The organism is Anaeromyxobacter sp. SG17, assembly GCF_022690695.1.
In the GTDB taxonomy this organism is placed as follows: Bacteria; Myxococcota; Myxococcia; order Myxococcales; family Anaeromyxobacteraceae; genus Anaeromyxobacter; species Anaeromyxobacter soli.
In genome coordinates this window covers 1-111,598 of the sequence record NZ_JALCYX010000005.1, presented here as the reverse complement: position 1 = coordinate 111,598, position 111,598 = coordinate 1, and the positions used below count along the sequence as shown (strand labels likewise).

The window sequence follows — 111,598 nt, the reverse complement described above, 5'->3', positions numbered from 1 at the left end:
AGGTCCTCGCCGTCGCGGGCGAGGGGGCGGAGATCCTGCTCCGCCGGCCGATGTGGGCCGGGAACGTCATCGCGGAGGTGGAGCTCCGCGGGACGGTGAAGGCGTTCAGCGTGCGCCCGACGGAGTTCGCGCCGGCGGCGCGGGCGCCGGGCGGTTCGGTCACGCCGCTGCCGGTCTCGGTGGACGCGGCCTCGCTCCGGACGCGCTTCGTGGAGCTGCAGGAGGTGAAGAGCGAGCGGCCCGAGCTCACCGACGCGCGCGTGGTCGTCGCGGGCGGCCGGGGCACCCGGGGCGACTTCGGCCCGCTCTCCGGGCTCGCCGACGACCTCGGCGCGGCGGTGGGCGCCTCCCGCGCGGCGGTCGACGCCGGCTGGGTGCCGAACGACTGGCAGGTGGGGCAGACCGGCAAGGTGGTCGCGCCGGAGCTCTACGTCGCCGCGGGGATCTCGGGCGCGATCCAGCACGTCGCGGGCATGAAGGGGGCGAAGGTGATCGTGGCGATCAACAAGGACGCGGACGCGCCCATCTTCCAGATCGCCGACTACGGCCTCGTCGCGGACCTGTTCCAGGCGGTGCCAGCCCTGCGCGAGCGCCTCAAGGCCGGGTAGGGCGACCGCCGCGCCCCCGGACGGGACGGCTCACTCGCTCGGGAGCAGGTCGAGCTGCGAGGGGGGAACGCCGCGGGCGACGCCGTGCCCGGCGAGGATCGCCATCCGCCGCCGCTCGAAGCGCCGCTGCCGCTCGGCGCGCACGCGCTCCAGCATCGAGCGGGCGCTCTCGACGTCGGCGTACACGTCCGGGACCTCGCGGCCCAGGAGCCGGTCCCGCCGCCGGAGGTACGCCTCCTCCGCCGCGAGGTGATCGACCTCGAGATCCTCGATCTCGACGGCGAGCCGCTCCTCCGCGTCCATCGCGCGGAGCGCGTCGCGCTGCTCCGCGGTCATCATCCGGATCCTCTCCAGCACACCCATGACGCTCTCCGGTCACGCCCCACCACCGCGCTCCTGCCACTCGGGATCAAGCTAGGGGGGCCTCCCGGGCGCGCAAGGGCGCTCGTGTGGGGAAGTCAAAGAAATGACGCCGGGAGCCCCGAAGGAGTTCGCGGGCCGGCCGCTGTCAGGGAGGGCGGATAGCCTCGGGACATCAGCGGTCGCCCTCGGGCGCCGCGAGCGACATTCACTGACGGTCGATGCCATCGCATGCGGCCGGGTGGGCGTGCGCGCGCCGCGGTCGCGCGCCTGGCGCGTCGCCTGAGGCGACGTGCCCCGGGCGGATTGGACCCGGGGCCGGCCGCACTCCCGGTCGCTGCGCGTCGACGCAGACGCTGCGCGCGTCGGCCGACGCGCCGAACCCATTGGAAAGACGGGCTCGATTCCACGGTCAACGCGCGCCCGGCCTCGGAGCCGCTCATCGGTACGGGTCTTCCAAGCGCGCAGGTCCTGCACCCCACGACCGGAGCGCCCATGAAACGCCTGCTGGGAAGCCTCACCATCGTCACGAAGCTCCGCATCGTCGTGGGCGCGAGCGCCGTGGCGCTCGCCGCGCTCGTCTGGCAGGCCGTGCGCGTCGTCGAGTCGCGCATGCTGGAGGAGCGCGAGGCGAAGGTCCGGGCCGCCGTCGAGACGGTGCACGGGGTGCTCCGCGAGCAGGCCCGCCTCGCGGAGGAGGGACGCATCCCCGTGGCCGAAGCGCAGGCGGCCGCGATCCGGACGATCCGCGCGCTGCGCTACGAGGGGAACGAGTACTTCTGGGTGAACGACCTCGCCCCGCGCATGATCGTCCATCCGATGAGGCCGGAGCTCGACGGAAAGGACCTCGCGAGCGAGGTCGATCCCAGCGGCAAGCGGCTCTTCGTCGAGTTCGTGGACACCGCGAGGCGCCACGGCGCCGGAATGGTCGCCTACCTGTGGCCCAAGCCGGGCTCGCGCGACCCCGTCCGCAAGGTCTCGTACGTGAAGCTTTTCGAGCCGTGGGGCTGGATCGTCGGCTCGGGCGTCTACGTCGACGATCTCGAGGCGGCGGCGGCGCTCGAGGCACGGCGGATCGCCGGCGCGGCGCTCGCGATCGTCCTCGTCCTCTTCCTCGGTGCGGCGATCGTGGTGCGCAGCATCACCGGGCCGCTCGCCGGGGCCATCCGGGTGGTGGAGCGGGTCGCCCGCGGCGACCTGCGCGAGGCGGTGGCGGTCACCCGTCGCGACGAGCTCGGCAGGCTCCAGGCGGCGATGGCCGGGATGGCGGACAAGCTCGCGGTGGTCATCGCCGAGGTGCGCGCGGGCTCGGAGGCGCTCGGGGGCGCCTCGCAGCAGGTCTCCGAGACGTCGCAGCTCCTGTCGCAGGGCACGGGCGAGCAGGCCGCGAGCGTGGAGGAGACGACCGCCTCCCTCGAGGAGATGAACGCGTCGATCGCCCGGAACGCGGAGGGCGCGCGGGAGACCGCCGCCGCGGCCACCGCGGGCGCGGCGCGGGCGGAGGAGGGCGGGCGCGCGGTCGCCGAGACGGTGCAGGCGATGAAGGCGATCACCGAGCGGATCTCCGTCGTCGAGGAGATCGCCTACCAGACGAACCTGCTCGCGCTGAACGCGGCCATCGAGGCAGCCCGCGCGGGCGAGCACGGCCGGGGGTTCGCGGTGGTCGCCGCGGAGGTGCGCAAGCTCGCCGAGCGCGCGCAGAAGGCGGCGAAGGAGATCGGCTCGCTCGCGGGCTCGAGCGTGGCGGTGGCGGAGCGCTCGGCCTCGCTCATCCGCGAGCTCGTGCCGGGCATCCGGAGCACCGCGGAGCTGGTGCAGGAGGTGGCCGCGGCCTCCCAGCAGCAGGCGGCGGGGGTCGAGCAGGTCTCGAGAGCGATGGCGATCGTGGATCAGACGACCCAGCGAAACTCGGCCGCCGCGGAGGAGCTCTCCTCCACCGCCGAGGAGATGGCCGCGCAGGCGGCGTCCCTCCAGCAGCTCGTCGGCTTCTTCCGGGTGCGGGAGGGGCTCGAGCGCGCCGCGACGCCGAAGGCGAAGCCCGCGCCGAAGGTCCTGGCGCAGCCGGCGCCGCCGCCTCCGCCCGCCGCGAGCCGTCCGGCGCTCGAGGACGGCGCCGGCTGGGTCGCGTGGCGCTCCGGCGCCGCGACCGACGCAGAGCCGCGGTCCCTCCCCAGGGCGAGGACGGGCTCGTAGCGCTCGCCGGGGCGGAGCGCGCCCGTGTCGAGACGGCGGCGCGCCGGCGAGGGTGCCCGAGCGCGCGCTCACGGGCGGGCGCGCGGGCGCGCCCTCGCCGGGGTGAACCCGCCCAGGCGAGTGCACGCGGCCGGCGGGGGTGAGAGGAGTGCCTCGAGGACGCGGGCGGGGGCTTCGAGGTGGCCGGCAGGCCGTACGACGTGACGCTGTTCGGCGCGACCGGCTTCACCGGCCGGCTGGCGGCGCGCTACCTGTCGGAGCACGCGCCGCCCGGGCTACGCTGGGCGGTCGCCGGCCGCAGCGGCGCACGGCTCGAGCTCGTGAAGGCGGAGGCGCACGCGAGCGGGCTCGTCGTCGCGGACAGCGCGGATCCCGGGTCGATCGACGCGATGGCCGCCGGCACCCGCGTGCTCGCCACGACCGTCGGTCCCTTCGCGCACCACGGCGGGCCGGTGGTGGACGCGTGCGTCCGGCACCGCGTCGACTACGTGGACATCACGGGCGAGACCGCGTGGGTGCGCGGCCTGGTCGATCGCCACCACGAGGCCGCCGCGCTCGCGGGCACGCGCATCGTGCCGTTCTGCGGGTTCGACTCGGTCCCCTCCGATCTCGGCGCGCTCCTCGTCGCGTCGTTCATCCGGGATCGCTGGGGGCAGGACACGAGGCGCGTGAGCGCGAGCTTCGCGCTCCGGGGCGGCTACGGCGGCGGGACGCTCGCCACGGTGCTCCACTCGGCCGAGACGGGCGAGCTCGTCGTCGGCCGCGACGTGCTGCTCCTCAACCCGGCGGAGCACCGGACCGGCGCCGAGCGGGCGCGCAGCGCCGACCTCTTCGCCGTCCGGCGCGACCCGGTCCGGCAGGTCTGGCTCGCGCCGTTTCCGATGGCGCGGGTGAACACCCGCGTCGTGCGGCGCTCCAACGCGCTCCTCGAGGCGGTCGGGCGCGGCTACGGCCCGGAGTTCGCCTACGAGGAGGCCGCCGAGTACCGCTCTCGCCTCGGCGCAGAGGCGGCGCGGCTCGGGCTCCGCCTCTTCGAGCGCGCGCTCGCGGCGGAGCGGGTGCGGGCGCTCCTGCGCCGCTTCGGACCGGCGCCCGGAGAGGGCCCCTCGCCGGCGGCACGCGAGCTCGGGGCCATGCGGCTGCGGCTCGTCGGTGAGGCGGCCTCCGGGCGGAAGGTGCTCGCGACGCTGCGCGCCCGCGGGGATCCCGGCAGCCGGGTGACCGTCATGACGCTCTGCGAGGCGGCGCTCGCCCTCGCCACCCAGCGCGAAGCGCTCCCGCGCGCGCCGGCGGGCGGCGTGCTCACGCCCGCGACCGCGGTCGGGCTCCTGCTGCTCGATCGGCTGGAGGCGGCGGGGCTCCAGGTCGAGGTGGGGCCCGTGGTGCGCACGTGAGCCGTGAGGTCGAGCGAGCGGGGCGGCGGCCCGCAGGCACGGACGGGCCGTTGAAGGCGTACCGGTGGGTCCCTAGGGGTGAAGGGATGCCCCTCGCGTGGATGCCCCTCGTCGCCGTGCTCGCCAGCAGCGCCTCGAGCGCTGGCGGCGTCGTGCTCCGCCCGCTCGAGCGACAGCTCGTCGCCCCCTCCGCAGCGCTCCGGCTCGCCGCCTCCGGCGCCGCGACCCGCCCGGCCGCGGGGGACGCCGCCGCGCCGCCCGCGTGCGTCGGCGACGTGTGCCAGCCGCGCGTGTCCGTGCCGGGCTACGAGCCGCGGGTGTCGTCCCGCGGGAAGCGGACGGAGCTCGCGGCGCACCTCCTCTCCCGCGCGCACATCGAGCCGCTCGCGAGCGTGGCGAGCTTCCTCGTGGTCACCGGCCTCCGCCTCGACTTCACCCCGGGGGCGCTCGAGAGCGGGCTCTCGCGCGGTCCGGAGGGCTGGGGGCATGCGCAGCTCATGCTCCGCTGGCGCATCGACGCGCTCGGCAAGCCCGTCTGGGTGATCGTGAGGTAGCTGGCGCGAGACCGCGCCCTCGGGTGCGTTCGCCAGCCGTCGCGGGTCCAGGCGCCGGCGGGGTCCGTCGGGACGTCGCCTCAGCCCCAGGAGCTCACGAAGATCGCGCGGTCGGTGCCGGGCTCCCATACGAGATCCACCCGCGCCGCGCGCCCCGCCCAGGCGTAGAGCCCCTCGATCCCTCCGCACGACCGCAGGAGGTGCGCGCGGTCGCGCGAGACGGGCGGGAGGTCTTCGAGCACGACGTGGACGAGCCCCGGCCCGCGCCGCAGGTAGGTCGCGTGCCCCGCGTTGCGCGTCGCGACGTTCCAGCCCTTCGCCGCGATCCAGGCGAGCACCTCGGGCCGGCGGCCCAGCATCGCGAGCGTCGCCGTCACGAGCGGCCGGAGCACCGGCGTCTCGGTGGCGACGCGCCCGAGCGCGCGGCCGAGCTCGCGCACGCCGTCGTCGCCCCGGCGCCGCTGCACGGCCTGCACGATCTCGACCTCGAACGCGATGGGCAGCCAGCCCGCCGCGGGCGCCTCCTCCACGCGGCGGACGGTCTCGGTCCGCACGTCGCCGCGGATCGACGCCGCGTCCCCGTCGCCGAAGGTGCGGAGCTGCTCGAGGTAGAGCTTCAGCAACGCCGCCCGGATCTCGGGTTCCATTCGTCTCCAGTCGACCGACCCGCCGCGCGAGGAGAGCAGCATTCGGCGGGTGAGGGGAATCCCGGGACGGCGGGACTTGCGGGCGGGGTCGAATCGGGCGTTCGCCTGTCCGTTGGTGGACAAACGAAGGAGACCGGCGCACACGCGCGCGGCCCGAGCGGACGCGGGCGTCCGCGGAGTGCCTCGTCCGAGCCGACCCCCGGAAGGCAGCGCGGCGGAGGGCTACGTGTCGGTCCCGGCGGAGGCGAGCGCTGTGAGCGCTCGCGCCGCGCGCGGCGAAGGATCCTGCTCGAGCGCCTCGCGACGGGCTCGACCCGAGCGAGCAACGCTGTCAGGCCCGCTGGTCCGCCTCGGCGGTCCGGGCCCCCTCGGCCGCCGTGGCCGCGAGCTCCTCGAGCACCTCCCGCGCCACGGGGTCGGCGCGCAGCGCGCCCTCGGGGAGCCTGCGGAGCGCGATCTCGGCGAACTCCCCGGCGCCGCGCAGCGTCTCGGAGAGCCACAGGTGCGAGCCGTCGGAGAGCGTCAGGTAGAACCACCGCTGGAGCGGGTTGTAGGCGACGCTCGAGACGGAGGTCCAGCTCACGTTGCGGCGCGTGAGCACCCCGACGCGCTCGATGAACGTGTCGTGCACGACGATGCGCTGGCGGAACGCCGAGGCGAACTGGTGCGCGGTGACGGCGAGCATCGCGAGCGTGGCGGCGGCGCCGAGGAGGAGCCCGGGGACGCCCGTCTGCCCCCCGACCCAGACCCGCGTCACCAGCCCCGCGAGCACGATCGTGGGGAGGAGCGCGCCGATCCCGAGCATCACCCCGTTCCGGCGCAGCGGACGCAGCACGAGGGCGCCGCCCGCCGTCGAAGCGCGCTCGCGCGGCGCCGCCGAGCTCCGCCGGAACAGCGCGCGGCCGCCCAGCATCACGAGGAACAAGGCGACCAGTGCGATGGCGGTCTCGAGCATGTGCGCGAGTCTGCCTCATCGACGGCGGCCGGAGAAGCGGGTGCCCTCGCTTTCGACCGACCGCCGCGCCAGGTGCGGCGCGACCGCCGGGTGGAGCTCGGCGCGGCTTCAGCCTCCGCGGCGAACCGTCTTCCACGGCGCCGCGTTGCCGTTCTCGTCGACCCGGACTCGGATGTGGTCCGGCCCGCGCCACACGCTGCCCGCGATGACGCGCCCCGGGATCCAGGGGTAGCGCGCGCGCGTGTCGTCCGAGACGAACACGACCGGCGAGACGGGCGGAGAGTCGGGCGTCGCGGCGGGCACCCCCTCCTCGGTCAGCTGGATACGCTCCGGGCGGCGGCCCCCCGGCCCGCGGACGGGGCGCTGGCGACGGCGCTTGTTGCCCCGCCCGCCGGCGCGGTTCTCGTGATGCTGCGGTCTCTCCAACATGGGCTCCTGGCCTTGGGGGCAGCGCCGGCGACGCTCCTCGCGTCTGCTCGGCGGCGATACGGCTCGCGATGTGGTGGATGCGCCGTGTCCCGGGTCTGACGTCCGGTCGGCGCTCTGGGTCGTATGTATCCCGGACGACGGAGGATTTCAACGATGTCGCGCCCTGCGTCCCCCGCGCGCGCTCCGCGCGCACCGCACCGGAGTCGCTGACAGAGGTCCGCTCCTGCCGTAGCCTCCGCGCATGTCCGAGCCCCGTACCCGCAGGCGCTGGCCGAAGATCCTCGGTGCCGTCCTCCTCGTCCTCGTCGTCGCCGTGGTCGGGCTGCTGTTCGCCCTCGACCGGATCCTGCTCTCGCAGGCGCGCAAGCAGGCAGCGGCCCTCTCGCAGCAGCTCGGCCGGCCCGTCGAGATCGGCGGCGTCGCGACGCGGCTCTGGGGCGGGCTCGGCGTGCGCGTCACCGACGTCGCGGTCGGGGCGGGAGAGGGGGAGCCCCTGCCGCTCGCCGAGGTCCGGCGGGTGGAGGTGAAGGCGGACCTCCTCCGCGCGATCCTGACGGGCGGCAAGGAGGTCCACGTCCGCGAGGCCGTCGTGGAGGGCCTGCACGTCAACGTCGTGAAGCTGCCGGACGGCACGACCAACGCGCAGCGCGTCGCGGACCGGCTGGCGAAGGGCGCCAAGCCGGCCGAGCCGGAGGCCGCTCCCTCGAAGGAGCCGACCCTCCGCCTGCTGCGCGTCGACCGCGCGGCCGTCGAGAACGCGCGCATCGCCTTCCTCGACCGGACCGTGCCGAACGCGAAGGAGCTCGCCGTCGACGACCTCGACGTCGAGGTGAAGGACCTCGAGACCGGCAAGCCGCTCGAGCTCGTCGTGCGCGCCGCGGTGCTCGCCGCGAAGCAGAACCTGGAGCTGCGCGTGAAGGCGGCCCCGCTGCCCGCGTCGCTCGAGCCCGTGCCGGAGGAGATCGTGCTGAAGGTGGAGCCGATCGTCCTCGACCCCCTCGCGCCTTTCCTGCCCCCCTCGGCGGGCTTCCGGGGCGGACGCTTCCAGGCCGATCTCTCCGCGAAGCTCGGCGCGGCCGTCCCCGGTGGCGCGGGGCCGCTCCGGGTGAAGGGCGGGTTCCGCGCGACGCAGCTCGCCTTCGCGGGGCAGGAGGGTGGGAAGGCCCTCGACGTCGGCCTCGACGCGGACCTCGAGGCGGACGCGCAGGCGGGCGACCTCCGCATCGGGAAGCTCGTCTTCACGGCGGGCCCCGCCTCCCTCGTGGGCAAGGGCCGCGCGACCGGACTCAAGGGAGACGCGCCGAAGTTCGAGGGCCTCGAGATCGTCGGGCACGGCCTCGATCCCGAGGCGCTCGCGGCCTACTACCCCCCGCTGCGCAAGCAGATGGGCGGCGTGGTGATCGCGGGCCCGGTGGGGCTCGTCGTGCGGGGCTCGGGCGGGGAGACCGCGCAGACGGCGGAGGTGCGCGTCGACCTCACGCCGGTGCGGCTCGTCGTGCCCGCGCAGCTCGCGAAGGCGGCGGGCGCGCCGATGACGCTCGTGGTGCGGGCGGACGCCGCGCAGTCGGGCGGGCGCGTCCGCTTCGACGCGGCGCTCGATCTCGCCGGGGCGGATCTCCGCCCGGGCGGCACGCTCGCGAAGAAGCCGGGCGACCCGCTCTCGGCCCGCGCGGCCGGCGCGTATCGCCAGGCGGGCGAAGGCCAGGAGGTGCGGCTCGACACCCTCCAACTCACGCTCCTGCGCTCGCGGCTCGACGGGAAGGCGAAGGTGGACCTCGCGGGCAAGGGCCCGAAGGCCACGACGCGCTTCGAGGCGGAGCTCCGCGGCGATCGCCTGGACCTCGACGAGCTGCTCCTCCCCACGCCGGCGTCCGAGAAGGGCAAGAAGCCACCCGAGACGAAGCCCCTCGACCCCGCCGCGTTCGCCGGGCTCTCCGGCGTCGCGGACCTGCGCCTCGGCCAGCTGCGCATGAGCAAGGTCGAGGCCCGGAACGTCACGCTGCGGGTGCGGGTCCAGGGCGACGAGGTGACCCTCGAGCAGGCGCGGCTCGAGGCGTTCGGCGGCACCGTCTCGGCCGCCGGGACGCACCTCGCGGTGGCGCGCCCCGACGCGCCGTTCGAGGTCGCCCTCGATCTGAAGGGCGTCGCGGGGGAGGAGGTCCTGAAGCTCCTCGGCGACCACAAGGTGCTCGGCGGGACGCTCGACGCGGGCCTGAAGCTGGGCGGGAAGGGCTGGAAGCTCGGGCTCCTGTCGGAGTCGGTCACGGGGGGCGTGGACGGCGTCCTGAAGGGCGGCGCGTTCTACGGGAAGGACCTCGTCGCGTCCATCGCGGCGCCGCTCGCGTCGAAGCTCCCGTTCGCCGCCTCGAAGCTGCCGGAGCGGGGCGCGACCTCTCTCGGCAAGGAGCTGCCGTTCGGGCTCAAGATCGCGAACGGCCTCGCCTCGCTCTCGAAGCCGCTCCGCGCGGAGACCGGCGAGGGCGCGCTCTCGCTCGAGGGCGGCGTGAAGCTCGACGGGACGCTGGAGATGCCGGCGACGTTCTCGCTTTCGCCGGAGCTGATCTCGAAGCTGACGGGCGGGCGCGCGAAGCCGACGGCGCCGATCCCCGTGGCGTTCCGGCTGGCGGGTCCGGCCTGGAAGCCGCGGCTCGACGGGCTCTCGCTCGACGGCGCGGTGAAGGCCATCGTCCAGCAGGCCGCGGCGGGCGCCCTCGGGCGCGCGGTCGGCGCGGAGGGCGCGAACGTCGGGGACGTCGCCGCGAAGAAGAAGGCCGAGGCGGAGGGGAAGGCGCGCGACGAGGCGGAGCGCCAGAAGAAGCGGCTCGAGGACGAGGCGAAGAAGAAGCTGAAGGGCCTCTTCGGGCGCTGAGGGCGCCTGCGCGGGAGAAGCGGCGCCGGCCTGCGAGAGATCGTCAGGACGGGCGGCCGGCCGGCGCCTCGCCGGCGGGCCGCAGCCCGATGGCCGCCACGATCGCGGCGTGCTGCTCGGGCGAGAGGTAGACCTCGAGGGCGCCGTCGGTGAGCTCGAAGCGGGCGGGCTTGCGGAACCCGCTGCGCGGCGGCTCCGGGGCCGTCGTCCGGACCACCGCGCTCGCCGGCACCCGGATCGCGATCCGGCCAGCGCTCCGCGCCGCGGCGAGGCCGCGCGCGTCGAGCGGCTCGGGGTCGAGCGCGCGGCGGCGCGCGGGCAGGGTGAGCCAGTACACCGCCTGCGCGGCGACCGCGCCCCACAGCACCGCCGCGCTCCGCCAGGTGAAGACGTTCACGAGGACCGCGGCGATGGACCCGAGGAGCAGCGCGGTGGTCACCCGCTGCAGGAGCTCGGCCCGCGGTGCGGGTCGCACGACGACGAGCTCGTCCCGGCCGGCGTAGAGCTGTCCCCGCGCCGCGCCGCCGCTGACGGGCTTGCCGGCCGGGTTCACGAGCGTCGCGAGCACCACCCCGATCGCCTTGGGATCTTCCATGGCGGCGACTCTACCGTACTCCGCCGCCTCGAACGCTGCCCTGGCGTACGATGCCGTCCGTGCTCCGCCGCGCCGCCTGGATCGCCGCCGTCCTCCTGCTCGCCGCCGCGGGGAGCTTCTTCTTCGCGCTCGCGCCGGCGGTCGCGGCGCGGATGAACCGGGTGGACGCCCGCCGGCCGCTGCCAGCCGTCTCCGCTCGCGCCCGCGGCCTGCACGCGACGCTCCGGATCGTCGACCTGCACGACGACCTCCTGCTCTGGGACCGCGACCCGCTGAAGCGCTCGACGCACGGCCACAGCGACGTGCCGCGGCTCGCCGAGGGCAACGTCGCGGTGCAGCTCTTCTCCACCGTCACGGAGGTGCCGCGGGGCTTCAACTACGCCGCGACGCCCGGGGCGGGCGACCTCGTCACCGCCCTCGCCGTCGCCTCGCGCTGGCCGCCGCCGACCTGGGGGAGCCGCCTCGCGCGGGCGCTCCACCAGGGCGAGAAGCTCCGGCGCGCCGCGGCGGCCTCGGGCGGCGGGCTCGTCGTCGCGACCTCGCGGGCGGAGCTCGCCGCGGCGCTCGAGGCGCGCGCGGCCGAGCGGCAGGGCCGGCGCGCGGTGGTGGCGGTGCTCGCCACCGAGGGGCTCCAGGCGCTCGATGGGAGGCTCGAGGCGCTGGACGCGCTCTTCCAGGCCGGCTTTCGCTCGGCGGGGCTCGCCCACTTCGCGGACAACGCCGCGGCCGGCTCGGCGCACGGGGCCGCGAAGGGCGGGCTCAGCGCGCTGGGGCGCGCGGCGCTGCGGCGGATGGAGGAGCGCCGCATGATCGTGGACCTCGCGCACGCCTCCCCGTGGGCCTTCGACGACGCGCTCTCCCTGGCGCGCCGGCCGGTGATCGTGTCGCACACGGGCGTGAGCGCCACCTGCCCGGGGCCGCGCAACCTCACCGACGACCAGCTGAGGCGCCTCGCGCGGAACGGCGCGCTCGTGGGCATCGGCTACTGGGAAGGCGCGGTGTGCGACCGCACCCCGCAGGCCGTCGCCCGAGCGATCCACCACGCGATCGCCGTCGCGGGCGTGTCGCACGTGGCGCTCGGGTCGGACTTCGACGGGGCGACCACGGCGCCGTTCGACGCCGCGCGGCTCGAGGTGCTCACGCAGGCGCTGCTCGACGAGGGGCTACAGGACGCGGCCATCCGCGCCGTCATGGGCGAGAACGCGATCCGCTTCCTGCTCGAAAACCTGCCCTGACGCCCGCCGTCCGCTGCCGCGCGGGCGGCGATCGCGGCGGGCGCCAGGAGCCGGCTAGACCGGGTAGACGAGCTCCTCGACGGAGCGCGAGGTCCGCACCGCGTCCGCACCCAGGAAGAGCGGCGTGAGATCCACGCACGGTTCCGGGGCGCGAGGCGCGAGCGACTCGAAGGTGCGCGCGAGCGTGCTGCCGCCCTGCGCGAGCACGGTGCCGACCAGGCTGAGCCCCCAGGCGCGTTCGTCGGGGGGAAGCGTGGACAGCGCCTTCCGCCAGATCGCGTCCTCGAGTGCCGAGAACGCGGCCTGCACCTCGGTGACGTCGAAGCCGCCCGCGAACCGCTCGTGCGCCATACGCGTGACGTGCGCGCGCAGGGCGTTGAGGTCGCGCGTGAGCACCGCGTCGACCAGGTGGCGGTGGAGCAGCTCGAGCCGTCCGCGCGTCGCCTGCGCGCCGTCGCGGCGGTAGTGCTCGAGCTCTGCGACGGCGTGGGTGGCCTCGTCCAGGATGGCCGCCTCCTCGCCCAGCAGAAGGTCTTCGATCGTCATCTTTCGTCGTCTCCCGTGTGGCTCCGGAGGTCCGTCCCGTGAACCCGCGCGCAACCTAGCCGACCGGGCATGTATGAGGGAAATGCATTCTTGCTATGCTGGCCATAACCCAGGGACATGGAGGTGGACGTGGACGTACAGGCGCTGCGGTACTTCGTCGAGGTGGCGCGCCAGGGCGGCTTCACGCGGGCGAGCCAGTCGCTGCACGTGACCCAGCCCGCGATCAGCAAGATGGTGAAAGCGCTCGAGGAGGAGCTCGGCACGCCGCTGCTCGTCCGCGAGCGCCGGCGCGTGACGCTCACCGACGCGGGCCAGATCGTGCTGGAGCGGGCGGAGGGCGTGCTCGACTCGCTGCGGGTCATCGAGGAGGAGGTCTCCGAGCTCTCGGCGCTGCGGCGCGGACGGCTGCGCATCGGCATGCCCCCCATCACCGGGGTCACCTTCTTCGCGCCGCTGCTCGCGGAGTACCACCAGGCCTACCCCGGCATCGTGCTCGAGCTGCGCGAGGAGGGCTCGCACCACCTCGAGGCGCTCGTGATGAACCGCGAGCTCGACGTCGGCGCGGTGGTGCTCCCCACGGACGAGGAGGCCTTCGGCATCATGCCGTTCGTGAAGGACGAGCTCCGGGCCGTCCTCCATCCGAGCCACCCGCTGGCGCGTCGCCGCTCGGTCGAGCTCCGCGAGCTGGCGGGCACGCCGTTCGTGCTCTACCGGCCGGAGTTCGCGCTCCACGGGCACATCCTGGAGGCGTGCCGCCGGGCCGGGTTCAAGCCGGCCGTCGTGAGCGAGAGCTCGCACTGGGACTTCATCGTCGCGACCGTGGCCGCGAACATCGGCGCCGCGCTGCTCCCGAACACCATCTGCCACCAGCTCGACCCCCGCCAGGTCCTCTCGGTGCGGCTCTCGGAGCCGAGGATCCCCTGGGACGTGGCGCTCATCTGGCGCAAGGACCGGCACCTGCCGCCGGCCACGCGCGCCTGGCTCGAGCTCGCGCGGCGCCGCTGGGGCAACGGGGTCGTGGCGAGCCGCACGCGGCCCTCCGCGCCGCCGGACCCGAAGCCGCAGGGGCGCTGACGGCCCTCACTCGACCCAGTCCGCCACGAACACGTTCGTCTCGCCGGGCCGCCGCGCGTTCCGGTTGGAGGCGAAGACGAGCGTCTTCCCGTCCGGCGAGAACATGGGGAACCCGTCGAAGGTGTCGTTCGTGGTGATCCGCTCGAGGCCGCTGCCGTCGTCGTTCACGAGGTAGAGGTCGAAGTTGCGGCCCTTCGGGTCCCCGACGTTCGAGGCGAAGACGATGCGCCGGCCGTCCGGGTGAAAGAAGGGCGCGAAGCTCGCCGCGCCGAGCCGGGTCACCTGCCGCACGCCGGAGCCGTCCGCGTTCATGACGTGGATCTCGAGCCTCCCCGGGCGGACGAGCTTCTGCGAGAGGAGGCGCCGGTAGTCGGCGAGCTCCGCCGCGTCGGCGGGCCGGCTGGCGCGGAACACGATGCGCGTGCCATCGGCGGAGAAGAACGCCCCGCCGTCGTAGCCGGGGGTGTGCGTGAGCCGCACGAGCCCGGAGCCGTCGAGCCGCATCTTGTAGAGCTCGAGATCGCCGTCGCGCGTCGAGGTGAAGACGATCCAGCCGTCCCGCGAGATCGTCGCCTCCGCGCTGTACGCGCCGGGCGCCGGCGCGAGCGGGGTGAGATCGGAGCCGTCCGGCCGCGCGGTGTAGAGCTGGTAGTCGAAGAGGGGCCAGACGTAGCCCTGGGAGAGGTCTGGCTTCGGCGGGCACTCCGCGCCCGACGCGTGGGTCGAGGAGTAGAGCAGCCGCTCTCCTCCGGGGAAGAAGTAGCCGCAGGTGACGCGGCCCAGGCCGGACGAGACCTGGCGCCGCTGCGTGCCGTCGGCGCGCATCACGTAGAGCCGATCGCAGCCGGCACCCTCGGGCGTCGACTGGAACACGAGCTCCCGCCCGTCGAAGCTGAAGTACGCCTCGGCGTTCTCGCCCCCGAACGTGAGCTGACGGACGTTGCGGAGGTGCCGCTCGCCCGGGAGAGCCAGGTCTCGAGCGGCGTTCGCCGGCGGGGCGCCGACGGGCGCCGCGGCGGGAGGGACCGGGCCGGTCGGCGCCTTCGGCGCGGCGCAGGCGGCGGCGAGGACGGCGGCGGCGAGCGTCGGGGTGAGGGTCCGGGTCATCTGCGCTCCTCCAGCTTCACCTTCGCGGTCCGCCGCTCCGCCCCGTGCGCCCACTCGACCTCGACCTCGTCGCCGGGCCGGTGCGAGCGGAGCGCGAACGCGAGATCCTGCAGGTTCATCACCTTCGCCGCTCCGAGGCGGAGGAGGACGTCGCCTTCGGCGAGGCCGGCCCGCTCGGCGGGGCTGCCCGGGCGGACGCCGGTGAGGAGCACCCCCGGCTCGGCGCGCTCCGCGAAGTCCGGGATCGCGCCGAGGTAGGTGCCGTAGCTCCGCTCGCCGCGCTCGCGCGGCGGTGGCGCCGCCGTGCGGACCACCTCGAGGCGGCCATCGCGCTCGGCGGCGTCGCGGGCGGCGCGGTAGGCGAGCCGCGCCACGGCCGCGAGGCCCGGGCCGTCGATCTTGTCGGCGGTATCCGTCGGCCGGTGGTAGTCGGCGTGGGGTCCGGTGAAGAGGAAGAGGACCGGGACCCCGCGCGCGTAGAAGCTCGTGTGATCCGAGGGGCCGTACCCGTCGCCTCCGCCGAACGCGATCCGGAGCGGCAGGCGCGGCGAGCGCTCCGCGAGCGCCACCACGCGGTCCCGCAGCCCCTTCGCGGTGTCCGCGCCGTCCACGTACACCTTCCCCCCGCGGGGACGGCCCACCATGTCGAGGTTCACCATGAGCTGCATCTTCCCGATGGGGCAGCGCGGCGGCGGATCCTTCGCGAGCTCGGACGAGCCGAGGATGCCGAGCTCCTCCGCGGCGAACGCAGCGAAGAGGACCGTGCGCCTCGGCGCGCCCTCGGCGACGAAGGCGCGCGCGACCGCGAGGAGGGCCGCGACGCCGCTCGCGTTGTCGTCCGCGCCCGGGTGGACCGTCCCGAGCCGCTCGGGGGCGAGCGAGGCGTCGCCGCCGAGGCCGAGGTGATCGTGGTGCGCGCCCACCACCACGCACTCGTCCGCCACCGCCGGGTCGCGGCCGGGCAGGATGGCGACGACGTTGGCGGTCGCGGCCCGCTCGTGGAGCACCTCGACCGAGAGCCGCGCCCGGAGCCCGAGCGGCCGCGAGTGGGGCCTCCCGTCCGCCTCGCCCGGCGCCGCCAGCGCGGCCACGTCGATCCCCGCGCGGCCGAGCGCCGCGGCCGTGACCCGCGCCGCGACGAGGCCGGCCCGCGAGGCGACCTGCCCGCGCCAGCGCGGGACCTCGTCGGGAGCCTCGTGGGCCCATACGTCGCGGACGCCGAGGATCGCCGCCGCGCCGTGGTCGCGCGCGTTCATGGCCTTGTAGCGCCACTCGGAGAAGCGGTACCGGCGGGGGTCGCGGAACGGGGAGGCGGGGTCCGCCTCGCGCGGGAAGTCCTGTGCGACGAGGACGATCTTCCCCTTCACGTCGAGCCCGGCGTAGTCGTCGTGCCCGAGCTCGGGCGCCGTGATGCCATGACCCGCGAACACGAGCTCCGCCTCGATCGTGCCGTCGTCGCTGAAGCCGAAGGGGAGGAAGTCCCGCTGGAGCGCGAGCGGCGCGCGGCCGATCGCGAGCGCGTTCCGCGCCTCGAGGGTGGCGCGGAAGGGCGCCTCGAACTCCTCGAGGTAGCCGCCGTCGCGCGCGGGCGCGAGGCCCGCCTCGCGGAACCGGTCGGCGATCCAGCGCGCGGCCTGGGCGCCGCCGGCCGTCCCGACGCCGCGCCCCTCGCGCGCGGGATCTGCGAGCCAGGCCACCTCCGCGAGCGCGCGGGCAGGATCGATCACCGGCTCCCGCGCGGCGTGGCCTGCGCCGCGGGCGGTGCAGGCCGTCAGGGCGAGCGCGAGGGCGAGCCTGCCGAGCTTTCGCATGCGTCGCACATAGAGGGCCGGCGCGTCCCGGGCAGCGTGGACGCCGGGGCGCACCCGGCCGAGACGCGTCCGCCCCGCCGCGGCCGCGAGCGAATTGCCGGGCAGCGGAGGGAAGGGTATGGAGGGCGCCCGAATGCGCCCCGCGAACCGCGCCCCCCGAAGCGCCGCCCCTCCGAAGCCCGGCCCCCGCGACCGCCACCGCCTCTACGAGCGCGCGGTCCAGGACCCGCAGGCGGACATCGCCATCATCGAGCGGGTCCTCCGCGGGCGACGCCCGGCGCGGCGGCTCCGGGAGGACTTCAGCGGCACGGCGGCGCTCGCCGCGAGCTGGGTGGCGAAGGGGCCGCTGCGGACGGCCGTGGCGGTCGATCTCGATCCCGCGGTGCACGCCTGGGCCCGGACGTACCGCCTCCCCGCGCTCGGCGCGGCGGCCTCGCGGCTCGAGCTCGTGACCGCCGACGTCCGCGCGCCCCGCGGCGAGGGGTTCGACGCGATCGTCGCCCTCAACTTCAGCTACGGGGTGTTCCGCACGCGCGAGGCGCTCGGCGAGTATCTGCGCGCCGCGCTCGGCGCGCTGGCGCCGGGCGGCGCGCTCGTGCTCGACGCCTTCGGCGGGTGGGACGCGCAGCGGGCGCTCGTCGAGCGCCGGCGGATCGGCCGCGGCGTGACCTACGTCTGGGAGCAGGAGGGGTTCGATCCCATCACCCACCGGATCCGCTGCACCATCCACTTCGAGCTCGAGGGGGGCCGGCCGATGCGCCGGGCGTTCCACTACGACTGGCGGCTCTGGAGCCTCCCCGAGCTGACGGAGCTCCTCGGCGAGGCGGGCTTCGAGGCCGTCGAGGTGCTGTGGGACGCGGGGCCCGGCGCCGCGGCCCGCTACCTGCCGCGCGGCAGCGCGCAGAACCAGGCCGGCTGGATCGCCTACGTGGTGGGACGCCGGCCGCGCGGCTGAGCGCGGCGCTACTCCGCCGCCACCGGCCGCTTGCGAAGGATCGCGAGCGCCGCGACGAGCACGACGATGAGGACGGTCAGGAGCCCGAGCTCCGACATCACCTGCCGGAACAGCTTGTCGTCGGGCCGGGTCTGCGCGCCGAACTCGGCGGTGATGACGAGGATCCGGCGGACCGCGGCGATGAGGGCGACGAGCAGGAACGGCTCGGGCACGAGGGTGTGCTCGCGGAACGACACCTGCACCGTGTAGAGCAGCTCCACGACCATGAGCGCGAGCAGGATCCGGTCGAGCAGCGTCACGAACGCGCGGACGTCGAGGCCGCCGAACATCGCGTGGACGAGATCGATCCCGCCGTGGACGACGATCGCGGCGGCGCTCAGCGCGAGGAGCACACCGAGCGCGACGTACACGACGTCCTGGGCCCGCGTGAAAGCGGTCGAGATGATGCCGCGCGTCCGGCTCCGGGGGTCGCGCTCGCGCTCCAAGGGTCACCTCCCGCGGCGCCGCGCGGTCGCCGGGTTCATAGCAGCGCGGAGCTTCGCGCGGGCGGCCCCAGGCGTGGCCGGGCCCGCAGGGACCTCGAGGCGAGGTCCCTGCGGGGCGCTCCCGCGTGGGCCCGGCTGAATCGTGACGAACCGTGAACGACGGCCGACCGGGCGAGCGCGCGTGTGTGCGCCGGCCGTGCGGCGCGTGCGTCGCGTGCGAGGCGCGGCGGGGGAACCTTCGGGGCGCGTCGCGTGGGCGAGCACGCAGCGGTACGGTGGGTTCGTCGGGCGCGGCACGCTTTCGGCGCCTGGAGGCCGGATGCAGCGGATGACGGCGGGCGACGCGTCCTGGTACCGCATGGATCGGCCGAGGAACGAGGCCGACGTCGTGGCGCTCCTCACGTTCCGCGGGCCGGTCGCGCTCGCGCGCGTCCGGCGCCTCGTCGAGGAGCGGCTGCTCGCGGTCGAGCGCTTCCGGCAGCGGCCGGTGCCCCGTCTCCTGGGAGCGCCGGGCTGGGAGCCGGATCCCGGGTTCTCGCTCCGGCGACACCTGGTCCCGGTCGAGCTCGCGCGCGGCACGCTCCCCGAGTTCGTCGGCGAGGTGACCTCCTCCCGGCTCGACCCGGCGCACCCGCTCTGGCGCGTCCACGTCGTGCGGGAGCGCGGGCGCGGCGGGGCGATCGTGGCGAAGCTCCACCACGCGCTCGGCGACGGGTTCGCGCTCGTGGCGCTGCTCCTCGCCCTCTCGGACGAGCACGCCGCCGAGGAGGCCCCGCGCGCCCACGTCGAGGCGGTGCATCGCGGGCGCCCGTGGCTCGGGAGCGCGCGGCTCGCCTCCGCGCGGGACGCCGCCGCGTTCGCCGCGACGCTCGCGCGGCTCGCCGCGATGTCGAGCGATCCGAAGGTCCTCTCCGCGGCGGAGCTCTCCGGCGTGCGCAGGGTGGCGTGGTCGGGAGGCGTGCCGCTCGGCGCCGTCCGCGAGGCGGGCCAGCGCCGCGGCGCCACGGTGAACGACGTGCTGGTGGCGGCGATCTCCGGCGCGCTCCGGTCGCTGCTCGCGAGCCGCCGGGCGCCGCTCGTCCCCGTGCGCGCGCTCGTCCCCGTGAACTTCCGTCCTGCCCGCCCGGACCTCGGGGCCGACGCCTCGCTCGGGAACCGCTTTGGCGTCGTGTTCCTCGACCTGCCGATCGATCTCGGCACGCCCGTCGCGCGGCTCGAGGCGGTCCACGCCCGCGTCGCCGCGCTCCGCGCCGGGGCGGGCGCCGTCGTGGCCCACGACGTGCTCGCGCTCGCGGGCTACGCGCCCGACGTGGTCCAGCACGCGCTCACGCGCTTCTTCGCGCGCAAGGCCTCGCTCGTGCTCACGAACCTCCCCGGGCCGAGGACCCGCGTCCACCTGGCGGGCCTGCCGCTCGCGAGCGCGATGTTCTGGGTCCCGCACCCCGCGAGCCTCGGCCTCGGCGTGAGCGTCCTGAGCTACGCGGGCGAGGTGCGCGTCGGCGTGCGCTCCGACGCGGCGGTCCTCGCCGAGCCCGCGGACCTCGTCGGCAGGATCGAGGCGGAGGCGGCGGCGCTCGGCGTGCGCGGGCCGCGCCCGCCGCGTCGTCCCCGCCCGGCGGCGTCGGGGGTCCGTGCCCGGACCCCGGCGCCGTAGGGCGCGGGGGGAGGACCTCGGCTCACAGCGCCGCGGGAGCGGGCGCGGGACCGGGGACGGGCGCCTCGCCGGGCGCGAGGACGATCTCGATGCGCCGGTTCTGGCTGCGGCCCTCCGGCGTGTCGTTCGGGGCGATGGGCTGGTACTCGCCGTAGCCCGCGGCGGCGAGGCGCGTCGGCTCGACCCCCGCCTCCTGCAGGAACCTCACGACCGCGAGGGCGCGCGCGACCGACAGGTCCCAGTTCGACACGAACCCGCCGCGACCGAGCGGCACGTTGTCGGTGTGCCCCTCGACGCGGATGACCTTGCCCTCCACGCCGCGCAGGACCTCCGCGACCGCCGCGAGCGCGCTCTTGCCGGGCTTGCCGAGCGTCGCCGAGCCCGAGGAGAAGAGGATCTTGTCCTTCATCTTGACGGTCATCTTGCCGCGGAGCTCGGTGAGCTCGACGCGGCCCGCGTCGATCTCTCCGCGCAGCGCGTTCGCCATCTTCTCGTACTCCGAGCTCTTCTTCTCGAGCTCCGCCTTGACGGTCTCGAGCTTGCTCTTGGACGTCGAGAGCTCGTTCACGCGCGCCTCGAGCGTCCCCCGCGACGAGGAGAGCTCGGCGACCTGCGCCTGGAGGGCGCGGGCCTCCTCGGTGCGCTTCTCGAGCTCGCCGTTGGTCCGCGCGAGGGCGGCCTCGAGCTCGGCCCCGTGCGCCCGCAGCTCGTCGGCCTCGGCAGACTTGTTGCGGAACTTTCCCGAGGAGACGCAGGCAGACGTGAGCCCGACGAGGGCGACGACGACGACGGTGCGCATCACGGACCTCCGGTGAAGGGAAGAGCGACATTGTACCGACGTCGCGGGACGCGCAAAGGAGGGCATCCGGCGCCGATGTGCGCCGAGTGGCCCCTGGCCAGGCCGCGCGAGTCGTTCCGCGAGCGCGGGACGCGCCGGGACGGACGTGCTGGCGAGGGATGGTCTCGCCGTCGCCCCTCGCGCGGCGCGGGTGCGCTACTCTGTCGCAGGCGGAGCGCGGCCGCAGGTGCCTGGGACGCGCGCGCGCCGCGGGGGCTTCCATGGCCATCCAGGAGCAGGCGGCGCTCTCGACCGAGGTGCTGGGTCTGCTGTTCGCCCGCGCGGGGATCGGCCTCTGCTTCGTCGCGCCGAACCTGACGGTGCTGCGCGCGAACGCGGAGTGGCTTCGCTGGACCGGCTATACCGCGGAGCGCGTCGAGGGCGAGGACATCCTCGCCGTGTTCCCCGACACGCGCGAGGTGGCCCTCTCGCTCTACGAGCGCGTCCAGCGCGGCGAGACGGTGAAGGTCCCTCGCCACGGAGAGCGGGTGCTCGGCCGCGAGGTGTGGTGGGAGGGGCAGCTCTCGCCGGTGCCGACGGAGACGGGCACCGGCATCCTGTTCACGGTGCGTGACGCATCGGAGCATTCCGAGGGCGCGGCCGGCGCGGCTCCGCCCGCCCTCGACGCCGAGGCGAGGCGCGCCGAGGAGGCGCTGGCGGAGCAGCGCGCGCTCAAGGATCAGCTCGCCAAGGTCGCGGCGAGCGTTCCGGGGGTCATCTGCTCCTACCGGCTCCGGCCCGACGGCACGGCGTGCATGCCGTTCACCACCCCGGCGGCCGAGGACCTCTACGGCATCCCGCGGGAGGTGCTCGCGGCGGACTTCGGCCCCCTCGTCGCCAACGTCCACCCGGACGACCTGCAGCGCGTGCTCGAGGTCCTCGAGGAGGCGGCCCGCACGAGGTCCCGCTGGCACGACGTGTTCCGCTACCGGCACCCGAGGAAGGGGGTGCGCTGGCTCGAGGGCTGGTCGGTCCCCACGGACGAGCCGGACGGGAGCCTCATCTGGCACGGCTACGTCATGGACGTCACCGAGCGCAAGCGCGCGGAGGAGCGGCTGCGCGAGGCCGATCGGCTCAAGACCGAGTTCCTCGGCGTCCTCTCGCACGAGCTGCGCAACCCCCTCGCGCCCATCCGCAGCAGCATCTACCTCCTCGATCGCGCGCCGGCGGGCAGCGACCAGGCGGCGCGGGCGAGGGACGTGATCCGCCGCCAGACCGAGCACCTCACGCGCCTCGTCGACGACCTCCTCGACGTGACGCGCATCTCGCGCGGAAAGATCGAGCTGCAGCGCTCGCGCGTCGACCTGCGCGAGGTGGTCGCGCGGACCTGCGACGACCACCGGACGATCTTCGCCGGACGGCACCTCGAGCTGCGCGTCGAGAACGCCGGCCCGGTGTGGGTCGAGGCGGACGCGACGCGGATCGCGCAGGTCGTCGGGAACCTGCTCCTGAACGCCGCGAAGTTCAGCCGCGAGGGCGGGGCGGTGACGGTCGCCGTCACGACGGACGCCGGGCGGGCCGAGATCCGCGTGCGCGACGACGGCCTCGGCATCGTCCCCGAGCTCCTGCCGCGCGTCTTCGAGCCGTTCGTCCAGGCGGACGAGGGGCTCGCGCGGACGCGCGGCGGCCTCGGCCTCGGGCTCGCCCTCGTGAAGGGGCTCGTCGAGCTCCACGGCGGCGGCGTGCGCGCGGACAGCGAGGGCGCCGGCCGCGGCTCGGAGTTCGTCGTGACGCTGCCGGCGGCGCCCGGCCCGCCGGCGGCTCAGCCCCCGCCCCGGGCCCCGGCGAGCGCGCGGCGCGTGGACATCCTCGTCATCGAGGACAACGTGGACGCGGCGCAGACCATCGCCGAGGTGCTGGAGATGGAGGGGCACCGGGTGCACGTCGCGACCGACGGCCTGTCGGGGATCGCGAAGGCGCGCGAGCTCAGGCCCGAGCTGGTCCTCTGCGACATCGGCCTGCCCGACGTGGACGGGTACCAGGTCGCCCGCGAGCTGCGCGCGGACGCGTCGCTCCGCGGGATGCGCCTCATCGCCCTCAGCGGCTACGCTCAGCCGGAGGACAAGGAACGGGCGAAGGCGGCCGGCTTCGAGGCGCACCTCGGGAAGCCGGCCCTCCTCGACGAGCTGACCGCGCTCGTCGCGCGGCGCGGCTGAGGCACGGCGCCCCGGCGCGCGTCCGCGCGACGCGCTTCGCTACCCCCGCCAGAACGGCGGGCCGAACGGCCAGTGGCCGAGGTACCTCGCGGCGCCGAGGGCGAGGGCCGCGGCGGCCGCGGCGAGCCAGAGCAGGCGGCGCCGGCGCTTCGCCGTGTCGTCCGCGTACGGATCGTCGAGCGTCCGGCGCGCGCCCGCGGGCAGGACGGCGCGGTCGGTGAGCGCGGTCCCGAGCGGCAGGTTGATCCGCACGCGCCCGTTCACGGCCCAGCCGTTCGCGTCGAGGATGGGCCCGAGCGTCCGGTGCCGGAGCTTGAGCCAGGAGATGAGCACCGACGGCCCCGACACGACGAGGACCATCGCCGCCACCGCGATGACCTTCGCCCACCAGGGCTTCAGGTCCATGAACCCCGTGACGAACCCGCCGAGCAGCGTGCCGAGGGCGCCGATGCCGACGCCCAGGGCGGCGATGATACCGACCATCTTGCCGACGTCGACGGGCGGGGGGGGCGGGGGGGCCTTCTCGCCGATGGCGGCGTCGGTCACGTGCGTCGCGGTGGACTGGACGTGGTCGTCCGCGGCCTTCTGCTTCGCGTGCGCGAAGCGCGCGACCTGCTCCTCGACGAACCGCAGGGCCTTCTTGTACGGAGCCCAGAACGCCTGGCGGATGCTGATGGGGTTCTCGACGATCTTCACGATCGTCGCGTCCCAGTCCCGTCCCTGCCGGTCGTAGAACACGCCGTTGCGGCCCACCATCAGGTAGTCCGAGTCGCCCTGCGTGAAGCAGGCCACGATCTTCATCGCCTCGCCGCCGGGCCGGCGGCACTCGCAGTAGGCGAGGTACATCCGGGACAGCGAGGCGATCGAGGCGTGCGCGCCGGGGTCGTCCACGCGGATGCACAGCTCGCAGCTGCGCGCGTCGAGGAAGAGCGTCCCGGCCTGGAACACCGCGGGGCGGAGCGGGTCGTAGAAGTCCGCGAACGACACGAAGTTCTTGAGCAGCGTCCCGAGGTCCCGGCAGTAGTGGACGAGCCGGACGACGTCGGCGATCGCCGAGGCCTCGGCGGCGTGGGCCTCGTCCTCGGCGAGGAGCGCCTGGACGGGAGCCCGGCCCGCCGCGAGGAGCTCGCGCACGCGCGCGATCCCGAGCGCCTCGACCCGGGCGCCGGTCTTCGTCGCGAGCCACGCCTCGTAGGGCGAGAAGCGCGCGACGAGGTCCGTCCACTCCTCGAGCGTGAGCGCGTCCTTGCCGGGCCCGTGCACCGGGACGACGGCGTCGCGCTGGAGCGCGGCGATCGCCGCCGCCCAGGCCGGGTTCACGCCACCCGAGAGCGGGAGCGCGCGCCCGGGCTCGACGCGCGCGAGGGGGAAGGCGGCCACCTCGGCGCCGGCCGCGGCGAGCTCCCTCGCCGCGAGCGCGGCGTACTCGGGCTCGGTCCGGTTCAGGGCGAGGGCGGAGCGCGGCTCCATGGCGGCGAGGCCGCAGCGGACGAAGAAGTCGTCCACCTTCGCGCGCACGGCCCGGACGGCCGCGTGCGCGGCCGCGGTGCGGTCGCCGAGCGCCATCACCTCCGCGCTCGCCTCGCCGCGCCGCCAGAACTCGGCGAAGGCCTCCGCCTCCGCGAAGAACGCGTCCGCGCGCGCCCGGTCCACCCCGAGCTTGCCGCTCCGGTCCGCGAGGCCGCCCATCGTGGTCACGATGTCGAGGAGGGTCTGGCGGGTCCCGGGATCCGGCGCGGACTCCGGCGGCACGACGCCGTCGCCGTTGAAGAGCGTGTGCTCGAACACCTTCGTGGTGTCCGCCACGTCCGCCGCGCGGATCGCGGTCGCCTCCGGGCGGCCGACGTGCGCGAGCAGGCGCCGGGCGGCCCCGAGCGCCGCCTTGCCCTCGGGCGTGTCGTCGCGGAGGGCGTCGAGCGCCAGCGCGTCGGCTCCGAAGAGGACGAGCCCCACGTCGCGCAGCCGCGCCGCGCAGAACCGGATGGCGGCGAGGATCTCGGGCGCCCGGACGCGCCCGTCGCGATCGAGGTCGAGGAGGTCGAGGGTCCGCGGGTCCAGCTCGAGGCCGCGGGTGGGGCAGGAGAGGGCGATCCAGAGCTTCTGGTCGAGCTCCTCGAGCGCGAGGAGGTCGGCGCCGCTCTCCAGCGCGAGCTGATCGAGGCCTCCGGCGCGGTGGAACTTGAGGCGATGCCGGCGCTCGACGCGGGAGGCGGCGTCGGGGCGATCGGCCGGGGCCTGGGGGAGCTCGGGGACGGAGGTCGCGAGGCGCATGGCCCGCGACCTTACCGCGCCCGCGGGCGGGGGGCCATGGGGCGGCCGAGGGAGCGGGGGCCGGCCGGTGGCCGCTCAGCGAACTTTTACGTGCGCCGCGTTGGCGCAGGCAGATTATGCGCCCCGGTGTCGAAGGGTCGGGAGGAACGACCCGCACACCTGACGGTCCGCAGCGCGCGCGAAGGCGGGCACCTCCTCCGACTCATCGGGCAGGAGGAGAAACATGTGGACACGTAAGCTGCACGCCGCGAGCCTCGCGGCGGTCATCGTGGTCGCGTATGGCCCCGGGTCCGCGCTGGCTGGACAGCACGAGGGCGCCGCCAAGGCGGGGACGGGCTCGGAGAAGCAAGCCATCCTGAAGACGGGGGACTCCATCCAGTGGTCCGCCGGACCGGCGGCGCTCCCGCCCGGTGCGCAGGCGGCGGTGCTGGAGGGCGATCCGGGCAAGGAGGGGATGTTCACGATGCGTCTCAAGGTGCCGGCCGGCTACAAGATCGCGCCGCACACGCACCCCAAGGTCGAGCGCGTGACGGTGATGAGCGGCGAGTTCTCGCTCGGCATGGGCGCCGACTTCGACGAGAGCAAGCTCGAGAAGCTGCCGGAGGGGAGCTTCTTCGTGCTCGAGCCCGGGATGCAGCACTTCGCGAAGGCCTCGAAGGACACGGTGCTCCAGCTCAACGCCCAGGGCCCCTGGGGCATCAAGTACGTCCGCGCGTCCGACGACCCGCGCAACGCGCCGCAGGCGAGGAAGGGTCCGCCGGCAGAGGCCGGCGCGCGCGGGAAGAAGTGACCCGGGCGCTCGGCCACCGTTCGGCCGTCCGGCTCGTGCGAGCGCGGGCCGCCACGACCTTGGCCGAGCTCCCCATCGAGGAGCCGGGCGCGGCCTCGCCGCGCGCGCGGGTCGTCGCCCGGCCCCGCTCCTCCGCGCCGAGGAGCGAGTGGATCGCTCGCGCGGTCGCGCGATGCCCACGTCGGGTCGCCCCGCAGGGCCGCCCCCGGGAGCGAAACCGATTCTCCGCCGGCGCGTCAGTCCTCTGCGAGCCGAGGCGGGTCCCGCGCCCGAGCACGCGCGTCGCGGCGCGAAGGCGCGGCACCTCGGCGCCGGAGGGCTCGCCGATGAAGCCGCAGCTCGTCTCGAAACACCCTGTCTTCCCGATCGCGCTCCTCGCGTGCGCGGCGTCGCTGACCGCCGGCGTGACCGGCCGCGCCGCGGACGAAGGGGTCACGCCGGCCGCGCGCGAGGCGCTCGGCGGCCTCTACGTTCAGCGGAACCTCGTCTCGGACGGCGCCGTCTCCTCCGAGCACCTCGACGCGAACCTGGTGAACGCCTGGGGCATCACGCACCGGGGCGCGAGCCCGTGGTGGGTGTCCGACAACGGCGCCGGGGTCTCGACGCTCTACGACGGCGAAGGGATCGCACAGTTCGGCGCTCCGCCGCTCGTGGTGAGCATCGCTGGCGCGGGCGGCCACGCCGGCAGTCCCACCGGCGTGGTCGGCAACACGGGCGGGAGCTTCGAGGTCTCGAGCGGCGGCGCCCACGAACCGGCGTTCTTCATCTTCGCGAGCGAGGACGGGACCCTCAGCGCCTGGAACCCGAAGGTGCCTCCGCCCGTCGCGCCGGCCATCCGCTCCACGACTACCGTGGTCGTGGTGGACGACTCGCTCGCGGGCGCCGTGTACAAGGGCCTGACCCTCGCCGCGACGTCGAGCGGAGACGAGCGGCTCTACGCCACCGACTTCCACGGCGGGGCGGTGCGGGTGTTCGACGGCGCGTTCAAGCCCGTCGCCACGACGGGCGGCTTCCGGGACCCGACCATCCCGGCGGGGTACGCGCCGTTCGGCATCCGGGCGATCGGCGGCACGATCTACGTCACGTACGCGCTGCAGGACGCGGACCGGCACGACGACGTGCCCGGCCAGCACCACGGGTACGTGAACGCCTTCACGCCCGACGGGGAGCTCATCGGTCGCGTCGCGTCGCGAGGCAAGCTCGACTCGCCGTGGGGCATCGCCCTCGCCCCCGCCTCCGGGTTCGGCCGGTTCGGCGGGAAGCTGCTCGTCGGGAACTTCGGCGACGGCCACATCATCGGCTACTCGCTCGCGGGCGACGCCTCCGAAGGCGGCGGCGCGTACCTCACCGGCAAGGGGGGCCGGATCACCATCGAAGGGCTGTGGGGCCTCGACTTCGGCAACGACGGCGCGGCCGGGCCGGCGAGAACGCTCTTCTTCGCCGCCGGGCCCGACGACGAGTCCGCGGGCCTGTTCGGCCGCATCGACTTCGTCCGGGGCGGCCGGTAGCGAGCCGGGCTCCTCGCGCACTCCTCCCGAGGCGACCGGGGTCAGCGCCCGAGGAGCCCCTTCACCGCGGCGTAGTCCTGCTCGTGCACCGCGCCGACGCGGACGCAGCGGATCCAGCCGGCGCCGTCGACGAGCGCGTGGATCGGGATCATCGCGTCCCGCTCCACCCCGAGCGAGTCGAGCAGCGGCCCGAGATCTCCCTCGGAGCGGAGCCAGGAAAGTCGCCCGGGCAGCCCCTTCGCGCGCCACGCGACGAGCTCCTGCCCACGGTCGGCGGCGTCGATGCTGACGAGCTCGAGGCGGACGTCCACGCCGTCACGCGCGAAGCCGTCCCGCCAGCGGCGGAGCAGCTCCAGCTCGTCGACGCACGGGGTGCACCAGGTGGCCCAGAGGTTCACCCAGGTCCAGGCCTTACCCCGCGCGCCGGCAGCGCCGCCGGGATCGCTCGCGCCGGGCAGCGGTCGCTGCGGGGGCGCAGCGTAGCGGCGGGCGCCCTCGCCGCCGGCGGGATAGCTCCGCTCGCAGAACGCGCTCTGCGCCGCCGCGGCCGTGGTGGCCTGCTTCCGCACGCCGGCGAAGCGCTCCGGGAGGGCCGCCTCCCCGGCGCCGGGCCCCTCCTGGCAGGCGAGCGCGAGCGCGACGGAGAGGAGCGCGGCCCCCGTCCACGCGAACCGCTCAGATCGCACAGTCGATCCAGGCGACGAAGGCGCTGCGGTTGATGTCGGCGTGGCTGCACGCCCCGGCGCGCGAGCGGTCCCAGCCGCAGAACTCGGTCGGGAGCTGCGCGAACTCCTCGCCCAGCCACAGGAGGCCCACCTGCTTCCTGAGGTCCTCGTCGTGGAACCTCGCGTCGAGGTGGTCCAGCACCGCCTTCGCGCGGTCGCGGCTCAGCGCCTCGTTGTACTGCTCGTCGCCGTCGGGGCTGGCGCGCGAGACCACGAAGAAGAAGCTGGCGCCGCGCTGATCGCTCCAGGCCTTCTCCACGAGGGCGCGCGCCGCCGGATCCAGCTCCGCCTTCGTGGGATCGAACTGGACGATGTGCGCCCGGTGCGCCAGCGGCCGGAAGAGCGCGTTGAAGTCGCTGCCGGACAGCGCGGCGACCTTCCTGGCCTGGAGGGGCTGGCAGCCGCGGCCGCCACCGCCGCCGTCGAGCAGCCCGCACGCGCCCGCGACGCGGCGGACGATCGCCTTCAGCTCCGGCGTGCAGTAGGCGTCGTTCGACACGCTCGCCGTCGCGACCTCGCGCGCGGCGCCCTGCGTGGCGTCGAGCCGGGCCTGGGCGGCGCGGGCCCAGGTGACGACGAGCGCCGCCGGGATCGCGAGCGCCGCGGCGAGCAGGATCCAGCGCCTCGAGGTGTCGTTCATCGCTCGGTCTCCACGTGCGAGGGCTTCGGGGTCTCTGCCGGCGACTCTGCGTCAGACGGGGACGGGGTCGGCTCCGGAGCCGGTCCGGGGCGCGCCTCGTCCTGCACGGCCTCCGCCGGGCTCGGCGGGGGCGGGGGAGCCTCCGCACCGGGCGCCGCCGGGGGCGCCTCCACCGCGCGAGGAGCGGCGGGGGTCCGGAGCTGGGGCTCCACCTCCGGCGGCGCCGCGGCCGCGCTCGCCTGCAGGTCCGCGCGCGGCGGTGGGGGCGGAGGCCGCGGCGGCTCGGCGGCGCGCCTGCGCGCGCGCTCCTGCGCGGCCTCGGGCGAGAGCATGCGGGAGAGCGTGTACTCGAGGCCGAGGTCGGTGTCCTCGTCGCACATCCGCGCGTCGCCCACGAACAGCTGAGGCGTGAGCACCGGGATCGCGTTGGCGACCGCCCAGCGCAGGCTCTTCGTGAGCTTGCTCCTCACGAGCGCGCCGCCGAGGCAGCCGGCGACCGCGGGGAACTCGCGCTCGATCTCGGCCCGCAGCCCGGCCTCGTCGCGGGCGCCGAGCGCGCGGAGCTCCGTCTGGCGGGCGAAGGCCCACCGGAGCACGGCCCCCGCGGCGGCGGCGTTCTTCGGCCCCTGGCCGACGCCGGCCGCGCAGAGGACCGCCTCGCTGACCGCGCAGGCGCCGGGGTGGATCGCCTCCGTCACCATCCAGTTGCACCGGGAGTCGAGCGGGAACAGCACGCCCTTCAGGTCGAGGCGCTCGCCGAGCGAGCTCGCCGCGAGCCTCGCGTCGAACGCCTTGCAGGACGCGCACAGCGGATCGAGCACCTCGACCGAGGGGGTCCCGCCCGCGCTGGCGGTGAGCGGGATCATCACGCCCGCGTTGTCCTCGGCGTGGACGAGCGCGCCGCACCCCTGCGTCGAGGTGCGGGGATCCGGCCTCGGCACGGACGCGACGTAGGCCAGCGTCACCGCGGCGACGAGCGCCGTCCCTTCCAGCAGGGCCGCCGCGAACCGCGCCTCGCCCGGCGCGGCGCGCACGGCCCGGTACGCCAGGAGCGCGCCGGCGAAGCACAGCGCGCTCGCGGCGTAGATGCCGATGCAGACCTTGCAGACGGCCTCCAGCAAGAAGATCGAGACCGCGCCGAACAGTACGGACATCGCCACCGGCAGGGCGGCCGCCGCGAGCAGCACCTTCGCGTCGCCCGCGGAGGCCTGGCGCCGCCACAGCAGGAGCGCGGCCCGATAGGCGAGGAACGCGAAGACCGCCAGCGCCCAGAGGCTCACCGGGATCCCGCCCCACAGGCTCTCGCGGAAGAGCGAGCTGTAGGGGCTCATCATCACGGTCCTGCAGCCGCTCGCCGCGACGTCCTTCGCGGCTCCGGGCAGGAAGGAGCAGTGGATGGCGTGCACCTGCCGATCGAGGTGCTGCATGAAGTCGCTCGTGCTGAGCGCGGCGAACACCGCGCCGAGGAGCGCCCCCGCGAGCGCGACGGCGACGGCCGCGCGCGGGAAGGCGGCGCGCCGCCCCGGAGGTGGGCGACCGGCGCGCGGCTCCTCGCGCCCGGGTGGCTCGCCGTGCAGGTGCTCCGTGAACGCCGGGTCGTGCGTGGTCATCACGGTGACAAAGCAAGCGATCGTTGGAACGTCAAGGACCCGGGCTGCGGCGCTCTGCTCCGATGGCGCACAGCGGGAGCGGCACCGAGCGTGCACGGCCCGCCCCTCCGCGATGTGTGCCGAGGAACACATCGAGTCCGGGCGCGCCGAGGCCCTAGAGTTCCGGAGTGCTTCGGCGAGGTGGAGTGGCCGGCTCGACGCCGGGATCGTGGAGGTCCCTGCTCGGTTCACCCGTGGTCCTCGTGCTGCTCTGCGGCTGCCTCGCCGAGCCGCCGCCTCCTCCGGGCGCGCCCCCGCCGCAGCCGCAGCCGGTGGAGCCCAGCCCACCGCTCGCGGCTGCCGACACGCCGCCCGCGTGCGATTCCCCGCTCCCGGTCCTCGAGGCGGGTCGCGAGGTGGGGCGCGTCTGCGCGGAGGACGCGCGGCGCGAGGGCCTCACGGTGGTGGATCTGTCCGACGGCTGGGTGCCGCTCGTGTTCCGGGATCCCGAGAACCTGGTGCAGCTGCCCCAGCCGTACCGCGCGACCTACGCCGCCCTGGCGAACGAGGAGTTCCCGTCCGGACCCGACGGGGAGCGCGCGCGCCGCGACGCGTTCCTCGAGCTCTACGGGATCTTCCCGAGCTTCCAGGTGCTCTCGGCGCGGCTCCTCGACGAGGAGCGTCACCTGTGTCACGCGGCGGTGGACGCGACGCCGCTCCACGCGCTCGCGACGTCTCCGCGGCCGTCCTCGCAGGACGGCGCTCCCTCCGCCGCGGTGAGGAGCGCGCTCGCCGCGCTCGAGGAGCGGCTCCAGTGCGAGCGGCTCCTGCCCGGCGCGCAGCGGACGCCGCGCTGGCGGCTGCAGGAGGCGCTCGAGGCCTACCAGCGCAAGCACGCCATCGTCTCGCGCGGCACGCTCGATCCCGAGACCCGCCGGGCGCTCGCGGAGGACAGCCGGGAGCTGGACTTCCGCGCGCTCCTGCGGTCCCTGCGCGCGCGCGTGGTCGACGCCTCCGGCCTCATCGAGGACGGCAGCGCGGCGGCGGCGCGCGGCACCGTCCTGGGCCGGCGCATCGACGGGGACGCGTTCCACGCCACCGATCGGTACGAGGCGCTGGAGGACGGGGCGCCGGACCTCGTGTCTCCCGCGACGGAGGCGGCTGCGCAGGCGCTGGGGTGGACCGATCCCGGCGCGGCCGCCGCGTTCTTCCGCGTGCGAGGCGTCGGCGCCACCCGCCAGCTCGCGGTGGCCCTGCGGCTCCCGCCGGTCCCCGCGTACCACGCCGAGCACATGGAGCTCCGGGCGGAGATCGACCGCGGGGACGTCTGGTACGAGCTCCCGACGTGGCGCGGGCGGATCTCGCACCGGCCCACGCTCACGCTCTACGCGCGCACCAGCGACGGAGAGGAGCTCGCGCTCGTGCGCTGGCCGACCACCATCGGCGGATGGAAGAAGGAGGTGGGGCCGCGTGGACGGGTGGGCCTCCGGTACAAGAACTCCGACGTCGGCAAGCGGCTGTGGCGGTTCGTCGTCGCGTCGCCGGCGTGGCTGCCGCCGCCGCAGACGCCGGCCCGCGCGCTCGTGCACCGGGCGTACGGCACGAAGCGCTGGCTGCCCGAGACGGACCTCCTCGGGCCCGGCTACGCGTCGGCCTACGGGCTCGTGATGCTCCCGCACCTCCGGCCGGTGGAGTCCGAGGGCGCCACGCTCTGGTACGACAACGGCATCCGCACCCACGGCTCGGTGAGCTACCAGTCGATCCTGGGCAGCGAGAGCCACGGCTGTCACCGGCTGTTCAACCACTCCGCGGTGCAGCTCGCGTCCTTCCTGCTGCAGCACCGCGACCACGTCCGCCACGGCCTCGTCGCCCAGCCCTTCGTGCACGAGTTCACCTGGCGCGGCATGAAGCTCAGGCAGCCCATCCCGCACCGCGGCTACCGCTACGAGCTGACGCCTCCCGTCGAGGTGGAGGTGCTCGAGGGGACGGTGCGCGGCAAGATCCGGCGGGTGCCGCAGCGCCTCGTCAGCCTGACGCGGCCGAGGCCGAAGGCGCAGGTGCCGCCGGGGCCCGCCGCGCCCGTGGACCCCGTGGACCCCGTCGAGCCGCCGGCGTCCACGTTCCATTGAGGCCGAGGGCCGCTCGGGGACCGCGAGCCGACCATGCGCGCGGGGGGCGGAGCGGCTCGCGCTGCGCCCCCGCCCCGTCGCCGCCGCTCGTCAGGGTCGGTTCACGCGGATGCGCCGCGGCAGGAGCACGCGCTCCACGCCGCACGCCGCCGCGTGCCGCTCGAGGCAGGCGAGGAGCGCGGGCCGATCGAGGTCGCCGCCTGCCTCCGCCCAGACCGCGCGGATCCGGAGCGCGCCCTTCTCGACGGCGCCGTCGAGGCGCCCGACGAGCGCGTCGCCGCGGAGGAGCGGGCACACGTACCAGCCGAAGCGGCGCAGGTGGGCCGGCCGGTAGACCTCCCAGCTGTAGTCGAAGCCGAACGCGGCGCGGACGAGCGCGCGATCCCAGATGAGCGGGTCGAGCGGACCGAGCAGCCTGAGCCTGCCGTCGGGGCTCGGGTGCCTTCGCCCCGCGAAGCCGCGCGGCGCGAGGTAGGTGCGCGTCGAGCCGACCACCTGGACCTCCTCGACGGCGCCCTCGGCGAGGAGCGCCTCGTGGATCCCTGCCCGGCGGGCAGGATCCAGCATCGACCACGTCGCGCCCCCGGCGCGCGAGAGGAGCCCGGCGGCCTCGACGCGCTCGAGGAGCGCCCAGCGGCGGAAGGCCTCGACCCGCTCCTCGGTGGGTCGCCCCGGCGGGTGGACGCGGGTGCGGGCCGCAGCCGGCAGCGCGCGGTCGGGCACGTCGTAGAGCTTGCCGCGCGGACCACGCCCGCTGACGACGACCTCGCAGCGCGTCTGCAGCACCTCGAGCGCCATCTTCGCGGCGCGCGGCGTGCCCCGCCAGCCGCTCCAGTCGAGCGGCTCGACGCGGCCGTGGTCGGCGAGGTCGTCCGCGGCGATCGGCCCGCGCTCCCGGACCTCGTCGAGCACCTTCTGGACCACGCCCGCGGGCAGGCGGCGCAGCCGCTCGGCGTGCGACCACCACGGCGCCTCGATGGCGAGCTCCGCCCGATACCAGGAGAACGACGCCGCCGGCAGCAGGCAGCGCTCCTTCGCGAAGTGCTCGAAGGCGTGGCCGGGGAGGAGGTGCCGGTAGACGTCGCCCCTGGCGATCCCGTCCACGCGGGCGAGGGCCACGAGGTCGGCGTTCGTGCCCAGCGGATCGAGCGGATCGAGCTGGATGCAGCGGAGCCGGGCGAGGAGCGCGCGAACCCCCGCCGGACCCGGCGGCAGCTCGGGCGCGGCGAGGGCGTGGTGGCCGACGAGGAACGCACGCGCCTCGGCCGGCGTGAGCGCCGTCGCCTTGGATCGCGGGCGAGCGCGCCGGAGCGCGGGGGCGGGCATGCCGCTCGTCTTATCGCCTGGGCTTGCGGGCGGCCAGCCCGGCGACGGCCCCGCGCGTCGCAGCCTCCTGTCCTCCCTGGGCGGGCGCCGCGCGAAGCCGGTCCTCGCGCCGCGCGCCACGGGCGATCGCCCGCTCCCGCTCGCGCTCGCGGGTCCTCACGGCCGTCCGAGCCTGGAGCGAGCCGAGGAGTCGCTCCGTGCTCGCGGCGATCTCGCTCACCGCCCGCTCGAACGCCGGGGCATCTGCCGCCGAGGGCTCGCGGAGTCCGCTCACCTTGCGCACGTACTGCAGCGCCGCGGCGCGAATCTCCTCAGCCGTCGTGGGCGGCTCGAAGTGGTAGAGGACGCGGATGTTGCGGCACATGGGTCCCTCCCAGGCTCGCCCTTTCGTAATCCCGGGCCGGGGAGGGTTCACGTCTTCCGTGAGCGGCGACTGGACCGCGCTAAGGCATGCAGATCGGGGGCGCCGTGCAGAGCGCCTGGGCGGTCGCGAGCATGCAGATGTCCGGACCTTGCCCGGGACAGACGGGCGCCGAGAAGTCGCCCTGGAGCGAGCTCCCGTCCTCGAAGGTGAGGGAGACGTGTCCGGTGACGGCCGAGCCGGTGATCTGGTCGAGCCGGAGCGTGCCGCCCTGCACCGACGGGCTGGGGGTGCCCGCGCAGGTCGGGGCCGCGCCCGTCGCGAGGGACTCGGCGAAGGTGACCGTGAGCCGTCCGGTGCCGTCCGGGACGGCCGTCGTGGCGCTCCCGTAGACCGTGTACGTCCCCGCCGCGAGCGTGGGCTCCGCGCCCGACGGATCGAGCTTCGCGAAGAGGAGGGTGACGTTCTGTGCGCCCGCGTGGAGCCTGCACTGGCTCGTCGCGTAGTCGCCGCAGGCGTCGGCGTAGGACGCGAAGTCGAGGGCGAGCGCCCGGACGCCGACCTGGCCGAGCACCGGCACCGTGCACGGTGTGGTGCCGGTCCCGGCCGGGATCGCCCTCACCTCGCGGGGCGTGAAGGAGCGCCCGCCGACGGTGCCCGAGAGGCCGCCGCCGCCACCACCGTCGCTGGAGCTGCCGCCGCACGCCAGCAAGAACGCCGAGACGAGGAAGAGCCTCCGCATGGATTCACCTCTCGTGCACGAGCACGTCACGCCGGGATCCGGCGCACCGCTGCAATGTACGGGCTGCCGCGGCAGCCGGCAGGGCTCACGGGAGGTGTACGGGCAGCCGGCGGTGCCGGCGGGCACTCACGGGAGGCGGAGGCATTCGGCCACGGAGGGCGACGGAGGCGTCTCCGGGCTGACCCGCGCGGAGCCGCCCCCCTCGATGGAGACGACGTACACCCCTCCACTGGCGCTCCCGTTCGAGATCTGGACGGCATCGGCGGGGTTCCCGGCGCCGCCGTAGTCGATGGAGCCAGTGACGGGCGTGGCGGCGGAGCCGTCCGGCGAGCGTGGCTGGAGGACGAACGTGAGCACGCCCGACATGTGCCCGTCTCCGCCCGAGTTGGCGTCGGTGACCTGCGGGCCGTCCACGCGGGCACCGCCGAGGTCCTCGAACGCCGAGTAGAGGATCGTGGTCGTGTTGTGCGTGAAGCCGCTCTGGGACACGCGGAGGTTGCCGGCGACGGTCCCGACGTAGGTCTCGGCCCGCTGGTACTGCGTCATCCCCGGACCGCCGAAGCCGATGATGCGGATCTCGGAGCTGCGGATGCCGAGGTTCGCGATCTGGAACGCGCAGGCGGCGTCCCGCGCCGTCGCCGTGCCGAGGCGCGCCAGCGCGGCGCCGAAGGCGGCGTAGGTCCCGGCGAGCGCGGCGTCGCCGGCGAGCACGAGCCGGCCGCCGTCCCGGATGACGGTGAGCTGGAGGGTGCGCCGCTCGTCGGTGCGCCAGGCGCCGCGCCGGCTGAGGAGCGAGGTGGTGCGCTCGTCCGGGAGCGTGTACTCCCGCTCGACCCGCAGCGTCGCGCGCCCCTCGCTCCCGGTCTCCGCCCACGTCCCCTGGAGCGTGCTCGCCGAGGTGCCGGCCGAGATCGGCATCTGCATCGAGGTGAACGCGAACGGGGTCGAGCCGTCGCTCGAGGAGGTGCCCACGAGGAGGACGCGGACCTCCGCCCCGTCGGCGGCGATCCAGGTGTCCCCGGCGACGCGCGCGGTGACGTCGAGCTTCTGCGCGACCTCCGCGTAGGGGCCGCAGGCGCCGAGGGCGAGAGCGACCAGGGCCGCCGCAGGGGCGGGACCGCGACGGCGCGCGCGCGCGCTCACCGCGCGACTCCCAGGCCGAGGAGGAAGCCCGTGCTGAAAGTGAATCCGTGCGCCAGGTCGTCCGCCCGCAACGGATCGTACAGGTCGTACGCGAGCGCGCAGTAGGCGCCCACCGTGATGGGCTGCGAGAAGCCGTGGTCGCCCCGTCTCCACCGCAGGATCGCCCCTCCGCCCACGCCGAGCGGCAGGGCCGAGAAGTCGCGATAGCCCGGCTTGCCCGGGAGGTACACCAGCGTCCCGTGCAGCCCGGGGCCCGCCTCCGCCTCCAGATCGGCGCGCACCGACCAGCGCCACTGCCAGCCGACGAGGAAATCCCCTCCCGACCGGCGGCGGTAATAGTCACCGGTCGCGTACACGCGCCCGTCCTGGCGCGCCTGGAGCGGGAGGAGCGCGAACAGGTGGACGAAGGGACCGTTGACGCCGAGCGACCCGAGGTAGCCGACGCTCCCCGAGAGGAAGGTGTACTGGCTGCCTTCCTCGCTGAAGAAGGTCGTCGCGTGGGGCCCGGCGGCGAGCGCGTGGCGGGATCCGTCGTGAGCGCCGAGGGGATCGTCGGCCTCGCGGCCGGCGCCCGGCGCTGCCTCCGCGGCGGGAGCGGCGCCAGGGGCGGCGGCGCCGAGCGCTCCGGCCAGCGCGAGGGCGAGCGTGCCGCGCGCGCCGCCCCTCACCGCGGCGCCTCCGCATACGCCCGTCGGGCGGCGGAGAGCGCGTTCGCATCCACCGCCTCGAAGCGCGACATCCGGATGCCGGCGAGCGCCTCGGCCCCAGCGGCGTCCGACGGGAGCGCCTGGAGCGCGGCGCGGAGCTTCGCCCACTGCGCCGGCGGCATGCGCCGGTCCACCGTCGCGACGATCCCCACCGGGAGCGACGGCGAGCGCGCGACCACCTCCAGCTCCGACGCGAGCGGGAGGTTCGGGAGCGCCGCCGCCTGGGCGCCGTCGAGGAGGACGGCGACCGGCTCACCCGCCGCCGCGCGCCGCAGCGCCGACAGCACCGCGGTCGACTGGACGATCCGCACGCTCGCCGGCAGCCGGCCCCACGCGCCGAGCGCAGGCCCGCGGACGAACCCGGGCGAGAACCCGGCGGAGGACAGGATCGTGTAGCCCTCGAGCGCCGCGGCCGTCGCGCCGCGTCCCTTCTTGAGGACGAGGCTCCAGCGCTCGAGCCCCGCGCTCCCCTGCGGCACCGGCTGGAGCTCTGCCCGAAGCGCGAGCGCCTTCTCGTGCTTCAGGAAGAACGGCAGGGAGACGACGGCGGTGGCGGCGTCCGGTGCGCGAAGGCGGGCGAGGCCGGCGTCCTCCAGCGGCTCGTAGGTCGCGCCGAGCGCGCCGGCCGGGAGCCCCGCCGTCGCCGCCGCGGCCGCGGCGAAGGCGTCCATCGCGCCCTGCGCCTCCAGCGTCGTGCCAGGCGACCCCGGCGCGCAGAAGACGATCTTCGACGGCGCCGCCGCCGCCGCGACCGCGGTCGCGCATGCGATCGAGGCCGCGAGCGCCGCCGCCCGTACGTACCGGTGACGTCCGAGGCTCACCCCGTGAACCTAGCGCACCTGCCCGGGGCGAGCCGGGGCCCAAGAGTATCCTCGGTCGTTCCGTCCGGGTCCGCTATGGATGCGAGATGCGCCGCGCCCTCCGGCTGACCAGGCGTTCACTGTACGTGGCGGCGAGCCGATGAGCCCACGGCTGCTCCGCGTGTTCACCCGGATCGTGGCGCTGCGCGCGCCGATCCTCGCCGCGTACGCGCTCCTCGCCGCGGTGGCCGTGGCGCTCGCGGTCGGCATCCGCTCCGACGCGGGCATCTCCGGGCTCATCGTCCCCTCGGATCCCGACTACGTCGCGACCCGCCAGTTCGAGGCGATCTTCCCCGAGCGCCCGATCGTGCTCCTCCTCCTCGAGGCGGACGATCCCTGGCGCCCCGAGGTGCTCGCGGAGACCCTGGCGCTCGAGGACGCGCTCCGCGCGATCCCCGGGGTGACGCCGGTCTCCGCGCTCGACGTCTACCGCCGCGCCCACCCGGGCTTCGCTCCGACCCCGGCCGGGGCCGCGGCGTTCCGCGCGTTCGCGACGGGGACCTCGTTCTTCCGCCGTCAGGGGCTCGTCGGCGACGGGTTCCAGGGCCTGGCGGTGGCGCTCGACGCGGCCGACCCGGCGCGGCGCGACGCGCTCCTCGCCGCGGTGGACGCCGCCGTCGATCGCGCGCCGCGCGACGCGGCCGTGCGGGGCGTCCGCCGGGTCGGCGCGCCGTGGGTGGAGGCGTGGATCGAGCAGGCCTCGCGCGAGGCGTCGCTCCGGTGGTTCCCGGTGTTCGGCCTGTTCGTCGTCGCCCTCGTGCTGTTCCTCTACCGCTCGTGGCGGACGCTCGTCGCCGTCGTCGTGGCCCTCGGGACCGCCGTGGCCCTCGCGGTCGCGGCGGGGAGGCTCCTCGGCTTCACGTTCACGGTGGTCTCGGCGCTCGTCCCGCTCACGGTGATGGTGACCACCCTCGCGAACCTGGTCTACGTCCAGTCGCGGTTCGTCGATCAGCCCGAGGACGTGGACGTCGACGCGCACCAGCTCTTCGCCCTCGCGAACAAGTTCCTGCCCGTCACCGCCTCCACCCTCGCGGCGGTGCTGGGCTTCGCCGCGCTCGCCGTCTCGAGGATCCGTCCCATCCGCGAGATGGGCCTGTGGACCGCCACCGGCCTGGCCCTCTCGTGGGTGACGGTGTTCACGCTCTTCCCCGCGCTGCAGAAGGCGCTCCGGACGCCCACCGGCCGCGCCGTCCCGGTCCGCAGCCGCCTCTACGATCGGCTCGCGGGGGCCCTCCCGTTCTTCACCTGGCGGCTGCGCTGGGTGCTCGTGCCGGGAGCGCTCGCGCTCGCGGCGATCGGGCTCGTGGCGATCACCGGCGTCCCGGGGCGGCTCGCGCCGATGCGGGTGGGCGTGGACTCCCTCGACTACGTGGACGCCTCGCTCCCCATCCACCGGGACATCGTCTACTACCGCGACCACGTCGGCGGGCTGAACGTCGCGCGGGTCTGGGTGCGCACCCGCGGCGCGGTGACCGATCCCGAGGTGCTGCACGCCCTCGACCGCTTCGCCTCGGCGGCCGAGCGCGAGCGGGACGTCACGTCCGTCGTCGGCCCCACCACCTTCCTGCGGATGCGCCGCTACCTCGCGTCCGGGGACGATACGCTCCCCGCGGACCCCCAGGCGTTCGCGGCGCTCGCCGGGGACGTCGAGCAGCTCCTGCTCGCGGAGCCGGAGCTCCGCGCGTTCATCGACGCCGGCTCGCTCTCGAACGCCCAGCTCACGGTGGTGTTCCGCGGCACGGAGGAGCGCGACTTCCGCGCGCTCGAGGCCGCGCTCGCCGCCGACTGGACGCGGGCGGCCGGCGGGACGCCGGCCCTCGAGGGCGCGTCGATGCGCGTCGTGGGCGAGTCCTTGCTGCAGGCGAAGGTGGGGGCGAGCCTCGTGCCCACGCTCGCGGAGAGCTTCGCGATCACGGCCGCGCTCATCTTCGTGGTGTTCCTGTTCGTGTTCCGCAGCGCCGCGGCGCGGCTCATGGCGATGATCCCCTCGGTCTTCGCGATCCTCGTCACGTTCCTGGGGATGCGCCTCACGGGCACGCCGCTCAACGTGGCGACCATCCTCATCGCGACCACGGTGCTCGGGACGACGGAGAACGACCAGATCCACTTCTTCCACCACCTGCACGAGGGCGAAGGGGAGGGTGGGCTCGACGGCGCGCTCCGCCACGCGCTGCGGGTGTCGGGGCGGCCCATCGCGTTCGCGACGCTCATCAACGCGGCCGGCTTCCTGGGCCTCTCGTTCTCGAGCTTCCCGCCCATCCGGCAGTTCGGGGTGGTGACCGCGGCGGCGTTCCTGCTCGCGATGCTCGCGGACTTCAGCGCGCTCCCCGCCGCGCTCTGGCTCGCGCGGCGCGAGCGCCCTCGGACCGGGTCCGCTCAGCCCGCCACGGCGCTCCCGCGCGCCACGCGCAGGTAGAGCGCCTCCAGCCGGCGCACCGAGTCCTCGAACCGGAAGCCTGCGGCGAGCGCGAGGCACCGCGCGCGCGCCTCGCGCAGGCGCTCCGGCGCGTCGAGGAGCAGGTCGAGCCGGCGCGCGAGGTCGGACGGGTCGCCCGGCTCGAACAGGAACTCCTCCGAGACGGCGAACTGGCGGGCGGCGCTGTGCGGGGCTCGCGCGACGAGGGCAGGCGTCCCGCACGCGAGCGCCTCGAGGACCGCCATCCCCTCGAGCTCCACCTCCGACGCGTGGACGAGCAGGTCGGCGGTGACGAGGAGCCGGCGGAGCTCGTCCTCGCTCACGAACCCGACCTCGGCTGGGACGGGCAGCGTCGCCGCCCGGCGCCGGAGCGCCTCCTCCTCCGGGCCCCGGCCGGTGACGACGAGCTGGATGCGGTCCGCGTGACGAGAGCGCCGCACGCCCTCGACGGTGACGTCGAGCCGCTTCTCCCGCGCGAGCCGGCCCGAGGCGACGACGAGGAGCTTCCCGCGGTGGCGCTCGTGGCGCTCCATGGGCGTGGGCCCGAAGCCGGGCGGGATGCCGTTCGAGATCACCTCGGCGGGCGCGCGGAGCCCGTGGACGCGCAGCTCCTCGAGCGCGAAGGGGCTCGGGCACACCACCGCCGCCGAGCGGTCGAAGAGCCGGGAGAGGAAGAGCCGGTACGTCCAGTCGACGAGCCGCGCGGAGCGCAGGCCGACGTTGTAGAGGAGGTTCTCGGGCTGCACGTGGAAGGCGGAGACGAGCGGAGCGCCGACTGCGTTCGCGATCCCCGCGGCGCGGAGCCCGAGCCAGAAGGGGAACTGCACGTGGACCACGTCCACGCGCCGGAACAGCGCCTCGAGCGTCCGGCGGCGGGGGACCGCGAAGACGAAGCCGTTCTCCCGCATCAACCGGCCGACGAGCGGCAGGTAGAAGGCGGGGAGCGCCAGCGTGCCGTCGCCCTGGGCGCCCGCCGCGACGACGGTCACGTCGTGCCGCTCGCGGAGCGCCTCCACGAACCGCAACGCCGAGCGGACGCCGCCCGCGATGGCGGAATCGAAGGTGTCCGCCACGAAGGCGATGCGAAGGCGGCGGTAGGGCTGCATCCGACCGAGAGTAATCGCGAGTCCCGACCGCTGCGAGGCGCCCCGACCGGGGCCGAACGAGAGTCGAGAGTCGAGAATTGGTGACCGGGCCGACCGAGAGTAAGGGGGAAAGGGGAAAGGAGCGGCCGACCGAGAGTAGTCGAGCTTCGATCGCGCAGACTCGCGGGAGAACGCCACCTGAAGAGGTGTCCGCCGGGTCGCGCGTATCGTACGTACAGTGAATGGACGTGCGTCACGCGGAGCCGCCGGTCGACCTCAGCGCGAGCGAGGTCGTGCTCGAGCAGCGCCGGCGGGCCGGCGCACGAGAACAATCTGCCTGGAGCGGGTGCCTGGCCGGGTCAGGCAGGCGCTGCGCACCGGACTGCGTGCTCGATCCGAAGCTGATACGTCCCCGCAGGGAAGATGATGGTCGCGTCGCCCGCTCGTCGCGCTCGCCACGCGCTGCGATAGGCGCGCAGGAAATCGCCGAGGCGCGCGAGCGCCTCGATGCGCTTCCACCTGTCGCGTGCAGCTACCCGCGGATTGAGCTCGCGCCTGGGCTCGCCGGGAGCAGGGCGCGCGAACGGCGACTGCGCACGGACGCGCTTGCGCCCGAGAAAGCCGCGTGCACCTTCGCACTGTCGCGCGTCCTCGAGCTCTCGCAGCGCCACCGCGACGAGGGCCTGGAACTCCTCGGCCGACGCGAAGCCTGGGGGAGTGGTGAGGCGCAGCTCGGCCGATGCTGGCATGCCGCCGCTGGGGCTGAAGAAGACCTTCGGGCGGGGAGCGATGAGCTTCGCCGATCCGAGCTGCTCGGGAGCGGTCCAGAGCCCCGGCCACTCGCGACCGGTGGGAACGAGCCCCGCGGTGACGGGATTCGCGAGGACGTAGGCGGCCTTGCGCACGACGTCGCTCGGCGCGACGGGGGTGACTGCGCTGTACGAGTTCTCGGAGGACCAGAAGCCCTCCCATCTCCCGAGCGACGCGTTGACGGCGCGGGCGACGAGTGAGTCGAGATACTGCATGAAGGCGGGGAGCCGCGCTTCGGGGTCGGTGACGAGGAGGTGGTAGTGGTTCGAAAGCACGCAGAAGGCGTGGACCTCGACGCGGTGGATGCGCGCGGCGGCTGCGAGGACGTAGAGGAAGATCGCGTTCGTGACGTCGGATGGCCGCAGGAAGAAGCGCCGTTCCGAGCAACGACGAGTCACGAGGTAGGTGACTCCTGGCAAGATCTGGCGTGGAGCGGTCACGTGGGGACGCGAAGGCAGGAGGCGTGCCGCCACGGGAGCCGAGGCCCGAAGCTCCTTTACGTACACGGTCGAACGAGGCGAGGTTCGCGGTTCGGCCCTCAGGACCGCGGTTCAGTTCTCTCGGTCCGGCAGGTGGGCGTGCTGGTTCGGCCCTCAGGACCGCGGTTCAGTTCTCTCGGTCCGGCAGGTGCTCCGATGTGGGACGCGAGCGCCGTCTGGCCGGAACCTTTAGGCAGTACGCCGAGATGGCCGGCCTGCGGCTTGACGCCACCCCGTCCAGTTGAAGATCATGCCGCGCCGCTCGTCCAGTGTGCTCGAGCGCCAGGTTGTGCGTGGCGGCGCCCGCTCACGTTCGCAGCCTCTGTTACTTCTGCCCCGAATGTCTGGACGCCGATGACGACGCGACTCTTGCCCGTGCTCTGGGCGCTGCTCCTCCTCCTGCCGGCCGCCCGCGCCGTGGCCGACACGGAGGAAGAGCTCACCGTGCTCAGCTACCACGAGGTCGCCGAGCCCGGCCAGGCGCTGGTGCCGCAGTACGCCGTCACGCCCACGGACTTCGTGAGGCAGATGGATTGGCTGCGGAACCACGGGTACCACTTCGTGAGCGTGGCCGACGTGCTGGCCGGCCGCGAAGGCAAGAAGCCGCTCCCGGACAAGGCGGTGCTCATCACCTTCGACGACGGCTATCAGTCCGTCTACGACCACGCCTGGCCCGTCCTCAAGATGTTCCACATCCCCGCCGTCATCAACGTCGTGGGGAGCTGGCTCGAGGAGAAGGGCACGGTGGACTTCGACGGGAAGCGGCTCCCCCGCGAGCAGCTGCTCTCCTGGCGCGAGCTGCGGGAGCTGTCCCAGAGCGGGCTCGTCGAGATCGGCAGCCACAGCTTCGACCTGCACCGCGGCATCCTCGGCAACCCGCAGGGCAACATGCAGCCGGCGACCACGACCCGACGCTACCTGCCGGAGGCGAAGCGTTACGAGGACGAGACCTCCTACCGCAAGCGCGTGCAGGCGGATCTCGAGCGCAACGACGCGCTCATCCGCCGCAACACCGGCAAGGCGCCCCGCGTGATCGCGTGGCCCTACGGCCGGTACAACAAGACGACGCGGGAGGTCGCGGAGCGGCTCGGCATGCGCATCGGCCTCACGCTGGACGACGGCGCCAACATGCACGACACGCCGCTCTGGGCGCTGCGCCGCATCCTGGTCGAGGGGGGGATGAAGCTGTGGGATCTGGAGCGCGAGATCACCATCCGCAACCAGAACCTCTCCGACAACGACCGCCCGCAGAAGATCATGCACGTGGATCTGGACTACGTGTACGACGCGGATCCCGCGCAGCAGGAGCGGAACCTCGACCGCCTGATCGACCGCATCGCCCGGATGGGCGTGAACGCGGTCTACCTGCAGGCCTTCTCCGATCCCGATGGGAACGGCTCGGCGGACGCCGTCTACTTCCCGAGCCGCAACATGCCCATGCGGGCGGATCTGTTCAACCGCGTGGCCTGGCAGATCCGCACCCGCACGCAGGTGAGGCGGCTGTATGCGTGGATGCCGGCGCTCTCCTGGGAGCTCCCGGCGAGCAACCCGGCCGCCCGCGACAGGGTCGTGACGCTGCCCGGGGAGAAGACCGGGCGCGTCGACATGGGGTACCTCCGGCTCTCGCCGTTCTCGGCGCGCGCGCGGCAGGCGATCCGGGAGATCTACGAGGACCTCGCGCGCGCGGCGCCCTTCGAGGGCCTGCTCTTCCACGACGACATCACGCTGTCCGACTACGAGGACGCGAGCCCCTTCGGCCTCAAGACGTACCAGGCGTGGGGGCTGCCCGCGTCGGTGCCGGAGATTCGCAAGAGCGACGACCTCATCGGCCGCTGGACCATCCTCAAGGTCAACGCGCTCGACGACTTCGCGATGGAGCTCGCCGACGTCGTGCGGGAGCAGCAGCCCACGCTGAAGGTCGCGAGGAACCTCTACGCGCGGGTGGTGCTGAACCCGAAGGCCGAGGTCTGGTACTCGCAGTCGCTCGACAACTCGCTCGCGCGCTACGACTTCACGGCCATCATGGCCATGCCGCTCATGGAGCGGGCGGCAGACCCGGGGACGTTCTTCCACGACCTCGTGAACGCGGTGAACGACCGCCCGGGGGCGATGAAGAAGGTCGTCTTCGAGCTCCAGTCCGTGGACTGGCGCGAGGACAACCGTCCGATCGACAGCAAGGAGCTCGCCGACCAGATCCGCAGCCTGTACGGCATGGGAGTGCAGCACGTCGGCTACTACCCCGACGGCCTCTTCAGCAATTCGCCAGCCACCGGCGTGATGAAGACGGTGCTGGACGGCAAGCCGAATGCCCCCGCGACGCGCTGAGAGGAGGGCCCGGTGACGGCTCACCCCGAGACGCTGTGGCACGGGCTCCTCGCCTTCGTCTTCTATTACCCGCTCTTGATGTCGTTCCTGTGGATGACCGGGGCGGCGCTGTTCTACTGGCGCTTCGAGCGGGCCGACACGGCGCGGGAACGGCCCCCCTCGACCCCGGGCGCTCCGCCGGTGAGCATCCTCGTCCCCTGCTACAACGAGGGCGAGAACGCGGAGGAGACGCTGAGCCACGCGCTCGCGCTCGACTACCCCGAGTTCGAGGTCATCGCCATCAACGACGGCAGCAAGGACGACACGGCCGAGGTGCTGGAGCGCATGGCGGCGCGGCACCCGCGCCTGCGCGTGGTGCACCTCGCGCAGAACCAGGGCAAGGCCATCGCCCTGCAGACGGGGAGCCTGCTCGCGAAGCACGAGATCCTGATCTGCATCGACGGCGACGCGCTGCTGGACAAGCAGGCCGCGCACTGGTTCGTCCGCCACTTCGTCGAGAGCGACTGGGTCGGCGCGGTGACCGGGAACCCCCGCATCCGCAACCGCTCGACGCTGCTCGGGCGGCTGCAGGTCGGAGAGTTCTCCTCGATGGTCGGCATCATCAAGCGCGCGCAGCGCAGCTTCGGCCGGATCTTCACGGTGAGCGGGGTCATCACGGCCTTCCGCAAGTCGGCCGTGCACCAGGTCGGCTACTGGAGCGCCGACATGCTCACGGAGGACATCGACATCACCTGGAAGCTCCAGCGCGCGGGCTGGGACGTTCGCTTCGAGCCGAACGCCCTGACCTGGATCCTCATGCCCGAGACGCTGAAGGGCCTGTGGAAGCAGCGGCTGCGCTGGGCCATGGGCGGCGCCCAGGTGCTGCTGAAGAACCTCGACGTCCTGCGTCACCCGAGCCAGAGCTTCCTGTGGCCGCTGCTGGTGGAGATGTGCGTCAGTGTGTTCTGGTGCTACTCGATGCTGCTCTTGACGGTGCTGTGGCTCGAGGGGATCGTGCTTCCCGGGGGCGCGCTGCCGGTGATACGTTCGCCCCTGAGCCCGCAGGGAAGCGGCGTCATCCTGGGCACTACCTGCCTGTTGCAGTTCGCGTTCAGCAAGTGGCTGGACAGCCGCTACGACCGCGGGCTCGGGCGTAACCTGTTCTGGATGATCTGGTATCCCTTCGCGTTCTGGATCATCAACACCGCTTCGATCGTCGTCGCTTACCCGAAGGTCCTCTTTCGCAGCCAGGGCAAGCGGGCTCGCTGGATCAGCCCGGACCGTGGCATTCGCTGATGTCGGATTGAACAAATGAGCGGTTCACTCATCATCAATGCGCGGGACCGCCTGCGCTGGCATCAGCGGCTCTGCTCCGATGCGTCCACCGTGCTCATGTGGGGAGCCTGGCTGAAGCTGTGGTACCCGGTGATGCGCTCCTTCTCCTGGGTGGCGGACATCAACGTCCTCTCCCAGCTCACGCTGATGAAGCTGGCGTCCGTGGGCGCGACCGCCGATGTCCCGCGGTACGCCATCGCGCTCGTCGGGACCTCGGGGACGCTGCTCCTGTGGAACCGGCTGCCGGCGCTGAAGGTGCGCACGCCCAACGTGCGCTCCGTGAGCGACTACGCCCGCCACTTCGAGCTGTCCGAGGACGAGATCCTGGCCGGCCGCGGCACCGCCGTGTGCGTGGTGCACCACGACGAGGGCGGCCGCATCATCCGCGTGGAGCGGCGCCAGCCCGCCGAGGCCTTCCGGCGCCACGATCCCGAGCCGCTCCAGGTCGAGCGGGCGGCCTGATCCGCGGCCGAACCTCCTGCAGGAGTGTCCCTGGCGCGCGCCGGCCCACGGCCGCGTACGCGGCGTGAGGGTCGGGATTCCTGCGAGCGCGCCGGTGCGCGCCGAGCTCCCGGGTCAGCCCGTCAGCTCGCGGTCGAACTTGCCCCGGAGGAACTCGCGGACCTGGGCGGACGGGCGACGCCGATCGAGATCGACGTTGCCCTGACCGGAGGCCTGCGGCTCGCGCATGGGCGAGACGACCAGCTCGGGCGCGGCGTCCCGACGACGATCCGCCGACGGGAAGTTCCGGACCTGCTCGCGCGCGACGCGCCACGCCTGCTGCACGGTCCAGGAGAGCGAGCGATCGAGGCGGACCGCCTCTTTCATGATCTCGCGCAGCGTCTCGTCGGGGAAGTACAGCGACTGTTTCTGTTTTTCGGTTCCGGCCATCCCTGCATTCCCTCCGCGGTGCTGTTCGCATCGTACGCGTGTCGACACGTTCGGCAACTCCGCGGCGTGCTTGCTTGATCGTAATCGTGGCTGCCCCGTCCGATCGGGGGAGTCGAGCGCCCTGCGCCTCGCGGTGCAGGCCACGAGCGAACGTCGCGCGGGCGAGCTCAGCGCCCCAGTGACAGGGCCTCGACCGCCTCGGGCCGAAAGCGGAGCCCGATGCCTGGACGTTCGGGGATGCGGGCGAGGCCGTCCGCGATCTGCAACGGCTCCTCGAGGATCGCGTCGGCCCAGTCGACGTACTCCAGGTAGTGGCACGTCGGCGTCGCCGCCAGCAGGTGCGCGCTGAGCTCCGGCAGCAGGTGGGACGACATCTCGATCCGGTGCGCCGCGGCGATCCCCGCCGCCTGGATCCAGCCCGTCACGCCGCCGATGCGAGCCGCGTCCGGCATCACGTGGTCGCAGGCACCGGCGCCGAGCGCCTCGATCATCGACTCGGGACCGTTGAAGTTCTCTCCGAGCTGTACGGGCACGGAGAGCGCCCTCGCGATCGCCGCGTTGCCGGCATAGTCGTCGTGACGGGTCGGCTCCTCCAGCCAGGCGATGCCCTCCGACTCGAGCGCGCGTCCGCGGCGGATGGCCTCCGAGACGGAGAGGGCCTGGTTGTAATCGACCGGCAACGCGATCTCGTCGGGGAGCCGCCCGCGGACCGCGCGCGTGACGGCGAGGTCCTCCTCGAGGGTCGGATGGCCGAGCCGCAGCTTCACGCTCCGGAATCCGCCCGCGAGGAGCTTCTCGGCCTCGTCCGCAGCAGCGTCCGGCGACATGAGGCCCAGCCCGCTCGAGTTGTAGGCGGGGATGGGCCTCGGCCTCGCCCCGAGCAGCGTTGCGAGCGGCGCGCCCGCGGCGACGGCGAGCGCATCCCAGATCGCGGCGTCGAGCGCCGACAGGGCCATGCGGACCACGCTCGCCACGCCCACGAGCGCGAACCGCCGGGCGAGCTTGGAGGCGATCTCGAGCGGCGCCGCAGGATCTCCCTCGACGACCGACACGGCGTCGCGCAGCACCGCGTCGATCGCCCGCGGCACGCTCCGGCGATAGCAGAACAGGTACGTGCGCCCGGTGATCCCCTCGTCGGTCTCGAGCTCGACGAGCAGCAGCGGGGCGCGGGTCACGGTCGCCGCGCTGGTGCCGAGGGGATACGTCATCGGAACCTCGACCGCGAAGGTGGTCACCCCTCTGATCGTCAGCGGCGGCAGCTCGGGGACGCTCGGCGCGGGCATGAGCGACGCTCCTCCAACGCGCGTGCATGAGCAGGCGCTGGGGCACGATCAAACGCGCGTGCCGGGTCGCTTGGGGTCACCCGAACGCACGCTCGAGCTGGGCACGTCGCGGTCGGTGGTCGGCGTGGAGGATCCGCCGGTGCACGTGGAGTCGCGAGGCATCCGCCGGGGAGGGCGTAAGAGATGCGGCCCGGCGGAGGGGAGCCGCCGGACCGCTTGATCTGCCTCACCAGGGGGAACGTCGCGCACGCAGTCGGTCGCAGGCGGCTGTCGTACATCCTCAGGTTACTGCGGCCTCGTGACGCAAGACATCCCGTGGCTCCGGGAGCCCCAAATGTGCGGCGAACCCCGCGCGATCCGGTGACCTTCTGTCGAACGCTGCGTTCGCGCCGCTCTCATGTGCGGCGTCTTGCCGCGTGGCTTGCGGTGGTGCGCGTTTGGGGCGTGTGGGCGTAATGTCCCCGAAGCATGGGACCCCCCGCGCACCCTCACGAGGCGGCATTCCAGGCCGTGACCGCCGCGTTCGCCTCCCTCGGGCGCGTATGCCTCGCACTCGACGTCGAGTACCGGATGCGGCACATCTCCCCGCTGCTGGACGATCTGCTCGGAGCGGGCGCGGCCGAGCACTACCGCGGCCGCCCCATCGTCGAGCTGCTCGGGTGCGAGCTCTTCGGCGTGGACGGGCCGTTCCGCGCGGCGCTCGCGGCGAGCGAGCGCCGCGAGGGCTGGCGCGCGTGGCTCCCCGATGGCGCGGGTGGGCGCCGGCCGACGTCGGTCACCGTGGCGCCGCTGCGCAACCTGGGCGGCGCGTGCGATCGCGAGGCCGTGTACCTCATCGTCCTCCGCCCGGCGGATCCCGAGGTCGGCGAGCCCTGCGGCCCGGCGCGCTCCACGAGCCTCGTCGTGGGGTCGCCCGCGATGGAGCGGGTTCAACGCCTCGTGGAGAGCCTCGACCACTCCGACGTGTCCGTGCTCATCGGCGGGGAGAGCGGCGTGGGCAAGGGCGTCGTCGCCCAGGAGATCCACGCGCGCTCGCGCCGGCGCGAGCGGCCGTTCGTGGCGGTCAACTGCGCGGCGCTGCCCGACGCGCTCCTCGAGTCGGAGCTGTTCGGGCACGTGCGCGGCGCGTTCACGGGAGCGCTGAGGGACCGGACCGGGCGCTTCGAGCTGGCGGACGGCGGCACGCTGTTCCTCGACGAGGTCGGCGATCTGCCCCTGCACGTGCAGGCGAAGCTGCTGCGCGTGATCCAGGAGAGGTCGTTCGAGCGCGTCGGCGACAGCCGCACGATCACCGTGAACGTCCGGATCATCGCGGCGACGCACCGCGACCTGCGGCGCGAGGTCGAGGCGCGTCGCTTCCGTGAAGACCTGCTCTACCGGCTGCGCGTCTTCCCGATCGAGATCCCCTCGCTGCGCCAGCGCCGGGAGGACGTGGCGCCGCTCGCGCGTCACCTGCTCGCGCGCTCCGCGGCGCGCACCGGTCGAGAGCTGAGGCTGTCTCCCGAGGCGCTGCGCCAGCTCGAGGGATATCGCTGGCCGGGCAACGTCCGGGAGCTGGAGAACGCGCTCGAGTATGCGGCGACGGTCGCGACGGGGCAGACGATCCAGCCGGAGGACCTCCCATCGGAGGTGCTCGCCGTCGCGGAGCCTGCCCGGAGCGCGCACGACGCGACCGTCGAGCGGGAAGGGGTGCGCGGTTCGTCGAGGCGGCGGGATCCTCCCGCGCGCGAGGAGCTGCTCGCGGCGCTCCAGGAGAACCGCTGGCACATCGCCGACACCTCGCGGGCGCTCTCCGTCTCCCGCTCCACGCTGTGGCGGTGGATGCGCGAGCGCCGCGTCACGCGCGCGTCCTAGAACGGCGCGTCGCGACGGAATGTCGCGACATGCCTGGGATCCACGGGCCCGCGGCCTCTGATCGCTCGAAAGAACGCCATGCGTCGGGGTGGCGCACCCCTTGCTCATGTGACGGGGCAGGGCGACGCGACCGCGATGCGGCACGGGCGGAGCCGGGCGCTCACCGCGCTCGACTCCGCATCGAGGGGGGACGTGTGCGCGTTCGCCAGCGCCTGCGCTCGGTGCGCGGCGCGATCGATCACGAACGCAGTTGGGAGGATCACATGACCAGACGGACCCTCGCCGTCCTCGTCGTCTCCGCCGCCGCGCTGGCCTGCGGCGGCGCGACCGACGACGGACTCGGTGCAACGACACAGGCAGCGCAGAGCCCGGGCGGCGGCACGCCGACCTTCAAGATCCTGGCGAGCAACGATCTCGGGATGCACTGCGCGTGTCCCAGCTTCGGCACGTTCATGCTGCTGCCGCCCTACAACACGCTCCGGGCGCAGGTGTTCCAGACGGGCAGCCTCGACCCGGTGCTCCTCGGAGCGAGCAGCCAGTACAAGGTCACCTACGACGTCCTCGAGAACACCGACGCCGCGATGAAGGCGGACCCGTACTTCGCCAACTGGATCCAGAACTCCCCGAAGATCTTCCCCGGCTTCCAGCCGGTGCGGGCGGACGGCCGCATCCAGGGGCTCGGCGGCGCGACCTTCAGCGGCGACATGGACGTCAAGACGACGCCGGCGACGACCTACTTCGAGAAGGCCGGCATCCCGGCCTATCCAGTCGTGACGGGCACCGCCACGGACATCATGACGGATCCTCTGGGCGGCCCGAACCGGACGCCGTACCTCACCGGCCGCATCCGGGTCGTCGAGACGGCGACCGGCCAGGTGATGGCGAGCGACGACGTGACGGTGCCGGTGGCGTTCGGCGGCTGCTGCAACTGCCACCTGAAGCTCGCGGGAGCGTACGGGAAGCCGGCCACGCCCGCGGGCTCGTTCGAGACGATGGGCATGCTGCACGCGCGTGACGCCCGGATCGACTTCTCGAAGCTGGACCCGGATGGCGACGGCGTGGGCGGCCCCATCCGCTGCTCGGTGTGCCACTGGGATCCGGCCATGGGCGAGAGCCAGGCGCCGGGCTTCGCGGCGACGTATCCGAACTACCAGATCCTCCCGGGCGCGACGTTCACGAGCGCGGACGTGCGGACGTCGCAGTACTCGTTCTCGGACGTGCTGCACCGGTTCCACGCGCAGAGCTCCGCGGTGCTCACGTCGTACGACGCGAACATCGCGAAGAACTGCTACGACTGCCACCCCGGCAACAACGTGAACTGCTACCGGGACACGCACACCACGAAGACCAACGCGAGCGGCCAGCCGATCTGGTGCACCGACTGCCACGGCGACCTGAACCAGCGCATCGCGCAGAACCAGATGGCGAACCCGTGGTCCGACCAGACGCTGCCCACCTGCGCGCAGTGCCACGGCACCAAGTACGGCGAGCTGTCCCCGTCGCACGCGAACTGGCTCAAGATCGGCGTCTTCGGCAAGTACCTCAACTCGAGCGGCCACAAGTTCGACAAGGTGCTCTGCTCGTCGTGCCACGGCTCGCCGCACGGGCTCAACCCGTCGACGCTCGCCAAGGACAACGTGCAGAACGTCGCGCTGCAGAACGACTCGCGCGCCATCGGTGTCTGCAACGTCTGCCACACCGGCAAGTCGGCGTCGTGGGGGGTGCCGCCGCACTAGGTCGCGCGGCGTGAGGACGGCCGCGGGAGGCATGCTCTCCCGCGGCCCGTCCCGCCGCACAGCTCGCGTCGAGGCCGACCGCGGGCCGTAGCTGCGGCCACCCCGCCGCAGCGAGACCTCTCGCAGCGGCTTCTCGTGCGCGGGTGCAGCCCCCGCCACGAGCGGCGTGACCGACTTCGTCGCGACAAGACGTCGCAACGTCGCCGTCGCGGCGCCTTCGCGCTGCGCGTATCCGGGCAGGAACACGCCGCTTCGGTGGTGGCATGTCCCGTGCTCTAGCGACGCGGCAACGCGACGCACACGAGGCGCGGTCCGGAGCCCGGCGGCACCCGCTGTCAGCCGAACCACGCCGACGAGGTCCTCGGCCGGCAAGCGCGCGAGGACAGAGGTGCTGCTCGCCGACGTCGCCGGCCTCCGGGGCGCCGGCCTCACCATCGAGAGGGACGACAGATGAAGAGAGCGCTTTACGCATTCCTCGCCATCTCCGCGATGCTGGCGGCGTGCGGAACCGAGCAGGAGCTGGCCGCGCAGAGCCAGGCCGAGACGGCGGCGAGCTCGTACACGATCACGATCGTGTCGCAGAACCCCTCGAGCGGGGTCGCGATCACCGTCAGCCGGGCCGACCTCTACGGCAGGGCGAGCGGGACGACCGAGTTCACCCGTACCTACACGACGGGCACGGCCCTGTCGCTCACCGCGCCCTCGAGCGCCTCCGGGGCTCCGTTCCAGAAGTGGCAGAAGAACGGCGTCGACCTCACGTCCAGCACGACCGCCAGCATCACCGTGAGCGCGCAGGATCGCTACACGGCGATGTACGGCTCGAGCTCGGGCGGGAGCTCCCCCACCTTCAAGATCCTGGCGAGCAACGATCTCGGGATGCACTGTGCGTGTCCGAGCTTCAGCACGTTCATGCTGCTGCCGCCGTACAACACGCTCCGGGCACAGGTGTTCCAGACCGGCGCGGGCGAGCCGTCGCTCCTCGGGGCGAGCACCCAGTACAAGGTCACCTACGACGTCCTCGAGAACACCGACGCCGCGATGAAGGCGGACCCGTACTTCGCGAACTGGATCCAGAACTCCCCGAAGATCTTCCCCGGCTTCCAGCCGGTGCGGGCGGACGGCCGCATCCAGGGGCTCGGCGGCGCGACGCTGAGCGGCGACATGGAGGTCAAGACGACGCCGGCCACGACCTACTTCGAGAAGGCGGGCATCCCCGCCTATCCGGTGGTGACGGGCACCGCCACGGACATCATGACGGACCCGCTCGGCGGCCCGCAGCGCACGCCGTATCTCACCGGTCGGATCCAGGTCGTCGAGAAGGCGACCGGCAAGGTGATGGCGAGCGACGACGTGACGGTGCCGGTGGCGTTCGGCGGTTGCTGCAACTGCCACGTGAAGCTCGCGGGCGCGTACGGGAAGCCCACGACGCCCGCGGGCTCGTTCGAGACGATGGGCATGCTGCACGCCCGTGACGCCCGGATCGACTTCTCGAAGCTCGATCCGGACGGCGACGGCGTGGGCGGCCCCATCCGCTGCTCGGTGTGCCACTGGGATCCGGCGATGGGCGAGAGCAAGGCGCCGGGCTTCGCGACGACGTATCCGAGCTACAAGATCCTCCCGGGCGCGACGTTCACGAGCGCGGACGTGCGGACGTCGCAGTACTCGTTCTCGGACGTGCTGCACCGGTTCCACGCGCAGAGCTCCGCGGTGCTCACGTCGTACGACGCGAACATCGCGAAGAACTGCTACGACTGCCACCCCGGCAACAACGTGAACTGCTACCGGGACACGCACACCACGAAGACCAACGCGAGCGGCCAGCAGATCTGGTGCACCGACTGCCATGGGGATCTGAACCAGCGGATCGCCCAGAACCAGATGGCGAACCCGTGGTCGGCGCAGACCCTGCCCACCTGCGCGCAGTGCCACGGCTCCTCCTACGGGGAGAAGTCGCCCGGCCAGAGCGGCTGGCTGAACACCGGCATCTTCGGCAAGTACCTCAACTCGGCCGGTCACCACGGCTCCAAGGTGCTCTGCTCGTCGTGCCACGGCTCGCCGCACGGGCTCAGCCCGTCCACGCTCGCCAAGGACAACGTGCAGAACATCGCCCTGCAGAACGACGCGCGGGCGATCGGCAAGTGCACGGTCTGCCATGGTGACCAGTCGAGCACCTGGCAGGTCCCGCCGCACAACTAGCGAAACAGGCCGGCCGCGGGGTGGGTACGCTCACCCCGCGGTCGCGTCCTCGAAACTCCACTCCAAGCACGGAAACGTTCTCCATGACGCGACGGATGGTGATGGTGTCGGTGATTGTGGTGTGGATCGGCGCGCTGGCCGCGGTGGTGAGGCTCGGTCCGCCGCGTCTGCGCGCCTCGGGACCGCCCCTCACGGCTGCAGCGCTCGACACCTCGAAGACCCTCGACTACCTCGCGGGCTGGGCGCGGCGCGACCGCTGGGACGCGTTCCCGGAGTCGCCCTCGTTCGCCTTCTACAACCTGTACACGACGCGTGCCCTCGGCGGCTCGGTGTCACCGGAGCTTCGCGCCCAGGTGATCGAGTACCTCCGCAGGTGCCAGGCGCCCGACGGCGGGTTCACGGCGGCACCCGGGACCGGACCGTCGCACGTCGTGCCGACGCTGTACGCGACGCGCACGCTGGGGCTCCTCGGCGCGCTCGACGCGATCGACCGGCCGCGCGCGGTGGCGTTCCTCACGTCGCTGGCGGGGAAGGACGGCGGCTTCCGTGGACGCGCTGCCGAGGCGGACGTGTCGCTCGGCGCGACGTACCACGCCCTCGCCGCTCTCGAGATACTCGGCGCCCTCGATCGCGTGGACCCGCGCCGCACGGCCACGTTCCTCTCGTCGCACCGGGCGGCGGAGGGAGGCTTCGCGCTGCGCCCGGGCATGATCGCCTCGCCGGCCGCGACCTTCATGGCGGTGCGCTCCCTGAAGCTCGTCGGCGCGCTCGATCCCGAGACGGCCGCGGGCGTGGCGCGCCACCTCTCGGGCTCCCGGTACTCGGGGAAGGTCCGCGACGGGAAGTTCACCTCGCTCCCCGAGATCGAGGAGGAAGCCCAGGTGCTGGGTGCCCTCGCCGAGGTCGGTCGCCTGGACGTCGTGGACCGTGCCGAGGTGGAGCGGTTCGTGGCGAGCCTGTACGTGGCCGAGAACGGCGGGTTCGGGCCGCAGCCCGGCCTCGGCACGACTCCCCCGAGCACGTTCCACGCGATCGCGTGCCTCGTCGCCCTCGGCCGGCTGCCCGCGCCGGCGGGAGGCTAGGGCTCCCCTTCACGAGCAGCAGGTCGTCCGCGCGAAGTGGGCGGCGGCGAGCCCATCGAAGCAGGCGTCGAGCCGGTGGCGGCGGTCTCGCCCGAAGGTCGCTCGACCGGCCCGGCCTCGGTTTGCGGACGGGCGCCGCTCCCGGCCGGCGGCGCGATGAGCTCTCGCCCGCCTCGCCTCTCGCCGTCGCCCGTCGGACGAGCGACGAAGCCTCCGCGTCACGGCCAGCCCGGGCTCGACGTTCGACGTCCCGGTGCTCACGCTAGAGGCGCCATGCCATCCACACTGCCCAGCCAGATGAAGGCCGCCGCCGTCGATCACTTCGGCGGACCCGAGGTCCTGCACACCGAGACGTTGCCCGTCCCGCAGCCCGGCGAGCACGAGATCCTCCTCCGGGTCGACGTGGCCGGAGTCGGCGTCTGGGACCGTGGGTCCGGCAAGGCGGTTTCGACGACGGCTCGACACGTTTCCCCTACGTGATGGGGAACGACGGAGCCGGAGTCGTGGTGGCAGTGGGCCCGAAGGTCAGCCGCGTACGCGTGGGACAGCGAGCCTATGGCTATCAGATGGAGGGCGGCTTCTACGCCGAGTACGCCAAGCTCGAGGAGGGGCGGGCGGCCCCGATCCCGAGCGGCCTGGACGCGAGGGAGGCCGGCGCGCTGGGCGCGGACGGGATCACCGCGCTGCGCGGGCTCGACGACGAGCTGCGGCTGCGCAGCGGACAGTCGCTCATGATCATCGGCGCGAGCGGCGGGGTGGGCCACATCGCCGTGCAGCTGGCCAAGCGGATGGGGGCGCGCGTGCTCGCCGTCGCCTCGCGAGCGGATGGTTTGAAGCTGGTCGAGAAGCTCGGCCCGGACGTCGCGATCGACGGGCGAAGAAAGGACGTGGCGAAGGCGGCTCGCGCGTTCGCGCCCGAGGGGCTGGACGCAGCTCTCGTGCTGGCGGGCGGGGACGACGTGAACGCGGCGCTCGCGACGATCAAGAAGGGGGGACGGGTCGCCCATCCCAACGGCGTGGAGCCCATCCCGGAGGTCCCGAAGGGCGTCGAGCTGCTCGCGTACGACGGCACACCCAGCGCAGAGGCGTTCGACCGGCTCAACCGGCTGATCGGGGACGCCCCGTTCCACGTCGAGCTCGGGAAGCTCTACGAGCTCGAGGAGGCCGCCCAGGCTCAACGGGACGTCGAGAAGCACCACCTGGGAAAGCTCGCGCTGCGTATCCACTGAGGCGGAGACCCGTCGAGCTGGATGGCTGCTGCGGTGCACGACCCCACCAACCGGGCTCCGCGCTGGGGCGGCCGCCCGGCCGGAACTCTCACCGCCGCCGGCTCGCCAGGGGCTCGATCACCGCGCCGCCACCCACCGCGCTCCGCACTTCGGGCAGACGTACGTCGCCATGTTGCCGATGGACTGCTCGACGACGCCTTCGGCGCCGCACTTCGGACACTTGTTCGTCGGCTGAGTCGGGGCAGGGACGTGGACGGGCATGGCGGAAGAGTCTACCCCGCCTGCGCGCCGTCGCCGACGCGCCGTCGAGTCACGGTTCCGGTTCGCTTGGCGGTGCCGCCGGGCGGTGGTCATGTTGTGCGCGGCCCGCCCGCCTCGCGCAGGCGTGCGCGGTCGGACGCACCCGGAGAGCGGAGGTGGGCCGTGGCGAGGACGATGCGAGCAGTCGAGATCACCAGGCCCGGATCGGGCTTCACGCTCGTGGAGCGCCCCGTGCCCGAGCCAGCGGCGGGACAGGTCCGCATCGCGGTCGAGGCGTGCGGCATCTGCCACTCCGACGCGTTCGTGGCGGAGGGCTCCTATCCCGGCCTCGTATACCCGCGCGTCCCCGGTCACGAGGTGGTCGGCCGCGTCGACGCCGTCGGAGCAGGCGTGGTCGTCTGGCGCCCGGGGCAGCGTGTCGGAGTGGGCTGGCACGGAGGGCACTGCGGGGCGTGCGAGGCGTGCCGCTCGGGCGACTTCATCCAGTGCGAGCGTGGGCTCGTCTGCGGCTTCAGCTACGACGGCGGGTACGCCGAGCAGATGGTCGCCCCGCAGGAGGCGCTCGCCGCCATCCCCGACGCGCTCGACTCGGTCGCCGCCGCTCCGCTGCTCTGTGCGGGCGTCACTACGTTCAACTCGCTGCGAAACAGCGGCGCCCGGGCGGGCGACCTCGTGGCGGTGCAGGGCATCGGGGGGCTGGGGCACCTCGGCCTGCAGTACGCCCGCAAGCTCGGGTTCCGGACGGTCGCGCTCTCGCGCGGCGCAGACAAGCGCGCGCTCGCGCTCGAGCTCGGCGCGCACGAGTACGTCGATCAGGAGGTCGGGGACGCGGCGGCCGCGCTCAAGAAGCTGGGCGGCGCGCGCGTGATCCTCGCCACGGCGCCGAACTCTCAGCTCATGTCGAGCCTCTTCGACGGCCTGGGACGCGACGGTACGCTGCTGGTGGTCGGCGCGAGCGCCGATCCGATCCAGGTCTCGCCGTTCCAGCTCATCGGCGCCCGGCGGCGGGTGCAGGGCTGGCCGAGCGGTACGGCCAAGGAGGAGACCCTGGCCTTCAGCGCGCTCAACGCGGTGGCCTCGCGGAACGAGACGTTCCCGCTCACGGCGGTGAACGAGGCGTTCGAGCGGATGATGTCGAACCGCGCGCGCTTCCGGGTCGTGCTGAAGGTCCGGCAGTAGCCTCGGCAGCGCCGTACGCGCGGCCGGGGGGATGGCAGCAGCGGAGCGGCGCACGGCCTGCGCCTCGAGCGCCAGCGCCGACGCACGCGCTGAAGCCGGGAGCCCGGCGGCCGATCTGCACGTCTGCCCAGCCCGACTCCGGACTCGGCGTGGAGTTGCCATTCAGCCCACTTGTGTCACGCCCCGCCGGTGATGAGTCTGCGCCACCCCTAGACACCACGCCTCGCCTACCAGGAGGCGTCATGGACCGGCTCGCGCAGAAGAACAGGGAAAAGGTCATCGACCTGCTGATGGAGCGCCTGAGTTTCGAGCGCGCCGGAGTGAAGCTCTACGACAAGGTCCTGGAGCGGATGCGCGAGTCGAGCGGCGCGCGGAGCGGGCGTCACGGCGACGGCGACTACACCACCTACGGTCTGAGCGGCTATCGCGCCGGCGACGTGGACCGCGGCGTGCACGAGGACCTCGACCGGGAGCAGGGCGGGATCGCGCACCCCGACCGCGAGCGCGAGCGAGAGGAGCGCGTCGTCGCCGAGATGCTGCCACTGGTGGAGAAGATCCGCGCCCAGGAGAAGGAGCACGAGGAGTGGTTGAAGAGCAGCATCCGGCGGCTCGGCGGCGACGACAAGCGGATGACGGAGATGGCAAACGTGACGGCGCGTGAAGCGGCCGGCATCGAGAAGGTTGTCATGAAGGATCCGCAGCTCCCGCACCTGTTCCACGCGCTCCTCGCGGCGGAGCACGTGGACACGGCCGGGTGGGACCTCCTCCTCGTGCTCGCCGGCGAGGCAGGCGACGGCGCCGCCGAGGAGGAGTTCAGGAAGCGCCTGCAGGAGGAGGAGCGACACCTCGCCTTCCTGCGCGAGGCGCTGCGCACGTTCTCGGCCCACGAGGTGCTGGGCGAGGAGCTGCATTCGCCCACGCCACCGGTCTGATCCCGGCGCGGGCGGTCGGGCCCGGCGCGAGGTCGCATTCGAGGTAGAGATGAGGGCCATGACGGTGCTCATCGTTCGCCTCGGCAGTCCACGCGCCGCCGGAGAGGGCCTCCGGATCGGTACGGTGCGCCGCCCGCCGCGCGGCGTGCCCGCGGCCCGCTTCGCCCCGGACGACTGGTACGACGTCTGGTACCCGAACCTCGCGCCGAGCACCGAGACGATGAAGCTCGGCAAGGCGGCGCGGACCGAGCGGGAGTGGGCGCTGTTCGCGAGGAGGTTTCGCGCCGAGATGGCCGAGCCCGCCGCGAGCCGCACGCTCGACCTGCTCGCTGCGCTCTCGCGCACGGCGAGCTTCTCGGTAGGGTGCTACTGCGAGGACGAAGCGCGCTGCCACCGGTCGGTGCTGCGCGCGCTGCTCGGGGAACGCGGCGCGAAGATGGGGTGACGAGCGCTGCCGGCAGCGCGTTCTGCGCGGGGCGCCAGGACGCGGCCGGTGCGGGTCTCGCGTTCGGCCGAGCCGGCGGTGTCGAGCGTTGACCGGAGCCGGGGCACGCCTCAGAACAAGAGCGCGATGCCGCCCGGTGCTGGCACGAGATCCACGCCGCGGCGCCGGCGCGGACCCGATCTGCGATGAAAGAACCAGGGGATCGCGAACCCGACCGCGCTTCCGACGGCCGCGCCCGCGGCGACGTCGGTGAGCCAGTGCGCGTCGCCGGCCATCCTGAGGTATCCCACGCCGGACGCCAGCGTCAGCCCGACTCCCCAGGCCCATGGCGCCCACGATCGGCCCCGGATGGTCGCGACCGTCGCGGTCGACGTCGCGAGCGAGAACGCGAACGAGGTGTGGCCGGAGTAGAAGCTGCGGTCGCGCGATCCCGGCATGAACGTGGAGCCGCCGGCGGGGCGAGGCCGTGCGAAGCCGTCCTTCGCGGCGTTGACGAGATCCGACGCGATCGCGACGGACTCCCCGACGACGAGCAGGTCCTCGAAGAACGTCCGGCGCGTCCCGTCCTGCGCCGCGCCGAGCGCGGAGAGCGTGAGCGCACCCGCCGACAGAACGCCGGAGTCGATCACGTCCGAGAGGTGCCGGGCGCGAAGCTCCGCGCGCGCGCCGGTGAGCCGGAGCGCGTCGCGTGCTGCCTCGTCGAGGCCATTCACGGCGCAGAATCGGCACTGGCTCGGCGAGAGCCGGGGGAGGGCGAGGCCCGCGGCGAGGGCCCCCGCGAGGAAGGTCACCGAGACGTCGAGGCGTGGGTGGACGACGAGGTCGTCGGCGGAGGGAGCGGCGGGCCAGGCGATGAAGGCCCATGCGGCCAGCGCGACGGTCAGCGGACGCTTCATCACCGGAACTTTGGGCTCACAATGAATGAGCGCCACGGGAGAGCGGGGCTGACGCACCCGGGAGCGGCTCCTCCCGGTGCCGTGGGCCGGGCGCGCGGAGCCGCGGGCTCGGGTTCGACCGCGGCGACGGAGCTCGGCCGAGGCAGGAGCATTCGGGCGCCCGGACGTCCCATCGACGCTCGCGGACCTTTCGCACCCGAGCTCGTGGACGCCCATTCGCAGCGCGTGCAGTCGATGGCCCCTCCCGCGCGAAGGGGCGAGCGAACCCCGGTGCGGAGAACGCGGCGATGCGTCCCCGGCGCCCGTCCGGAGACGCATCGCCGTTCGAGGTTCAGTGCACGGAACGCGGCGGAGGGAGATACGCGTACGGGCGCGCGTCGAGCCAATGCCAGGCATTGCCGCTCTTCCTGGCGAGCATCACGACGTGCAGCTTCATCGTCCTGGTCGAGCCATCCGGCATCCTGAAGTTCTGGAGCTCGTGATCGAGGTCCATGAACGCGAGGTCGTCCCCCATGCGCCGCACGGAGGAGATCGCGAACCGCGAAGTCGTGCCTGCGAGGATCGTCTCGCAATCGTGACGGTACGCGGCCGCGACGCCGGAGCGACCGTTCCCGACCTCTCCGGTGGGGGTGATGAGCGTGCCGTCCTCGGTCCAGAACGCCGCCACCGCCTCCACGTCGAACCGGTTGAACGCCTCGTTGAACTTCCGACACGCAGCTTCGAGCGATGGATCCGCCTTGTAGGGCTGCGTCCCGACTTCCTGCGTCGTTTCCATGAGCACACCTCCGTACGACCTAGGTCGTGGCGGTTGCGGCGGAAATGCTCGAGCGCAAATGCCAGGCGGGGGCGCCGGATCGGGTGAAAGGATCCCGCGAGGTCGGTTGGCCGTGACGTCGGCGCGAGGGCGGCGGTGCGACCAGCAGGCGCCGGTCGCCTCCTGATATGGATACACGATGCCACTGAAGCCGAGTGCTCAGAGGGTCCAGGACGCGCTGCGGGGCGCCGGCTTCGCGAACACCGTGATCGAGCTGCCCGACTCCGCTCGGACCGCAGCAGAAGCGGCGGCTGCGGTCGGTTGCGACGTGGGGCAGATCGTGAAGTCCCTGCTCTTCGAGGCGAAGCCGAGCGGACGCGCGGTGCTGGTCGCGGCGAGCGGGAGCCACCGCGTCGACGAGCAGGCGGTGTCGGCGGTGATCGGCGAGCGCATCGCACGCGCCTCGGCCGACTTCGTTCGCGAGCGCACCGGGTTCGCCATCGGCGGCGTGCCCCCCATCGGACATGCGCAACCGCTCCTGGCCGTGGTGGACGAGGCGCTGCTCGCGTACGAGCGCATCTGGGCGGCGGCCGGCCACCCCCACGCCGTGTTCGAGCTGACGCCCGCCGAGCTCGTGCGGATGACGGGCGGGAGGGTCGCGCGGCTCGCGGCGGCGGAGCCATAGCGCTTCGAGGAACGCGTAGGCCGCGCGAGCTCTCCGTACGAAGAGCGCGCCACCGGGCGGTCCCTCGACTAGGCTGCAGGCGCCATGTCATCCAGCCTGGCTGCCGTCGTGCTCGGCCTCGCCTCCGCCGCATCATGGGGAGCGGGGGACTTCACCGGGGGGATCGCCTCGAAGCGAGCGCCGGTCGTCGGCGTCCTCGTGCTCGGCCAGGCCGCTGGCGTGACGCTCATCTTCGCGGCGGCGCTGCTCCTTCACGAGAGCGTCCCCGCGCCCGCCACCCTCGCCTGGAGCGTCGCAGCGGGTGCTGCGGGAGCGGTCGGCCTCGCCGCGCTCTACCGCGCGCTCGCGGTGGGGCGCATGGCGGTGGTGGCGCCCGTCTCGGCGGTCCTCTCGGCGAGCATCCCGGTGGTGTGGGGCGCGCTCGCCGAAGGGATGCCGTCGGGCTCGAAGCTCGCCGGCTTCGTGCTCGCGCTCGCTGGCATCTGGCTCATCGCGCGCGCGGGGCCGCCCGGCGGCGGGACGGAGGGACTCGGGCTCGCCCTCGTCGCCGGCTGCGGCTTCGGCGCGTACCTGGTGCTGATGGACCGCGGTGCGCAGGGGGGAACGTTCTGGCCGCTCGCGGCGGCGCGCGGGACGTCGTTCGCCCTCGCGGTGGTCGTCGCCGGGGCCCGCCGGCGTCCGTGGGCGCCTCCGAGGCACGCCGTGCCGCTCGTTCTCCTCTCGGGGGTGCTCGACGCCGGCGGCAACGCCTTCTTCCTCCTGGCGACGCAGGCCGGCCGCCTCGACGTCGCGGCCGTCCTGGCGTCGATGTACCCGGCGAGCACGGTGGCGCTCGCGGCCGGGCTCCTTCGGGAACGCATCACCCGGCCGCAGTCGGCGGGCATCGTCGCGGTCCTGGGAGCGATCGCCCTGATCGCGGGGTGACGCCCGAGCGCGCGGCGTCGGAGGGAGGCTGGCTAGAACCGCGGAGCCCCGTAGCTCCGCTCGAACAGCGCACGGATCGCCGCGCGACCGTCGTCGGAGAGGTCTCGCGTGCCGGTGCCCGCGAACCTCTCGCGCCTGATGGCGGGAGGCTCCTCGGCGACCCAGTCCCGCTCGTTCCACCGGAACCAGCGCTTCTGCTCCTGGTCGAAGAGGTGGACCGGCTTTCCCCAGTGCCGCGCAAGCTCCACGGCCCAGCCCGTCGCGCCGTGCGCCGGCTCGTCGGCGGCGACGGCGCCGACGGCGAACACCTCGCCGGCCGTGCTCACCTGGTGCCAGATCGCCTGGAGCACGCGCCGCTGCTCCCCCGGCTCGGGGAGCGCACGGTGCAGGTGCGCCTTCAGGTAGGCGGCGCTGACCTCGCCCACCTTGAGCTCGTCCTCGCTCAGCTCGACGAGCCCGCGCGTCCGCGCGAGGTCGTGACGGCCGCCGAACGTGAAGTTCACCTCCCGGACGCCCCATCGTTCGGCGCAGGCGCCGAACTCCTCCTCGGCGCCCGCGGAGCCGCTCGCCAGCAGCGTGAACGACTCCGGGGAGAGCTCGTCCGGCGCCGAAGCCTCGTCGTCTCTCGGCGGCCGCAGCCGGCCGCCCTCGAGCACGAGGGGGACCTCGATCCCGGGGAACCGCTCGAAGTCCTTCGCCAGCGTCAGCCGGGCATGCCGTCCGTGCGGCTCGAGGGAGATGGCGACGTCGACGAGCGCGGCGCACTCGTCCGACAGCGGGGCGATGCGCCGGGCGCCGGCGAGCTCGCGGGCTCGCGCCGTCATCCAGATCTCGGCGCCGACGCGGGCCGCGCTCGCCTTGAACCCGCCGACCGTGGCGGCGCACGCGGGCTGTTCCCAGGCGAAGCCGTCGACGAGGATGGCGCGGGGACCGTGCTGGAGGTGCGCCTGGAACGCGGCCAGCGCCTCCTCGAGCCCCCGCACGCCGAAGGCGCGCTCCACCGACGACCAGATGAGCCGCCGGTGGGCGATGGCCTCGCGCACGCCCCCGCGGTCGGCCAGCCCGACACCCTCGGCGAGCTCGTCGAAGAGCGCGTCGTAGCGCGCGGAGACGTGCTCCACGGATTGGCCGACCGCGACGTGGAGGACCGGCTTCTCGCGCAGCAGGGCGTCCAGCCCGAGCTGCACGAGGCAAGCAGACTTCCCGACGCCCGCAGGCGCCACGATCACGCCCAGGTGACCCTTCCCGAGCCCGCCGCGGATGGAGCGGTCGAGTATCCGCAGCGGGCTCTGGAGGATCGCTTCCTGCCGGATCATGGGCGCCGGACGGGATCTACTTCTTGCCGCCCTCCGCGGCCTTCTTGCCGGCCGCCTTGGACATGAGCTCCTCGGCCATCGCCGTCGGGACCGGCAGGTACCGGGAGAACTCCATGCTGAACTCCGCCTTGCCCTGCGTCGAGGACCGGAGGGTCGTGGAGTACCCGAACATCTCGGCGAGGGGCACCTCGGCCTCGATGCGGACCAGCCCGCCGTCCTCCTGCGAGCCGACGATCATCGCGCGCCGCTGCATGAGCGTGCCGAGGACGCCGCCGGAGAACTCGGAGGGCGTCTCGACGCCGACCCGCATGATGGGCTCGAGCAGGCGCGGCTTCGCGCGATCGAAGCCCTCGCGCCAGGCGCCGCGCGCGGCCTCCTGGAAGGCGATGTCGGACGAGTCGACCGCGTGGCTCGCGCCGTCGTTGATGACGACGCGCACGTTCACCACGGGGAAGCCGAGCAGCCGCCCCTTGCCGAGCATCGAGCGGAAGCCCTTCTCGACCGCGGAGATGAACTCGCGGGGGATCGCGCCGCCCACCACGTCGTCGACGAACTCGTACGGCTGCTCGCAGGGCTCGATGTAGCCGCACACCCGGCCGAACTGCCCCGACCCGCCGGTCTGCTTCTTGTGCGTGTAGGCGAACTCGGCGCGCTGGCTCACGGTCTCGCGGTAGGCGACCTGGGGCGGGGACACCTCGACGAGCGCGTTGTACTCACGCTTCATGCGCTCGATGTAGACCTCGAGGTGAAGCTCGCCCATCCCGCGGATGATCGTCTCGCCGCTCTCCTCGTCGATGCCGGCGCGGAACGTCGGGTCCTCGCGGGTGAAGCGCCGGAGCGCCTTCCCCATGTTGGTCTCGCTCTTCGAGTCGGCCGGCTTGATGGAGAGGGAGATCACCGGATCCGGCACGTGCATCGAGGTCATGTTGAGCTTGACCTTGCCGTCGGTGAACGTGTCGCCGGAGTTGCACTCGATGCCGAACATCGCGACGATGTCGCCGGAGCCGGCGGCGTCGATGTCCTCCATCTCGTCGGAGTGCATGCGCACGAGCCGTCCGACCCGGTGATCCTTCTTCGTGCGCATGTTCGTGATGAACATGTCGCGCGAGAGCCGGCCCTGGTAGATGCGCAGGTACGTGAGCTGACCGTACCGGCCGTCCTCGAGCTTGAACGCGAGCGCCACGGTGGGCTTGTCGTTGTCGATCGAGAGCACGACCTTCTGCTCGTCGGCGGCGAGGTCGTGGGCCTCGTTGACCACCTCGGTGGGATCGGGGAGGTAGTCGACCACGCCGTCGAGCAGCTTCTGGACGGCCTTGTTCTTGTACGCCGAGCCCATGAACACGGGCGTGAGCTTCAGCTCGATCGTGCCCTTGCGGATCGCCGCCTTGACGAGCTCCTCGGTGACCCGATCCTCGAGGATCGCCTCGGTCAGCTCGTCGGAGAACATCGACGCGGCGTCGAGCATCTCCTCGCGCGCCTTCGCCGCCTGCTCCTGCAGCTCCGCGGGGATCTCCGACTCGGTGATGACCTCGCCGTCCTTGCCGCTGAAGCGGACCGCCTTCATGGTCACGAGGTCGACCACGCCCTCGAACTTGTCCTCGAGGCCGATCGGGAGCTGCATCAGCACGGGGTTGTGCTGGAGCTTCTCGCGGAGCTGATCCTTCACGCGGAGCGGGTTCGCGCCGGAGCGGTCGCACTTGTTGACGAACGCGAGGCGCGGCACCCTGTAGCGCCGCATCTGGCGGTCGACGGTGAGCGACTGGCTCTGAACGCCCGCGACGGAGCAGAGCACCAGGATCGCGCCGTCCAGCACGCGCAGCGACCGCTCGACCTCGATGGTGAAGTCGACGTGCCCGGGGGTGTCGATGATGTTGAAGTGGAGCCCCTTCCACTCGCAGTGCGTCGCGGCGGAGGCGATGGTGATGCCGCGCTCGCGCTCGAGCTCCATCGAATCCATCTTGGCGCCGACGCCGTCCTTGCCCTTCACCTCGTGAATGGCGTGGATCCGGTTCGTGTAGAAGAGGATGCGCTCCGTCAGCGTGGTCTTGCCGCTGTCGATATGGGCCGAGATCCCGATGTTCCGGAGCTTCGAGAAATCCGTGTACACGTCTTACCTCCACCTGCGGGGCGGATTGAGCGATATGGGCGATTCGGTGCGCGGCGCCGCTCGCCGGCGAACCGGCTGGCCAGCATGGGCGCCGCTCGTGTCGAACCCGTCGGGCGTGGCCGGAATTTCGCGCCAGCGGGCCGACGGGTGTGGACCTGTACGCCGTTCACCCACCTCGACGGCGTCGCGCGCGCGCACCCTGGCACAACCGGTGGCGTTTCGCAACCCGGCGCCGATCCGCTCGACGCCCCATGCGCAGGAGCGTCTCCGCGCTTAATGTCCGCCCATGCGGAAAGGGTTCGTGCACGAGGCATCGATCGAGCTCGAACGCGATGGCGACCCTCAGGCCCCGGGCGCAGCGGTGACCGTGAACCTGTGCGGCCATTGGGAGCACGAGGGCGCGTGCCGCTGGCCCCACCAGTCGAACGTCGGCAGCCGCTCCGGTCGGAGGATTGGCTTGCGAGTCGTCTTCGTCGCCGAGCCCGCGGACGAGCACGAGGTGCGGTCGCGCATCGCGCGCGCGGTGCGTGACGGCAAGCTCGACGGGCCCACCGGGGTGAGCTACTGGACCGTGCTGACGGAGGGACCGTCCGAGCTGAGCCGTGAAGAGACAACGCTCGCGGCGGAGCTCACGTCCAAGTGATGCGCACTGCCGTTTCCGCCCGGGCAGCGTAGACGTTCGTCCGATGCCGCCGACCGAACGACACCTGCTCCTCGTGCGCCACGGCGAGACCGACTGGAACGCCGCCGGGCGGTGGCAGGGTCAGACGGACGTGCCGCTCAACGCGACCGGACGAGCGCAGGCGCTCGCGCTCGCGGCGCGGCTGCGCGCGGAGGGGGTCCGCGCGATCGCGACGAGCGACCTCTGCCGCGCCCGCGGCACCGCGGAGATCGTGGGCGAGGCGCTCGGGCTGGAGGTCGCGTTCGTGGACGCGGACCTGCGCGAGCGCGCCTACGGCCACTGGGAGGGCCTCACCCGGTGCGAGTGCGAGAGGCGGTTCCCGGAGGAGTGGGCGCGCCACGTGTCCGACCCGCGCGCGCCGCCGCCCGCCGGCGAGTCCATGGACGCGCTGCTCGCGCGCGTCGTCCCTGCGATCGGGCGGGCCGCCGAGCGGCTCGAGTCGCCGGCCGTGCTCGTGACCCACGGCGGCGTGATGCGGGCATTCCTCGTCGCCGCCCTCAGCAGCCAGCCGGGGCCCGCGCCGGTCGCGCCGCCGCGCTTCATCCCGAACGGCGGCGTATGGCGGGTGCGCCTCGTCGCTGGCCGCGTGGTCGGGGCGGCGGCGCTCGTCGGTGACGATCGCTGACCGGTCACCGCGCCTCAGCGACACGCGCGCGGCTTCGAGCTGCGAGGTCGAGAGCCGCTCAGGAAGACGATCTCGCTGCTCGCTTGGCAGCATCCCGAGCGCGGACGTCGCGAACCGAGCTTGGCCCCTTCCCGGGTGGACATGGCACGGAAGCGCACGGGTCGCTACGTCTCCCGCGAGAGGAGGGCCCAATGCCCCCGAGAGGCGTGAAGAGTCCCAAACGGAAGCGGCAGTACGAGCACATCAAGCAGTCGGCCGTGAAGCGCGGCGCGGGTTCTCGCCGCGCGAAGCAGATCGCCGCGCGCACCGTGAACAAGCAGCGGCGAAAGGCCGGCGCCACCAAGAAGGCGCGCTCGAAGCGCAGCTGACCGTCCCGGTCGTACCGATCGCCTCGGAGGAGGGCCCAGCGATCGACTCGAGCAGGCCCCGGATCGCGATCGAAGCTGCCGCGGGGCCTCGCGCACGGGTGCTCACCACGAGCCCGAGTCCCTCGCGACGCCGTCGTCACCATGAGACACACGCGCATCATCGTCACTCGCTACGGCGGGCCCGATGCACTTCGAGTGGTCGAGGAGGAGGTCCCCGAGCCGAAGGAGGGCGAGGTGCGGGTGAGGGTGCTGGCCGCAGGCGTCTCCTTGCCCGACATCATGGCGCGCGAGGGCATTCACCCCGAGACGCCCCCGGTGCCCTTCACGCCGGGGTGGGATCTGGTTGGCGTGGTGGATCGGCTCGGCGGCGGGGTCGGCGGCGTCGTACCAGGCCAGCGCGTCGCCGCCATGCCGATCCACGGAGCGTACGCGGGATTCGTCTGCCTGCCCCAGCGTGAGCTGGTTCCGGTGCCACCCGGGCTGGACCCCGCCGAGGCGGTCTGCCTCGTGCTGAACTACGTCACGGCCTACCAGATGATGCATCGTTCCGCGAAGGTCGGACCGGGCCAGCGCGCGCTGATTCACGGCGCGGCAGGCGGGGTCGGGACGGCGTTGTTGCAGCTCGGGGGCGTGGGCGGGCTGGAGCTGTACGGGACCGCCTCTTCGCGCGGGGCGCCGGTCGTCTCCGACCTGGGCGGTATCCCCATCGACTACCAGCGTCAGGACTTCGTGAAAGAGATTCGACGCCTCACCGGTGAGGGCGTGGACGTCGTCTTCGATCCTCTCGGAGGCGAGCACCTCTGGCAGTCGCGCAAGGCGCTTCGTCGTGGCGGGAGGGTGGTGGGTTACGGCCTCGTGAGCTCGATCCGTGGGGAGGGATTGACCTCGAGTCGTCCAGGCCGGCGTCAACGCTTTCGCGGAACCGCCATCTTCGCGGCGTACATCGCCGCCGGCTGGCTTCTCCCGGGCCGGAGACGCGTGGTCCCGTACAGCATCCAGACGCTCAAGCGGCTCAAGCCTGCCTGGTTTCGGCAGGACCTGATCGCCCTGCTCGACCTCCTCCGACAGCAAAAGATCAGGCCGCTCATCGCGCAGCGATTCCCGCTCGAGGAAGCGAGACAGGCGCAGGAGCTGCTCGGGAGCGGGGGCGTGGCGGGCAAGATCGTGCTCGTGCCCAATGCGCCGCCGCCCGAGCCGGGAGCGGCATGACGACGGCATGCATGGGACGGCGAATCGCAGCGCCGTCGAGGTGCGAGGTGCACGCGGAAGCCGCCTTCAGCGGCGCCGCGAACTGGAGGCGGACATGGGCGCGAGCGTCGTGATCTTGGGAGGCGGGGTAGGGGGGAGCGTCGTCGCGATGGAGCTGCGGGCGCAGCTCCCGGCGGAGCACCGGATCACCGTGGTCGAGCGTGCGGACCGCTTCGTGCTGGGGGCCTCGCTGCTGCGCGTCATCGTCGGCGAGCGTCGTCCGGAGGAGATCTCGCGACCCATGACTGCGCTCGCGCGGCACGGAGTCGAGGTCGTCACCGGCGACATCGAGCGGATAGACCCGTCGCGCCGGAGCGTGGAGGTCGGGGGACGCCGCCTCGAGGCGGATCACCTCGTCGTGGCCGTCGGGGCGGACCTCGATCCCTCCGCCGTCGCGGGGCTGGTGGAGTCCGGTCATTCCTTCTACACGCTCGAGGGCGCGGTGGCGCTCCGGGACGCGCTCGCGTCTTTCGCGGGAGGACGGCTCGTCGTCCTCACCGCAGCGCCGGCGTACAAGTGCCCCGCCGCGCCGTACGAAGCGGCACAGCTCATCGAATCGAGCCTTCGCAGGCGCGGCGTCCGCGAGAAGGTGGCTTTCGATCTGTACGCCGCGGAGCCGGCGCCGATGGGCGTCGCGGGGCCGAAAGTCTCGGCCGCGGTCCGCGACCTGCTGGCTGCAAAGGGGATCGGGTACCACCCGGACCACCAGATCGTCGCGGCAGACGCGCCCGCGAGGCGGCTTCGGTTCGCGAACGGTGCGGAGGCCGCGTACGATCTTCTCGCGTTCGTCGCGCCGCACCGGGCGCCCCGTGTCGTGAGCGACGCGGGGCTCGCCGCGCAGGGCGGGTGGGTTCCGGTCGATCGGGGCACCCTGCGCACCCGGTTCGAGCGGGTGTGGGCCATCGGCGACGTGACCGGGATCCCGCTGAAGATGGGAAAGCCGCTCCCGAAGGCCGCGACGTTCGCAGAGGGCGAGGCGCGGATCGTGGCGCGTTCCATCGCTGCGGAGATCCTGGGCGGACAGCCCTCCGAGCCCTACGTCGGGATCGGAGAGTGCTGGGTCGAGACGGGCGACGGCGCGACGGCCCACGGGAAGGGTGATTTCTTCGCCGAGCCGGTCCCCGTGGTCTCGCTCGAAGCGCCGTCCGCCGAGTCCCACCGCGCCAAGGATGCCTGGGAGCGCGAGTGGCTGGGTCGCTTCAGCTAAAGCGGACTCGCCCGCACGAACGGCTGAGCTGGACTGCGGGACCCTGCGCAGGGAAGCGAGCGGGTGCTCTCTGGAGCGACCCACGGCCGAGGAGAATGAGCCGGCTCGCGCCGGCTCATTCGATCCCGAGCAGCCACCGCCGAGCCCGCCACGAACCGGGCGGCTCGTGGGCTACTTGTCGCGGTAGGTGATGCGGCCGCGGGTCAGGTCGTACGGCGAGAGCTCCACCTTCACCCGGTCGCCCGTGATGATGCGGATGCGGAACCGCTTCATCTTGCCGGAGGGGTAGGCCAGCACGATCGGGCCCTGATCGAGCTTCACGCGATACATGCTGCCGCTCGACTCCTCCACCCTGCCCTGCACCTCGATACCGGCTTCCTTCTCGCTCATCTCTCTCCTTGTTCGTGAGTGCTTCGCTGTGAACTGCCCGTTCCGCAGCGCATCTGCGCGGGTCGTCCGAAGTACCGTCCGGACGAGCCCAGAAGATGAAGCTCTCGACGCGCGGCGTACAGAACCCGGACGCCACCCAGGCCGTCGGGGTGTCGTCCGAAACCCGCTGTCAGCTCGAGTGGAGGCGCGGGAATCGAAGCCAGCGCCATGGCCGCGGGTGGGCTGCCAACGGCTTTCATAACATGGAGTTGGGCAGGGCGCTGCGATGAAGGCAGCCCGCCCACCGCCCACCGGCTATCCGTCCGACCACCCAATGGTGGTGGGGCGGCGCGGGGAGGGTGGGGGACGGCGCCCGGGCGCTGCGGCTGTCCTGCGGGCTCGGGCGCGACTCAGGGCGCCACTCGCAAGAGCCCTCGAGACGGTCTGGAGCTCGCCCGTCCGATCGATGGTCTGGTCCTGCGACAAGCGCGCGCCAACGCGCCGCTTGCCTGCGCACCCGGCTCCGGTTTATTCCGGACGCGTGGATCGTGCCCGCTAGCCCGAGTCCGCGTCGCCCGCCGAACGGCAGGTGACGCGTCCTGTCGGATCCCGCCACCGCCATCGCGCGGCGTGGATCCCGTCCGTCACTCGCGCTTTCGAGGCACGCCTTGGTCCATCCCGAGCTCATCGGCTTCGGTCCCTTCTTCTCCTCCCAGCTCACGGTGGAGGAGCTCCAGTCCTCCCTCGTCGGCCGCGCGGTCGCGGATCGCGGCCGCGGCCTCCTCGTCCGGTTCCCGGACGGCGCCCACCCGGTCGTCGTGCCGGGTCGGCTGCGCGCCGAAGGCGTCCTCCCGGTGGTGGGCGACTTCGTCGTCGCGACCCCCGCGCCCGATCGTACCGTCACGCGCGTCCTCGAGCGTCGCACCTGGCTTTCCCGCAACGTCGCGGGCGGCGCCACTGCGGAGCAGGTGCTCGCCGCCAACGTGGACGTCGTGTTCGTCGTGCAGGGGCTCGACGAGGGTTCGAACCCGCGCCGCCTCGAGCGGACCCTCGCGGCGGTGTACTCGGGCGGCGCGGAGCCCGTGATCGTCCTCACGAAGCCGGACCGGGCGGAGGACCTCGCCTCCGCGCTCGCCGAGGCCCGCGCCGCCGCGCCCGCCGTGGACGTCGAGGTCGCGTCCGGCCTCACGGGCGAGGGTGTCGCCGCGCTCGCGGCGCGGCTCCGCCCCGACCGCACCGGCGTCCTCGTGGGCCCCTCCGGAGCAGGCAAGTCCACCCTCACGAACGCGCTCCTCGGCCGCGAGGCGCAGCGCACCGCGCCGGTGCGTGCCGCCGACGACCGCGGCGTCCACACGACCTCGGCACGCGAGCTCTTCCTGCTGCCCGGCGGCGGTGCGCTCGTGGACGGTCCGGGGATCCGCGAGCTCCGGCTCTGGGACGCGGGCGGGCTCGACGCGACGTTCGAGGACCTCGCCGCGATCGCGGCGCGCTGCCGGTTCCGGGACTGCTCCCACGCGGCCGAGCCCGGGTGCGCCGTCCGGGAGGCGATCGCCGGCGGGCGCCTCGACGCCGCGCGCGTCGAGAGCCACCGCAAGCTCGCGCTCGAGCTCGCGAGGCAGGCGGCGCGGCGCGAGGGCGGCGCGGCGCGGGGGGAGCGCGAGCGCTGGAAGTCGGTGTCGAAGGAGCTGCGCCGGCTTTATCGCGATCGGCGGCGCTGACGCGCGTGCTCGTCGCCAGCAGGGGACGACGGCAGCTTCAGCCGGGGCGGTCTTCAGTCCAGGTACTTCCAGGTCCGCGCGCCGTCGAGGCGGCGGACGCGGATCCCCTCGAGCACCGCGGGCTCGAGCAGACGAGCGTTCACGCCAGCCGACGCGACGGCAGGACTCGAGGTGGTCACCGGGCTCGTTCACACCATCATCGGTCGTGGCCCACCACAGGCAATTCGTCACCGACGGCGGTGGACCGCGAGTGACATCGGCTCGCGCTGGTGGGGTCCGGCATCATCCCAGCGCGCTTGACCCGCTGCAGGCGAATCGGCACGCGGGCCCACCGAAGTGCGGAGTCAGCGCCGGGCTGGGCCCGCAGTCAGCTCGTCGATCCAGAACGTCGCGCCCTGTGGGTCGGCGATCAAGGCTCTCCTGAACCCGGGCGAGTCGTGCGGAGGGACGACCACCGTGCCGCCGAGCCCCGCCGCACGGTCCGCCACCGCGTCGGCGCCGGCCACCCAGAAGTCGACGTGCCAGCGCGGCGACGATCCGCGGTCGGCGGCGGGCACCATCACCGCGACGACGTCGCGAGGCACGGGTTGCTCCGGCTCGCCGCCGACGAATCCCGGAAGTCGCCATAGCGTGATCTGGACTCCGCCCGCGTCGAACACGTCGGGACGCCAGCCGAACACCGCGCCATAGAACGCCGTGGCGCTCTCGGGATCCGAGGAGTGGAGCGAGCTCATCGACCACGTGCGCGGCTCGTTCACGAGCTGCGCGCCCTCGCGAGCCCTGGCCTCCCACACGCAGAAGGGCGCGCCCGCGGGATCCGCGAGCACGGCTGCGCGGCCAGCGGGGGGAACGTCGAATGGCGGCTGGAGAACGCTTCCGCCGGCCCGCTTCGCCGCCGCGACCGCTCCGTCGGCGCTGTCCACGCGGACATAGGTGTTCCACATCGCGCGCGGATGGCCGTTCCAGCGCGAGCCGATCCCCGCCACGTCGCGACCTCTCACTCGGGCGATGAAGTACTGGCTCGAGGGATCGGCTGCCCCCGGGCCCGGGCCCGTGAATTCCCATTCGAACAGGGCGCCGTAGAAATCCAGCGCACCTCGCGGATCCGGCTGCAGGGTGTCGACCCAGCAGGGGACGCCAGGTGGATACCGCTCGCGCTCACTCACGCCGACCCTCCCGCCGCAACGCGCGACCTCTCGCGAACTAGTGCGGCAGGAATCGAGCCGCAACGCGCAAGATCGAGCGTCGGTGCGCACGCTCGGCGCATCCGAAGCCGCGGAAGCAGGCGAAGAACATGAAGGCCATGAAGACGAGGCCGATGAGCGGCAGGACCCACCAGTAATCAGTGCCTGTCGTTCCCCAGTATCCACACCACGGCATGGGAGCTTCTCCTGGCCCCGACCCATCTCAGGGACGAAAGGGTGCGTCTCCTCCGTGGACGAACGGGGCTCGGAAAGGATACGGGTGGTCTACTTTCCGCGGCCGAGCGAAACGAGCCCGGGCTTGGGGGCGCAGGCGAACTCGTTCTGCTCGTCGCGCTCGAACGTACAGGCGCGCTCCAGGGCGGCCTTCAGAGCCCCGCGCGCTCGATGTAGCCGGATCTTTGCGGCTCCCAGTGACACGCCGAGCGCCTCGGCGAGCTCGCGGTCGCTCAACCCGCGAAGCTCCCCGAGCAGGATCGCAGCACGCTGGCTGGTGGGGAGCTGCTCGACGACGTCCAGGATGCACGCCCTCATCCGCGTGCGGTCCACCTCGCCATCGAGAGAACGCTCGTGCGTCGCCTCCGCGGAGCGCGCCGCGTCGAGCGGGTCGGTCTCGTCGTCGTGTCGCTCGACATCGACGTACCGTCCGGCGGTCCTCAGCCGGTCGATGGCCGCGTTCGTTGCGATGCGATAGAGCCACGTCAAGACACGCGAGTCGCGCCGGAAGGTGCCGACGGCGCGCTGCGCCTTCTCGAACACGTCCTGCGCGAGATCCTCGGCGTCCGCCGAGCCGACCAGGCGTTCAAGGTAGCGGCGGATGCGCTCACCGTACTTTTCGTGAAGGCTTTCGATGCCGAGCGCGCGCGGTTCAGAGAGCATGGCGCCGTCGATGCTCGCACTCCTGTTCCGGTGCCACCAGGGCGAGCTGGCAAGCGGCTCTCCTCGGAGCTTCCCGGGCCCGGTCCCGTACAGCGCCTGGCGCTCGTGGACCGGCGTCGCCGGTGGCGGGGCGTAAGGAATCTCTTGGGGAGGTTCCCACCCGTCCGATGAGTATCTCGGCGTTTCGCGTGCTCGTGAGCAACGCCGCCGGCAGATCCCCACGCGCGGTGTTTCCGCGGGTGAGGCTTCCATGGCCGTGGCGTGCCCTGTCGATCTCGATACTGCCAGGCTCCGGGCGGAGATTCAGTCCATCTACTCTCGTGTCGCCTCGGCCCCGGACGGCGAGTTCCACTTCCACCGCGGGCTCGACTATGCAGTGGACTTCCTTCGCTACGACCGAGCCGCGCTCGCCGCCCTGCCGCCGCTCGCGGTCGAGTCGTTCGCCGGCGTGGGTAACCCGCTGCGGATGGAGACCATCACCGCGGGATCCACGGTCGTCGACATCGGCTGCGGCGCCGGCACGGACCTTCTGCTTGCCGCGAAAGCGGCCGGACCCGGCGGGCGCGCCATCGGCATCGACATGACGCAGTCGATGCTCCGGAAGGCGGAGGCCGCGGCGGCGGCTGCGGGGCTGACGAACGTGGAGCTGCGTCAGGGGGACGCGCTCGAGCTCCCGGTCGAGAGCGGCTCGGTGGGCTTCGTCATCTCGAACGGCGTGTTGAACCTCGCGCCTGACAAGCGCCGCGCCTTCTCGGAGGTGTTCAGGGTACTTCGTCCAGCGGGCCGGTTCCTGTATGCCGACATCGTGGTCCGCTCGGAGCTTCCGGAGTCGATCCGGAGCGACATCGATCTCTGGTCGGGTTGAATTGGCGGTGCTCTGCCGGAGGCGGAGCTCCTGTCGCTCCTCGGCGAGCTCGGGTTCATCGCCGCGGAAGTCCGCGAGCGGTTCGATCCCTTCCTCGGCACGTCCAAGGAAAGGGTCACGCGGAAGTTCCAGGTGACGGGCGTCAACGTCCGGTCGGCGAAGCGACCAGGGTGAAGCCCAGCCGGCTGCTTCTGGCCTCGTCAACCCGCTTCACTCGCTCTCGATCTCATCCGGAGACGGGCGGCCGGTCGAGGCGAGCAGGCGCACTGCTTCCCTCCCGGGCGGCCCAGACGAGCGAACCCGCTGGCGCCGCTCCTCCCGCATCCGGGCGTGGTAGACGGGGGCATCGCTCACAAGGACAGGGGGTCCGACATGGCCGACGTGACGAGGCCCGGTTCGAGGCGGCTCGTGAGGCTCCTGCTCATCGGAGCGTTGCTCGTGGCTGGGCTGCAGGCGGGCCGCGTAGGCGTGACGCACGCGCGTGCCGGCGTCGGGCCCGACTCCCCGGGCGCGTCGGGCGGCGTCGCGGCCGAGAATGCACCGCCCGGGCTGGAGCAGGCGATCGCCGCGCAGGAGCGGGCCAACCCGCGCCTGCTCTCCATCGCGGGTGTCGTCGGGACCGCGGTCGGGCTGGCCGGCAACGGGGGGGCGTCCATCCTGGTGTTCAGCGACGGCCGCGTGAACCTCGGCCACCTCCCGGGGCGGATCGACGACGTGCCGGTCGAGGTTCAGGTGACCGGCAGGTTCCACGCGATGCTGTCGCCCGAGGCGAAGCGGGGTGGCGGCGCCTCGCCGAAGAGCCGGTTCGGCGATCCGGTCCCGATCGGCGTCTCGACCGGAAACGCGAACGAGTGCTCTGCCGGCACGATCGGGGCGCGGGTGGCGGGTGGCGGCAAGCACTACGCGCTGAGCAACAATCACGTGTACGCGCGAGAGAATGCGGGCTCGCCAGGCGAGATCATCGCCCAGCCCGGGCTGTACGATACGCAGTGCAGCTTCGATCCCGCCGACCAGCTCGGGCGGCTCGCCGCCTCGGGCCGCATCACGTTCTCGACCTCGGCCTCGAACACCATCGACGCAGCGATCGCCGAGGTGAACTACGACACGGGCCTCCGCTCGCTCGGGACGAGCACGCCTCCCGGCGGATACGGCATGCCACGGACGACGACGGCGACACCTGCCCTCGACCTCGCGGTCCAGAAGTTCGGGCGCACCTCGGCGCTCACTCGCGGCACCATCACCGGGGTCAACGTGACGGTGAACGTCGACTACGGCTCGGCAGGAGTCGCGCGGTTCGTCAACCAGGTCACGGTCACGTCCGCTGGCCCGTTCATCAAGCCGGGCGACTCGGGCTCGCTGCTCGTCACCGACCCGGACAGAAAGCCGGTGGGGCTCCTGTTCGCGGGCAGCTCGAGCGGTAAGTACGCCATCGCCAACCCGATCGGTCCCGTGCTGCAAGCGTTCGGCGTGACGATCGAGGGGGAGTGAGCGCCCGGGCCGGCATCACGTCGCGACGAAGGCGCCCATGCGGTCTCGCGCCGCTGCTGGCGCTGGCGGCGCTGGCCGCCGCATGGCCGCGCCCTGACGCGCGCGGCTCGGAGCCGCAGAAGGAGGCGAGCATGACGGCGGACGCGATCGACGACGTGCTCCGGAAGCGTACCGATGAGCTCCTCGCGCTCGCGGGCGTGACGGGCACCGCGCGCGGGCTCTGCTCGGGCGCTCCCTGCGCGAAGGTGTACGTGGTCCAGGCGACGCCGGAGCTCGAGCGCAGCATCGCCGGGATCCTCGCGAGCGTTCCGTTCGAGATCGAGGAGACGGGCGACATCCGTGCCGTCCCGCGGGAAGACTCGAAGGCACGCTGACGGATCACGCCGGGTGCTCGATCCAGCGAGCCACATCCGCGAGACATCTCCACGCCTGCGCTCCGCGTGACCCTCCCGCTGGCCGAGCGTACGAGGGCATCATCCACCGCTCATCATCTCTTCATTCGGGTGAGGGAGCGGGCTTCCGCATCGCCTGGCCACTAGCGCTGGCGCCGCGCTCACGAACGCCTGCGAGACGCCGGCGCTCCGCGAACCAGGGTCTTCGTGCCGCGCTCGAGCGTCGCTCCCTCTCGGCTCTGCCAGCGACCGGCGAAGATCAGGACCGTGAACACCAGCGAGAGAGCGACACCTCCCAGATAAATGGCGGCACTAGGTGAAGAAGGAGATCTGCTCCGGGCTCTTCTGAGCGGCCCCGCCGATGATGACCGTCATGAAGATCGTGACGATGAGTCCCATCACGGAGATCGTCGTCGAGATCCGCACTCGGGATCTCTTGGCGAGCCATGCAGCCGCCCCAAGTAGCGCGACCGCGAACAATTCGACGAACGCGATGCCGCTCATGCGCCGCATCATCGCATGGCGCGACGCACTCACGGGAACGAGCCGTCGCCGTCGTACTTCATGATCTCCCCCCGATCCGTCAGAAGGGTCCTCACCGTAGACGAGTGCGCACCGAGGTGATGTGATGCGCAGCATGTCCAAGATCGGCGTTCTCGCACTGACTGTCATGCTCGGGTGTGCGCACGCCTCGCCCGCTGCCTCCGCCCAGCTCGAGTGTGATCTCGTCGCGGCGGCGGAGGTCCCGACCGACGTCCACGATACGACGGCGGGGTACCAGCGGCCCAGCAGCGTGAACCCGAGCTGCGTCGGGTCGGAAATATCTCGTAGCCTGCCCCACATCGATAAAACGAAGCTTCCGCAGCGTCCGGTGACGTTCAGGTTCGTGGTGCTTGCAGATGGAAGGCCGGCCGGGCTTCAGTGGATGTCCCGGAGCGTGGAACGCGAGTTCGCGTGTGCGGTGTGGCAGGCCGTCTCTCGGTGCTCCTGGAAACCCGGTCGCGACCCGGAGGGTCGCCCGGTACCGACCTGGTTACTCGTGCCGCTCTCCGTGAGGTAGCTTCTCTGCCAAGAAAGACCCGCCATGCGGGGGTTAGCGCGTCAGGAAGCGAAGACGGCTCACCGCACGGTCTCGTGGCTCACCCCGCCAATCCTTGGGCGCCTCGCGGCTGCCTTCGCGTCGACCTACTCCTCGAAGCGACCCGAGGCGTCACGATCGCGGTCGTAATGTCTGGTGAGCGGGAACGGCGGCAACCAGGGCTCGCGCCGGATGGTCCAGCTTTCGTAGGTCGGCTTCAGCTGGTCAGGGGCATCCAGGGATCCCAGGTTCACTTCGATCTCGTCTGCGGTGCGTCCGAAAACGGACGAGCCGCAGCGGGGACAGAAGAACCGCCCGGCGTAGTCGCGTGTCTCGCCATCGATCGTCACGGCATCCTGAGGGAACACGGCGGAAGCGCCAAAGAGCGCCCCATGGTGCTTGCGGCAGTCGAGACAGTGACAGAGGCCGACCCGGTAAGGGAGTCCCGAGGCCACGATGCGGACGTTGCCGCACAGGCAACCGCCGGTGAATCGGTCCATGCTGCGTCTCCTCCAAGAGCAAGCGGCCGGAATGTTCTTAGCGAACAGCGCCGTCACCGCAACTGACGCGCCGGCAGTCCGACCACCTCCGGGACTGCATCGCCCCCGTGGGCGTTCGCGATTCACCATGAGCGTCCATGTCGCCGACCCGGAAGTCCATGTCGAGGGTGACGAGCTGGCGCCCGAACTGGACCCGCATCTCGCGGATGCTCGCGTCGTGCATCCCGTTCGGAAGCTGGGCGAGGACGTCGTCAGGTGTCACGCGCTCATCCTTGCTGGCTCGTTCGAGAGACCAGCGCGGACCCAGGAAGGCAGCCAGGCCGCCGCACCAGCCATGCTGATGTTACCAGGGCTCCAGGTGCGCGGCGGAGGCGCACGCTCCCCGGCCAGCACGCCGAGGGGCTTCTCCGGTGGCAGCATCACGGCCAAGGGCACAGACGATGGCGGCCGGCAGCACGACATCGGAGCGCGTCTCCACGTACTGCGCGCTGTGCGTCTCGCGCTGCGGCGCGATCGCTACCGTCGAGGGGGGACGCTTCGTCCGCCTCGATCCCGACCCGTCGCATCCCACTGGCCAGGCGCTCTGTGCGAAGGGCCGGGCCGGGCCAGAGCTCGTCTATCACCGCGACCGCCTGAAATACCCGTTGAGGCGCACGCGTCCGAAGGGCGATCCCGACCCGGGCTGGCAACGGATCGGCTGGGACGAAGCGCTGGAGCTCACCGCGTCGCGGCTCCGCGCGCTCGCCGCGGAGTCCGGGCCAGAGAGCGTCGCATTCAGCCTGGTCTCGCCCTCGACCTCTGCGTCGGACGACTCGATGGCCTGGGTCGAACGGCTGACGCGCACCTTCGGCAGCCCGAACCTCGTCGTCGCAATGGAGCTGTGCGGCTGGGGCCGGTACTTCGCGACGGGCTTCACGTTCGGCGCGCCGGTGCCAGGACGTTACCTGCCCGACCTCGAGAACGCCGGCTGTATCCTCTTCTGGGGCTACAACCCCAACCACGCGCGGCTCAGCCACGCGACCGCGACCATCGCGGCACAGAAGCGCGGGGCACGCCTCGTCGTGGTCGACCCACGACGCACCGAACCGGCTCGGCGGGCCGACGCGTGGCTGCGGGTGCGCCCGGGCACTGACGGCGCGCTCGCCCTGGGGATCGCCGGGGTGATGATCGAGCGCGGCTGGTTCGACGAGCCGTTCATCCGTGAGTGGACGAACGGCCCGCTGCTCGTTCGCTCGGATACGGGCCGCCCCCTCACCGAGGCCGACCTCTCGGAGGGCGGGGACCGGGGACGCTACGTGGCTTGGGATCGGCCTGCCGGCCGCCCCACCGTCTACGATCCCGCCCGTGGACGGTACGAGGCCGACTCCGCGGACCTCGCCCTGTTCGGCGAGTACGCGCTGGAGACGCCGACGGGCGGCGTGCACTGCCGGACCGCCTTCGATCTCGCGGCCGCGCGCTGCCGAACCTATTCGCCGGAGCGAGTGGAGTCGATCACCGGCGTCGAGCGAGGTGAGGTCGAGCGCGCAGCGCGGCTCCTGTGGGAGGCGAGGCCCCTCGCGTACTACGCGTGGAGCGGCGTCGAGATGCAGACGAACGCGACCCAGATCGCACGCGCGATCGCGCAGCTCTCCGTGCTGACGGGCAGCTTCGATGCACGGGGCGGCAACGTGCTCTTCCCCACAATCCCCACGCCCGTCGTCGGGAGCCAGGGACTGCCGCAGCCGGAGCGGCCCGCCGTGGGGCTCGGCGTCGCGGAACGCCCGCTCGGCCCGGCGCGATGGGGATTCGCGACGACCGACGAGCTGTACCGAGGCATCCTCGACCGCAAGCCCTATGCGGTGCGAGGCCTCGTCGGATTCGGCACCAACCTCCTGCTGTCGCACGGCGACGTCCTGCGCGGGCGCGAGGCGCTGGCCGCGCTCGACTTCTACGTCCACGCGGACCTGTTCATGAACCCCACGGCGGAGCTCGCCGACGTCGTCCTGCCGGTGGCGAGCGGGTTCGAGCGCGAGGCGCTCAAGCTCGGCTTCGAGGTGAGCCCCGAGGCGCAGTCGTTGGTCCAGCTGCGCCGGCCCGTGGCCGCGCCCCCCGGGGAGGCTCGATCCGATACCGAGATCGTCTTCGACCTCGCCGTCCGTCTCGGTCTCGGCAAATACTTCTGGCAGGGAAACATCGACGCGGCCTATCGCCACCAGCTCGGGCCCTCGGGCTTCTCGCTCGACTGGCTGCGCGACCACCCCGAGGGTGCGCGCGTCGCGCTCGAGACGCGCTACCGCAAGTTCGCCGACGAGGTCGACGGTGTCCCGGTGGGCTTCGACACGCCCACGCGCAAGATCGAGCTGTACTCGGAGACCCTGCTCGCACACGGCTATCCGCCGCTGCCGGAGTACCAGGAGCCGCTGGTCGGTCCGGTGTCCCGTCCGGATCTCGTGGAGCGCTATCCGCTGATCCTCACGTGCACCAAGCACACCCTGTTCTGCGAGAGCCAGCACCGCGCGCTTCCCAGCCTGCGTCGCAAGGCGATGGACCCCGAGGTCGAGCTGCATCCCAGTGCCGCGGCGAAACGAGGGATCGCGGCGGGCGACTGGGTCAGCATCGAGACGCCCGACGGGAGCGTGCGTGCGCGGGCGCGGCTGAACGATACTCTGCAGCCGGACGTGGTCTGCGGACAGCACGGCTGGTGGCAGGCGTGTCCGGACGCGGGAGCGCCCGGCTACGAGCCGTTCAGTCCCGACGGCGCGAACTACAACCTCATGATCGGGAACGGGGCGATCGACCCGATCAGCGGGTCCGTGCCTCACCGAGCGTATCTCTGCGAGATCCGGTTGGCGGAGCATCCCAGAGACCGATGACCGCGCCGCCAGCGCTCGCGAGCTGCGATGCCAGGACGGCTGCTCCATGGGGCAGCGCTCGTCACCATGACGACCAAGCTGGCGCCGAGTCGAAGCGTTCTCGGAAGCGCGGTGCTCGGGACCGCCTTCATGATTGCCGTGGTCTGCCTGTATCTCCGACTCCGGCCGCGGCTCACCGCCGCGTTCGTCGGCGTCGGTGCTCGCGGTATCCTGATCGTGAGGTGGCTCCTCAGCGCGGTGACTCTAGAAGAGGGGCGGGACCGATGAAGACCCTGACGATCCGGTGGCAGCGGCTGGTCGCGGCAGGGGAGACCTGCCCGCGCTGCGGAGGCACGGGCGACGAAGTGCGAAAGGCGGCTGGAGTCCTCGGTCGGGCACTCGAGCCGCTCGGAATCGAGATCGTCCTCGACGAGGCCGAAATCGGGCTCCAGGATTTCAAGCGCGAGCCGCTAGAGTCGAACCGCATCTTGATCGGCGGGCGCTCCATCGAGGACTGGCTGGGGGCGACGGCCGGTCAGAGCCCGTGCTGTGACGTTTGCGGCCCGAACGAGTGCAGGACCGTCACCGTCGACGGGCGGACACACGAGACGATACCCGCCGCTCTCATCATCCGGGCCGGCCTGCTTGCTGCGGCCGCGCTGACGACCGCAGCGTCCGAGCAGCCCTGCTGCGCTCCCACTGTGGCGGTGCCGGCCGGGAAGGTTTGCCGATGAGCAAACGCAAGCCGCCGCGCTCGTGTGACGCAGGCGCTCCTCCCATCTGCGGGATCGACGTTGACGGAACGCGCACTCACCGTTGAACCCTGACCTGCAGCGCGTGCGAATCTGCACGTCGTAGCGCGCGTTCAACTCAGCCCACGCCTCCGGAGGAACGGAGAAACACAGAAGCACCCCTGAGTGCGAGAAACCTCAAAGCCTATGTTCGCATCGAGGATGACCTCCACGCCGAACCTCAACCGGCTGAGTACGATTCGCTCGCAGACGCGCTCGCCGAACTGCGGCGGTTTGCGCTGACGCCGTACGGGAAGCCACCAAACCTCGCGCCGTGCACTTCCTGGGTGACGTGCGGTCGCTGCTGGGAGGTTGTCGAGTACGACACCTCGACGACCCCGTGGACCACCATCTCGCGGGAGTCGTACCTCGAAATCGACGCGGCGGGCGCGAGGTGGTTGCGCGAGGCGTGACTCTGGCTCGGACGCCAACTTGGTGTAGGGAGGGCAGGCGCGTGACGAAGTGGGTCTATGACATCGGGACGCAGGCCATCGCCGGTTTGTTCTCCGGGGCCGTCGTCGGTGGCGTGCTCCTGTACTCGCAGTTCCGGATGGAGCGCCGCATGAGCGTGAGCGCCGCCTGCTTGATGACCACCGGGAGCTCCTCGGCGCCGCCATCCAGATGCACCAAATCGTTGGTAGGACGTTAGCCGGAACGGGAAGCGCGGAGCGTGTCGCCTCCGGATGGAACGAAGCGGGGCGGGCAGCGGCGGACTGGGCTGCCGTCGAAGCGGCAAGAGAGTTCTCGGCCGAGGTGTTGAAGGCGTCCCGCGCTGCCCGCGAGGAACTCAATGCCGACCTGCTCGCCATCATGGCGAGGTCGCCGTTGGGGGACCGTCCCCGGCGTGTAGAGGTACAGCCGAACGAGTGCGAGCTTCTGCTCCGCGAGGGCATCGGTCGGTGCTGCGACGCCTTCAAGCGCGCTGAGGAGGTACGTGAGGCAGTTCGTGTCGAGACCGATTTCGGAGAGGTCGCCCATCGGAACCCGAAGGCTCACGGTTTGCCCGTCATTTGCCCGATGAGGGACGCCACCAGTCCCGCGTCGAGTTGACCTTGAGCGTCGGGCGTGGCGAGCGTGAAAAGGGCGTCTCGGAGCACCTCATGGTCCACCGGCTCGAACTCGATGTCATCACGTACCTCGATGAGTTCGGCCCACTCACGAACGTCGCTACCTCCAAGTTCGCCGGAGAGGAATCGTTGAAGTACGGAGACAACGTGCGCCCGCCGGAGCACGACCAGGGGAGGGCTGTCCCAGCCGAACCGCGCGAGCCCTTCCGCAAGAGGCGCGAGCGGAGTTCTGGCGGCGAGAAGGGCTTCAAGTAGCTCGATTCGCGTCATGCCCACTCCAGCGAGCACTCGCGTACGGTGAACTTCATTCGGGCGTACTTCATTCGGGCGTTCCAGTTCTCCACGTAGAACCAGAGATGCACGAGGCCATCGTTCGGAGCAGGTGGCTACCCGGGGTAGGTTCGCGCGCGGAACACCTCGCGCAAGTTCTCCATGGATTCCGAGGTCAAACGATCCCCCTGACGTGAGCTGCGCAGGTGAACGCGTTGCGTGGCTCGCGGTGCCGCAGTGTGGAGCAGGTGTGGAGCGGAAATGAAAAACCCCGCGGCATCGCGGGGTTCTGAAGTGGAGGCGCCGGGAATCGAAGACGGCCTGGCGACCGGACGAGGGCCAAAGGCATTGGCGACTGTGGGGCTACGCTGGAACGCGGGTTCGGTCCAGTTCGGTCGGATGCGGCCCGGGAGCACCACTAGTAGGGAGCTCACTACCAGTTTGCCGCGACCACTCAAGTATGGCTGGCCTCACAGCGTGGCTGGGTAGGTTGTGGTCTTCACCCCATCAAGCTCCCGTGCCCAGGCGATCATGGCGCGGGGTACATCGCCTGCTTCGTTCGGATGCGCGACCGGGTAGTACCCGGGCCCAGGAATCTTCTCTCGTGCCCGCACGACGATCGCTGAGAGCGCAGGGAGGTCCCTTGCGCGGCACCTCCTCACGACGTCGCCCAGCGCTGTGGCAAGCAGGTCGCTGTCTGGGTCGAGCGCGTTGTACGGCTTGGGAAGGCGCGCCACGAGATCCGAGTAGGAGATTTCGGGGTGGGGGCTGGGCGTTCTGGTCCTCAGGACCGCATACACCGCATCCGCAAGAGGGCTCATGATCCCAGTGTATCCGCGAAGGCGGGCAACGTGAGGTCGGAGTGCACTCGGTCGGCTGCCGCAGCAAAGGATCGCGTTGACAGGGCGCGCGCGATACGCGAGCAGTTCGGGGCATGCCCCTTGCCATAACCGCTGAGCTCCAGCCGGAGGACGTCATCTTTTACAAGATCGACCACTTCGGTGATCCAGAGGTTGTCGGTGGCCGGATCGTCCTCGGGGGCGAGGCGTGCATGAAGGGGCTCCGCGCGACGGCGAGGTTAGGCCAACTGATCGTGGCCATCGGAGGCCGCACCGCCGGGAGGCTCCACCCGCCGAGCAGGGTGCTGAGGGATCGGCTCGTTTGGCTCGGCATCGTGGAACAAGTAGTTCCGGGCGCCGCGCCCGACGGTCGTCCACTGGTCATCTGCCGGGGAGTCTTCTTCGGCGAGAAAGGTCCGTTGGACTGGCGACTTCGATGGCCGGCGCTCGGTCCTTGGGTGGATCGGATTGGCCGGATGCACCGGAACAAGAGGACCGCGATCCCGCCTGAAGTGAGGGATGCCCTCCTCAGCATCGGGAAGTGGGCGCTTGCCGGACGGATGAATGCGCCGCGGCGCGCGGGCTCGTCCGCCGGATGTCCACCTCCCGGGCGCGCGCGAGTCACAGAGCGCGTACGTGGTCCATGTCCACCACGGAAGCGGCGCTGCTAGCTAGAGGGGCGGCAGCCCAAACCGGGGAGAGGAGAGTCAGCGCGCGGCGGAGGGGGCGACTACCGACGGAAGTGGCCCAGGATCCGCTCGGCCACGTCCGCCACCGCCTCAATGTCGGCCGCAGACCCGCGCCGAACGACGGCGAGAAGCCGGGTCATGGCGCGGTCCTTCTGGCTCTCCCTGTCGGCGACGCGAAACAGGTCGGACAACTCGGCCCCGAGCGCGAGTGCGACCTCTTCCAGCCGCGCCAGCGACGGGACCACGGCGCCGCGCTCAAGGCGACTCACGGTCTCGGTCGTAACGCCGATCCGTTCCGCGAGTTCAGCCTGCGTGAGCCCAGCGCGCTTCCGCTGATCGGCGACACGCCGCCCGAGTCTCTTCTCGACAGCGCCCATGGAGTCCTCGGGCGCCATCCTCGTGGCAGGCCTGTTCTGGTGACAGGACGTAGAAAGCCGTGTCCAGCTCCGAACTAGACCGAGAATGTTGAGTTCGGGTAGACCTACCAGCCTGGTTGGCGATCCGTACCGCCCTCAGCCCGGAGGTGGACATGAAGGCAGCCTGTCTTGCGGCTCTCGTCGGTGTGATGGCGGGCTGCAGCTTCGTCCCCGGGGTCGGCCCCGTGTACGAGAACGCAACCAAGCAGGACGAGCTTCGTGAGCGACAGGCCTCGGACCGCGAACAGGAACAGCGCCGGTGGGAGGGCTCCGAACAGTGGGAGGAGTCGCAGCTGGATGATCTCCAGAGAGAGCTTCGGTTCCACTGGTCCAAGGACATCACCTGCTTCCTGAACGCTGTGTACGACCGGTACACGCCTCAGAGCTTCGTCGCGGAGGTGCGGCAGGGAGACGAACGGCTCGGACGGAAGTGGAACGGGTATGGGCCGAGCGTCATCGCGAACATTGCGGCTGACGTCGCGGCCATCGCTCGTGTGCCGGGCGAGCCGCTCTCCGCGATTCGCAGGCAGTGCCGCGTCGAGCGCTGCGAGAAAGTGGCCGAGTCGCAGCGCAGCAAGCAGCCCGGAAGAGTCGTCCTTGTGGACGAGGACTGCGGTACCCGATAGCTGGCCGCGAGCTGGCCGATAGCCCCCGGCATCAACGGGCTCGGTCAGCCATTCTTCTGCGCTCGTGCTCGGCCGTCGCGGCCTTGAGCGCGGGTGATCCGCGCCATTGAGGGCTGGAGCCAGGCTGGCACGGCGGAGGTGTTAGCGGCGGCGGTCCAACTCGCCGTGCATGCCATGCACACAGCGAGGAGCGCGAGAGCACCTAGTCATCCCACGTCGCCCTACCCGGGTGATTTTCGGGCCTCCATAGATCCGTGCGCAGAGCGGAGAACCCCCACCGCGTTTGGCACTTATGCCCTCGGTACTAGACGGATTGGATGGGGAGGGTTTAACGAAATAGCCGCCATGAATGAACGACCTACTGAATTCTTGGAACAATCCGAGGTGAAGCGCCTCCTCGATGTCGCAGACCGCCGAACGCTTCAGGGGAAGAGGGACGCCGCCATCCTCGGCGTGCTCAGCCATGGCGGACTTCGGGAGGGTGAACTCTGCACGCTGAATGCGGGCGACTTGAAGGAGCACCAAGGGCGCACGTGCCTTCACTTCGAGACGCTCAAGAAGCGCACCGGCAAGACGCTCAAGCGGCAGGTGCCGTTGCCGGTGACGACCGTCAAGGACATACGGGCCTATTGGGCTCACGCGTACGGAACGGAAGCGCCATCTCTGGACGCGCCGATGTTCATGACGCTTGGGCAGCGGGGCCCATATCGGCCGGGCCGGCTGACGCCCAAGGCGATCGACGGCCTCGTGGCGCGAGCGGTCCGCGAGGCGGGCATCACGAAGCGGATCACGCCGCACTCCCTGCGGCACACCTGCGCGACGGGACTGCTCCAAGCCGGCGCGGACCTCGCCACGGTTCGGGACATCCTCGGCCACGCGACCATCACCACCACCGCGCGCTACCTCCACTCGGGCTTCGGCCGGAAGGTCGAGGCGGTGGACGCCCTCGCAAAGGAATGGGGCGGAAAATCCTCCTTTTCTCCCCCAACGACCGCATCTCCCGGTGGTGAGTCCAATGGTTAAGGCAGCCGAGGATGGTTGCAAGCGGGGTCAAATTGAGATCCAGGGAATGGGGGCGAATTTCGGTGTCGCTGAGCCCCGCCTGACGGCCATCCCCCTATCCATAGGGAGCCCTGCCCCCGTCGGTTTCCACAGGGGTAGAACCCCCTCTTCCCCCCGCGCGCCGTACTCGATCACCAGATCCCTGGCTGTCTTCCCAGCTGATGGAGCAGACAGGTTCACGCTGGATCACGTCCGGGGATTCGTTATCCCGAGTGAGCTTCCTGCCGGCGCCCGGCCTCCCCTTCGCCCGCTGCCAACCGCAATCGCGAGCCTGACCGCTCGCGGCGCTCTGAAGTATGAGCGCGACCGCTGGATCGGTGTCCGCCAGGTCGGCGACCTCGTGCTGCGTCAGCGGCTCGGCGCGTATCGGGGAGGTGATGCCACCAGGATCTCGTGCGTGTTCGAGATCAACATCATGCGCCGCTTACGCGCCCGGCTCATCCGGGACGGCCTGCTGCCAGCAAACCTCAGGTTCGATGGCGCGCACGACGACAACTTTGTCGAACCTACGCGCGTTCAGCCGGGAGTGGATCTACATGCCCTCGCTCTCGCCGAGTTCATGACCGCGCTTACCGAGGCGCAGCGCGCCTACACAGAGACGGTGTTGGACTGGTTCGGCCTGGCTCTCCCCGGTACACGTGCAGGCGTCGTGAGTGTTGAGCTCAACTGGGATGTGCCCTGCGACGTCGCCCGGCATGTGCCGACCGGCTGGTGGAAGCCTTGGAGCACCGGACTGGTCGGGGCCGCAAGGCGGATCGGCGCATTCGATGACGAGGACGAACCTCGCGTTCGCACACGCGCTGCGGTGTTCAGGCGCGAGCCGGGCGCCGCGCGAGGATCGACGACTCTACGCGCGGACTCGACGAAGGGGACCGGCGCGAAGTTGTACGTGAAACACAACAGGTTGGTGCGGGCAGAGGTGACGTATCAGGGCCGGTCAGCACGGCGCATCCTCCGCCACTCGATCCAGACCGGCACGGTCGAAGCGTTGGAGAGCGATCTCGTTTGCCTCGCGCGTCGATTCTATGAGGCGCTGTTGGAGGCCCAGCAGGTTCTCACGGATCGACCTGTGCTCGAGTTCGCTGCGATCCATCGGGCATTTCACCGCGCCGGCTCGTGGCGGAAGGTAGGTCACATCGTGGAGGCGCTGTCGGCCGGAGAGGCGTTCCACAACGCGGCCGGACGCTTCTCGTCGCCGCTCGTGAACCTCCGGAAGCTGGGCCTCGTCGAGTATCACGGGGGAGGGCTGTGGAAGGCGACGCCTGAACTTGCGCGGGCGTTCGCGCTCTATCGGTCGCGTGGAGAGGCGGCATGACCACCACGGCCGAGCGCATCGCACGCCAGGGCGCGGAGAAGTGGTGGACTGACATCGCGCGCGTGGCCCGGGAGCGAGGCGGCCTGCTGGTCACGCCCGAGTTCCTCGGCGCCGACGGGGCGGCGGTAGAGTGCATCGGCCCCTTCGTCGCGGCTGAGGTCGCGGCCTCCCGGCGAGTGTTCGGGTTCGTCGCCGCCTCTGGCGGGCGTCCGCACGTCGAAGAAGTGGCGCGCGTCTCCCAGGAACGACGTGTCTGGTCACCGCGAGAGGCCAAGAACCTCGTGTCTGGTCGAGGGCAAGGGCAAGCCTTCAGGCTGTCTGGTGATCGCGACTCCCACGAACGCCTGGGGGACGTCGAAGAGGGGCGCAGTACGCTCCATGTCTGGCGAAGCGCGCGGAGGTGGGTGCTCCATCCGCCGCACCGGCAAACGAGGCTGACGGTCGAGGAGCCGCCAACAGGCGCGGTTCCAGGGCTCGCCCGCGCGACGCGAGAGCAGCGGCGCGGGGCTGTACTCGCGCTCCAGGAGGCCCTGCGCGATCTCCATGTGGAGACGCAGGGGCGGGCGCGCTCGCCAACCCCGTCACAGGAGTTCCGGGCGTCATGGAACGCGCGGTCGTCCTCCGACGGCAAGCTGGAGACGGTCGGCGCCCTCGTGCTTGGGCCCGGGTCGCTCGTGTTCGCCAGCCCTGACGCGGAGTGGAGGCACGTCACTACCGCCGCCCTTCGGAGCGCGCTTGGGCGCGCATCTCCAGAGGAGGTCTTCGAGTACATGGCTCAGAGTGGAAATGGCATCACCAACGAATGGTCGCAGCCGTTCGTCGTGCGTGCGCAGAGCGCAGACGCGGCCCTGGCGCGGCTCATGACGCGGCTCCGGTATCGGGACAACGTCGCCGGTCACCTTCGGGAACTCTGGCTGGCCTGCTGGCCCGACATGGCGCGAGATGTCATCGACGAGGCGGAGGAGGTGACCTCGGGCCGCGCGCTCGACCCCGCCGCCGCCGAGTACCTAGGGCGGATTCGCACGGCAGCCCGAGGGGCCAGCAAATTTGACGAGGGCCGATCATGACGACGATTTCGGCGATGTAGCGACGCCGGCCGCGCTCCCCCTTCACTACGGGCCCCCGGTGCGGCGCAAGCACACCGTCGGGCCGCCCTCGCTTGCTGCGGGAGCAACTGCGAACGGGGCTCCTGGCGCCGGTGCAGTGGGCGACGTTCGCGTGCTCGTCCGCGCAATCTCGGCAGCCTCGCGCTTGGAGGCAGAAGCGGCGCCGGTGCTCGGGTCGCTGCTGCACGCGGGGCCGCCCCCCCAACCCGAGGGGATGACCATCAAGGAGGCCGCGGCCTGGCTCGGTGTCGATCACCGCACGCTGGCGCGACACCTGGCGATCATCCCGGCCGGCCCGGTTCCTCCGCTGCCACCAGGAAAGGTGCCGGCGCGGTTGGTCGGAACAACGCGACGAATCTTCAAGGCCGACGTCCTCGGCCTCCAGTCTGGTCAGGGAGGTGCGCATGAGCATCGTGTGGAGGAAGCGTCTTCAGGTTCGCGGTGGCATCGACAGATGGATCAACTTCGTGGACGAGGCTCCTGTGGATGAGGCGCAGCTCAAGGCGCGAGGCGTTCCCTTCCCCGCGAAGACCAAGGCGGAGGCGGTGCGAGTCTTCCGCGACCTGCGGAACGCGGCGCGAGAGGCGGTCACGCGTGGCGAGGTGGCGCAGTTCCTCGATGCCCTCGAATCGCGCGAACGCACGCGGCGTGGTCCCGGCCTCACGTTCGCCGTGTTCGCCGAGGAATGGTTCAAGACCTGCGTGGCGCCAGATAAGCGCGAGAGCGGCGTGGAGACGGACAGGTCGATTCTCGACAACCACCTTGTGCCGTTCTTCGGGGCACGACAGCTGCGCGACATCGATGCGCGCCTGATCGACCAATACAAGGCGCTCAAGCGCGGGCAGGAGCACCAGTACGGCGTCGGCTACGGCGCGCACACGATCAACAACCACGTTTCGGTGCTGCGTCGCGTCTTCCAAAAGGCCGTCGAGTACAAGCACGTCCCGACAAACCCGATCACGCCTTCTATGTGGCTCAAGGCGGACACCACTCCGGAGGAGTCGCGTGCGTGGTGGACGCCCGAGGAAGAGGCGAAGGCGATGGCGCACCTTCGGGACTGCTGGTGCTCCCGATACCCGGAGCGCTACATGGCGCTCCTAGTCCAACTCGTGGTGGGCATTCGGTTCGGTGAGCTGCGAGCGCTGGAGAAGCAGGACCTCGACCTGAGCGTCCCTGGGCTATGGGTGCGGCGGTCGATGGCCCGGAAGGCGGTCACGACCCCCAAGAACCGGCGGGCGCGCTTCCACGTGATCCCGCGCGGAGTCGCCGACGAGCTCAAGGTCTGGATGTTCAAGGTGGAGGGTCAGCTTCTCTTCCCCGGCCCCGACGCCGGACCGCTCGCGAACAACAGCCTCAACCGATGGTACCGGGAGTTGTCTCGCGAGGCGGGCGTTCGCGAGATCACGTCGCATGGCGCGCGTCACACTTCGGGGTCGAGCTACGCGGTGCTCGGCGCGAGTCAGAAGGCGATCGCGCTGATGCTCGGGCACGCCGACACGAAGGCGACTGAGCGGTACACCCACATGCAGGTCAGCGCCACGGCGCCGCTGGTCGAGCAACGGTGGGCGCTCCTCACTCGGACAGGTGAGGAGTAGGCGCGCTCGCAGCGCGCCACGGTCTGCTCCCGCGTTCAGTGTCAGGGTCGTGTGACACAGGAGAAGTGCGCCGCGCGTTGCCCGCCGACCGAGGGTCTTGTATGAATGTATGTGACATTACCTTCTTGGGAGCTCGTGGCCAGCCAAGCGTTCAAGTCCATCTATTTCCCTCCCGAGAGGACGGCCGCGGGGATCCGGCGCCGGCTCACGCTCGCCTTCCCACTCGCGGGCGCAGCCGAAGACGCGTGGGTTCGGCGCGTTCTCTCGCTGTCGAGTCCTGCTGTCCGGCAGCTGCTCGGGGACCCCACGTTCGAAACGCTTGAAGTTGGTGCTCGCCAGGCGAAGCGCTCTCTCAACAATCACTGTCTGTATCTGCTTTCACAAAAGGTCGCCGAGATGACGAACAAGTCGAGCCTGGCGCCATCGCAGCAACAACTTGCGCTTGTTCCCGACGTCGAGGCGTCTCCGTCGGTGGGCCTAACGTTCCGCGACAGCAAGAGGCTTCCCTTTCACCGTTGGTATCCATACGTGGAAGGGTTTTCTGCTGAGTACGTCGCCAACGTGCTCGCGCGGTTTCCAGGCACTCGAACCGTGTATGACCCCTTCGGCGGCGGCGGAACCACGCTTGTTGAAGCGAGTGCTCGCGGCATTCCCTCCGGTTACTCCGAAGTGAACCCGTTCATGCGGTTTGTTGCGGAAACGAAGGTCAACGCCGCGGCGTGGGCTAGGCAAGACAAGCGCGGTGTTTTCGCCAAGGTAGCGGCGGAGTTCCAAAAGGCCCTCGCAGCGCCAAGCTTCAAGAAGTTCGCCCAGCGCGTGGACCTTGGCTCGTACATGGAGGCGTTCGAGGAGCGAGACTTCTTCGAGGAGCAGCATCTCCGCGAGTTGCTGGCTTCACGCGACCTCGCTCGGTCGTTGACGGATCACAAACACGCGAGAGCTTTGCTGCTTCTGTCGATCGCCTCGAACGTGGTGCGCTCGTCGCACATGACGCGCCGCGCGGATCTTCGGCGGCGTAGGCCGGATGAATACAAGAACCGAGTTGTCGATGTCCCGGCGTTCATCACCGAACGCCTAAAAGAGATTGTCGAGGACCTGTCGGCGCCAAACGGTCCTACCGCTGAGGTCGAGCTCGTATCTGGCGATGCCAGAGAAGCGTCTGAGGGTCGCGCTTACTCTCTGTTCGTGACGTCGCCGCCCTACCTGAACGGCACAAACTACTTCCGGAACACGAAGCTGGAACTCTGGCTTCTGGGGTGGTTGAAGTCTGAGAGTGAACTCGGAACCTTGCATCGCTCCGGAATCACTGCTGGCATCAACAGCGTGTCGCGGAAGCGTGCGGACGTCCACGCGTTCGACGGCGTTGACGCGGTTGCGAGAGAGCTGGAGGGGAGGGGAGACAAGCGAATTCCGCTGCTCGTTCGTCAGTATTTCAGCGACATGCACGACATGTTCAAGGCATGTCGAGAGCGCCTTGAGCCCGGTGGAAGATTCGTTCTCGATATCGGCGACTCCAAGTTCTACGGAGTGTACGTGCCGACGGACACGCTTCTTGTCGACGCAGCGGTCGCTGCCGGATTCGAGCTGGAGTCGTCACGTGTCCTCGCGCGTCGGTACTCTTACGATCGATCGAAGTTGCAGCAGGTCGAGCTCGTCCTCCGTAACCCGAAAGCCAAGTTGAGGCCGGTCCGCTCGTCAACCAACAGCAGGAAGGTGGCGCCGTCCGGAACCGGAACCGTGAATTCGGCGGCGCAGATGAGCGAGCGCGAGATACGCGACGCCATCGAGCTGTTCCGGCGCGAGTTGCCGTACACAGCCCTTCCGTACTCGAAGCGCAACTGGGGCCATGCGCGCCATTCGCTCTGCTCATACCAGGGGAAGTTCAAGCCAGCGATCGCTCATTGGCTTGTGAAGCTGTTCACGACCCCGGGTGCGACGGTCGTGGATCCTCTTGGCGGGGTGGGAACCGTTGCCTTCGAGGCTGCCCAAGCGGCGCGCAACGCTGTGACGTGCGACCTGTCCCCGCTCGCGTATGCCGTAGCAACGGGTAAGGTCGAGGCGCCTTCCAGTGTCGATGTCGATAGAGCTCTAGGCCAGCTGGAGAAGGCCATCGCGGGACCACCCGTCACAGAAGCCGATCGGAAGTCCGCAGCTTTCGGGCTCAACGGCGCAGTGGAAGACTTTTACCATCCGCGCACACTGGAAGAGGTGCTGAAGGCTCGGCGGTACTACCTTGAGCTCGAACGGCCGACCGCGGCCGAATTGTTCGTGAAGGCGTCGCTGCTCCATGTCCTTCATGGCAACAGACCGTATGCACTCTCCCGGACGTCACACCCGATTACGCCGTTCCATCCTTCAGGGCCGGCTAAGTACAAGCCGCTCGTGGTGCATGTTCGGAAACGCGTCTCGGATATGGCCGCGGACCCGCTTCCGCCCGAGTTCATGCCGGGCAAGTCCTACCATCGCGACTTCCGCGAGCTACCGCGCGACGTCCGCAGCGCGGATGCGATCATCACCTCGCCTCCGTTCCTGGGGATGCGGTTCGACAGACCCAACTGGCTACGTATGTGGTTCTGCGGTTGGGGCGAGACAGACTTCCACACCCGCAGCTTGGGATTTCTTGAGCGGCAGCAGACTCGAAGTCTGGATGTCTATTCGGAGTTCTTCGATGCGTGCAGCGCCATGCTGCGGAGCGGCGGTGTTCTTATTGTCCACCTCGGTGGATCTGGCCATCACCGAATGGTCGAGCATCTGCAAGAGCTAATGGCGAAGCAGTTCCGCATGCTCCCTATGGTGACCGAAGATGTCACCTCCGTTGAGAAGCACGGAATCAAAGACAAGGGCCTGACGACGACGCACAACTTCTTGTTCGGGCTTCGACCCTAGTCGCCCACGGGCTCTGGGCGCATGAGAAGCGCCTCCGTGAGCTCGTTGAAGGCCGCCGGGTCTGCCGCGCGAAGTTCCTCGAACAGGTCAACGTCCGCTAGCTCTCGCACCTTCCGGGCGGTCGCGTTGAAGGTGGACGGATCCCAGGCTCGCGCGAATCCTGCGATGTCGGCTCTGATGCGGGCAAGCTCAGCGGCGCACACCTCCTTGCGGGCGAGCTCGGCGAACGGGAGGCCGATGATCTGGGCGAGCTCGCGAAGCTGTTCGCGGCTGTAGACATCGACAGGGAACCTATCCTTCTTGTGATTGTTGCACGCGTCGCAGAGGCACGTTGCGTGAATATCGATCGGCCAGAGGTAGGCCATCGGGCGGGTATGGTCCAGCTGCACCTCGCCAAGATTGAGGCGGCGGTGGCACCGGAAGCAGCGTCGCCCGAACCGCTCCCACACGATCGACTTCAGGCCGGCTCCCTCGCGATCTTTGATGGCGCTCAGCGCCTCCGGTTCACGCAAGAAGAGCTTGCGCTCTCTTGTGATGACCGACGACTCATGTAGTTGATCGACGGTCCGCTTGGGATTGAAGTCGTCGTTGATCCGCCACTTCTTACACGCTCGGCATTCGTTCTGGTGACCCGTGCGCTTTGCGTTGTGTTTGTGAAAGGCGAGCGTTGCGGGTCGCTTGGGGTTGACCGGAAGAACGCGCTGGCAGTAGGCGCACTTCTTGAGCGTGATCGCCTTCCCCGGACCGTCCACCAGAGCTGCACCACGCCAGCCGGCGTCCCGCTCGACGCCGAGTGCGTCGGTGTGTCGCAAGAAGAACGTTTCCGGCGCGAGGTGAGTTGAGTTCAGAAGCGAAACGTCGCCAGCGGGAAAGACGATGCCCTTTGGTGCACTCACTGGGCCGGCATCGAGCCCCCAGACGTGAAGCTCATTCGCGTATGCAGGGAGCTCGAACTGAATGGAGACGTCGCCAGCGGGTGCTTCGGCAGCAACTCCGATGCGGCCCCAATGCGCATCTGAGTGTAGCCGCGCCTGTGCCCCGAATGCGCGCCCCGAGATGCGAAGCTCGACACAGGAGGGCTTCGCCGTCCGTATGTACGCGCCCACGCCAAATACCGGCGGCGCTCCGTAGGGGATAGTGCACTTGAACCGGATGAGCGCCTGTCCGGCCCCGTCAAGACGAATGACCGCCGACGGCCTCTCTTCGAGCGTCTGATAGTCACGCCTTGAAGCGACAACATCTTGGCGACTCTGCTTCGCAAGTCGACGCACACACCCCTCCTTCGGAGGGGGCGAAGCGTGACACCCGGAGGCGTGCTGCACAAGGCCATGTGCGTGGGGAGGGAGTCGGGCGCGACCCCTCCCCCAGTGTGAAGCGTTCGTCGACACCACCTGGCGCGGCGACCAGCGAGTGGATCGGCGAGGAGCTGCACTGGAATTGCTGACCACAACCCCCGCGGAGCGAAGGCCGCCGAGCGGTCGCGGGCGCTGATCTCTTCAGTTGAAGCGCATCCAGTGCATGCACTGAGCGTCAGGCTCGTGTTGTATCGACCTCCAGGAGCCTTAGGAGGAGTCATGTCCGACGCGAAGCTTGTGACCGTGAAGGGAGCAGAAGCGCCCGCAGCGACTGAGGGAGAGACGGACCCACAGTCGATGCCGCCGAACGCGGGCCTCGGGTACTACATCTTCCGTTTCCTGAACGGCCCAAATGGTAAGACCGCCTCAGAGAAGGTCGGAGAGCTTCTCGGCGGGTTTCGTACGGGGCAAGTGAATCAACATCGCCTTGAAGTTATAAACGCCCTGGCGCGCTACGCGCTGCTCGCCGGCATTCTTGGCGCTGCAATCCTGCTGCAGCTTCGCGGCAAGTTGGATTCCGCGATCATCGGGCTCCTGTCGCTCGTGACCGGGTACATCTTCGGCCGCCAAAAGTCCGAGTAAGGGCATGCCCATCAGAATCCATGCGGTTGGCCGCGATGGCATCGAGCGCGTCTTCGACGGCGACCTTAAGCGCGACGGGCCGCGCTGGATCTACCGCATTCCTTGCGCGACGAAGCTCGACTGGTTCGAGGCCGTGTTCCTTGAGGTCGGAGGCGGGTGGATCCAAGTGGCGATGCTCAAGAACAACTGCGGGAAGGAGCACTCGGCAATGGGGATTCCCGAGGCACTGTTCGCGCGTGTCGTTGCGGACTCAGGCTTGAGTCTTCGGTCATCGCAGACGGATGACGAGCATGGCTACCGCACCCCCAGCGCGACCAAGGTTTGGAAGCGGCTCGAAGCACGTGGCCTCGCGCGCGAGGACAAGGCCGCAGACCGGTACATCTACCAGGGGGACGGGCGATCACCGTAGTGAGCTGCGTAGGGACTTGCTTGCGCCCAAAAGAGAAAAGCCCGCGTTGCCGCGGGCTTTGAGAGTGGAGGCGCCGGGAATCGAACCCGGGTCCGAAAGACTTCCAGTGACAGGTCCTACGCGCGTATCCCGGAGTGAATACGTGAACGGCAACCTCCGGGCCTGCAACCGCTCACGTTCTCGCCCTTTGATCTCGATCTCGGTAAGGCGGCTCGCCTCCCACCCAGATCCAGCCGGAGCTGACGTTCACACCCGGTACCCGGCGCTTCCGGGGGAACGCACGGCCTTTAGTTAGGCCGCGAGAGCCATGGGCTCGTTCGCGTTTCTGCTTGGTCGGCTTTTTACGTGGCCTGCTGACCAACCACGGCGCGCACCAGTCGCCTTCCGTCCTCCGTCGAAACCAGTTCGCCCCCAAATCTGCGAACTGACAGTCCTTTTCATAAGACCGCCGCCGCTTTAGTCAAGCGGCGGCGGCATCCTAGCACGGAAGCGGACGGCGGCTCGGTGGCACGTCCGGGCGCTTGCGTCCGGGAGGACCCGGCCGGGCGCCGCTCAGCGGTGCTGGTAGGTGCCGCAGTCCGCGTGTCCGCTGTGGCCCAGCACCACGATCGCCGACGCGGCGCACGTCATCGCGTCGTTGAAGCGGCACTCCTCGATGTGGCAGGCGCCCACGGTCCCGACGTCCTTGCGGGCGCTGTGGCGCCCCTTTCCGTCCGCCATGAACGCATCGCAGGCAGCGTGGTCGCTCCCGACGTTGATGGCGGGCGCGTGGCACATCTTGCCTGCGTTGTAGAAGCAGCTCGACACCTCGCAGCTCGAGATCACCGGCATCGCCGATGCCATGAGTGCCTCCTTTGCGGGCGCGGGTGGAGGAGAGGGCCGCGCCTTCGCCAGAGGCTAGTCACGCCATCCCGGCGAGGCGCGGCGACGCGGCTGGCGCCCGGCGGGCGAGCTCGCTCGAGCGCCCGGACGAGCGCAGGCGCGGGCGCTCCGGGGTCGGGGTGCGCCCGCTCCCGGCGCGCGCGGCACGCACGACTGCGGCGGTCACGGCGGCGTCGTCCTCGTCGGAGGCCGCCGAAGGGGTGCACGCAGCGTGCAACATGCGACTCGCCTCGGGGTGAACCCGGCCGGCGCAGCGCCGTCGAGAGGACGTAGCCGTTGCGAGCGCTCGCCGCGTGACGGCTTCACGCGAACGCGCGAGACTTCTGCGCAGCGAGGAGGTGGCACATGCTGCTGCGCGTCTTCGCCGTCCTGCTCGTGCTGTGCGCGGCGTGCGGGTCCGGGGGCGACAAGAGCCCCACGACGACCCCCGAGCCGACGCCGACCCCGGAGCCCACCCCGACTCCGACGCCGACCCCGGAGCCGACTCCGACGCCCACGCCGGAGCCCACCCCCACGCCGACGCCGACGCCGACGCCAACCCCCACCGTCACGTTCGAGCGGCTCGACTCGGCCGCCGAATGCGAGGGCCTCGTGCCCGCGTCCGCGCCGGAGCCGGTTCGCGCGACGCTCGTGCCGCCCGCCGGCTTCGCCTGCTTCACAGGCACCTCCGACGGCACCGGCGCGGTCGCGCTCGGCGCGCGCGACGGCGCCGGCAACGGCGCGTGGCGGGCGTTCACCGCCGACGGCACGCCGCGCTCGGCGTTCAGCGCGTGGCCGCTCTACACCCAGCCTTCAGGCTGGCAGGGGGCGGTGACGATCCCGAGGCAGCAGAGCGGGATCGAGGGCCTCGCCGTGCTGACGTTCTCACCCTCGGGTCTCCTGCTCCGGACCGTCGAGGTCACGTACCACGACGAATGGGTCGCGGCCGCCCGGTGGGACCTGCAGCAGGACCCCGCCGGCGGAGGAGCCCTCTTCGTCGAGTGGCGGGAGTTCTGGAGCAACCCGAGCTTCTGGACCAACCTGACGCGCGTCTCCGCCTCGGGCGACTGGGTGTCGCGCGGAGGCGACGGGCGCATGAACCTCATCGCCGGCGGCGTGTCGAACCGCGGCGAGGCGCTCACCTGGTCGTACAACGCCGGAGCCTTCTTGCAGTGGGTCGCGCCCGACGGGACCACCTCCGTGTCCGACGACGGCATCGAGGCCATGCGCTGGCTGTCGGGCCGGGAGGAGCCTCGATATTTCCGGCCGCTCCTCGACGGCTCGCTCGTGCTCGTCGAGAACGGCGCGTACACCCTGCGCCTCGCGCACCTCTCCTTCGCACGCGAGGACCCGCCCGCGTGGCTCGCCTCTCGCACCGGCTGGACGTTCCGGTTCACGCGCGGGAACCGCGGCTACGCGGCGCTCGAGCCCGCCGGTCGGAGCGCTCCGGACTGCACGCAGCGCATCGATCTCGTGTCGCCCACCGGGCGCCTGTGCGGGCGGGTCACGCTCCACGAGGACGGCTCGAGCTGCGTCACCGGCAGCGTGGACCAGGGCTGGGACGGCACGGTGGTGCAGCAGTCCGCGGCGGACGGGTGCGCCTTCCGCTGGTGGCCGCGCCTGCTCGCGGGTGACTAGCCTCGCGGGTGACTAGCGTCTCTCACCGGTTCTCGAAGGGCGGGCGGCCGTCCGGACGGCCGCAGGGGTGGCGTCGCCGCGGCGCGGCCCCAAGCGGCCGAGGCCGCGCCCGCGTGCCTCGCGCACGAGCGGCGTAACGTTCCGGGGCGTCGCGGGTTCACGTTCCGGGGCGGCGTCGGGGGCCGGCTCCAGGGAGCAGAAATGAGCCGCAAGACCCTCATCCTCATCGCCGCCGCGCTCGCGGTCCTCGTCGCCGCGGGCGGGATCTGGCGCTGGAGAGCGGGGGCCGCGGACGCCGAGCCCAAGCTCGAGACGGCGCGGGTGGACCGCGGCCGCATCGTGGCCAAGGTCACCGCCACCGGAACGCTTTCGGCGCTCGTCACCGTCCAGGTCGGGAGCCAGGTCTCGGGCCGCGTCGCGGCGCTGTTCGCCGACTTCAACACGCCGGTGAAGAAGGGCCAGGTCATCGCGCGCATCGACCCGCAGCTCTTCCAGGCGGCGGTCGAGCAGGCGCGCGCGAACACCGTCGCGGCGGAGGGGAACCTCGCGAAGGCGCGGGCGCAGGCCGCGGACGCGGAGCGCCAGCTCCGGCGGTCGGAGGCGCTCGCCGCGAAGAACCTCATCGCGGGGGCGGACCTCGACACCGCCCGCGCCAACGCCGACGGCGCCCGCGCCGGCGTGCAGGCCGCGCAGGGCACGCTCGCGCAGACGCGCGCGGCGCTCCACCAGGCGGAGGTGAACCTCGCCTACACGCAGATCGCCTCGCCCACCGACGGCGTGGTCATCTCGCGCAACGTGGACGTCGGCCAGACCGTCGCCGCCTCGCTCCAGGCGCCGACGCTCTTCGTCATCGCCGAGGACCTCGCGAAGATGCAGGTGGACACGAACGTCGCCGAGGCCGACGTGGGGCGCCTGCGAGCGGGAATGACCGCGACGTTCACCGTGGACGCCTATCCGGGCGAGGCCTTCTCCGGGGCGGTGCGGCAGGTCCGGAACGCGCCGCAGACGGTGCAGAACGTCGTCACCTACGACGCGGTCGTGGACGTGCCGAACGGCGACCTGAAGCTCAAGCCGGGCATGACGGCGACGGTGACCTTCGTCTACGCGGAGAAGGACGACGTGGTCCGCATCCCCAACGCGGCGCTCCGCTTCCGGGCACCACCAGGGTTCGGCCAGGCCGAGGGGGCGAGCGGCGGCGCCGCGCGCGGGGACGCCAGGGCGGCGACCCCGGCCGGCACGGCCGGGCAGGGCGCGAACGGCTCCCGCGGCGCGGGCGCAGGGCGCGGCAGCGGGCGCGCCGGCGATCGGAGCGTCTGGGTCGTGCGTGCCGGGCGGCCGGTGCAGGTGCCGGTGGTGCTCGGCGTCTCCGACGGATCGCTGACCGAGCTCGTGAAGGGCGAGGTCCAGCCGGGCGACGCGGTGGTGACGGAAGCGCAGGCGGCGCGCAGCGGGGGCGCGCCGGGCGGCGGGTTCCCGGGCGGCGGCCGGCGCGGGCCGTTCTAGGAGCGCGCGTGGCGGGACCTTCGCTCATCCGGCTCGAGGACGTCGCCCGGACCTACGTGATGGGGGACGTCGAGGTGCACGCGCTGCAGGGCGTGACGCTCACCGTCGAGGAGGGCGAGTTCGTGGCGGTGATGGGCGCCTCCGGCTCGGGCAAGTCGACGCTCATGAACCTCCTCGGCTGCCTGGATCGGCCGACGCGCGGTCGCTACCTGCTAGAGGGCCAGGACGTCTCGCGTCTCCCGAACGACGCGCTCGCCGCCATCCGCAACCGCACGCTCGGCTTCGTGTTCCAGAACTTCAACCTGCTCGCGCGCACGAGCGCGCTCGAGAACGTCGAGCTGCCGCTCCTCTACGCCGGCATCTCGACCGCCGAGCGGCACGCGCGCGCGAAGGAGGCGCTCGCGCGCGTGGGGCTCTCCGACCGCGCGGACCACCTGCCGAACCAGCTCTCGGGCGGGCAGCAGCAGCGCGTCGCCATCGCCCGCGCGCTCGTCAACCGCCCGCGCGTGCTGCTCGCCGACGAGCCCACCGGAAACCTCGACTCCCGCACGAGCGTGGAGGTGATGGCGCTCCTGCAGGAGCTCGGGCGCGGCGGGATCACCGTGGTGCTCGTCACGCACGAGCACGACATCGCGGAGTACGCCGCGCGCGTGCTCGTCATGCGCGACGGGCGCGTCCGCTCCGACGAGCGGCGCACTCCGCGCCCGGCGGTGCCGCCGCCGCCGGGCCCGCACGAGGCGGTGGAGGGGAGGGTGGGGCCGTGAACCTCCTGCAGACGATCCGGGTCGCGCTGCGGGCGCTGCGGCGCTCGAAGATGCGCTCGTTCCTGACCACGCTCGGCGTGGTCATCGGCGTGTCCGCGGTCATCGCGATGGTCGCCATCGGCGACGGCGCGAACGCGCGGGTGCAGAAGACCTTCGAGGCGATGGGCTCGAACATGCTCATCATCCTCCCGGGCGCCTCGACCTCCGGCGGCGCGTTCGGCGGGTTCGGCAGCCTGCCCACGATCACCTGGGACGACGTCCGCGCGATCCAGACCGAGGTCCCGGCGGTGCGCGGGGCGGCGCCCATCCTCCGCTCCGTCGCCTCCGTCATCTACGAGGACCTCAACTGGACCACCGCCGTGAACGGTACGACCCCGGACTACTTCGTCATCCGGAACTGGTCGGCCGTGCGCGGGCAGCTTCTCACCGCCTCGGACGTCGACGCGGGCACCAAGGTGCTCGTGCTCGGGAAGACCGTCGCCGACCGGCTGTTCGGGCCAGGGGCCGATCCGGTCGGCCAGCAGGTCCGCGTGAAGAACGTTCCGTTCCAGGTTGTCGGGGTGCTCGAGGCGAAGGGGCAGTCGCCGGGCGGGCAGGACCTCGACGACGCGGTGTTCCTGCCGTCCTCCACCTACCAGGCGAAGATCCAGGGCGGGCTCAAGAACGTCGTCTCGGGGGTGGTGTTCATCGGCGCGGCGAGCCAGGCCGACACGGTGCGCGCGGAGTCCCAGATCCGGGCGCTGCTGCGCGACCGTCACCGCCTGCAGCCCGGGGCGGACGACGACTTCTCCATCCGCAACCTCGCGGAGGCGGCGAGCGCGCAGCAGGAGGGGGCGCGCACGCTCACGACGCTCCTCGCGGCGATCGCGGCGGTGTCGCTCCTCGTCGGCGGGATCGGGATCATGAACATCATGCTCGTGTCGGTCACCGAGCGGACACGCGAGATCGGCGTGCGGATGGCGGTCGGCGCGCGCGCCCGCGACATCCTCCTGCAGTTCCTCGCCGAGGCGCTCACGCTGTCCATCGCCGGCGGCGTCATCGGCGTCGTGCTGGGGCTCGTCGTGGCGTGGCGGCTCGCGGTCAGCTTCGGCTGGCCGGTGCTCTTCCGCGCCGACATCGTGGTCGTGGCGGTGGCGTTCAGCGGGCTCGTCGGCGTCGGGTTCGGGCTCTATCCGGCGTTCCGCGCGTCGCGGCTCGATCCCATCCAGGCGCTGAGGTTCGAATGAGACCCGCCGCCCTCGCCCCGCTCCTCGCGCTCGTCGCGGCCACCCTGGCTCCTCCTGCGAGCGCTCAGGAGGCGCCCCTCGAGGCGCAGGCGGCCCCCGCCCAGGCGCCATCCGGCGCTCCCGGCGCGGCAGCGGCGCCGCGCGACGTGATCTCGCTCGACGGAGCGGTGCGCGCCGCGCTCGAGCACCAGCCGCGGCTGCGGCAGGCGCTGGCCACGACGGAGGCCGCCGGCGCGCGCACGGATCAGGCGCGCGCGCCGCTCCTGCCGCAGGTCGATCTCGAGGGGCAGGTCGGGCGGCGCGGCGGCAGCACGCGCTCGGCCGTCGGCGGCACCTCCTCGACGAGCGGGCTGGGCCTCTCGACGAGCACGACGACCTGGAGCGCCGGCGCCTCCGCTCGCCAGGCGCTCGTCGACGTGCAGCAGCTCGAGCGCTGGCGATCCGCGGGGGCGAGCGCCGAGGCGCAGCGGGCGACGGCGCGCGCGACGGAGCAGCAGATCGTGGCGCAGGTCCGGACCGCCTGGTTCGCCGCGCGAGCCGCCCGCGATCTGGTCCAGGTCTCCCAGGACTCGCTCGCCAACCAGGAGGCTCACCTCCGGCAGGTGGAGGCGTTCGTCGAGGTCGGCACACGCCCGGCGATCGACCTCGCCCAGGCCCGCGCGGATCGCGCCAACGCCCAGGTGGCGCTCATCCGCGCCGGGAACGACTACGTCGTGACCCGAGCGCAGCTCGTCCAGGCGATGGGGGTCGATCGCGCCGCCGACTTCGACCTCGGCGACGGCGCGCTTTCGCCCGTGCCCGGTGAGGAGGGGCCCGTCGATCCACTGCTCGCCGAGGCGCTCGCGGCGCGGCCGGAGCTCGCGGCCCTGGGGAGCCAGGCGCGCTCGGACGTGCTGTCGCGCGATGCGGCGCGGGCCGGCTGGCTCCCCACGCTGTCCGCGGGCGCCGCCGTGACCGGCGTGGGGCCCGCGGTCAACGAGCTCGACCGGGGCTGGAACGCCACCGTGACGCTCGGGTGGTCCATCTTCCAGGGGGGCCTCACCCGGGCGCAGACGCGCGAGGCCGAGGCGAACCTGGCCGCGACCGAGGCGCAGACCGACGCGCTCCGCCAGCAGGTCCGCGTCGAGGTCGAGCAGGCGCGCGCGGCGGTGCAGGCGGCGCGCGCCGCCCTCGACGCGGCCGGCGAGGCGCTCGTGAACGCGCGCGAGCGACTCAGGCTCGCCGAGGGACGCTACCAGGCCGGCGCGGGGAGCATCATCGAGCTCGGCGACGCGCAGGTGGCTGCGACCTCCGCGGCGGCGCAGCGAGTCCAGGCCGAGCAGTCGGTCTCCAGCGCGCGCGCGCAGCTCCTGCTCGCGCTCGGGCGCGCCGTGCGCTGACGGCGCGGGTCGGCGCCCGTGGCGGCCCGCCTCGCGGCGCGTGACGCGCTAGCTTTGATCGTGACGTCCAGAGCACAGGTGCCCGGCGCGGGGGTGCGAGCGCCCGCGGGGCTGGCGGCGGCCCGCTCGCCGGCGCGTCGCTGCCTCGTCATCCTCAACGCGCGCGCCGGAGGCGCCGGGACGGAGGACGTGGCCGGCCGGGTGCGCGCGGCCCTCGCCGCCGCGGGCGTCGACGCACGGGTCGTCGCGGCGGAGGGCGACATCGGCGCGACCGCCCGTGCCGCCGCCAGCGACGCAGAGGTGGATGCGGTGGTGGCCGCGGGCGGGGACGGCACCGTGAGCGCGGTGGCGGGCGGGCTCGCCGGTACGCCGAAGCCGCTCGGAGTCCTGCCGCTCGGCACCCTGAACCACTTCGCCAAGGATCTCGGGCTCCCGGCGGACCTCGAGGAGGCCGCGCGGGTGATCGCGTCGGGCGCGCAGCGGCGCGTGGACGTCGCCGAGGTGAACGGGCGGGTCTTCGTGAACAACTCGTCGATCGGGATCTACCCGCACGCCGTCCGCGAGCGCGAGCGCACGCGGCGCCGCCTCGGGAAGTGGATCGGCAAGTGGCTGGCGATGGCGTGGGCGGCGCTGCGCGTGCTCGTGAGGCTGCGCCCCCTGTCCGTGCGCATCCGGTGGGACGGCGGCGCGGGCCCGCGCCGCACGACGTTCGTCTTCGTCGGCAACAACCGCTACGACACGGCGCTCGTCGCGACGCAGCGGCGCGCCGCGCTCGATCGGGGGACGCTCGGCGTGTACGTGGCGACCGCGCCCACTCGCCTCGGCCTGCTCCGGCTCGGCGCTCGCGCCCTCGTGGGCCGGGTCGATCCGGGGCGCGACGTCGAGGCGCTCGAGGTCGCGAGCGTCGCGATCGAGTCGCACCACCGGCGGCTCGCCGTCTCGGTGGACGGCGAGGTGATCTCGCAGCGGCCGCCCATCCGCTACCGCATCCGGCCCGGCGCGCTCACTGTCCTCGCTCCGTGAAGACGATCGCCCACCTCTCCGACTTCCACTTCGGGCGCGAGGAGGCGCGCGTCGTAGAGGCGCTCGTCGCCGATCTCGCCGAGCTCCGCCCGACGGTCGTCGCGGTGAGCGGCGACCTCACCCAGCGCGCGCGCTCCGGCCAGTTCCGGGCCGCGCGCGCCTTCCTCGACCGGATCCCCGCGCCGCGGGTGGTGGTGCCCGGGAATCACGACGTGCCGCTCTACGACGTCGCGCGCCGCTTCCTCTCGCCCCTCGGCCGGTACACGCGCATCGTCACTCCGGACCTCTCGCCGGTGTACGCCGACGACGAGCTCTACGTGGCGGGGGTCTCCACGGCGCGGTCGCTCACGTGGAAGGAGGGGCGGATCTCGGTCGCGCAGATCGAGGACCTCCGCCGCCGCTTCTGCGGGGAGGGCGCAGGTCGGATGCACGTGCTCGTGGCCCATCACCCGTTCGCCCCGACGGCGGACCGCCCGCGCCTGCGCGTCGCCGGCCGGAGCGGCCGGGCGCTCCGCGCCCTCGCGGAGTGCCACCTCGAGGTCCTCCTCACCGGTCACCTGCACCGGCTCGCGAACGGCGAGGTCGAGCACCCCGTGGAGCGGCTCGCGCGGTCCATCCTCGCGTTCCACGCCGGGACCGCCACCTCGGTCCGCCTGCGCGACGAGCCCAACTCCTACAACTGGCTCGAGGTGGACGGCCCGCGGATCGTCCTGTCGGTGCGGAGCTTCGACGGCGCCGCCTTCCGTTCGGTCCAGCGGCGCGTGTTCGAGCGCCGCGACGACGGCTGGCGCGCCGCGGACGGCCGCGCCATCGAGACGCCCGCGCCGCTCCCGGCGCCAGCGGATGCGCAGCTCACGTGAGCGCCTAGAACCCGGCGGCCATCTCGCGCGCCTTCTCGCGCGCGAGCGGCAGGGCGGCCTCCACCTCGGGCGACAGCGCCTCGCCGAACGCGAAGTCCCGGCCGGCGATGGTGACGAGCGCGCCGGGCGGCGCGTGGCCGAAGATCGCGCGGGCGAGGCCCAGGATCTCCTCCGGCGTGAGGGAGTGGAGAATCGCCTCCCGGGCGGGTCGCGGGACGAGCCGGGCGGCGCGCACGTCGCCCGGCGTGCCGGCCACGGACGCGTCGAGGAAGAGCACGCCGTCGACCGTCGCGACGGCCTCCGCGTGCTCGGGGCGGAGCTCCGGCACCTCGAGCACCTCGAGGCCGGGCACGAGCGCGTCGAGCCCGTGCGCAACGGCGAGCCCGGCGCCGTCGTCGGCGCGGATCGCGTGTCCCATCGCGAAGGCCAGGATCCTCACGGCACCCTCTCCAGGAGCGACGAGGTCTAGCACGTCTCCCCCGGACCCGTCGCGTCCGTCGGTCGGGGGGCGCAGGCGGGGGAGCGTCAGAGCGCCGGGTGCTCCCCGCCGAGGTGGAAGTGACACCCCTCGCAGTCCATCTTCGAGCGGGTGTCCTCGAGGGAGCCGTCCTTCTCGTGACACCTGGCGCAGCCCGCGCCCGCGGCGGCGGAGGTCACCGGCAGCGGTCGCTTCGCCGCCTGCGCGTTGAGCAGCTCCGCCGCGCGGCGCGCGACGCTCGCGGTCAGGATCCCGCAACGCTCCTTCCGCTCGTCGCTGAACGACCTCTTCCCTGAGGCCTCGCACCATCGGGACACGGAGGTGTGGCAGAGCGGCGAGCCCGCGATGGACTGCACGTTCGGATGCGCAGCGGCCGTGAGCACGAGATCGGGCAGCGGCTCGCGCTCGTACCAGGCGAACAGGGCGTCCACGAGCGGGCCCGGCTCCTTCGAGAGCAGCTCGAACGCGGCCGCCGATCCGTTCAGCGCGCCGCAGATCGTCGCCCAGCCGTTCACCCCGCCGGCGCCGTACTTCATGACGTCGAACGGGAAGCTCGCGTAGGGATCGCCCAGCGCGTCCGCCACCGAGCCCACGAGCGCGTCGAACGCGCCGAACATGCAGTGGCCCCGCGCGTACGCGGAGAACGCGCGCGAGGCGACGCGGTCCGGGGCGAGCGTGACGTAGGGCCAGGGGACCGTGGCGAGCTTGCGGTGCGCGTCGGCCGTGGCGTGCTTCACCGCCGCGGCGGCGCTCGCGCCTCCGCCGAGGACCGCCGTACCCGCGACGGCGCCGACCAGCGTCGCGAACCGTCTGCGCCCGGTGACCTTGTCGAACATGGCGAGCCTCCGAGGCCCCGCGCCGCGCGCGGTCCGCGCGTTCGCCGGACCTCCGGAAGAGCCTGGGCGTCTGGCCGCGCGCACGCCATCGGGCGGTGCGTCGCAGCCACACGCGGGCGCGGCGGCCCGCGCCAGGTCGCGGAACGCGCGGCGCGTGGCCGCTCCGGGAGCTCAGCGGGGGCGGCCGCCCTGGCCGTCTCGATCGCCCCCCGCGGCGAATGCGCGCGCCGCGGCCGCGAGCTCGGCGAGCCGGGCGGCGACGCGGCCGTTGAACGAATCGTGCGGGAACGCGCCGCTCGCGTCCGGGGCGCCGGCCGGCAGGCCCGAGAGGAGCTCGATGCCCTGGTCGATCGTGGCGACGGGGTACACCCGGAAGCTTCCCTCCTGGATGGCGGCGAGGACCTCGTCGCGGAGGACGAGGTGCGGCACGTTCGAGGCGGGCACGAGGACGCCCTCGTCGCCGCGGAGCCCGCGTGCACGGCACACCTCGAAGAAGCCCTCGACCTTCTCGGTGACGCCCCCGACCGCCTGGACGTTGCCGATCTGGTCCACGGAGCCGGTGACCGCGAGCGACTGGCGCAGCGGGACGCCCGAGATGGCCGAGAGCAGCGCGTACAGCTCCGCCGAGGAGGCGCTGTCGCCCTCGACGCCTCCGTACGACTGCTCGAACACGAGCGTGGCCGCGAGCGCGAGCGGCGCCGCGCTGCAATAGCGCCCGCCCAGGAATCCCGCCAGGATGAGCACGCCCTTCGAGTGGATCGGCCCGCCCAGCTCGACCTCGCGCTCGATGTCCACCACCTCGCCCCGCCCGAGGCGCATCCGCGCCGTGATCCGGCTCGGGCGACCGAAGGCGCGCCGGCCCGTCATCATGACGGAGAGGCCGTTCACCTGCCCGACGCGCGCGCCGGCGGTCTCGACGAGGAGCGTTCCGCGGCGGATCTCCTCGTCTCTGCGATCGCGGAGGCGCCCGGCGCGGCGCTCCTGCGCGTCTATCGCGGCGCGCACGTCGCGGGCCGTCACGGTGGCGCGACCCTCGCCGGCTGCGGCGTGCGCCGCCTCGGTCACGAGGTCGTGGATCGCGCCGGCGTCGGCGGTGATCCGGGTCGAGTCGCCCGCGCGGCGCGTCGCCTCTTGCAGGACCCGCTCGACCGCGCCGCGGTCGAACGGCGGCAGCCGCTCGCGCCGGCCGATCGTCGCGACGAGCCGCGCGAAGTCGCGGTCGAGCTCGGGCGTGCGGGGGAGCTCGTCCTCGAAGTCCACCTCGACCTTGAAGAGCTGCGAGAACTCCGGGTCGAGGAGCGAGAGGAGCTGGTAGAGCACGCGATCGCCGAGGAGCACGATCTTCACGTGCAGCGGGATCGGCTCGGGCTCGAGCGTCGAGGTGCCCATCACGCCGAGCAGCCGCTCTGCCGGGTCGATCCGGATCTCGCGCGCCCGGATCGCGCGCTTGAGCGCGTCCCACGCGAACGGCTGCACGAGGAGCTTGCGGGCGTCGAGCACGAGGTAGCCGCCGTTCGCGCGGTGGAGCGCGCCGGCCCGCACGAGCGTGAAGTCGGTGACGAGCGTGCCCATGTGCACGTGGTGCTCCACGTGCCCCGAGAGGTTCGAGAGCGATGGGAGGTCCTCGTGGACGACGGGGGCGCCGCCGTGCGCGGCGTGCTCCACGAGGAGGTTCGCGACGTACCGCCGGAGCACGGGCGTGTCCGCGAGGAGCTTGCGCAGGGCGGCCGGGAGCTCGGCCGCGCCGTCGAGGGCCGCGAACAGCTCGTGCACCCGCTCGACGAGGTCCACCTGGACGGCGTCGAGGTGCTCGAGGACCGCCGGCACGTCCGCGTAGCGGCGCCGGAGCTCGTGGAGGAGCGCACCGGCCGCGCGGACCGTCACGTCGTCGTTCACCTCCTTCACGCGCTCGCGGTGCCGGCGCTCGAGGTCCGGCATCGTCCGGAGCACCTCGGCGAGCTGGTTCTGCAGCTCCCCGATGTCGCGCCGCAGGCGCTCCTGCACCTCCTCGGGCAAGGTCTGGAACGCGTCCGGCCCGATTATCTCGCCCTTGTTCGCGGGCGCGAACGCGAACCCGATCGGCCCGTGCAGCAGCGCGATGCCGCGCTCCTCGGCGCGCCGCCGGATCTCGTCGATCGGCGCCTCTCGCGCCTCGTCCCGCTCCTTCTCGAGGATCTGGACGCGGGCGTGGTAGTCGCGGCTCTCGAACGCGGAGGGCAGGGCGTCGCGGAGCTCCGCGACCAGGCGATCCAGATCGGCGCGCAGCTCGCGCCCGCGCCCGGGCGGCAGCTCGACGCGCCGGGGCCGGCGCGGGTCGGCGAAGCCGTTCAGGTAGCACCAGTCCGAGGGGGTGGGCGCGTCGAGCGCGGCGCGCCCGAGCATGCGCATCACGAACGTGCGCTTCCCCGCGCCGGGCGGGCCCATCACGTAGGCGTTGTAGCCCTCGCCGCCCACCGAGACGGCGAGGCGCAGCGCCTCGGTCGCGCGGGCCTGCCCGAGCGGTCCCTCCAGATCCTCGAGCTCGGCGGTGGTCTCGAACGCCATCTCGCGCGCGAGGCCGCGCGGCCGGAGGGACGCCGCGGACAGGGGGGCGTTCGGCATCACGCCTCCGCCCGGACGCGGAAGCGCTTCTCCAGCTCCCCGAGCTTCTCGACGATCCCCGTGTACTCGAGCTCGGACATCGGCAGCATCGCCGCGCCCACGAACCCCTGGCGGCGGATGCGGATGGCGGCCTCCGCCACCTCGCGGCGCACGGCGTCCCAGAACGGATGCGCGAACGCGTCCACCGGGCCGGCGAGCTTGCCGTTGCGGACCGAGAACGCCGCGCAGGTGACGATCGGCGGCCCGTCGAAGAAGCTCACCGGGGATCCGAGCGTCACGGGCATGAGCGGCATCTGGTGCGAGCCGCGCATCCCGCCCGCCACGAGGTGGCCGAGGTGGAAGGGCGCGAGCACCTCGCCCGTGGCGGGGAAGTCCATCTGGCAGCGGACGAGCATCACCGGGTCGTCCTTGCCCGTGTACTTACCGGCGATGTTGTGGAGCCGCGACGTCGCGACCGCGACCGCCTGCGCCCCGCTCGCCCGCGACCAGATCGACTCGACGACGAACCGCTCCGGGTCGCGGAGCAGCACCGCCAGGTCGTAGAGGTTCTCGGGGGCGTCGAGCTCGATGACGCGGTCCTGCATGGTGTGCTGCACGTCCATCACCACGAACCGGAACCCCTTCGTCATCCGCGGCGCGAGGAGGAGGCCGGGGGTGTTCATCGGGTCGGCGAAGGCGAGGTAGAGCGGGAGATCGAACGCTCCGGGGTCGGTCTTGTCGGCGGCGAAGAGGAGGAACGGCTCCGAGGCGCGCTCCTCGATCTCCAGCTCGGCGACGGCGGGTCCCATCCCGCGCACGTTCCCGCTGAACGAGTCCTTGAGGAGGTCCTGGCCGGCGCCGTAGAGCCCCTGCGCGCGCGCGACCTCGGTGCCCGCCACGAACGCATCCCAGGCCAGCCGGTGGATGCCGGAGTCGCCCGTGCCCTTCCGGTGGGTCATGAGGATCGCGATGTCGTCGCCGGTGTGGCCGACGTGGACGTCGAGGAGGAGCTCTCTCCCGGCCTCGCGGACGTGGCGCTCCACGGCGGCGACGAGCTCGGGCGAGGGCGCGAGGTGGCCTCCGATCGATCCGACGTCCGCCTTGATGACGCTGAGCGTGAGCTTCATGGCGACCTCCCGCGTCGCGTGCCCTGACGCCTTCGAGCCTCCCGCCACGGCGGGGGGCCGGCAATGCCGGACGTTGGGTTCGCCCGCTGGGGGCCGCGCCCTCGGGCGCGGGTGCCCGCCGTCCGCCGCCTCGCCCGCTTGGCGAGCGCGTCGACGGCGACCATCGCGGGGGCGCAGGCGGCGAGCCACGGCCACGCTCGGGCGGGGAGGGGAGCGGTGCCGAACATGGCCTGGAGGGGCGGCGCATACACGATCGCGAGGAGGAGGAGGAGCTCCGCGGCGATCCCGGCGACGAGGAGCGGCCCGGGACGGTGGGCGCGCAGGGCAGGCACCCGCTCGGATCGGCAGGCGAGGACGTTGCCGACCTGGCAGCAGACGATCGCGGCGAACGCGGCGGTGGTCGCGGTCCGCTCGGTGGCCGCGAGCGCGGCGGGCGCCGTGTGGCCGAGGAGCGCGGGCGTCGCCGCCTGGAGCTCGCCCAGCGAGAGGCCCGCGGCGTGCCAGACGGCCGCGAACGCGCCCATGCACGCCGCGGCCTCGGCGAGCCCAAGGACGCCGTAGGCGCGCACGAGGACCGCCGCGTCGAGGAGCCGGCGCGCGCGCGGCCGCGGCGGGACGCGCATGGCACCGGGCTCGGGCGGCTCCGCGCCGAGCGCGAGCGCGGGGAGCATGTCGGTGCCGAGGTCGATCGCGAGGATCTGGAGGATCCCGAGCGCGGGCGGGATGCGCAGCGCGGCCATGGCGAGGAACGGCACGATCTCGGGGACGTTGGAGGTGAGCACGTACGCGAGGAACTTGCGGGCGTTCGCGAAGGTCGCGCGGCCCTCCTCGACGGCCGCCACGATGCTCGAGAAGTCGTCGTCGAGCAGCACCACGTCGGCCGCGGCGCGCGCGACGTCGGTCCCGCCCTGGCCCATCGCCACGCCGACGTGCGCCGCATGGAGCGCAGGCGCGTCGTTCACGCCGTCGCCCGTGACCGCGACCACGCGGCCGAGCCGCTGGTACGCGCGGACGAGGCGCAGCTTCTGCTCCGGGTTCGCGCGCGCGAAGACGAGCGGGTCGCCGGTGGAGAGGAGCGCCTCGACGGCGCGGTCGTCGAGCGCGTCCAGCGCGGGCCCCTCGACGACGCGTGCCCCCTTGCGCCACAGCCCGACCTCCTCGGCGATCGCGCGCGCGGTGAGGGCGTGGTCGCCGGTGACAACGGTGACCGTGACTCCGGCGCGGCGGCACGTGGCGAGCGCCTCACGCACGCCGGGACGCGGTGGATCCTCGACGCGAAGAGGGCGAGGAGGGTGAGGTCCCGCTCGACCTCCTCGAGCGGGAGCGCCGCCAGCTCGGGGCCGCCCGCCCGCAGCGCGACCGCGACGACCCGGAGCCCGCGCGCGGCGAGCGCGTCCTCGGCGCCGAC

General features: G+C 72.3%; 100 protein-coding genes and 1 other RNA gene (1 of these 101 cut by a window edge). 55 read left to right on the top strand and 46 right to left on the bottom strand.

Annotation, left to right across the window (positions count from 1 at the left end):
- On the top strand, positions 1-608 hold the 3' portion of the coding sequence (locus MNY60_RS04205; protein WP_242335113.1) for an electron transfer flavoprotein subunit alpha/FixB family protein. It extends 352 nt beyond the left edge of the window; only the last 608 of its 960 coding nucleotides appear in the window; its start codon lies off the left edge, out of view; it ends in the stop codon at positions 606-608.
- Positions 609-638: 30 nt separating this feature from the next.
- On the opposite strand, the gene MNY60_RS04200 is transcribed toward MNY60_RS04205, so the two are convergent.
- Complete coding sequence (locus MNY60_RS04200; RefSeq protein ID WP_242335115.1) at positions 639-947, bottom strand: hypothetical protein; 309 nt, start codon at positions 945-947, stop codon at positions 639-641.
- Between the two features lie 516 nt (positions 948-1,463).
- Here MNY60_RS04200 and MNY60_RS04195 point away from each other — a divergent pair.
- From MNY60_RS04195 to MNY60_RS04185, 3 genes are all read left to right on the top strand, one after another.
- Positions 1,464-3,161: a methyl-accepting chemotaxis protein gene (locus MNY60_RS04195; protein WP_242335117.1), complete on the top strand. Its 1,698-nt coding sequence runs from the start codon at positions 1,464-1,466 to the stop codon at positions 3,159-3,161.
- A gap of 179 nt (positions 3,162-3,340) precedes the next feature.
- Complete coding sequence (locus tag MNY60_RS04190) at positions 3,341-4,555, top strand: trans-acting enoyl reductase family protein (protein WP_242335119.1); 1,215 nt, start codon at positions 3,341-3,343, stop codon at positions 4,553-4,555.
- A gap of 86 nt (positions 4,556-4,641) precedes the next feature.
- Positions 4,642-5,109, top strand: coding sequence for a hypothetical protein (locus tag MNY60_RS04185; RefSeq protein ID WP_242335120.1), 468 nt, complete (start codon positions 4,642-4,644; stop codon positions 5,107-5,109).
- 80 nt (positions 5,110-5,189) lie between these two features.
- Here MNY60_RS04185 and MNY60_RS04180 read toward each other — a convergent pair whose 3' ends face one another.
- The 3 genes from MNY60_RS04180 to MNY60_RS04170 all read right to left on the bottom strand — a co-directional run bounded on the left by MNY60_RS04180 (position 5,190) and on the right by MNY60_RS04170 (position 7,140).
- Complete coding sequence (locus MNY60_RS04180) at positions 5,190-5,756, bottom strand: hypothetical protein (RefSeq protein WP_242335122.1); 567 nt, start codon at positions 5,754-5,756, stop codon at positions 5,190-5,192.
- Between the two features lie 331 nt (positions 5,757-6,087).
- Entirely contained in the window at positions 6,088-6,711 is a 624-nt protein-coding gene (locus tag MNY60_RS04175; protein ID WP_242335124.1) for a PH domain-containing protein, read from the bottom strand.
- A 108-nt stretch (positions 6,712-6,819) separates the two neighbouring features.
- Positions 6,820-7,140, bottom strand: coding sequence for a hypothetical protein (locus MNY60_RS04170; protein WP_242360084.1), 321 nt, complete (start codon positions 7,138-7,140; stop codon positions 6,820-6,822).
- A gap of 241 nt (positions 7,141-7,381) precedes the next feature.
- Here MNY60_RS04170 and MNY60_RS04165 point away from each other — a divergent pair, with 241 nt between their 5' ends.
- The gene (locus tag MNY60_RS04165; protein WP_242360083.1) at positions 7,382-10,009 is read left to right on the top strand and encodes an AsmA-like C-terminal region-containing protein; all 2,628 of its coding nucleotides are present in this window, start codon (positions 7,382-7,384) and stop codon (positions 10,007-10,009) included.
- 43 nt (positions 10,010-10,052) lie between these two features.
- On the opposite strand, the gene MNY60_RS04160 is transcribed toward MNY60_RS04165, so the two are convergent.
- Complete coding sequence (locus MNY60_RS04160) at positions 10,053-10,604, bottom strand: hypothetical protein (RefSeq protein WP_242335130.1); 552 nt, start codon at positions 10,602-10,604, stop codon at positions 10,053-10,055.
- 50 nt (positions 10,605-10,654) lie between these two features.
- Between MNY60_RS04160 and MNY60_RS04155 the strand changes: the two genes are divergently transcribed.
- Complete coding sequence (locus MNY60_RS04155; protein ID WP_242360082.1) at positions 10,655-11,839, top strand: dipeptidase; 1,185 nt, start codon at positions 10,655-10,657, stop codon at positions 11,837-11,839.
- 54 nt (positions 11,840-11,893) lie between these two features.
- Here the strand turns inward: MNY60_RS04155 and MNY60_RS04150 are convergent, their stop codons facing one another.
- Positions 11,894-12,385, bottom strand: a complete 492-nt coding sequence (locus MNY60_RS04150; RefSeq protein ID WP_242360081.1) for a hypothetical protein — start codon at positions 12,383-12,385, stop codon at positions 11,894-11,896.
- Positions 12,386-12,514: 129 nt separating this feature from the next.
- On the opposite strand from MNY60_RS04150, the gene MNY60_RS04145 reads away from it, so the two are divergent.
- Complete coding sequence (locus tag MNY60_RS04145) at positions 12,515-13,459, top strand: LysR family transcriptional regulator (protein WP_242360080.1); 945 nt, start codon at positions 12,515-12,517, stop codon at positions 13,457-13,459.
- Between the two features lie 6 nt (positions 13,460-13,465).
- Here the strand turns inward: MNY60_RS04145 and MNY60_RS04140 are convergent, their stop codons facing one another.
- Together MNY60_RS04140 and MNY60_RS04135 are read right to left on the bottom strand one after the other, a co-directional pair.
- The gene (locus MNY60_RS04140; RefSeq protein WP_242360079.1) at positions 13,466-14,566 is read right to left on the bottom strand and encodes a hypothetical protein; all 1,101 of its coding nucleotides are present in this window, start codon (positions 14,564-14,566) and stop codon (positions 13,466-13,468) included.
- On the bottom strand, positions 14,563-16,377 hold the full coding sequence (locus MNY60_RS04135) for a M20/M25/M40 family metallo-hydrolase (RefSeq protein WP_242335140.1): 1,815 nt from the start codon (positions 16,375-16,377) through the stop codon (positions 14,563-14,565). The genes MNY60_RS04140 and MNY60_RS04135 overlap by 4 nt, the downstream gene beginning before the upstream one ends.
- Positions 16,378-16,510: 133 nt before the next feature.
- Here MNY60_RS04135 and MNY60_RS04130 point away from each other — a divergent pair, with 133 nt between their 5' ends.
- Positions 16,511-17,332 (top strand): cyclopropane-fatty-acyl-phospholipid synthase family protein, encoded by an 822-nt coding sequence (locus MNY60_RS04130; protein ID WP_242335143.1) that lies wholly within the window; start codon positions 16,511-16,513, stop codon positions 17,330-17,332.
- An 8-nt stretch (positions 17,333-17,340) separates the two neighbouring features.
- On the opposite strand, the gene MNY60_RS04125 is transcribed toward MNY60_RS04130, so the two are convergent.
- The gene (locus MNY60_RS04125) at positions 17,341-17,817 is read right to left on the bottom strand and encodes a phosphate-starvation-inducible PsiE family protein (protein WP_242354984.1); all 477 of its coding nucleotides are present in this window, start codon (positions 17,815-17,817) and stop codon (positions 17,341-17,343) included.
- Between the two features lie 319 nt (positions 17,818-18,136).
- On the opposite strand from MNY60_RS04125, the gene MNY60_RS04120 reads away from it, so the two are divergent.
- Positions 18,137-19,471 (top strand): WS/DGAT domain-containing protein, encoded by a 1,335-nt coding sequence (locus MNY60_RS04120; RefSeq protein WP_242360078.1) that lies wholly within the window; start codon positions 18,137-18,139, stop codon positions 19,469-19,471.
- Between the two features lie 22 nt (positions 19,472-19,493).
- On the opposite strand, the gene MNY60_RS04115 is transcribed toward MNY60_RS04120, so the two are convergent.
- Positions 19,494-20,270 carry an OmpA family protein gene (locus MNY60_RS04115; RefSeq protein ID WP_242360077.1) on the bottom strand — a complete coding sequence of 259 codons (777 nt, stop codon included), beginning with the start codon at positions 20,268-20,270 and terminating at the stop codon, positions 19,494-19,496.
- A 260-nt stretch (positions 20,271-20,530) separates the two neighbouring features.
- Here MNY60_RS04115 and MNY60_RS04110 point away from each other — a divergent pair, with 260 nt between their 5' ends.
- On the top strand, positions 20,531-22,465 hold the full coding sequence (locus MNY60_RS04110) for an ATP-binding protein (protein ID WP_242360076.1): 1,935 nt from the start codon (positions 20,531-20,533) through the stop codon (positions 22,463-22,465).
- A 39-nt stretch (positions 22,466-22,504) separates the two neighbouring features.
- Here MNY60_RS04110 and MNY60_RS04105 read toward each other — a convergent pair whose 3' ends face one another.
- The gene (locus MNY60_RS04105; RefSeq protein ID WP_242335158.1) at positions 22,505-24,736 is read right to left on the bottom strand and encodes a hypothetical protein; all 2,232 of its coding nucleotides are present in this window, start codon (positions 24,734-24,736) and stop codon (positions 22,505-22,507) included.
- 223 nt (positions 24,737-24,959) lie between these two features.
- On the opposite strand from MNY60_RS04105, the gene MNY60_RS04100 reads away from it, so the two are divergent.
- On the top strand, positions 24,960-25,526 hold the full coding sequence (locus MNY60_RS04100; protein WP_242335161.1) for a cupin domain-containing protein: 567 nt from the start codon (positions 24,960-24,962) through the stop codon (positions 25,524-25,526).
- A 326-nt stretch (positions 25,527-25,852) separates the two neighbouring features.
- Positions 25,853-27,034 carry a TIGR03118 family protein gene (locus tag MNY60_RS04095; RefSeq protein ID WP_242335163.1) on the top strand — a complete coding sequence of 394 codons (1,182 nt, stop codon included), beginning with the start codon at positions 25,853-25,855 and terminating at the stop codon, positions 27,032-27,034.
- 41 nt (positions 27,035-27,075) lie between these two features.
- Here the strand turns inward: MNY60_RS04095 and MNY60_RS04090 are convergent, their stop codons facing one another.
- Genes MNY60_RS04090 through MNY60_RS04080 form a run of 3 tightly spaced genes read right to left on the bottom strand, consistent with a single transcriptional unit; the run spans position 27,076 to position 30,009 of the window.
- Complete coding sequence (locus MNY60_RS04090; protein WP_242335166.1) at positions 27,076-27,720, bottom strand: hypothetical protein; 645 nt, start codon at positions 27,718-27,720, stop codon at positions 27,076-27,078.
- Positions 27,710-28,399, bottom strand: coding sequence for a hypothetical protein (locus MNY60_RS04085; protein WP_242335169.1), 690 nt, complete (start codon positions 28,397-28,399; stop codon positions 27,710-27,712). Before MNY60_RS04085 ends, MNY60_RS04090 begins: the two co-directional genes overlap by 11 nt.
- A complete protein-coding gene (locus MNY60_RS04080; RefSeq protein ID WP_242335172.1) occupies positions 28,396-30,009 on the bottom strand; it encodes a vitamin K epoxide reductase family protein in 1,614 nt (537 codons plus the stop codon). The genes MNY60_RS04085 and MNY60_RS04080 overlap by 4 nt, the downstream gene beginning before the upstream one ends.
- A gap of 233 nt (positions 30,010-30,242) precedes the next feature.
- On the opposite strand from MNY60_RS04080, the gene MNY60_RS04075 reads away from it, so the two are divergent.
- Positions 30,243-32,117 carry a hypothetical protein gene (locus MNY60_RS04075; protein WP_242335175.1) on the top strand — a complete coding sequence of 625 codons (1,875 nt, stop codon included), beginning with the start codon at positions 30,243-30,245 and terminating at the stop codon, positions 32,115-32,117.
- 90 nt (positions 32,118-32,207) lie between these two features.
- On the opposite strand, the gene MNY60_RS04070 is transcribed toward MNY60_RS04075, so the two are convergent.
- The 6 genes from MNY60_RS04070 to MNY60_RS04045 form a co-directional block, all read right to left on the bottom strand.
- On the bottom strand, positions 32,208-33,443 hold the full coding sequence (locus tag MNY60_RS04070; protein WP_242354921.1) for a DNA glycosylase AlkZ-like family protein: 1,236 nt from the start codon (positions 33,441-33,443) through the stop codon (positions 32,208-32,210).
- A 10-nt stretch (positions 33,444-33,453) separates the two neighbouring features.
- Positions 33,454-33,807, bottom strand: coding sequence for a DUF2277 domain-containing protein (locus MNY60_RS04065; RefSeq protein WP_242354923.1), 354 nt, complete (start codon positions 33,805-33,807; stop codon positions 33,454-33,456).
- Positions 33,808-33,886: 79 nt separating this feature from the next.
- Positions 33,887-34,546, bottom strand: coding sequence for a hypothetical protein (locus tag MNY60_RS04060; RefSeq protein ID WP_242335184.1), 660 nt, complete (start codon positions 34,544-34,546; stop codon positions 33,887-33,889).
- Positions 34,547-34,672: 126 nt separating this feature from the next.
- On the bottom strand, positions 34,673-35,689 hold the full coding sequence (locus MNY60_RS04055; protein ID WP_242360075.1) for a hypothetical protein: 1,017 nt from the start codon (positions 35,687-35,689) through the stop codon (positions 34,673-34,675).
- Complete coding sequence (locus tag MNY60_RS04050) at positions 35,686-36,357, bottom strand: hypothetical protein (RefSeq protein WP_242354927.1); 672 nt, start codon at positions 36,355-36,357, stop codon at positions 35,686-35,688. The genes MNY60_RS04055 and MNY60_RS04050 overlap by 4 nt, the downstream gene beginning before the upstream one ends.
- Positions 36,354-37,217 carry a phosphate/phosphite/phosphonate ABC transporter substrate-binding protein gene (locus MNY60_RS04045; protein WP_242360074.1) on the bottom strand — a complete coding sequence of 288 codons (864 nt, stop codon included), beginning with the start codon at positions 37,215-37,217 and terminating at the stop codon, positions 36,354-36,356. The genes MNY60_RS04050 and MNY60_RS04045 overlap by 4 nt, the downstream gene beginning before the upstream one ends.
- Before the next feature lie 139 nt (positions 37,218-37,356).
- Here MNY60_RS04045 and MNY60_RS04040 point away from each other — a divergent pair, with 139 nt between their 5' ends.
- A complete protein-coding gene (locus MNY60_RS04040; RefSeq protein ID WP_242354931.1) occupies positions 37,357-39,672 on the top strand; it encodes an RND family transporter in 2,316 nt (771 codons plus the stop codon).
- On the opposite strand, the gene MNY60_RS04035 is transcribed toward MNY60_RS04040, so the two are convergent.
- On the bottom strand, positions 39,633-40,778 hold the full coding sequence (locus tag MNY60_RS04035) for a glycosyltransferase (protein ID WP_242354933.1): 1,146 nt from the start codon (positions 40,776-40,778) through the stop codon (positions 39,633-39,635). The two genes, MNY60_RS04040 and MNY60_RS04035, sit on opposite strands and share 40 nt — an antisense overlap.
- A 338-nt stretch (positions 40,779-41,116) precedes the next feature.
- Positions 41,117-42,007, bottom strand: coding sequence for a transposase (locus tag MNY60_RS04030; protein ID WP_242335202.1), 891 nt, complete (start codon positions 42,005-42,007; stop codon positions 41,117-41,119).
- Positions 42,008-42,400: 393 nt separating this feature from the next.
- Between MNY60_RS04030 and pgaB the strand changes: the two genes are divergently transcribed.
- Genes pgaB through pgaD form a run of 3 tightly spaced genes read left to right on the top strand, consistent with a single transcriptional unit; the run spans position 42,401 to position 46,147 of the window.
- Positions 42,401-44,371 (top strand): poly-beta-1,6-N-acetyl-D-glucosamine N-deacetylase PgaB, encoded by a 1,971-nt coding sequence (gene pgaB / locus MNY60_RS04025; protein WP_242335205.1) that lies wholly within the window; start codon positions 42,401-42,403, stop codon positions 44,369-44,371.
- A gap of 12 nt (positions 44,372-44,383) precedes the next feature.
- Positions 44,384-45,646, top strand: a complete 1,263-nt coding sequence (gene pgaC, locus MNY60_RS04020; RefSeq protein ID WP_242335208.1) for a poly-beta-1,6-N-acetyl-D-glucosamine synthase — start codon at positions 44,384-44,386, stop codon at positions 45,644-45,646.
- 15 nt (positions 45,647-45,661) lie between these two features.
- On the top strand, positions 45,662-46,147 hold the full coding sequence (gene pgaD, locus MNY60_RS04015) for a poly-beta-1,6-N-acetyl-D-glucosamine biosynthesis protein PgaD (protein WP_242335211.1): 486 nt from the start codon (positions 45,662-45,664) through the stop codon (positions 46,145-46,147).
- 114 nt (positions 46,148-46,261) lie between these two features.
- Here pgaD and MNY60_RS04010 read toward each other — a convergent pair whose 3' ends face one another.
- A complete protein-coding gene (locus MNY60_RS04010; protein ID WP_242335214.1) occupies positions 46,262-46,576 on the bottom strand; it encodes a TIGR04563 family protein in 315 nt (104 codons plus the stop codon).
- 167 nt (positions 46,577-46,743) lie between these two features.
- The gene (locus MNY60_RS04005; protein ID WP_242354935.1) at positions 46,744-47,859 is read right to left on the bottom strand and encodes an enolase C-terminal domain-like protein; all 1,116 of its coding nucleotides are present in this window, start codon (positions 47,857-47,859) and stop codon (positions 46,744-46,746) included.
- A 468-nt stretch (positions 47,860-48,327) separates the two neighbouring features.
- Between MNY60_RS04005 and MNY60_RS04000 the strand changes: the two genes are divergently transcribed.
- The 6 genes from MNY60_RS04000 to MNY60_RS03980 all read left to right on the top strand — a co-directional run bounded on the left by MNY60_RS04000 (position 48,328) and on the right by MNY60_RS03980 (position 55,956).
- Entirely contained in the window at positions 48,328-49,713 is a 1,386-nt protein-coding gene (locus tag MNY60_RS04000) for a sigma-54-dependent Fis family transcriptional regulator (protein ID WP_242335220.1), read from the top strand.
- A 263-nt stretch (positions 49,714-49,976) separates the two neighbouring features.
- Positions 49,977-51,449: a hypothetical protein gene (locus MNY60_RS03995; protein ID WP_242335223.1), complete on the top strand. Its 1,473-nt coding sequence runs from the start codon at positions 49,977-49,979 to the stop codon at positions 51,447-51,449.
- A 450-nt stretch (positions 51,450-51,899) separates the two neighbouring features.
- Positions 51,900-53,645: a hypothetical protein gene (locus MNY60_RS03990; RefSeq protein ID WP_242360073.1), complete on the top strand. Its 1,746-nt coding sequence runs from the start codon at positions 51,900-51,902 to the stop codon at positions 53,643-53,645.
- 83 nt (positions 53,646-53,728) lie between these two features.
- Entirely contained in the window at positions 53,729-54,727 is a 999-nt protein-coding gene (locus MNY60_RS03985; protein ID WP_242338498.1) for a prenyltransferase/squalene oxidase repeat-containing protein, read from the top strand.
- Positions 54,728-55,000: 273 nt separating this feature from the next.
- Positions 55,001-55,207 carry a hypothetical protein gene (locus MNY60_RS24155; protein ID WP_308197113.1) on the top strand — a complete coding sequence of 69 codons (207 nt, stop codon included), beginning with the start codon at positions 55,001-55,003 and terminating at the stop codon, positions 55,205-55,207.
- Positions 55,207-55,956 (top strand): zinc-binding alcohol dehydrogenase family protein, encoded by a 750-nt coding sequence (locus MNY60_RS03980; protein ID WP_374109395.1) that lies wholly within the window; start codon positions 55,207-55,209, stop codon positions 55,954-55,956. Before MNY60_RS24155 ends, MNY60_RS03980 begins: the two co-directional genes overlap by 1 nt.
- 117 nt (positions 55,957-56,073) lie before the next feature.
- On the opposite strand, the gene MNY60_RS03975 is transcribed toward MNY60_RS03980, so the two are convergent.
- Positions 56,074-56,217 (bottom strand): zf-TFIIB domain-containing protein, encoded by a 144-nt coding sequence (locus tag MNY60_RS03975; RefSeq protein WP_242338494.1) that lies wholly within the window; start codon positions 56,215-56,217, stop codon positions 56,074-56,076.
- 162 nt (positions 56,218-56,379) lie between these two features.
- Here MNY60_RS03975 and MNY60_RS03970 point away from each other — a divergent pair, with 162 nt between their 5' ends.
- The 3 genes from MNY60_RS03970 (at position 56,380) to MNY60_RS03960 (ending at position 58,773) form a co-directional block, all read left to right on the top strand.
- A complete protein-coding gene (locus tag MNY60_RS03970; protein WP_242360072.1) occupies positions 56,380-57,396 on the top strand; it encodes an alcohol dehydrogenase in 1,017 nt (338 codons plus the stop codon).
- A gap of 242 nt (positions 57,397-57,638) precedes the next feature.
- The gene (locus tag MNY60_RS03965) at positions 57,639-58,328 is read left to right on the top strand and encodes a DUF892 family protein (RefSeq protein ID WP_242338490.1); all 690 of its coding nucleotides are present in this window, start codon (positions 57,639-57,641) and stop codon (positions 58,326-58,328) included.
- Between the two features lie 58 nt (positions 58,329-58,386).
- The gene (locus MNY60_RS03960; RefSeq protein WP_242338488.1) at positions 58,387-58,773 is read left to right on the top strand and encodes a DUF488 domain-containing protein; all 387 of its coding nucleotides are present in this window, start codon (positions 58,387-58,389) and stop codon (positions 58,771-58,773) included.
- A 110-nt stretch (positions 58,774-58,883) separates the two neighbouring features.
- On the opposite strand, the gene MNY60_RS03955 is transcribed toward MNY60_RS03960, so the two are convergent.
- Positions 58,884-59,669, bottom strand: coding sequence for a phosphatase PAP2 family protein (locus MNY60_RS03955; RefSeq protein ID WP_242338486.1), 786 nt, complete (start codon positions 59,667-59,669; stop codon positions 58,884-58,886).
- 331 nt (positions 59,670-60,000) lie between these two features.
- A complete protein-coding gene (locus MNY60_RS03950) occupies positions 60,001-60,444 on the bottom strand; it encodes an SgcJ/EcaC family oxidoreductase (RefSeq protein WP_242338484.1) in 444 nt (147 codons plus the stop codon).
- Positions 60,445-60,622: 178 nt separating this feature from the next.
- Here MNY60_RS03950 and MNY60_RS03945 point away from each other — a divergent pair, with 178 nt between their 5' ends.
- On the top strand, positions 60,623-61,108 hold the full coding sequence (locus MNY60_RS03945) for a YbaK/EbsC family protein (protein WP_242338482.1): 486 nt from the start codon (positions 60,623-60,625) through the stop codon (positions 61,106-61,108).
- Between the two features lie 84 nt (positions 61,109-61,192).
- Complete coding sequence (locus MNY60_RS03940; RefSeq protein WP_242360071.1) at positions 61,193-62,032, top strand: DMT family transporter; 840 nt, start codon at positions 61,193-61,195, stop codon at positions 62,030-62,032.
- 32 nt (positions 62,033-62,064) lie between these two features.
- Here the strand turns inward: MNY60_RS03940 and MNY60_RS03935 are convergent, their stop codons facing one another.
- Together MNY60_RS03935 and fusA are read right to left on the bottom strand one after the other, a co-directional pair.
- Positions 62,065-63,348: a hypothetical protein gene (locus tag MNY60_RS03935; RefSeq protein ID WP_242338478.1), complete on the bottom strand. Its 1,284-nt coding sequence runs from the start codon at positions 63,346-63,348 to the stop codon at positions 62,065-62,067.
- A gap of 16 nt (positions 63,349-63,364) precedes the next feature.
- Entirely contained in the window at positions 63,365-65,455 is a 2,091-nt protein-coding gene (gene fusA / locus MNY60_RS03930; protein WP_242338476.1) for an elongation factor G, read from the bottom strand.
- A gap of 286 nt (positions 65,456-65,741) precedes the next feature.
- Between fusA and MNY60_RS03925 the strand changes: the two genes are divergently transcribed.
- The 5 genes from MNY60_RS03925 (at position 65,742) to MNY60_RS03905 (ending at position 69,585) form a co-directional block, all read left to right on the top strand.
- Positions 65,742-66,098 (top strand): hypothetical protein, encoded by a 357-nt coding sequence (locus tag MNY60_RS03925; protein WP_242338474.1) that lies wholly within the window; start codon positions 65,742-65,744, stop codon positions 66,096-66,098.
- A gap of 43 nt (positions 66,099-66,141) precedes the next feature.
- A complete protein-coding gene (locus MNY60_RS03920; RefSeq protein ID WP_242338472.1) occupies positions 66,142-66,762 on the top strand; it encodes a histidine phosphatase family protein in 621 nt (206 codons plus the stop codon).
- 191 nt (positions 66,763-66,953) lie between these two features.
- Positions 66,954-67,130: a hypothetical protein gene (locus MNY60_RS03915; RefSeq protein WP_242338471.1), complete on the top strand. Its 177-nt coding sequence runs from the start codon at positions 66,954-66,956 to the stop codon at positions 67,128-67,130.
- A 195-nt stretch (positions 67,131-67,325) separates the two neighbouring features.
- Positions 67,326-68,339, top strand: a complete 1,014-nt coding sequence (locus tag MNY60_RS03910) for a zinc-binding dehydrogenase (protein ID WP_242338469.1) — start codon at positions 67,326-67,328, stop codon at positions 68,337-68,339.
- Between the two features lie 94 nt (positions 68,340-68,433).
- On the top strand, positions 68,434-69,585 hold the full coding sequence (locus MNY60_RS03905; protein ID WP_242338467.1) for an NAD(P)/FAD-dependent oxidoreductase: 1,152 nt from the start codon (positions 68,434-68,436) through the stop codon (positions 69,583-69,585).
- Between the two features lie 171 nt (positions 69,586-69,756).
- Here MNY60_RS03905 and infA read toward each other — a convergent pair whose 3' ends face one another.
- Positions 69,757-69,975, bottom strand: a complete 219-nt coding sequence (gene infA, locus MNY60_RS03900; RefSeq protein ID WP_012097610.1) for a translation initiation factor IF-1 — start codon at positions 69,973-69,975, stop codon at positions 69,757-69,759.
- Positions 69,976-70,622: 647 nt separating this feature from the next.
- Here infA and rsgA point away from each other — a divergent pair.
- On the top strand, positions 70,623-71,672 hold the full coding sequence (rsgA, locus tag MNY60_RS03895) for a ribosome small subunit-dependent GTPase A (RefSeq protein WP_242338465.1): 1,050 nt from the start codon (positions 70,623-70,625) through the stop codon (positions 71,670-71,672).
- A gap of 344 nt (positions 71,673-72,016) precedes the next feature.
- On the opposite strand, the gene MNY60_RS03890 is transcribed toward rsgA, so the two are convergent.
- The gene (locus MNY60_RS03890; RefSeq protein WP_242338463.1) at positions 72,017-72,928 is read right to left on the bottom strand and encodes a VOC family protein; all 912 of its coding nucleotides are present in this window, start codon (positions 72,926-72,928) and stop codon (positions 72,017-72,019) included.
- A 213-nt stretch (positions 72,929-73,141) separates the two neighbouring features.
- On the bottom strand, positions 73,142-73,753 hold the full coding sequence (locus tag MNY60_RS03885) for an RNA polymerase sigma factor (RefSeq protein ID WP_242360069.1): 612 nt from the start codon (positions 73,751-73,753) through the stop codon (positions 73,142-73,144).
- Between the two features lie 250 nt (positions 73,754-74,003).
- Here MNY60_RS03885 and MNY60_RS03880 point away from each other — a divergent pair, with 250 nt between their 5' ends.
- The 3 genes from MNY60_RS03880 to MNY60_RS03870 all read left to right on the top strand — a co-directional run bounded on the left by MNY60_RS03880 (position 74,004) and on the right by MNY60_RS03870 (position 76,480).
- On the top strand, positions 74,004-74,618 hold the full coding sequence (locus MNY60_RS03880; RefSeq protein WP_242338459.1) for a methyltransferase domain-containing protein: 615 nt from the start codon (positions 74,004-74,006) through the stop codon (positions 74,616-74,618).
- Between the two features lie 408 nt (positions 74,619-75,026).
- Positions 75,027-76,106, top strand: a complete 1,080-nt coding sequence (locus MNY60_RS03875) for a S1 family peptidase (RefSeq protein WP_242338457.1) — start codon at positions 75,027-75,029, stop codon at positions 76,104-76,106.
- Positions 76,107-76,237: 131 nt separating this feature from the next.
- Positions 76,238-76,480 carry a hypothetical protein gene (locus MNY60_RS03870; protein WP_242338455.1) on the top strand — a complete coding sequence of 81 codons (243 nt, stop codon included), beginning with the start codon at positions 76,238-76,240 and terminating at the stop codon, positions 76,478-76,480.
- A gap of 330 nt (positions 76,481-76,810) precedes the next feature.
- Here the strand turns inward: MNY60_RS03870 and MNY60_RS03865 are convergent, their stop codons facing one another.
- Both MNY60_RS03865 and MNY60_RS03860 read right to left on the bottom strand, forming a co-directional pair.
- Positions 76,811-77,002, bottom strand: coding sequence for a hypothetical protein (locus MNY60_RS03865; RefSeq protein ID WP_242360068.1), 192 nt, complete (start codon positions 77,000-77,002; stop codon positions 76,811-76,813).
- 681 nt (positions 77,003-77,683) lie between these two features.
- Entirely contained in the window at positions 77,684-78,076 is a 393-nt protein-coding gene (locus MNY60_RS03860) for a GFA family protein (protein ID WP_242360067.1), read from the bottom strand.
- A 440-nt stretch (positions 78,077-78,516) separates the two neighbouring features.
- On the opposite strand from MNY60_RS03860, the gene MNY60_RS03855 reads away from it, so the two are divergent.
- The 3 genes from MNY60_RS03855 to MNY60_RS03845 all read left to right on the top strand — a co-directional run bounded on the left by MNY60_RS03855 (position 78,517) and on the right by MNY60_RS03845 (position 81,641).
- The gene (locus MNY60_RS03855) at positions 78,517-80,928 is read left to right on the top strand and encodes a molybdopterin-dependent oxidoreductase (RefSeq protein ID WP_242360066.1); all 2,412 of its coding nucleotides are present in this window, start codon (positions 78,517-78,519) and stop codon (positions 80,926-80,928) included.
- Between the two features lie 66 nt (positions 80,929-80,994).
- Positions 80,995-81,195: a hypothetical protein gene (locus MNY60_RS03850; RefSeq protein WP_242360065.1), complete on the top strand. Its 201-nt coding sequence runs from the start codon at positions 80,995-80,997 to the stop codon at positions 81,193-81,195.
- A complete protein-coding gene (locus MNY60_RS03845) occupies positions 81,192-81,641 on the top strand; it encodes a DUF2703 domain-containing protein (RefSeq protein ID WP_242338448.1) in 450 nt (149 codons plus the stop codon). Before MNY60_RS03850 ends, MNY60_RS03845 begins: the two co-directional genes overlap by 4 nt.
- 525 nt (positions 81,642-82,166) lie before the next feature.
- Here the strand turns inward: MNY60_RS03845 and MNY60_RS03840 are convergent.
- The 4 genes from MNY60_RS03840 to MNY60_RS03825 form a co-directional block, all read right to left on the bottom strand.
- The gene (locus MNY60_RS03840; protein ID WP_242338445.1) at positions 82,167-82,325 is read right to left on the bottom strand and encodes a hypothetical protein; all 159 of its coding nucleotides are present in this window, start codon (positions 82,323-82,325) and stop codon (positions 82,167-82,169) included.
- A gap of 365 nt (positions 82,326-82,690) precedes the next feature.
- A complete protein-coding gene (locus MNY60_RS03835) occupies positions 82,691-83,035 on the bottom strand; it encodes a hypothetical protein (RefSeq protein WP_242338443.1) in 345 nt (114 codons plus the stop codon).
- A gap of 470 nt (positions 83,036-83,505) precedes the next feature.
- Positions 83,506-83,856: a hypothetical protein gene (locus tag MNY60_RS03830; RefSeq protein ID WP_242360064.1), complete on the bottom strand. Its 351-nt coding sequence runs from the start codon at positions 83,854-83,856 to the stop codon at positions 83,506-83,508.
- A 748-nt stretch (positions 83,857-84,604) separates the two neighbouring features.
- Positions 84,605-84,940, bottom strand: coding sequence for a helix-turn-helix domain-containing protein (locus tag MNY60_RS03825; protein WP_242360063.1), 336 nt, complete (start codon positions 84,938-84,940; stop codon positions 84,605-84,607).
- Between the two features lie 116 nt (positions 84,941-85,056).
- On the opposite strand from MNY60_RS03825, the gene MNY60_RS03820 reads away from it, so the two are divergent.
- The 6 genes from MNY60_RS03820 to MNY60_RS03795 all read left to right on the top strand — a co-directional run bounded on the left by MNY60_RS03820 (position 85,057) and on the right by MNY60_RS03795 (position 93,569).
- Positions 85,057-85,605, top strand: coding sequence for a hypothetical protein (locus MNY60_RS03820; protein ID WP_242360062.1), 549 nt, complete (start codon positions 85,057-85,059; stop codon positions 85,603-85,605).
- Positions 85,606-85,779: 174 nt separating this feature from the next.
- Positions 85,780-86,628 (top strand): site-specific integrase, encoded by an 849-nt coding sequence (locus MNY60_RS03815; protein ID WP_308197114.1) that lies wholly within the window; start codon positions 85,780-85,782, stop codon positions 86,626-86,628.
- Positions 86,629-87,064: 436 nt separating this feature from the next.
- On the top strand, positions 87,065-87,982 hold the full coding sequence (locus MNY60_RS03810; protein ID WP_242360060.1) for a hypothetical protein: 918 nt from the start codon (positions 87,065-87,067) through the stop codon (positions 87,980-87,982).
- Entirely contained in the window at positions 87,979-89,049 is a 1,071-nt protein-coding gene (locus MNY60_RS03805) for a hypothetical protein (RefSeq protein WP_242360059.1), read from the top strand. Before MNY60_RS03810 ends, MNY60_RS03805 begins: the two co-directional genes overlap by 4 nt.
- A 443-nt stretch (positions 89,050-89,492) precedes the next feature.
- Entirely contained in the window at positions 89,493-90,683 is a 1,191-nt protein-coding gene (locus MNY60_RS03800; RefSeq protein WP_242360058.1) for a tyrosine-type recombinase/integrase, read from the top strand.
- A gap of 135 nt (positions 90,684-90,818) precedes the next feature.
- Complete coding sequence (locus tag MNY60_RS03795) at positions 90,819-93,569, top strand: DNA methyltransferase (RefSeq protein WP_242360057.1); 2,751 nt, start codon at positions 90,819-90,821, stop codon at positions 93,567-93,569.
- On the opposite strand, the gene MNY60_RS03790 is transcribed toward MNY60_RS03795, so the two are convergent.
- A complete protein-coding gene (locus MNY60_RS03790) occupies positions 93,566-94,840 on the bottom strand; it encodes a hypothetical protein (protein WP_242360056.1) in 1,275 nt (424 codons plus the stop codon). The two genes, MNY60_RS03795 and MNY60_RS03790, sit on opposite strands and share 4 nt — an antisense overlap.
- A 303-nt stretch (positions 94,841-95,143) precedes the next feature.
- Between MNY60_RS03790 and MNY60_RS03785 the strand changes: the two genes are divergently transcribed.
- A complete protein-coding gene (locus tag MNY60_RS03785) occupies positions 95,144-95,506 on the top strand; it encodes a hypothetical protein (RefSeq protein ID WP_242360055.1) in 363 nt (120 codons plus the stop codon).
- A 4-nt stretch (positions 95,507-95,510) separates the two neighbouring features.
- Positions 95,511-95,915: a hypothetical protein gene (locus tag MNY60_RS03780; RefSeq protein WP_242360054.1), complete on the top strand. Its 405-nt coding sequence runs from the start codon at positions 95,511-95,513 to the stop codon at positions 95,913-95,915.
- A 62-nt stretch (positions 95,916-95,977) separates the two neighbouring features.
- On the opposite strand, the gene ssrA is transcribed toward MNY60_RS03780, so the two are convergent.
- Positions 95,978-96,328: a transfer-messenger RNA gene (ssrA, locus tag MNY60_RS03775) on the bottom strand.
- A 139-nt stretch (positions 96,329-96,467) separates the two neighbouring features.
- Positions 96,468-96,758 carry a DUF1540 domain-containing protein gene (locus MNY60_RS03770; protein WP_242338441.1) on the bottom strand — a complete coding sequence of 97 codons (291 nt, stop codon included), beginning with the start codon at positions 96,756-96,758 and terminating at the stop codon, positions 96,468-96,470.
- 384 nt (positions 96,759-97,142) lie between these two features.
- On the opposite strand from MNY60_RS03770, the gene MNY60_RS03765 reads away from it, so the two are divergent.
- The 7 genes from MNY60_RS03765 (at position 97,143) to MNY60_RS03735 (ending at position 105,169) form a co-directional block, all read left to right on the top strand.
- The gene (locus MNY60_RS03765; protein WP_242360053.1) at positions 97,143-98,414 is read left to right on the top strand and encodes a hypothetical protein; all 1,272 of its coding nucleotides are present in this window, start codon (positions 97,143-97,145) and stop codon (positions 98,412-98,414) included.
- Between the two features lie 201 nt (positions 98,415-98,615).
- On the top strand, positions 98,616-99,917 hold the full coding sequence (locus tag MNY60_RS03760; protein ID WP_242360052.1) for an efflux RND transporter periplasmic adaptor subunit: 1,302 nt from the start codon (positions 98,616-98,618) through the stop codon (positions 99,915-99,917).
- Positions 99,918-99,925: 8 nt separating this feature from the next.
- On the top strand, positions 99,926-100,681 hold the full coding sequence (locus tag MNY60_RS03755) for an ABC transporter ATP-binding protein (RefSeq protein WP_308197054.1): 756 nt from the start codon (positions 99,926-99,928) through the stop codon (positions 100,679-100,681).
- Complete coding sequence (locus MNY60_RS03750; protein ID WP_242360051.1) at positions 100,678-101,907, top strand: ABC transporter permease; 1,230 nt, start codon at positions 100,678-100,680, stop codon at positions 101,905-101,907. Before MNY60_RS03755 ends, MNY60_RS03750 begins: the two co-directional genes overlap by 4 nt.
- Positions 101,904-103,286 (top strand): TolC family protein, encoded by a 1,383-nt coding sequence (locus MNY60_RS03745; protein ID WP_242338433.1) that lies wholly within the window; start codon positions 101,904-101,906, stop codon positions 103,284-103,286. Before MNY60_RS03750 ends, MNY60_RS03745 begins: the two co-directional genes overlap by 4 nt.
- 60 nt (positions 103,287-103,346) lie before the next feature.
- On the top strand, positions 103,347-104,309 hold the full coding sequence (locus MNY60_RS03740) for a diacylglycerol kinase family protein (RefSeq protein WP_242338431.1): 963 nt from the start codon (positions 103,347-103,349) through the stop codon (positions 104,307-104,309).
- Entirely contained in the window at positions 104,306-105,169 is an 864-nt protein-coding gene (locus tag MNY60_RS03735) for a metallophosphoesterase (protein WP_242338429.1), read from the top strand. Before MNY60_RS03740 ends, MNY60_RS03735 begins: the two co-directional genes overlap by 4 nt.
- Positions 105,170-105,173: 4 nt before the next feature.
- On the opposite strand, the gene MNY60_RS03730 is transcribed toward MNY60_RS03735, so the two are convergent.
- The 5 genes from MNY60_RS03730 to MNY60_RS03710 form a co-directional block, all read right to left on the bottom strand.
- A complete protein-coding gene (locus MNY60_RS03730) occupies positions 105,174-105,608 on the bottom strand; it encodes a hydrogenase maturation protease (RefSeq protein ID WP_242360050.1) in 435 nt (144 codons plus the stop codon).
- 86 nt (positions 105,609-105,694) lie between these two features.
- Complete coding sequence (locus tag MNY60_RS03725; protein WP_242338425.1) at positions 105,695-106,483, bottom strand: C-GCAxxG-C-C family protein; 789 nt, start codon at positions 106,481-106,483, stop codon at positions 105,695-105,697.
- Positions 106,484-106,654: 171 nt separating this feature from the next.
- The gene (locus tag MNY60_RS03720) at positions 106,655-109,084 is read right to left on the bottom strand and encodes a Lon protease family protein (RefSeq protein WP_242360049.1); all 2,430 of its coding nucleotides are present in this window, start codon (positions 109,082-109,084) and stop codon (positions 106,655-106,657) included.
- On the bottom strand, positions 109,084-110,190 hold the full coding sequence (fbp, locus tag MNY60_RS03715) for a fructose-1,6-bisphosphate aldolase/phosphatase (RefSeq protein ID WP_242360048.1): 1,107 nt from the start codon (positions 110,188-110,190) through the stop codon (positions 109,084-109,086). The genes MNY60_RS03720 and fbp overlap by 1 nt, the downstream gene beginning before the upstream one ends.
- The coding region (locus MNY60_RS03710) for an HAD-IC family P-type ATPase (RefSeq protein WP_277956835.1) at positions 110,187-111,598 on the bottom strand (1,412 nt) is incomplete at its 5' end. The genes fbp and MNY60_RS03710, both read right to left, overlap by 4 nt.

What these genes read in the sequence shown, in the direction of transcription:
- MNY60_RS04170 (WP_242360084.1), bottom strand. Translation starts at nt 7,140, where the DNA reads ATGTTGGAGAGACCGCAGCATCACGAGAACCGCGCCGGCGGGCGGGGC.
- MNY60_RS04000 (WP_242335220.1), top strand. Translation starts at nt 48,328, where the DNA reads ATGGGACCCCCCGCGCACCCTCACGAGGCGGCATTCCAGGCCGTGACC.
- MNY60_RS04100 (WP_242335161.1), top strand. Translation starts at nt 24,960, where the DNA reads ATGTGGACACGTAAGCTGCACGCCGCGAGCCTCGCGGCGGTCATCGTG.
- MNY60_RS03935 (WP_242338478.1), bottom strand. Translation starts at nt 63,348, where the DNA reads ATGATCCGGCAGGAAGCGATCCTCCAGAGCCCGCTGCGGATACTCGAC.
- MNY60_RS03950 (WP_242338484.1), bottom strand. Translation starts at nt 60,444, where the DNA reads ATGGAAACGACGCAGGAAGTCGGGACGCAGCCCTACAAGGCGGATCCA.
- MNY60_RS03985 (WP_242338498.1), top strand. Translation starts at nt 53,729, where the DNA reads ATGACGCGACGGATGGTGATGGTGTCGGTGATTGTGGTGTGGATCGGC.
- MNY60_RS24155 (WP_308197113.1), top strand. Translation starts at nt 55,001, where the DNA reads ATGCCATCCACACTGCCCAGCCAGATGAAGGCCGCCGCCGTCGATCAC.
- MNY60_RS03945 (WP_242338482.1), top strand. Translation starts at nt 60,623, where the DNA reads ATGCCACTGAAGCCGAGTGCTCAGAGGGTCCAGGACGCGCTGCGGGGC.
- MNY60_RS04070 (WP_242354921.1), bottom strand. Translation starts at nt 33,443, where the DNA reads ATGCCCGCCCCCGCGCTCCGGCGCGCTCGCCCGCGATCCAAGGCGACG.
- MNY60_RS04160 (WP_242335130.1), bottom strand. Translation starts at nt 10,604, where the DNA reads ATGGAAGATCCCAAGGCGATCGGGGTGGTGCTCGCGACGCTCGTGAAC.
- MNY60_RS03955 (WP_242338486.1), bottom strand. Translation starts at nt 59,669, where the DNA reads ATGAAGCGTCCGCTGACCGTCGCGCTGGCCGCATGGGCCTTCATCGCC.
- MNY60_RS03990 (WP_242360073.1), top strand. Translation starts at nt 51,900, where the DNA reads ATGAAGAGAGCGCTTTACGCATTCCTCGCCATCTCCGCGATGCTGGCG.
- MNY60_RS03995 (WP_242335223.1), top strand. Translation starts at nt 49,977, where the DNA reads ATGACCAGACGGACCCTCGCCGTCCTCGTCGTCTCCGCCGCCGCGCTG.
- MNY60_RS03745 (WP_242338433.1), top strand. Translation starts at nt 101,904, where the DNA reads ATGAGACCCGCCGCCCTCGCCCCGCTCCTCGCGCTCGTCGCGGCCACC.
- MNY60_RS03905 (WP_242338467.1), top strand. Translation starts at nt 68,434, where the DNA reads ATGGGCGCGAGCGTCGTGATCTTGGGAGGCGGGGTAGGGGGGAGCGTC.
- MNY60_RS03825 (WP_242360063.1), bottom strand. Translation starts at nt 84,940, where the DNA reads ATGGGCGCTGTCGAGAAGAGACTCGGGCGGCGTGTCGCCGATCAGCGG.
- MNY60_RS03765 (WP_242360053.1), top strand. Translation starts at nt 97,143, where the DNA reads ATGCTGCTGCGCGTCTTCGCCGTCCTGCTCGTGCTGTGCGCGGCGTGC.
- MNY60_RS03815 (WP_308197114.1), top strand. Translation starts at nt 85,780, where the DNA reads ATGCACACAGCGAGGAGCGCGAGAGCACCTAGTCATCCCACGTCGCCC.
- MNY60_RS03865 (WP_242360068.1), bottom strand. Translation starts at nt 77,002, where the DNA reads ATGAGCGGCATCGCGTTCGTCGAATTGTTCGCGGTCGCGCTACTTGGG.
- MNY60_RS04200 (WP_242335115.1), bottom strand. Translation starts at nt 947, where the DNA reads ATGATGACCGCGGAGCAGCGCGACGCGCTCCGCGCGATGGACGCGGAG.
- MNY60_RS04140 (WP_242360079.1), bottom strand. Translation starts at nt 14,566, where the DNA reads ATGACCCGGACCCTCACCCCGACGCTCGCCGCCGCCGTCCTCGCCGCC.
- MNY60_RS03915 (WP_242338471.1), top strand. Translation starts at nt 66,954, where the DNA reads ATGCCCCCGAGAGGCGTGAAGAGTCCCAAACGGAAGCGGCAGTACGAG.
- MNY60_RS04150 (WP_242360081.1), bottom strand. Translation starts at nt 12,385, where the DNA reads ATGACGATCGAAGACCTTCTGCTGGGCGAGGAGGCGGCCATCCTGGAC.
- MNY60_RS04130 (WP_242335143.1), top strand. Translation starts at nt 16,511, where the DNA reads ATGCGCCCCGCGAACCGCGCCCCCCGAAGCGCCGCCCCTCCGAAGCCC.
- MNY60_RS03830 (WP_242360064.1), bottom strand. Translation starts at nt 83,856, where the DNA reads ATGAGCCCTCTTGCGGATGCGGTGTATGCGGTCCTGAGGACCAGAACG.
- MNY60_RS04060 (WP_242335184.1), bottom strand. Translation starts at nt 34,546, where the DNA reads ATGCGGAGGCTCTTCCTCGTCTCGGCGTTCTTGCTGGCGTGCGGCGGC.
- MNY60_RS03780 (WP_242360054.1), top strand. Translation starts at nt 95,511, where the DNA reads ATGCCCATCAGAATCCATGCGGTTGGCCGCGATGGCATCGAGCGCGTC.
- MNY60_RS03845 (WP_242338448.1), top strand. Translation starts at nt 81,192, where the DNA reads ATGAAGACCCTGACGATCCGGTGGCAGCGGCTGGTCGCGGCAGGGGAG.
- MNY60_RS03975 (WP_242338494.1), bottom strand. Translation starts at nt 56,217, where the DNA reads ATGCCCGTCCACGTCCCTGCCCCGACTCAGCCGACGAACAAGTGTCCG.
- MNY60_RS03770 (WP_242338441.1), bottom strand. Translation starts at nt 96,758, where the DNA reads ATGGCATCGGCGATGCCGGTGATCTCGAGCTGCGAGGTGTCGAGCTGC.
- MNY60_RS03800 (WP_242360058.1), top strand. Translation starts at nt 89,493, where the DNA reads ATGAGCATCGTGTGGAGGAAGCGTCTTCAGGTTCGCGGTGGCATCGAC.
- MNY60_RS03980 (WP_374109395.1), top strand. Translation starts at nt 55,207, where the DNA reads ATGGGGAACGACGGAGCCGGAGTCGTGGTGGCAGTGGGCCCGAAGGTC.
- MNY60_RS04120 (WP_242360078.1), top strand. Translation starts at nt 18,137, where the DNA reads ATGCAGCGGATGACGGCGGGCGACGCGTCCTGGTACCGCATGGATCGG.
- MNY60_RS03925 (WP_242338474.1), top strand. Translation starts at nt 65,742, where the DNA reads ATGCGGAAAGGGTTCGTGCACGAGGCATCGATCGAGCTCGAACGCGAT.
- MNY60_RS04195 (WP_242335117.1), top strand. Translation starts at nt 1,464, where the DNA reads ATGAAACGCCTGCTGGGAAGCCTCACCATCGTCACGAAGCTCCGCATC.
- MNY60_RS04155 (WP_242360082.1), top strand. Translation starts at nt 10,655, where the DNA reads ATGCCGTCCGTGCTCCGCCGCGCCGCCTGGATCGCCGCCGTCCTCCTG.
- infA (WP_012097610.1), bottom strand. Translation starts at nt 69,975, where the DNA reads ATGAGCGAGAAGGAAGCCGGTATCGAGGTGCAGGGCAGGGTGGAGGAG.
- MNY60_RS04035 (WP_242354933.1), bottom strand. Translation starts at nt 40,778, where the DNA reads ATGCAGCCCTACCGCCGCCTTCGCATCGCCTTCGTGGCGGACACCTTC.
- MNY60_RS03940 (WP_242360071.1), top strand. Translation starts at nt 61,193, where the DNA reads ATGTCATCCAGCCTGGCTGCCGTCGTGCTCGGCCTCGCCTCCGCCGCA.
- MNY60_RS03880 (WP_242338459.1), top strand. Translation starts at nt 74,004, where the DNA reads ATGGCCGTGGCGTGCCCTGTCGATCTCGATACTGCCAGGCTCCGGGCG.
- pgaB (WP_242335205.1), top strand. Translation starts at nt 42,401, where the DNA reads ATGACGACGCGACTCTTGCCCGTGCTCTGGGCGCTGCTCCTCCTCCTG.
- MNY60_RS04105 (WP_242335158.1), bottom strand. Translation starts at nt 24,736, where the DNA reads ATGCGCCTCGCGACCTCCGTCCCCGAGCTCCCCCAGGCCCCGGCCGAT.
- MNY60_RS03965 (WP_242338490.1), top strand. Translation starts at nt 57,639, where the DNA reads ATGGACCGGCTCGCGCAGAAGAACAGGGAAAAGGTCATCGACCTGCTG.
- MNY60_RS03760 (WP_242360052.1), top strand. Translation starts at nt 98,616, where the DNA reads ATGAGCCGCAAGACCCTCATCCTCATCGCCGCCGCGCTCGCGGTCCTC.
- MNY60_RS04005 (WP_242354935.1), bottom strand. Translation starts at nt 47,859, where the DNA reads ATGCCCGCGCCGAGCGTCCCCGAGCTGCCGCCGCTGACGATCAGAGGG.
- MNY60_RS04175 (WP_242335124.1), bottom strand. Translation starts at nt 6,711, where the DNA reads ATGCTCGAGACCGCCATCGCACTGGTCGCCTTGTTCCTCGTGATGCTG.
- MNY60_RS03725 (WP_242338425.1), bottom strand. Translation starts at nt 106,483, where the DNA reads ATGTTCGACAAGGTCACCGGGCGCAGACGGTTCGCGACGCTGGTCGGC.
- MNY60_RS04180 (WP_242335122.1), bottom strand. Translation starts at nt 5,756, where the DNA reads ATGGAACCCGAGATCCGGGCGGCGTTGCTGAAGCTCTACCTCGAGCAG.
- MNY60_RS03885 (WP_242360069.1), bottom strand. Translation starts at nt 73,753, where the DNA reads ATGCTCTCTGAACCGCGCGCGCTCGGCATCGAAAGCCTTCACGAAAAG.
- MNY60_RS04135 (WP_242335140.1), bottom strand. Translation starts at nt 16,377, where the DNA reads ATGCGAAAGCTCGGCAGGCTCGCCCTCGCGCTCGCCCTGACGGCCTGC.
- MNY60_RS03805 (WP_242360059.1), top strand. Translation starts at nt 87,979, where the DNA reads ATGACCACCACGGCCGAGCGCATCGCACGCCAGGGCGCGGAGAAGTGG.
- MNY60_RS04080 (WP_242335172.1), bottom strand. Translation starts at nt 30,009, where the DNA reads ATGACCACGCACGACCCGGCGTTCACGGAGCACCTGCACGGCGAGCCA.
- MNY60_RS04065 (WP_242354923.1), bottom strand. Translation starts at nt 33,807, where the DNA reads ATGTGCCGCAACATCCGCGTCCTCTACCACTTCGAGCCGCCCACGACG.
- MNY60_RS04165 (WP_242360083.1), top strand. Translation starts at nt 7,382, where the DNA reads ATGTCCGAGCCCCGTACCCGCAGGCGCTGGCCGAAGATCCTCGGTGCC.
- MNY60_RS03920 (WP_242338472.1), top strand. Translation starts at nt 66,142, where the DNA reads ATGCCGCCGACCGAACGACACCTGCTCCTCGTGCGCCACGGCGAGACC.
- MNY60_RS03960 (WP_242338488.1), top strand. Translation starts at nt 58,387, where the DNA reads ATGACGGTGCTCATCGTTCGCCTCGGCAGTCCACGCGCCGCCGGAGAG.
- MNY60_RS04010 (WP_242335214.1), bottom strand. Translation starts at nt 46,576, where the DNA reads ATGGCCGGAACCGAAAAACAGAAACAGTCGCTGTACTTCCCCGACGAG.
- MNY60_RS03860 (WP_242360067.1), bottom strand. Translation starts at nt 78,076, where the DNA reads ATGGACCGATTCACCGGCGGTTGCCTGTGCGGCAACGTCCGCATCGTG.
- MNY60_RS04040 (WP_242354931.1), top strand. Translation starts at nt 37,357, where the DNA reads ATGAGCCCACGGCTGCTCCGCGTGTTCACCCGGATCGTGGCGCTGCGC.
- pgaD (WP_242335211.1), top strand. Translation starts at nt 45,662, where the DNA reads ATGAGCGGTTCACTCATCATCAATGCGCGGGACCGCCTGCGCTGGCAT.
- MNY60_RS04115 (WP_242360077.1), bottom strand. Translation starts at nt 20,270, where the DNA reads ATGCGCACCGTCGTCGTCGTCGCCCTCGTCGGGCTCACGTCTGCCTGC.
- fbp (WP_242360048.1), bottom strand. Translation starts at nt 110,190, where the DNA reads ATGAAGCTCACGCTCAGCGTCATCAAGGCGGACGTCGGATCGATCGGA.
- MNY60_RS04085 (WP_242335169.1), bottom strand. Translation starts at nt 28,399, where the DNA reads ATGAACGACACCTCGAGGCGCTGGATCCTGCTCGCCGCGGCGCTCGCG.
- MNY60_RS03785 (WP_242360055.1), top strand. Translation starts at nt 95,144, where the DNA reads ATGTCCGACGCGAAGCTTGTGACCGTGAAGGGAGCAGAAGCGCCCGCA.
- MNY60_RS04110 (WP_242360076.1), top strand. Translation starts at nt 20,531, where the DNA reads ATGGCCATCCAGGAGCAGGCGGCGCTCTCGACCGAGGTGCTGGGTCTG.
- MNY60_RS03850 (WP_242360065.1), top strand. Translation starts at nt 80,995, where the DNA reads ATGACGACCAAGCTGGCGCCGAGTCGAAGCGTTCTCGGAAGCGCGGTG.
- MNY60_RS04185 (WP_242335120.1), top strand. Translation starts at nt 4,642, where the DNA reads ATGCCCCTCGCGTGGATGCCCCTCGTCGCCGTGCTCGCCAGCAGCGCC.
- MNY60_RS03855 (WP_242360066.1), top strand. Translation starts at nt 78,517, where the DNA reads ATGGCGGCCGGCAGCACGACATCGGAGCGCGTCTCCACGTACTGCGCG.
- MNY60_RS03720 (WP_242360049.1), bottom strand. Translation starts at nt 109,084, where the DNA reads ATGCCGAACGCCCCCCTGTCCGCGGCGTCCCTCCGGCCGCGCGGCCTC.
- MNY60_RS04095 (WP_242335163.1), top strand. Translation starts at nt 25,853, where the DNA reads ATGAAGCCGCAGCTCGTCTCGAAACACCCTGTCTTCCCGATCGCGCTC.
- MNY60_RS03870 (WP_242338455.1), top strand. Translation starts at nt 76,238, where the DNA reads ATGACGGCGGACGCGATCGACGACGTGCTCCGGAAGCGTACCGATGAG.
- MNY60_RS03835 (WP_242338443.1), bottom strand. Translation starts at nt 83,035, where the DNA reads ATGACGCGAATCGAGCTACTTGAAGCCCTTCTCGCCGCCAGAACTCCG.